101 protein-coding genes (1 of these 101 running past the window's edge) are annotated in these 113,933 nt (G+C 72.6%); 55 read left to right on the top strand and 46 right to left on the bottom strand.

The genetic code is table 11. The features are described 5' to 3' along the window. Positions 1-398, bottom strand: the beginning of a protein-coding gene (locus BM419_RS15890) for an FAD-dependent oxidoreductase (protein WP_091926987.1). Its footprint begins 1,165 nt before the window's first position; only the first 398 of its 1,563 coding nucleotides appear in the window; it begins with the start codon at positions 396-398; its stop codon lies off the left edge, out of view. A 126-nt stretch (positions 399-524) separates the two neighbouring features. Next, a complete protein-coding gene (locus tag BM419_RS15885) occupies positions 525-1,433 on the bottom strand; it encodes a DMT family transporter (RefSeq protein WP_091926986.1) in 909 nt (302 codons plus the stop codon). Positions 1,434-1,662: 229 nt separating this feature from the next. Here BM419_RS15885 and BM419_RS15880 point away from each other — a divergent pair, with 229 nt between their 5' ends. After that, complete coding sequence (locus BM419_RS15880; RefSeq protein WP_091926985.1) at positions 1,663-2,535, top strand: YihY/virulence factor BrkB family protein; 873 nt, start codon at positions 1,663-1,665, stop codon at positions 2,533-2,535. 90 nt (positions 2,536-2,625) lie between these two features. On the opposite strand, the gene BM419_RS15875 is transcribed toward BM419_RS15880, so the two are convergent. Together BM419_RS15875 and BM419_RS15870 are read right to left on the bottom strand one after the other, a co-directional pair. Beyond that, on the bottom strand, positions 2,626-4,401 hold the full coding sequence (locus tag BM419_RS15875) for a glucan ABC transporter ATP-binding protein/ permease (RefSeq protein WP_020094000.1): 1,776 nt from the start codon (positions 4,399-4,401) through the stop codon (positions 2,626-2,628). Positions 4,402-4,778: 377 nt separating this feature from the next. Then, positions 4,779-5,258 (bottom strand): CAP domain-containing protein, encoded by a 480-nt coding sequence (locus BM419_RS15870; protein WP_091926984.1) that lies wholly within the window; start codon positions 5,256-5,258, stop codon positions 4,779-4,781. 186 nt (positions 5,259-5,444) lie between these two features. Between BM419_RS15870 and BM419_RS15865 the strand changes: the two genes are divergently transcribed. Next, positions 5,445-6,533, top strand: a complete 1,089-nt coding sequence (locus BM419_RS15865) for a GGDEF domain-containing protein (protein ID WP_091926983.1) — start codon at positions 5,445-5,447, stop codon at positions 6,531-6,533. Here the strand turns inward: BM419_RS15865 and BM419_RS15860 are convergent. Continuing rightward, a complete protein-coding gene (locus tag BM419_RS15860) occupies positions 6,486-9,203 on the bottom strand; it encodes a DUF3772 domain-containing protein (RefSeq protein WP_091926982.1) in 2,718 nt (905 codons plus the stop codon). The genes BM419_RS15865 and BM419_RS15860 overlap by 48 nt on opposite strands. A 519-nt stretch (positions 9,204-9,722) precedes the next feature. On the opposite strand from BM419_RS15860, the gene BM419_RS15855 reads away from it, so the two are divergent. Then, on the top strand, positions 9,723-10,271 hold the full coding sequence (locus BM419_RS15855) for an HNH endonuclease (RefSeq protein WP_020094004.1): 549 nt from the start codon (positions 9,723-9,725) through the stop codon (positions 10,269-10,271). A gap of 16 nt (positions 10,272-10,287) precedes the next feature. On the opposite strand, the gene BM419_RS15850 is transcribed toward BM419_RS15855, so the two are convergent. The 3 genes from BM419_RS15850 to BM419_RS15840 all read right to left on the bottom strand — a co-directional run bounded on the left by BM419_RS15850 (position 10,288) and on the right by BM419_RS15840 (position 12,848). Beyond that, complete coding sequence (locus BM419_RS15850) at positions 10,288-10,590, bottom strand: hypothetical protein (RefSeq protein ID WP_091926981.1); 303 nt, start codon at positions 10,588-10,590, stop codon at positions 10,288-10,290. A gap of 83 nt (positions 10,591-10,673) precedes the next feature. Continuing rightward, the gene (locus BM419_RS32905) at positions 10,674-11,657 is read right to left on the bottom strand and encodes an omptin family outer membrane protease (RefSeq protein ID WP_091926980.1); all 984 of its coding nucleotides are present in this window, start codon (positions 11,655-11,657) and stop codon (positions 10,674-10,676) included. A gap of 216 nt (positions 11,658-11,873) precedes the next feature. Further along, the gene (locus tag BM419_RS15840; RefSeq protein WP_091926979.1) at positions 11,874-12,848 is read right to left on the bottom strand and encodes an outer membrane protein; all 975 of its coding nucleotides are present in this window, start codon (positions 12,846-12,848) and stop codon (positions 11,874-11,876) included. A 276-nt stretch (positions 12,849-13,124) separates the two neighbouring features. Here BM419_RS15840 and BM419_RS15835 point away from each other — a divergent pair, with 276 nt between their 5' ends. Continuing rightward, a complete protein-coding gene (locus BM419_RS15835) occupies positions 13,125-13,466 on the top strand; it encodes an MmcQ/YjbR family DNA-binding protein (RefSeq protein WP_091926978.1) in 342 nt (113 codons plus the stop codon). 43 nt (positions 13,467-13,509) lie between these two features. Here BM419_RS15835 and glmM read toward each other — a convergent pair whose 3' ends face one another. The 6 genes from glmM to pal all read right to left on the bottom strand — a co-directional run bounded on the left by glmM (position 13,510) and on the right by pal (position 20,753). Then, a complete protein-coding gene (glmM, locus tag BM419_RS15830; protein ID WP_026605059.1) occupies positions 13,510-14,850 on the bottom strand; it encodes a phosphoglucosamine mutase in 1,341 nt (446 codons plus the stop codon). 69 nt (positions 14,851-14,919) lie between these two features. Further along, a complete protein-coding gene (locus BM419_RS15825) occupies positions 14,920-15,732 on the bottom strand; it encodes a sulfite exporter TauE/SafE family protein (RefSeq protein WP_091926977.1) in 813 nt (270 codons plus the stop codon). A 316-nt stretch (positions 15,733-16,048) separates the two neighbouring features. Next, positions 16,049-17,971 (bottom strand): ATP-dependent zinc metalloprotease FtsH, encoded by a 1,923-nt coding sequence (gene ftsH, locus BM419_RS15820; protein ID WP_056533689.1) that lies wholly within the window; start codon positions 17,969-17,971, stop codon positions 16,049-16,051. A 48-nt stretch (positions 17,972-18,019) separates the two neighbouring features. Next, entirely contained in the window at positions 18,020-19,057 is a 1,038-nt protein-coding gene (gene tilS / locus BM419_RS15815) for a tRNA lysidine(34) synthetase TilS (RefSeq protein WP_091926976.1), read from the bottom strand. 98 nt (positions 19,058-19,155) lie between these two features. Further along, on the bottom strand, positions 19,156-20,145 hold the full coding sequence (ybgF, locus tag BM419_RS15810) for a tol-pal system protein YbgF (RefSeq protein ID WP_091926975.1): 990 nt from the start codon (positions 20,143-20,145) through the stop codon (positions 19,156-19,158). A 113-nt stretch (positions 20,146-20,258) separates the two neighbouring features. Continuing rightward, on the bottom strand, positions 20,259-20,753 hold the full coding sequence (gene pal, locus BM419_RS15805) for a peptidoglycan-associated lipoprotein Pal (protein WP_012321252.1): 495 nt from the start codon (positions 20,751-20,753) through the stop codon (positions 20,259-20,261). 349 nt (positions 20,754-21,102) lie between these two features. Between pal and BM419_RS15800 the strand changes: the two genes are divergently transcribed. Beyond that, positions 21,103-21,507 (top strand): response regulator, encoded by a 405-nt coding sequence (locus tag BM419_RS15800; protein ID WP_056533685.1) that lies wholly within the window; start codon positions 21,103-21,105, stop codon positions 21,505-21,507. A gap of 79 nt (positions 21,508-21,586) precedes the next feature. On the opposite strand, the gene BM419_RS15795 is transcribed toward BM419_RS15800, so the two are convergent. After that, on the bottom strand, positions 21,587-22,636 hold the full coding sequence (locus tag BM419_RS15795) for a WcbI family polysaccharide biosynthesis putative acetyltransferase (RefSeq protein WP_091926974.1): 1,050 nt from the start codon (positions 22,634-22,636) through the stop codon (positions 21,587-21,589). 74 nt (positions 22,637-22,710) lie between these two features. Here BM419_RS15795 and BM419_RS15790 point away from each other — a divergent pair, with 74 nt between their 5' ends. From BM419_RS15790 to BM419_RS15780, 3 genes are all read left to right on the top strand, one after another. Continuing rightward, a complete protein-coding gene (locus BM419_RS15790; RefSeq protein ID WP_042675851.1) occupies positions 22,711-23,778 on the top strand; it encodes a GSCFA domain-containing protein in 1,068 nt (355 codons plus the stop codon). A gap of 288 nt (positions 23,779-24,066) precedes the next feature. After that, entirely contained in the window at positions 24,067-24,666 is a 600-nt protein-coding gene (locus tag BM419_RS15785; RefSeq protein ID WP_020094016.1) for a nitroreductase family protein, read from the top strand. Positions 24,667-24,821: 155 nt separating this feature from the next. Continuing rightward, positions 24,822-25,649, top strand: coding sequence for an SHOCT domain-containing protein (locus BM419_RS15780; protein ID WP_091927029.1), 828 nt, complete (start codon positions 24,822-24,824; stop codon positions 25,647-25,649). 95 nt (positions 25,650-25,744) lie between these two features. On the opposite strand, the gene BM419_RS15775 is transcribed toward BM419_RS15780, so the two are convergent. Beyond that, positions 25,745-26,770 carry a KpsF/GutQ family sugar-phosphate isomerase gene (locus BM419_RS15775; protein ID WP_049961997.1) on the bottom strand — a complete coding sequence of 342 codons (1,026 nt, stop codon included), beginning with the start codon at positions 26,768-26,770 and terminating at the stop codon, positions 25,745-25,747. 228 nt (positions 26,771-26,998) lie between these two features. Here BM419_RS15775 and BM419_RS15770 point away from each other — a divergent pair, with 228 nt between their 5' ends. Continuing rightward, positions 26,999-28,432 (top strand): FAD-linked oxidase C-terminal domain-containing protein, encoded by a 1,434-nt coding sequence (locus tag BM419_RS15770; RefSeq protein WP_091926973.1) that lies wholly within the window; start codon positions 26,999-27,001, stop codon positions 28,430-28,432. 132 nt (positions 28,433-28,564) lie between these two features. Here BM419_RS15770 and BM419_RS15765 read toward each other — a convergent pair whose 3' ends face one another. From BM419_RS15765 to BM419_RS15750, 4 genes are all read right to left on the bottom strand, one after another. Further along, entirely contained in the window at positions 28,565-29,104 is a 540-nt protein-coding gene (locus BM419_RS15765; RefSeq protein WP_091926972.1) for a Ros/MucR family transcriptional regulator, read from the bottom strand. 391 nt (positions 29,105-29,495) lie between these two features. Then, the gene (locus tag BM419_RS15760) at positions 29,496-30,716 is read right to left on the bottom strand and encodes an ABC transporter permease (RefSeq protein ID WP_091926971.1); all 1,221 of its coding nucleotides are present in this window, start codon (positions 30,714-30,716) and stop codon (positions 29,496-29,498) included. A gap of 97 nt (positions 30,717-30,813) precedes the next feature. After that, on the bottom strand, positions 30,814-31,308 hold the full coding sequence (locus BM419_RS15755; RefSeq protein ID WP_091926970.1) for a DUF4112 domain-containing protein: 495 nt from the start codon (positions 31,306-31,308) through the stop codon (positions 30,814-30,816). 129 nt (positions 31,309-31,437) lie between these two features. Next, positions 31,438-32,607 (bottom strand): aminotransferase, encoded by a 1,170-nt coding sequence (locus BM419_RS15750; RefSeq protein WP_244540787.1) that lies wholly within the window; start codon positions 32,605-32,607, stop codon positions 31,438-31,440. Positions 32,608-32,973: 366 nt separating this feature from the next. On the opposite strand from BM419_RS15750, the gene BM419_RS32405 reads away from it, so the two are divergent. From BM419_RS32405 to BM419_RS15730, 5 genes are all read left to right on the top strand, one after another. Further along, positions 32,974-33,150, top strand: coding sequence for a hypothetical protein (locus BM419_RS32405; protein WP_020094024.1), 177 nt, complete (start codon positions 32,974-32,976; stop codon positions 33,148-33,150). A 298-nt stretch (positions 33,151-33,448) separates the two neighbouring features. Next, positions 33,449-34,855 (top strand): MdtA/MuxA family multidrug efflux RND transporter periplasmic adaptor subunit, encoded by a 1,407-nt coding sequence (locus BM419_RS15745; protein ID WP_091926969.1) that lies wholly within the window; start codon positions 33,449-33,451, stop codon positions 34,853-34,855. Between the two features lie 64 nt (positions 34,856-34,919). Next, the gene (locus BM419_RS15740) at positions 34,920-38,045 is read left to right on the top strand and encodes an MdtB/MuxB family multidrug efflux RND transporter permease subunit (protein ID WP_056533669.1); all 3,126 of its coding nucleotides are present in this window, start codon (positions 34,920-34,922) and stop codon (positions 38,043-38,045) included. After that, entirely contained in the window at positions 38,042-41,509 is a 3,468-nt protein-coding gene (locus tag BM419_RS15735) for an efflux RND transporter permease subunit (RefSeq protein WP_020094027.1), read from the top strand. The genes BM419_RS15740 and BM419_RS15735 overlap by 4 nt, the downstream gene beginning before the upstream one ends. A 170-nt stretch (positions 41,510-41,679) precedes the next feature. Then, the gene (locus BM419_RS15730; protein ID WP_091926968.1) at positions 41,680-43,215 is read left to right on the top strand and encodes an efflux transporter outer membrane subunit; all 1,536 of its coding nucleotides are present in this window, start codon (positions 41,680-41,682) and stop codon (positions 43,213-43,215) included. A gap of 32 nt (positions 43,216-43,247) precedes the next feature. Here the strand turns inward: BM419_RS15730 and dmeF are convergent, their stop codons facing one another. Further along, positions 43,248-44,240: a CDF family Co(II)/Ni(II) efflux transporter DmeF gene (dmeF, locus tag BM419_RS15725; RefSeq protein ID WP_091926967.1), complete on the bottom strand. Its 993-nt coding sequence runs from the start codon at positions 44,238-44,240 to the stop codon at positions 43,248-43,250. Between the two features lie 116 nt (positions 44,241-44,356). Here dmeF and zwf point away from each other — a divergent pair, with 116 nt between their 5' ends. Continuing rightward, complete coding sequence (zwf, locus tag BM419_RS15720; RefSeq protein WP_091926966.1) at positions 44,357-45,883, top strand: glucose-6-phosphate dehydrogenase; 1,527 nt, start codon at positions 44,357-44,359, stop codon at positions 45,881-45,883. Positions 45,884-46,145: 262 nt separating this feature from the next. On the opposite strand, the gene BM419_RS15715 is transcribed toward zwf, so the two are convergent. The 3 genes from BM419_RS15715 to BM419_RS15705 form a co-directional block, all read right to left on the bottom strand. After that, on the bottom strand, positions 46,146-47,111 hold the full coding sequence (locus BM419_RS15715) for a homoserine kinase (RefSeq protein ID WP_020094031.1): 966 nt from the start codon (positions 47,109-47,111) through the stop codon (positions 46,146-46,148). A 114-nt stretch (positions 47,112-47,225) separates the two neighbouring features. Beyond that, a complete protein-coding gene (gene ispH / locus BM419_RS15710; protein WP_091926965.1) occupies positions 47,226-48,227 on the bottom strand; it encodes a 4-hydroxy-3-methylbut-2-enyl diphosphate reductase in 1,002 nt (333 codons plus the stop codon). A gap of 136 nt (positions 48,228-48,363) precedes the next feature. Further along, on the bottom strand, positions 48,364-49,224 hold the full coding sequence (locus BM419_RS15705) for a C40 family peptidase (protein WP_091926964.1): 861 nt from the start codon (positions 49,222-49,224) through the stop codon (positions 48,364-48,366). Positions 49,225-49,569: 345 nt separating this feature from the next. Between BM419_RS15705 and BM419_RS15700 the strand changes: the two genes are divergently transcribed. Further along, positions 49,570-49,902 carry a hypothetical protein gene (locus BM419_RS15700; RefSeq protein ID WP_020094034.1) on the top strand — a complete coding sequence of 111 codons (333 nt, stop codon included), beginning with the start codon at positions 49,570-49,572 and terminating at the stop codon, positions 49,900-49,902. A 60-nt stretch (positions 49,903-49,962) separates the two neighbouring features. Here the strand turns inward: BM419_RS15700 and BM419_RS15695 are convergent, their stop codons facing one another. Further along, positions 49,963-50,673, bottom strand: coding sequence for an MgtC/SapB family protein (locus BM419_RS15695; RefSeq protein WP_056533658.1), 711 nt, complete (start codon positions 50,671-50,673; stop codon positions 49,963-49,965). 257 nt (positions 50,674-50,930) lie between these two features. Here BM419_RS15695 and BM419_RS15690 point away from each other — a divergent pair, with 257 nt between their 5' ends. From BM419_RS15690 to BM419_RS15650, 9 genes are all read left to right on the top strand, one after another. Then, entirely contained in the window at positions 50,931-51,968 is a 1,038-nt protein-coding gene (locus BM419_RS15690; protein WP_020094037.1) for an AAA family ATPase, read from the top strand. Positions 51,969-52,114: 146 nt separating this feature from the next. Continuing rightward, positions 52,115-52,984, top strand: a complete 870-nt coding sequence (locus tag BM419_RS15685) for a DUF58 domain-containing protein (RefSeq protein WP_175556314.1) — start codon at positions 52,115-52,117, stop codon at positions 52,982-52,984. Between the two features lie 51 nt (positions 52,985-53,035). Further along, a complete protein-coding gene (locus tag BM419_RS15680; RefSeq protein WP_091926963.1) occupies positions 53,036-53,527 on the top strand; it encodes a DUF4381 family protein in 492 nt (163 codons plus the stop codon). 8 nt (positions 53,528-53,535) lie between these two features. After that, a complete protein-coding gene (locus BM419_RS15675) occupies positions 53,536-54,558 on the top strand; it encodes a VWA domain-containing protein (protein ID WP_026605067.1) in 1,023 nt (340 codons plus the stop codon). Between the two features lie 100 nt (positions 54,559-54,658). Further along, complete coding sequence (locus tag BM419_RS15670; RefSeq protein WP_091926962.1) at positions 54,659-55,588, top strand: VWA domain-containing protein; 930 nt, start codon at positions 54,659-54,661, stop codon at positions 55,586-55,588. Next, positions 55,588-56,508, top strand: coding sequence for a tetratricopeptide repeat protein (locus BM419_RS15665; protein ID WP_091926961.1), 921 nt, complete (start codon positions 55,588-55,590; stop codon positions 56,506-56,508). Before BM419_RS15670 ends, BM419_RS15665 begins: the two co-directional genes overlap by 1 nt. Beyond that, positions 56,502-57,803: a BatD family protein gene (locus tag BM419_RS15660; RefSeq protein WP_091926960.1), complete on the top strand. Its 1,302-nt coding sequence runs from the start codon at positions 56,502-56,504 to the stop codon at positions 57,801-57,803. Before BM419_RS15665 ends, BM419_RS15660 begins: the two co-directional genes overlap by 7 nt. Positions 57,804-57,904: 101 nt before the next feature. Next, positions 57,905-58,375, top strand: a complete 471-nt coding sequence (locus BM419_RS15655) for an EF-hand domain-containing protein (protein ID WP_175556313.1) — start codon at positions 57,905-57,907, stop codon at positions 58,373-58,375. 179 nt (positions 58,376-58,554) lie between these two features. After that, positions 58,555-59,064 carry a hypothetical protein gene (locus BM419_RS15650; protein ID WP_091926959.1) on the top strand — a complete coding sequence of 170 codons (510 nt, stop codon included), beginning with the start codon at positions 58,555-58,557 and terminating at the stop codon, positions 59,062-59,064. A gap of 113 nt (positions 59,065-59,177) precedes the next feature. Here the strand turns inward: BM419_RS15650 and BM419_RS15645 are convergent, their stop codons facing one another. Then, a complete protein-coding gene (locus BM419_RS15645; protein ID WP_020094046.1) occupies positions 59,178-60,008 on the bottom strand; it encodes a pyruvate, water dikinase regulatory protein in 831 nt (276 codons plus the stop codon). Positions 60,009-60,495: 487 nt separating this feature from the next. Between BM419_RS15645 and BM419_RS15640 the strand changes: the two genes are divergently transcribed. From BM419_RS15640 to BM419_RS15630, 3 genes are all read left to right on the top strand, one after another. Further along, a complete protein-coding gene (locus tag BM419_RS15640) occupies positions 60,496-61,686 on the top strand; it encodes a uroporphyrinogen decarboxylase (protein WP_091926958.1) in 1,191 nt (396 codons plus the stop codon). A gap of 8 nt (positions 61,687-61,694) precedes the next feature. After that, positions 61,695-62,126: a protoporphyrinogen oxidase HemJ gene (gene hemJ / locus BM419_RS15635; protein ID WP_020094048.1), complete on the top strand. Its 432-nt coding sequence runs from the start codon at positions 61,695-61,697 to the stop codon at positions 62,124-62,126. Positions 62,127-62,191: 65 nt separating this feature from the next. Further along, entirely contained in the window at positions 62,192-62,563 is a 372-nt protein-coding gene (locus tag BM419_RS15630) for a lysozyme inhibitor LprI family protein (protein WP_244540785.1), read from the top strand. A gap of 10 nt (positions 62,564-62,573) precedes the next feature. Here BM419_RS15630 and BM419_RS15625 read toward each other — a convergent pair whose 3' ends face one another. From BM419_RS15625 to BM419_RS15595, 7 genes are all read right to left on the bottom strand, one after another. Next, a complete protein-coding gene (locus BM419_RS15625; RefSeq protein ID WP_091926957.1) occupies positions 62,574-63,302 on the bottom strand; it encodes a cysteate racemase in 729 nt (242 codons plus the stop codon). A gap of 96 nt (positions 63,303-63,398) precedes the next feature. Then, positions 63,399-64,250, bottom strand: coding sequence for a LysR family transcriptional regulator (locus tag BM419_RS15620; protein WP_091926956.1), 852 nt, complete (start codon positions 64,248-64,250; stop codon positions 63,399-63,401). Between the two features lie 23 nt (positions 64,251-64,273). Next, positions 64,274-65,266 carry an ATP phosphoribosyltransferase gene (gene hisG / locus BM419_RS15615; RefSeq protein WP_091680945.1) on the bottom strand — a complete coding sequence of 331 codons (993 nt, stop codon included), beginning with the start codon at positions 65,264-65,266 and terminating at the stop codon, positions 64,274-64,276. Then, the gene (locus BM419_RS15610) at positions 65,263-66,405 is read right to left on the bottom strand and encodes an ATP phosphoribosyltransferase regulatory subunit (RefSeq protein WP_020094053.1); all 1,143 of its coding nucleotides are present in this window, start codon (positions 66,403-66,405) and stop codon (positions 65,263-65,265) included. The genes hisG and BM419_RS15610 overlap by 4 nt, the downstream gene beginning before the upstream one ends. Positions 66,406-66,579: 174 nt before the next feature. Beyond that, positions 66,580-66,822 (bottom strand): hypothetical protein, encoded by a 243-nt coding sequence (locus BM419_RS15605; protein ID WP_091926955.1) that lies wholly within the window; start codon positions 66,820-66,822, stop codon positions 66,580-66,582. A gap of 92 nt (positions 66,823-66,914) precedes the next feature. Continuing rightward, entirely contained in the window at positions 66,915-68,462 is a 1,548-nt protein-coding gene (hisS, locus tag BM419_RS15600) for a histidine--tRNA ligase (protein WP_091926954.1), read from the bottom strand. A 396-nt stretch (positions 68,463-68,858) separates the two neighbouring features. Further along, positions 68,859-69,362 carry a DUF3429 domain-containing protein gene (locus BM419_RS15595; protein ID WP_012321210.1) on the bottom strand — a complete coding sequence of 168 codons (504 nt, stop codon included), beginning with the start codon at positions 69,360-69,362 and terminating at the stop codon, positions 68,859-68,861. A 502-nt stretch (positions 69,363-69,864) separates the two neighbouring features. Between BM419_RS15595 and rho the strand changes: the two genes are divergently transcribed. The 12 genes from rho to BM419_RS15535 all read left to right on the top strand — a co-directional run bounded on the left by rho (position 69,865) and on the right by BM419_RS15535 (position 80,759). Beyond that, positions 69,865-71,151, top strand: coding sequence for a transcription termination factor Rho (gene rho, locus BM419_RS15590; protein WP_085986776.1), 1,287 nt, complete (start codon positions 69,865-69,867; stop codon positions 71,149-71,151). Positions 71,152-71,510: 359 nt separating this feature from the next. Beyond that, positions 71,511-72,122, top strand: a complete 612-nt coding sequence (locus BM419_RS15585; protein WP_091926953.1) for a Maf family protein — start codon at positions 71,511-71,513, stop codon at positions 72,120-72,122. A gap of 12 nt (positions 72,123-72,134) precedes the next feature. After that, complete coding sequence (locus tag BM419_RS15580; protein ID WP_091926952.1) at positions 72,135-73,130, top strand: cation diffusion facilitator family transporter; 996 nt, start codon at positions 72,135-72,137, stop codon at positions 73,128-73,130. Continuing rightward, a complete protein-coding gene (locus BM419_RS15575; protein ID WP_091926951.1) occupies positions 73,127-73,975 on the top strand; it encodes a shikimate dehydrogenase in 849 nt (282 codons plus the stop codon). The genes BM419_RS15580 and BM419_RS15575 overlap by 4 nt, the downstream gene beginning before the upstream one ends. Further along, positions 73,972-74,610: a dephospho-CoA kinase gene (gene coaE / locus BM419_RS15570; RefSeq protein ID WP_091926950.1), complete on the top strand. Its 639-nt coding sequence runs from the start codon at positions 73,972-73,974 to the stop codon at positions 74,608-74,610. Before BM419_RS15575 ends, coaE begins: the two co-directional genes overlap by 4 nt. 66 nt (positions 74,611-74,676) lie before the next feature. Continuing rightward, positions 74,677-74,892 (top strand): hypothetical protein, encoded by a 216-nt coding sequence (locus BM419_RS15565; protein WP_091681050.1) that lies wholly within the window; start codon positions 74,677-74,679, stop codon positions 74,890-74,892. 119 nt (positions 74,893-75,011) lie between these two features. After that, entirely contained in the window at positions 75,012-75,737 is a 726-nt protein-coding gene (gene dnaQ / locus BM419_RS15560) for a DNA polymerase III subunit epsilon (RefSeq protein WP_056533619.1), read from the top strand. Positions 75,738-75,960: 223 nt separating this feature from the next. Beyond that, complete coding sequence (locus BM419_RS15555) at positions 75,961-77,193, top strand: extracellular catalytic domain type 1 short-chain-length polyhydroxyalkanoate depolymerase (protein WP_091926949.1); 1,233 nt, start codon at positions 75,961-75,963, stop codon at positions 77,191-77,193. Positions 77,194-77,320: 127 nt separating this feature from the next. Next, the gene (locus BM419_RS15550) at positions 77,321-78,226 is read left to right on the top strand and encodes a TIGR01459 family HAD-type hydrolase (protein ID WP_091926948.1); all 906 of its coding nucleotides are present in this window, start codon (positions 77,321-77,323) and stop codon (positions 78,224-78,226) included. Positions 78,227-78,470: 244 nt separating this feature from the next. Beyond that, positions 78,471-78,869 carry a DUF350 domain-containing protein gene (locus BM419_RS15545; protein ID WP_020094066.1) on the top strand — a complete coding sequence of 133 codons (399 nt, stop codon included), beginning with the start codon at positions 78,471-78,473 and terminating at the stop codon, positions 78,867-78,869. 7 nt (positions 78,870-78,876) lie between these two features. Then, the gene (locus BM419_RS15540; RefSeq protein WP_091926947.1) at positions 78,877-79,599 is read left to right on the top strand and encodes a DUF1190 domain-containing protein; all 723 of its coding nucleotides are present in this window, start codon (positions 78,877-78,879) and stop codon (positions 79,597-79,599) included. Continuing rightward, positions 79,599-80,759: a glutathionylspermidine synthase family protein gene (locus tag BM419_RS15535; RefSeq protein ID WP_091926946.1), complete on the top strand. Its 1,161-nt coding sequence runs from the start codon at positions 79,599-79,601 to the stop codon at positions 80,757-80,759. Before BM419_RS15540 ends, BM419_RS15535 begins: the two co-directional genes overlap by 1 nt. Before the next feature lie 22 nt (positions 80,760-80,781). Here BM419_RS15535 and BM419_RS15530 read toward each other — a convergent pair whose 3' ends face one another. Further along, on the bottom strand, positions 80,782-81,378 hold the full coding sequence (locus BM419_RS15530) for an HD domain-containing protein (RefSeq protein WP_091926945.1): 597 nt from the start codon (positions 81,376-81,378) through the stop codon (positions 80,782-80,784). Positions 81,379-81,667: 289 nt separating this feature from the next. Here BM419_RS15530 and BM419_RS15525 point away from each other — a divergent pair, with 289 nt between their 5' ends. Further along, positions 81,668-82,633 (top strand): YiiG family protein, encoded by a 966-nt coding sequence (locus BM419_RS15525; protein ID WP_091926944.1) that lies wholly within the window; start codon positions 81,668-81,670, stop codon positions 82,631-82,633. A gap of 28 nt (positions 82,634-82,661) precedes the next feature. On the opposite strand, the gene BM419_RS15520 is transcribed toward BM419_RS15525, so the two are convergent. After that, positions 82,662-83,498, bottom strand: a complete 837-nt coding sequence (locus tag BM419_RS15520) for a lysozyme inhibitor LprI family protein (protein WP_091926943.1) — start codon at positions 83,496-83,498, stop codon at positions 82,662-82,664. A gap of 77 nt (positions 83,499-83,575) precedes the next feature. Beyond that, positions 83,576-84,643: a DUF4424 domain-containing protein gene (locus BM419_RS15515; RefSeq protein WP_091926942.1), complete on the bottom strand. Its 1,068-nt coding sequence runs from the start codon at positions 84,641-84,643 to the stop codon at positions 83,576-83,578. Between the two features lie 472 nt (positions 84,644-85,115). Between BM419_RS15515 and BM419_RS15510 the strand changes: the two genes are divergently transcribed. The 8 genes from BM419_RS15510 (at position 85,116) to BM419_RS15475 (ending at position 97,996) form a co-directional block, all read left to right on the top strand. Beyond that, complete coding sequence (locus BM419_RS15510; protein WP_091926941.1) at positions 85,116-85,694, top strand: peroxidase-related enzyme; 579 nt, start codon at positions 85,116-85,118, stop codon at positions 85,692-85,694. A gap of 304 nt (positions 85,695-85,998) precedes the next feature. After that, a complete protein-coding gene (locus BM419_RS15505; RefSeq protein WP_091926940.1) occupies positions 85,999-88,254 on the top strand; it encodes an ATP-binding protein in 2,256 nt (751 codons plus the stop codon). After that, positions 88,254-88,715: a response regulator gene (locus BM419_RS15500; protein WP_020094074.1), complete on the top strand. Its 462-nt coding sequence runs from the start codon at positions 88,254-88,256 to the stop codon at positions 88,713-88,715. Before BM419_RS15505 ends, BM419_RS15500 begins: the two co-directional genes overlap by 1 nt. Next, a complete protein-coding gene (locus tag BM419_RS15495) occupies positions 88,712-90,439 on the top strand; it encodes a hybrid sensor histidine kinase/response regulator (RefSeq protein ID WP_020094075.1) in 1,728 nt (575 codons plus the stop codon). Before BM419_RS15500 ends, BM419_RS15495 begins: the two co-directional genes overlap by 4 nt. Before the next feature lie 199 nt (positions 90,440-90,638). Next, on the top strand, positions 90,639-93,878 hold the full coding sequence (locus BM419_RS15490; protein WP_091926939.1) for a PAS domain-containing protein: 3,240 nt from the start codon (positions 90,639-90,641) through the stop codon (positions 93,876-93,878). 151 nt (positions 93,879-94,029) lie between these two features. Then, the gene (locus tag BM419_RS15485) at positions 94,030-94,659 is read left to right on the top strand and encodes an SOUL family heme-binding protein (RefSeq protein ID WP_091926938.1); all 630 of its coding nucleotides are present in this window, start codon (positions 94,030-94,032) and stop codon (positions 94,657-94,659) included. A gap of 291 nt (positions 94,660-94,950) precedes the next feature. Further along, the gene (locus BM419_RS15480) at positions 94,951-97,557 is read left to right on the top strand and encodes a TonB-dependent receptor (protein WP_091926937.1); all 2,607 of its coding nucleotides are present in this window, start codon (positions 94,951-94,953) and stop codon (positions 97,555-97,557) included. Between the two features lie 208 nt (positions 97,558-97,765). After that, positions 97,766-97,996, top strand: a complete 231-nt coding sequence (locus BM419_RS15475; RefSeq protein ID WP_091926936.1) for a DUF6894 family protein — start codon at positions 97,766-97,768, stop codon at positions 97,994-97,996. Between the two features lie 32 nt (positions 97,997-98,028). Here the strand turns inward: BM419_RS15475 and paoC are convergent, their stop codons facing one another. The 6 genes from paoC to BM419_RS15445 all read right to left on the bottom strand — a co-directional run bounded on the left by paoC (position 98,029) and on the right by BM419_RS15445 (position 105,511). Then, positions 98,029-100,248 (bottom strand): aldehyde oxidoreductase molybdenum-binding subunit PaoC, encoded by a 2,220-nt coding sequence (gene paoC, locus BM419_RS15470; protein WP_091926935.1) that lies wholly within the window; start codon positions 100,246-100,248, stop codon positions 98,029-98,031. Positions 100,249-100,251: 3 nt separating this feature from the next. Continuing rightward, positions 100,252-101,202 carry an FAD binding domain-containing protein gene (locus BM419_RS15465; RefSeq protein ID WP_020094081.1) on the bottom strand — a complete coding sequence of 317 codons (951 nt, stop codon included), beginning with the start codon at positions 101,200-101,202 and terminating at the stop codon, positions 100,252-100,254. Beyond that, a complete protein-coding gene (gene paoA, locus BM419_RS15460; RefSeq protein WP_020094082.1) occupies positions 101,199-101,774 on the bottom strand; it encodes an aldehyde dehydrogenase iron-sulfur subunit PaoA in 576 nt (191 codons plus the stop codon). Before paoA ends, BM419_RS15465 begins: the two co-directional genes overlap by 4 nt. A 267-nt stretch (positions 101,775-102,041) precedes the next feature. Further along, complete coding sequence (locus tag BM419_RS15455; protein WP_012321181.1) at positions 102,042-102,239, bottom strand: hypothetical protein; 198 nt, start codon at positions 102,237-102,239, stop codon at positions 102,042-102,044. Between the two features lie 138 nt (positions 102,240-102,377). After that, positions 102,378-104,837 carry a bifunctional diguanylate cyclase/phosphodiesterase gene (locus BM419_RS15450; protein WP_091926934.1) on the bottom strand — a complete coding sequence of 820 codons (2,460 nt, stop codon included), beginning with the start codon at positions 104,835-104,837 and terminating at the stop codon, positions 102,378-102,380. 203 nt (positions 104,838-105,040) lie between these two features. Next, on the bottom strand, positions 105,041-105,511 hold the full coding sequence (locus BM419_RS15445) for an NUDIX hydrolase (protein ID WP_020094084.1): 471 nt from the start codon (positions 105,509-105,511) through the stop codon (positions 105,041-105,043). A 245-nt stretch (positions 105,512-105,756) separates the two neighbouring features. Here BM419_RS15445 and BM419_RS15440 point away from each other — a divergent pair, with 245 nt between their 5' ends. Further along, a complete protein-coding gene (locus BM419_RS15440) occupies positions 105,757-106,230 on the top strand; it encodes a CYTH domain-containing protein (RefSeq protein ID WP_056533583.1) in 474 nt (157 codons plus the stop codon). 89 nt (positions 106,231-106,319) lie between these two features. Continuing rightward, positions 106,320-106,568 (top strand): hypothetical protein, encoded by a 249-nt coding sequence (locus BM419_RS15435; RefSeq protein ID WP_020094086.1) that lies wholly within the window; start codon positions 106,320-106,322, stop codon positions 106,566-106,568. A 42-nt stretch (positions 106,569-106,610) separates the two neighbouring features. Here BM419_RS15435 and BM419_RS15430 read toward each other — a convergent pair whose 3' ends face one another. The 3 genes from BM419_RS15430 to BM419_RS15420 form a co-directional block, all read right to left on the bottom strand. Continuing rightward, positions 106,611-107,210 (bottom strand): hypothetical protein, encoded by a 600-nt coding sequence (locus tag BM419_RS15430; RefSeq protein ID WP_091926933.1) that lies wholly within the window; start codon positions 107,208-107,210, stop codon positions 106,611-106,613. Between the two features lie 283 nt (positions 107,211-107,493). Continuing rightward, positions 107,494-107,733: a hypothetical protein gene (locus BM419_RS15425; RefSeq protein WP_091926932.1), complete on the bottom strand. Its 240-nt coding sequence runs from the start codon at positions 107,731-107,733 to the stop codon at positions 107,494-107,496. A gap of 229 nt (positions 107,734-107,962) precedes the next feature. Next, positions 107,963-108,571: a PAS domain-containing protein gene (locus tag BM419_RS15420; RefSeq protein WP_056533577.1), complete on the bottom strand. Its 609-nt coding sequence runs from the start codon at positions 108,569-108,571 to the stop codon at positions 107,963-107,965. A 170-nt stretch (positions 108,572-108,741) separates the two neighbouring features. Between BM419_RS15420 and BM419_RS15415 the strand changes: the two genes are divergently transcribed. The 4 genes from BM419_RS15415 (at position 108,742) to BM419_RS15400 (ending at position 113,147) form a co-directional block, all read left to right on the top strand. After that, positions 108,742-109,047 carry a hypothetical protein gene (locus tag BM419_RS15415; protein ID WP_091926931.1) on the top strand — a complete coding sequence of 102 codons (306 nt, stop codon included), beginning with the start codon at positions 108,742-108,744 and terminating at the stop codon, positions 109,045-109,047. Between the two features lie 107 nt (positions 109,048-109,154). Beyond that, positions 109,155-110,726 (top strand): ABC transporter substrate-binding protein, encoded by a 1,572-nt coding sequence (locus BM419_RS15410; RefSeq protein ID WP_091926930.1) that lies wholly within the window; start codon positions 109,155-109,157, stop codon positions 110,724-110,726. 534 nt (positions 110,727-111,260) lie between these two features. Next, on the top strand, positions 111,261-112,595 hold the full coding sequence (locus tag BM419_RS15405) for an MFS transporter (RefSeq protein WP_091926929.1): 1,335 nt from the start codon (positions 111,261-111,263) through the stop codon (positions 112,593-112,595). A 138-nt stretch (positions 112,596-112,733) separates the two neighbouring features. Further along, entirely contained in the window at positions 112,734-113,147 is a 414-nt protein-coding gene (locus tag BM419_RS15400) for a VOC family protein (protein ID WP_020094093.1), read from the top strand. Positions 113,148-113,313: 166 nt separating this feature from the next. Here BM419_RS15400 and BM419_RS15395 read toward each other — a convergent pair. Further along, positions 113,314-113,933, bottom strand: a 620-nt coding sequence (locus tag BM419_RS15395) for an outer membrane protein (RefSeq protein ID WP_091926928.1), incomplete at its 5' end; no start/stop codon positions are given.

Here is a 113,933-nt window from a genome sequence, read left to right as displayed (position 1 = left end):
GCACCGGTGCCGACGATCAGGACCGTTCCGACAGGGGCCTCGGCCCGCCGCGCCGGGACCGGCTCGGGGGTCAGCGTCGCCACCGCCTCGCCGCCCTCGATCCGGACGGGATAGCGGGTCAGCGCCTCCAGCGCCGGCGGCTCCTCCAGGCTGCCGTCGACGACCGCGAAGGCCGCCTTGTGCCAGGGGCAGTAGAGCCGGCCACCGCAGATCTCGCCCTTGGCCAGCGGCGCGCCGAGATGCGGGCACTTCGCTTGGAAGGCGCGCACCCCGTCGGCGTCGCGCACGAACAGCACCGCGTCGTCGCCCGCGGCCCCCTCGCCCTTGCCCTCGGCCTTGCCGCCGAGAGGGATCGCGTCGAGGGCGAGGCGGATCTCGCGGGGCTTGTCCTGGTTCATCCTCGCCTCGCGCGCTGCCGGCCCGGGCCGATCCGGCCCGCGCGCATCAAACCGCGAGGGCGCGAAGGGTTTCCGCGCCTTCCGTCGCAGGGGTCGCGGCCTCGGCGGCGACCGCCCGCGGCCATCTCAGCCGCGGCTCGCTACCGCCACGCCGAGGGCGGCGAGCGCCATGCCGGCGCCCTGCACGGGGGTCAGCACCTCGCCGAACAGCAGGTAGCCGAGGACGGCCGCGACCGGCGGCACGAGGAAGAACAGGGCGGCGACGCCCGCCACCGCGCCCCTCCGGATCAGCACCAGCAGCAGCAGGATCCCGGCGACCGAGTTGACCAGGACCGCCCAGCCGAGGCCGAGCCACAGGGCGGGCGCCGGATCGAACGCGCCGCCGCCGAAGGCGAGCGCCAGCGGGATGGCGCAGGCCATGCCGCCGACGAACTGGAGGGTCGCGCCGGCCAGGAGATCGACCTGGCCGCCGGTGCGCTTCTGCCAGAGCGTGCCGAGGGTCAGCGCCAGCACCCCCAGGAGGCTGACGACCAGCGCCGCCGGCGGGATCCCGGACGGGTCCGTGGCGCCGAGCTTCGGGGCGAGCACGAGGCCGGTGCCGACGAAGCCCATGAGGATCCCGAGCGCCCGCCGGCCGCTGACGCGCTCGCCCAGCAGCGGCTGCGCCAGGAGCGCGGTGAGCAGCGGCTGGAGGCTGCCGACGAGCGCCGCGATGCCGGCCGGCAGCCCGTGGCTCACCGCCCAGAAGACGCCCGACAGGTAGACGCCCTGCATCAGGAAGCCCGCGACGACCGGGTCGCGCCACCCCGCCCGGTCCGCCGGCCAGCGCACCCGGGCGGCCGCGGCGATCAGGGCCAACACCAGGGCGACGGCCGTGAAGCGGATTGCGGTGAAGGCCAGCGGATCGACGTGCGGCACGACCGCCCGGGCCGAGATGAAGCCCGTGGCCCAGATCGGGATGAACAGCGCCGGGAGAGCGCCGGACGCGAGCGTCGACGGGCGGGAGAGCGTAGGCATGGCCGCCGGACGGAGCATGCCGGCGCGCCCGGCGCAACGGTGATCTTGCCCACGGGGCGCGACCGGCACCGGCGTGGCGCGGACGCGTCACCGGCCGCCGATCGGGACCGGAGCGCGCCGGCGGCGTTGACGCGCGGGTGCCGGCGCCGTTCATCGGCGGACCTCTCCCGGAGAGGGCCGCCCCGAGGATCGCGCGATCGAGGATCGTTGGACACCCGTGAAACCCCTCCGCAGCGGATTACAGGTCATGGGCGTCGCCGCGCAGCGCTTCGTCTCCCATGACGGCTGGGCGATCGCGAGCCACATCGCCCTCTCGAGCCTGACCTCGCTGTTCCCGTTCCTGATCCTGCTGGCAGCGCTCGCCGGCCTGTTCGGCACCCAGTCGCTGGCCGACGAGGCCGGGGTGCTGATCTTCGACGCGTGGCCGCGGGAGATCGCCAAGCCGATCGTCGGCGAGGTGCACCGGGTGCTCACCGAGCAGCGCAGCGGCGTGCTGACGCTCGGCGCGCTGTTCGCCCTGTACTTCTCCTCCTCGGGCGTCGAGAGCCTTCGGGTCGGGCTGAACCGGGCCTACGGCCTGCGCGAGAGCCGGCCCTGGTGGCTGACCCGCCTCGAATCGATCGGCTACGTGATCTGCGGCGCCTTCGCGATGCTGGCCTTCGCGCTGCTCGTGGTGCTGGGGCCGCTGATCTGGCGCAACGTCGTCCTGGTGGCGCCGGGCCTGGAGCCCCTGAGCCTCACGGTGGCGATCGGGCGGATCGGCGTCACGGCCCTGCTGCTCGCCGTCGTGCTGGTCATCGCCCACAAGTTCGTCGCGGCCGGGCGGCGCTCGATCCTGTCGGTGCTGCCGGGGATCGGGGTGACGCTGCTCCTGTGGTTCTTCGCCGGCCTCGGCTTCGGCTACTACCTCGACCGATTCTCCAACGCCTACGCGTCGACCTACGGGGGGCTGGCCACCGCGATGGTGTTCCTGGTCTTCCTCTACTGGCTCGCCGCCATGTTCCTGTTCGGCGGCGAGATCAACGGCACGGTGATCGCCGCCCGCCGCGCCCGCCTGCAGGCGAAGATGCTGGCGCGCCGGGCCGAGATGGAGGGCCGCAGGTCCGGGACGGGCGCCTGATCCCGGAGCGTCCCGGTCGCACCCCACCGTCTCCCGCGCGGGAGAGGGGTTCGCGCCCGGACCCGACGACGCGGTGCGCCCGGCGGCGCCTCACGCCGCCAGCGCCAGCCCCTCGTCTTCCTCCGCCTGGGCCGCCATGAACTGCGCCCGGGCGAGCTCGGCGAACCTGCCGTCCTGCGCGACCAGGTCGTCGAAGGTGCCGGCCTCGACGATCCGGCCCTCGTGGAACACCAGGATGCGGTCGGCGTCGCGGATCGTCGCGAGGCGGTGGGCGATGACGAAGGTGGTCCGCCCCTCCATCACGGTCTCCAGGGCGCCCTGGAGCTTGCGCTCGGTGGCGGCGTCCAGCGCCGAGGTCGCCTCGTCGAGGATCAGGATCGGCGGGTTCTTCAGGAGGGCCCGGGCGATCGACAGCCGCTGGCGCTCGCCGCCCGAGAGCGACCGGCCGCGCTCGCCGATCACCGTGTCGAGCCCGTCGGCCTGGCGCGCCATGAAGGCGCTGGCCTGGGCGCGCTCCAGCGCGTCGAGCATCTCGGCGTCGGTGGCGTCGGGGCAGCCGACCTGCAGATTCTCGCGGATCGAGCGGGCGAACAGCATCGGCTCCTGGAACACCACGCCGATGTTGTGGCGCAGCGAGGCGAGGCCGACGTCGCGGATGTCCATGCCGTCGATCCGGATCGCGCCGGAGGCCGGGTCGAAGCTGCGGTGCAGGAGGCCGAGCGTCGTCGACTTGCCCGAGCCGGTGGTCCCGACCAGCGCGATCGTCTCGCCGGGCTTGGCGGTGAACGAGACCCCGTCGAGCGCCTGGCGCCTTCCGTCGTACGAGAAGGCGACGTCCTCGAAGGTGACCGCGCCCTCGAAGCGGGCGACCTGCCGGGCGTGCGGCCGGTCGGCCACCGCCGGGACGGTGTCGTAGATCTCGAAGAACTCGGCGATCTTCGGCGCCTGCTGGAACAGGCCGTTGACGAAGCCGACCACGTGGTCGAGCCGGGCCACGAAGGCGGTGGCGAGGCTCATGAAGGCCACGACCTCGCCCACCGTGGTGGTGCCGGCCTGGTAGAGCCAGATGCCGGTGACGAAGATCGCCGTCATGGTGATGGTCGCGGAGGCGCGGGTCGCCACGTTGGCGAGCGCCCACCAGGACAGGACCGGGATCTGCGCGGCGAGCAGGTTGGTGATGATGCCGCGCATCGCCTCCTTCTCGGCCTTGGCGCGGGTGAAGGACTGGATCACCGCGACGTTGCCGAGGGCGTCCGAGGCGTGGGCGGCCAGCCCCGAGTTGAATTCCTCGACCTGGCCCTGGAGCGCCTCGGTCCGGCGCATCACGAAGGTGGTGAGCGCCGTGAAGGCCAGCACTAGCACCACCAGGATCGCGCCGAGCTGCCAGTTGATGAACAGGGTCATCGGCAGGAGCACGCCGAGCGAGACCAGGGCGACGAGGTGATCGCGGAAGAAGCCGAGCCACAGCCACGCCATGCCGTTCGTGCCCTCCAGCATCGCCTTCAGGACGCGGCCGGAATGGTTGGCCGAGTGGAAGGCGAGCGGCAGGTCGAGGACGTGCTCGAAGTAGCTCGCCATCGACGACAGGCGGTTGCGGTGCGCCAGCCGGTCGGCGTGGAGCGCGATGAACACGCCCGCCGCGATGGTGAAGAAGCCGAACGCCACCCAGGCGGCGAGCAGGGGCAGCATCGTGCCCATGGCGTCACCGCCGCGCTTGAGATGGGTCAGCTGGTCGATGATCCGGCCCATCAGCAGGGGCTCGGCGAAGGCCGCGATCGCCAGGACCACGTTGGTGACGGCCAAGCCTATCGCCAGCCGCCGCTCCGCCTTCAGAAATCCCAGGACCCGCCCGTACAGACGAACCATCGTACCGCTCCGCCACCCCTGGCGCGGCCCGTGTGACCCGGGTCTCACGCCTTCACCGAGGAGGTCCGCGCGGCCGGCATGCGTGCCGGATCCGAGTCAAACCCCTCGTACGAAACGGGTATGCCAGCGCCTGCCTGAACGGGCGATGACGGGCCGATACAGGTTCGAAACAGTCGCCTTTACGGTTGCTTCAGCAAAGTTTCCCGAAGCTTAGCCCGGACCCGCCGCGTCCCGGACGCGCGGGCGGTGCCCGACGGCTCGGCGGCGTCGAGGCGGCGTTCGCGCCGTTCATGACCGACGGCGGCCTGCTGTCCGGACGACCGATTCGCCTCCCGCCGGCGAGGCCCCCTCCATGCCGGCCGACCGGCGGGGTGCCGCTACTTCGCGGTGAGGAGCGCCCAGTAGACCTTGTACTTCGAGCCCGGGGCGTAGGCGGTGGCGATCCCCATCCGGGTCGCCCCGGGCGCCAGCATGGTGGCGTCGTGGGGCGGGCTCTCGCGCCAGCCCGAGAAGGCCTCGGCCAGGGTGTGGTAGCCCGCCGAGAGGTTGGCGTTGACGCTCGCGTAGCCGAGCCGCTCGACGGCGGCCTTGACGGTCTGGGCCCGGCTCGGCCGGTCGGCGAGCGCCATGGCGGCCGCCTCGGCCTCGGCGAGGCGCTGCAGTTCGGGATCGACCGTCAGCGGCGGCGCGCCGCGGTTGCGGCGGTAGGACGAGATCATGTCGCGGGCCGCCTCGACGTCGATATGCGCGCTGTTGCTGGCGAGCGGCAGGTAGATGCTCGGCAGCCCGGCGCTGCTTGGCGGCTGGGCGGCGCAGCCGCCGAGAAGCGCCACCGCCAGCGCGGCCGGACCGACCATCCGGGCTCCGGTCCTGATCCGGGCGCGCCCGCGCCCCGCATGTCGACCGTCCCGATCGCGTCTCGTCACGTTTCACCCATCCCTGCGACGGCCCCACTGCCCAGCCGCCATATAGGGGCTGCCGCTCGGCCGCGCATCGGACGGTTAGGGCTTCCTCAAAGGCCCTCCGTCTAAAATTGCACACCGATGACGACCGCGCGTTCCCTGACCCCGGTGGATCCACCCCGCGACCGACCCGTCGGCGGGTGCGCGGACCCGTCGGCAGCGTCTGAGGCGGCGTCGGAGGCCGCGGCCGCGCGCGCCCTCCAGCGGGCGATCCTCCGCCAGCAGGCCAGCCTGCTGGCGCGGCAGGAGCGTGCCCTGGCGGCCGCCGGGATGGGCCTCTGGTCCTGCCGCCTGCGCGACGGCGCCCTCGACTGGTCCGGGGGGGTCCACGACCTGTTCGGCGTCCCCCGGGGCGCAGCGCTGCACCGGCCCCGGATCTTGGACCTCTACGAGCCGACCTCGCGGCGCCTGCTGGAGGCGCTCCGGCACCGGGCGATCGCCGGGAGCGGCGCCTTCGTGCTCGACGCCGAGATCCAGGCCGGGGGCCGGCGGCGCTGGATCCGGATCCGCGCCGCGGTCGAGGCCGAGGACGGGCGCCCCGCCCGCCTGTTCGGAACCAAGCAGGACGTCACCGAGGAGATCGCCCGGCTGGCCGAGCTGAGCCGGCGCGCCGAGCGCGACCCGCTCACCGGGCTGGCGAACCGCCGCGGATTCGAGGCGCGGTTCGAGGCCGGGACGGACGGCGCCGGTCCGGATCCCCTCGCCGCCCTGCTGCTGATCGACCTCGACGGGTTCAAGCCGGTCAACGACGTCCACGGCCACGCGGCCGGCGACCTGTGCCTCCGGCGCTCGGCCGCGCGGCTCGCCGCCGTCTGCCGGGACGCGGCCCTCGTGGCCCGCATCGGCGGCGACGAGTTCGCCGTGCTTCTGCGGGCGCCCGTCGACCCGCTCGCGCTGGTGGAGCGCGGCCGGCGCGTCGTCGCCGCCCTGAGCCGGCCGATCCCGTATCGCGGCCGGGAGTTGCGGATCGGCGCCTCCGTGGGGATCGCGGTGGGAGACGCCGCGGGGATGTCCAGCGGGCGCGGGGGCCGCGCCCGGCTGTTCGACCGGGCGGACGCGGCGCTCTACGCCGCCAAGGACGCGGGCGGGAACGCCGTCCGGATCGTCCTCGGCGGCGGCCGGTCAGGCACCGGCGCTGCGCAGCCCGCGGTCGCGCTGGGGCCGGGCTGATTCGCCGCCCTCGGGAACCGCGGCCGGCTGGATGAAGCGGCTGGCGATCTCGCCCATGGCGCTCTGCATCGTGTCGAGGCCCTGCACGGTGACGATGCTGGAGCCGGGCCCGAGCGGCGGGATGAAGCCCGCCTCCGAGAGGGTCGCGAACACCGAGAAGTTCAGGTCGGTCACCACCTTCTGGCCGAGGCTCACGTCCACGATCCAGACGAGCAGCTCGAATTCCAGGAACGGGTCGCCGATCTTCTTGAACACCACCCGGGGCGGGGGCTCCTTCAGGACGTCGGAATGGCCCTGCGCGCGGGCCGTGATCATCTCGGCGGCGCGCACCGGGTCCTGGTTGCGCAGGACGCTGACCGTGATGCTGACGCGCCCGGTCCGGTCGCCCCGCACCCGGTTCTTCACCACCCCGGAGATCAGGTTCGAGTTCGGCACGATCACGGCCGAGCGGTCGAAGGTCTGGATCTCGGTGGAGCGCACCGAGATCCGCTTCACGATGCCCTCGGAATCGCCGATCACCACTTGGTCGCCGACCCGGATCGGGCGCTCCCACAGGAGCAGCAGGCCGGAGACGAAGTTGTTGACGATCGACTGGAGGCCGAAACCGATACCGACCGACAGGGCGCCGGCCACGATGGTGAGCTTCTCCAGGCTCAGGCCGAGATACGAGAAGGCCAGCGCCAGCGCGATCAGGAAGCCGCAATAGCCCGCCACCGTGGTGATCGAGTTGCGCAGGCCCGCGTCGAGGTCGGTGGCCGGCAGGTAGGTGTTCTCCAGCCAGCGCTGCACCCCGCGGGTGATGAACACGCCGACCACCAGGATGCCGATCCCGAAGGCGATGCTGGAGAGCGAGATCGTGACGTCGCCGACCTTGAAGCCGAAGAAGGCCTGCCGGACCGACGAGACGATGTCGGTGGAATCGAGCCCCCAGGGCGCCAGCACGAGGACCGCCGCCGCCAGGAACAGGATGAGCCGGGTCGCGCCGGTCGTCAGGACCGAGATCTGGTTGAGCGAGCGCTTGCGCAGGCCGGTATTGGCCTGGAGCGTGGTGGCGAGCCGCGTCTCGTCGCTGAGGGCGCGGCCGACGAAGATATCGACGCTCTGGACCAGCAGGTAGAGCAGCACGAGGACGGCCGCGTCCCAGATCAGCTGGTCGATCAGGAAGGCCGCGAAGGCCACGTAGCCCACCAGCGCGCCGAGCCCGATCAGCGCCACCGCGGCCCAGCCCAGGAGCCGCGCCGGCCCGCCGATGCCCGTCGTGGTCTTGGTCGGCACGTAGGGGCCGAAGCAGGCCTCCTCCTCCTGCTCGGTGTCGGCGAAGCGGTGGAGGCCGACCGCGAGGATCAGCGCGGTGGCGACCGCCCCGATGCCCCGCGTGGCGATGGAGATCGGCAGGGCCGCCGAGATCCCGGAATTCAGGGCCTCGACGGACTTCACCACGGTGATCACCGTGGCGATGCCGACGGCGAGCCGGGTCAGGCGCGTGGCCGCCGCGTCGCTCACCGGGGCGGGCCGCCACGCCGGCTTCTCGGGGCTGAGCAGCCCGTCGCAGAGGGCCTCCACGAAGGCGATGAAGGCCAGCCCTCCGAGGATCGCGGCGGCGACCGGCAGGAGCCGGGACGGCAGCAGGTTGGTGGAATCGAGGGCGTAGTAGACCGCGTAGGATCCGGCCACCGCCGGCACCGTGCCGAGCAGGATCACCCGCCAGGCGGCGAGCATCACGGCGCGCCGCGACGGGTCGGTCTTGGTGGCATCCCGGCGGGCGCCCTTGGGGGCGATGTTGCGCCGGCCGAAATACAGCGCCACCGAGATCCCGAAGGCGAGCCCCAGGAACAGCAGGTTGGCGAGGTTGCCGTTGCGGGAAAACAGCAGCCCGATATCCGACACGGCGCTCTGCAGGGCGCGCGTGTCCCGGGGGACGTCGCCCATCACCTTGGTCCAGAGACCGGGGCCGACCAGCGGCTGGGAGCGCTGGAGCAGGTCGCGGGTGAACGATTCGCGGCGGCGATTCGAGACGCGGTCGACGATCTGGTCACCCTGCACCACCAGGGAGCGGGCGAGGCGCTGGGTCTCGTCGATGCGAGTGACGGCGGCCTCGCGCTCGGCGCGCTCGGCGGCGACGTCGGCGCTCTCCTGGGTATCCTTGGGTTTCGGCCCGAGCTGGGCCAGGCGCTCGCGCGCGGCCTCCAGCGGCGCGTCGAGCCGGGTGACCAGGGTGCGGATCTCGTCGGTGACCGTCACGGCGCTGTCGCGGATGGCGGTGAGGTCGGCCACCGTCAGCTCCGTGTGGCCGAGCTGCTTCTCGCGGGCGTCGAGCTCGGTCTTGGCGGCGTCGAGCTTGGCTCGGACCTTCTTGAACTGCTCGGGAACCTCGGCCTTGGCGGCCGGCGGGGGCGCGGGCTTCGCTTCGGCGGGTTTCGCGTCGGGCGCCTTCGCGTCGGGCGCCTTGCCGTCCGCGGGCTTGGCGTCGGGCGCGGCCTTGGTGTCGGCGGACTTGTGATCGGCGGGCTTCTGATCGGAAGACTTGGCGGCGGGCGCCGGATCCTGGGCGAAGGCCGGCAGTGTCAGGGCCGCCGGGGTTGCGAACACCAGCGCGGCGAGCAGGGCGAGTGCGCGGGACGGGCGCGGCGCGCCCTCCGGCTTCCGGGTCCGCGCTGGGATACGATGCATGAGCAACCTCTCGTCGGGCGCGCGGCGGCCGGCCGGAGTCCGGCATCGGCGAATCGGCGGCGATCGGGGACCGGGCGGGCCTCCTGGCGGCCGGGCGCTCTGGGCGAGCAATAGGGCGAAACCGTGCCGCTGCCCACCCCGGGGGGATCCCGCGCCGGGTCTCGCCCCGCGAGCCCGCTGTGGGTGCGTCCCCGGGGCTCATCCGGAAAAGCTTCACAAGGGTGTCACGCTGGGATTAGATGAACACCTGATGGACAGGGCCTTTTCGTTGCTACGCGAAAGGGCGCGGCCGGTGGCGATACCGGCCCGGCCCGGCCGCGTTCCGGATGCTACCGCATCGACCGGCGCCCCCGCGCGCCGGCCCGCCGCCCTGTTGTTCCCTCCGTCTCTCCCGTCAAGCCGTCGCTCCGCGCGCCGGCCCGTCCCGTATCGGCCCCGGGCCGGTTCGGACGGGCCGGCAGGGCGGCGGCATGGTCCCGCGCGTCCCACGCGCCAGAGCTAGTCCGAAGAGTCGCGCCGATGATGGATCTCCAAACCCTCGTCCTCAACGCGGATTATCGGCCGCTCTCGTACAATCCGCTCTCCCTCTGGTCGTGGAAGGACGCCTTCACGGCCCTGTTCCTCGACCGCGTCACCCTGGTGGCGAGCTACGACGTCGAGGCGCGCTCGCCCTCGCGCGCCCTGCGGGTGCCGAGCGTCGTGGCGCTGAAGAACTACGTGGCGCTGGCCCGCAGCCCGGCCTTCACCCGCTACAACATCTACCTGCGCGACGGTTTCAGCTGCCAGTATTGCGGCCTGCGGCTGCCCTCGGGCGGCCTGACCTTCGACCACGTGGTGCCGCGCTCCCGGGGCGGCCTGTCGAGCTGGGAGAACGTCGTGGCGGCCTGCTCGCCCTGCAACCTGCGCAAGGCCAACCGCACGCCGGACGAGGCGGACATGCCGCTGATGACCGAGCCGCGGCGGCCGACGCGCTACGAGCTGCACCACCGGCAGCCCGAGTTCGACCACCGCCAGTACCATCACACCTGGCTCGACTACCTGTACTGGGACAGCGAGCTGGAGAGCTGACAGCTGAGCGGAGGCCTCACCAGGCCGGCTCGCGGCGGGGCGGCTCGTTGTACATCGGGACGTTGTGGTTGCGCGGCAGGTAGCCCCAGAAATGAGGTCCCCGGATCGGCGGTCCGATCACCGGCACCCGCTCGACGATGCGGTGCCGCGGTGGGTGGCGGCGGTGCACAGGATGGCCGTGCACGAACCCGGGATTCCCAGGCGACAGGGCCGGGTCGAAGGGCGGTCCGGCCCGGTCGGCGGCCAGGGCCGGTCCTAGGCTGAGCGCGAGCGCGGCACCGGCCGCGAGGACGATCCCGCGGCGCGGGCGAGACGTCATGGTTCGGTTGTTCCTCAGCATGGCGTCGGGCCTGTCGGGCAACGGGGGAGCACGGTTGAAGCTGCGCCGCGTTCCGGGCAGACTCAGAGCTTGGCCTTGACGCCCAGGGAGAGCAGCAACGTCTCCATCGAAGCGCCGACCATAGGCTTTGGAAGGGCCGTGGCGAGGACTCCGCCCGCGTAGATTTTCTCGCTACCGGCCGCCTCGAGGTAGTTTTGGTACTCGGCGCGCCCGACAACGGAGAGCACCGGCGTCACCCGGTATTCCAGCGCGGCGTCGAATCCGACCATGCCGGTGGGGCTCATTGAATCCTTGTAGACGAGGTAGCGTAGGGCATGATGGTCCTTCGCGTTTCCGATCGACACCGGGCTGCCGATCAACTCGCCCGAGGCCGTCCAGTCACCGAACGCTATCTTGCCGCCGATTCCGAGATAGGGCGTCTGCCATTCCTGCTGGTAGGCGATGCCGAGCTGGCCTCCTGGGAACATGCCCATCTCATTTCGGAATCCGGATGGCGACGAGTAGATGTATGCCCCACCCCGGGCATTCGATTTAAAGGTGAAGTATCGGTAGCCGCCGATCGCGTATAACGCTGTGTCCTCGTCGCTGTAGAACGTCACGGCCGCACTGGCATCAGCCTGCCACATGGTGGCGGGCTTGGCGTTGGGGCTCTGGGAGTAATGGGTCCAGCTGCTTGCGCCTTTGTAACCGTTAAGCCAGTCGTAATCCTCCATCGTCCCACCCGAGAATACGGAGGTCCATCCGCGACCGCGGATGGTAACGCCGTCGAAGGGGCTGAAGGCGACTCGGCCGCCGATGGCGAGGGAGTTAGTGTCCCAGTTCAGCTGGCTGAGCCGGCCTTGGCCACCGACAACGTTGACGTATTCATGGGCCCGACCGGCCACGTAACCCATGAAGAGTTCTGCGGAGACCGACTCCGTCTGCACGACTGGGGCCGTTTCGTACTCGGCGCCGCGGAGGTAATCGTAATCGAGATCCGCGGCGCGCGCGGTGTTCACGCCGCAGAGACCGAGAACCGCCAGCAGCGGGAAAGTGACGGTACGCATCGGGATCGTCCTGGGACGGAAAAAGACGGACGGCGGATCGAGCCTCGACACGGTGATAGACCAGTAACCTTAATTCTCCGTTGCTCGACTGCGACAGGTCAGTCCCGATCCGGGGAGACCGGTCCCGGCGCGTCGTGACGGGCGCCGAAACGCGAAACGGCGCGGAGAGCCTCCGCGCCGTCGTCGTCCGTCCGGGGAATCGCGGTCGAGGCGCGATCAGTACTTGCGCACCAGCGGGCCGGGGATGGGCTCCGGCATCAGCGGCGGCAGCGGGGCCGCCACGAAGCCGCCGAGGTAGTAGCGCAGGCCGATCTTCACGTCGTGCGCCTCGATGTCCTTGATCTTGATCGCCTGCAGGCTGCCGGTGCAGCACGGGACGAAGCCCGGGCCGGTCTCGGCCTTGCCGAGGTTCAGGTAGCGGTAGGCCACTTCGATCTTCAGCGCGTCGGTCACGTTGTAGGCGAGACCGGCGTGGAGCGCCCAGGCGAAGCTGCCGCTGGTCTTGTCCTTGTAGAACTTGCTGCCGCTGTTGGTGTTGTAGACCGGATTGCCGTTCGGGTCGTAGACCGGGGCGTACGGGATGCAGCCGCAGCCGGCATTGGTGTAATCGTACGCGTAGGTCGGGCTGGTGAACTGCTGGTTGGTCGAGTAGCTCGAGACGTGGTTGAACGCGTAGCCGACGCCGCCGCCGATGAACGGCGTGATGCCGTACCACGTGCCGAGGTCGAAATAGGCGTTGGCCAGCACCACCGCGGAGTCGAAGTTGCCGCTCGACTTGTTCACGCCGTACGAGCCGAGCCCGTTGTCGAAATCCGGGCCCTTGTAGTACTCGCTGCCGCGCAGGCCGGTGGAGTAGCGGTACTCACCGGTGATGTCGCCGCGCAGGAACGGGGTGAACTGGTAGCCGACGCCGACGCCCGCGAAACCGCCGCCGCCGACCGCGTTGCCGAAGGCGCGGTTGGACTCGGCGTAGCCGGTGTAGTCGTAAGCGTCGCTGTAGCGCGGACGGGTGTAGATGCTCGCGCCCACGTCGCCACGCAGGTACCAGCCGCCGCCGACCTCGATCGGCGGGGGCGGCGGGGGCGGGGGCGGCGGGAGCATCAGATCCGCGGCCGCGGCGAGGCAGGGCGCACCGACGCTCGCCGCGAGCGTCAGGCTACGCACCAAAGCGTTCAGCTTGGAGCGGGCCATGAGGATTCCTTCACTGGACTCGTGAGCCGGACGCGCGGCGCGCGGTCCCGGGGTACGAGGGCAGGATGGAAGGAACGTCTTAAATCCGGCTTAACGTTAAATGTTAGGCTTGCGCATTCGTTGCCGAACTGTCGAAGCGGATATCCGGGCGAGACTTGCTTGTTTCCGCCGCGTCGCGCCGCCGGGGTCGGCGCAGTTCTTCTGTCGAGGCAGGGCCGCATGGGCGACCCGATCATGGTCGCCCGGGCGCCCGGGCGGCGCGGGGAGTGAAGCCGCATGGGACCCGACGACGTGCGCCTCCTGGCGCTGATGCTGCCTGAGGCGGTGGCGGGCGCCCACAGCGGCAATCCGGATTTCCGGGTCGGCGGCCGGGTCTTCGCGACTCTCTGGGTTGAGGAGGCGCGGGTCGTGCTGCGCCTCGCGCCCGCCGATCAGGCCGCCCTGTGCGAGGCCGAGCCGGACCTGTTCGCGCCGCTCGACGGCGCCTGGGGGCGGCGGGGCTGGACTAATCTCGACCTCGACCTCTGCGCGGAGGAGACCCTGCGGGCGGCGCTGCTGGGCGCGTGGCGGATGACCGCGCCCGCGGAGCTGCGCGCCGCCTACGCCGACCTGGGCTGACCTGGGCTGACCCCGCGCCTGGCGCGGCTCCGAGGCTGTGGCCTCAGGCCGCCGCGCGGGTGACGGCGTCGACCACCTCGTCGACCACCGCGTTGACGAGGCCGCGGTCGTCGCCCTCGGCCATGACGCGGATCACCGGCTCGGTGCCCGACGGGCGGATCACGAGGCGGCCGGCATTGCCGAGCCGCTCGCGGGCGTGCTCGATGGCGCTGACCACGCTGTCCTCGCGCAGGGGCTCGCCGCTCCGGTAGCGGACATTCTTGAGGATCTGCGGCAGCGGGTCGAAGCAGTGGCAGACCTCGCTCACGGGCCGGTTCTGCCGCTGCACCACGCTCAGCAGTTGCAGGGCGGCCACGAGGCCGTCGCCGGTGGTCGTGTAGTCCGACATGATGATGTGGCCGGACTGCTCGCCGCCGAGGTTGTAGCCGTGCGCCCGCATGTGCTCGAGGACGTAGCGGTCCCCCACCGCCGTGCGGGCCAGGGTCAGGCCGAGACCGCCGAGGAAGCGCTCCAGGCCGAGATTCGACATGATCGTCGCCACCACGCCCGGCTGCGTCAGGCGCTCGTCCTCCTTCCAGGAGCGCGCCACGACGGCCATGAGCTGGTCGCCGTCGACCACTTGGCCCTTCTCGTCCACGATCAGCACCCGGTCGGCGTCGCCGTCCAGCGCGATGCCGATATCGGCCCGGCGCTCGCGCACCATGTCGATCAGGGCCGCGGGCGCGGTCGAGCCGACATCCCGGTTGATGTTGAACCCGTCCGGCTCGGTGCCGATGGCGATCACCTCGGCGCCGAGCTCCCACAGGGTCTCGGGGGCGACCCGGTAGGCCGCGCCGTTGGCGCAGTCGACCACGACCCGCAGCCCGTCCAGCGTCACCTGCCGCGGGAGGGTGCGCTTGGCGAACTCGATGTAGCGGGCGTGCACGCTCTCGATGCGCTTGGCCCGGCCGAGGTCGTTCGAGCCGGAGAGGCGCTTGTGCATGTCGGCGTCGATCAGCCCCTCGATCTCGTGCTCGATCGCGTCGTTGAGCTTGAAGCCGTCGGGCCCGAACAGCTTGATGCCGTTGTCCTCGAACGGGTTGTGCGAGGCCGAGATCATCACGCCGAGATCGGCTCGCATCGAGCGGGTCAGCATCGCCACGGCCGGCGTCGGCACCGGCCCGAGCAGGAGCACGTCCATGCCCACCGAGGTGAAGCCGGCGACGAGCGCGGTCTCGATCATGTAGCCCGAGAGGCGGGTGTCCTTGCCGATCACCACCCGGTGGCGGTGGTCGCCGCGCTGGAACACGAGGCCGGCGGCCTGACCGACCTTGAGGGCGAGTTCCGGCGTGATCACGCCGTTGGCCCGGCCCCGGATACCGTCGGTTCCGAAATACTTGCGCACCATCACGTCTCCGGCGCCCGGTCTCGCGGACCCGGCACAGCTTAGCAGATTATCGCGCCCGCCGGCGGCTCACCGGCCGGCAGAGTCAACGGGGTGCTCCCCGACAAAGGCGGTCGAAATGGGGCGCCCGGCGCGCTGCAGGAGCCGCGGCGCCGAGGCCGAGACCAGCGCGAGGCCCGAGACGGTCAGCAGGCCGAGCACGAGCCGGCGGAAGGCGACCTCGCTGAGGCCGAGATAGATCCGGGTGCCGAGCAGCGTCGGGACCAGCATCGCCGGCAGGACCACCGCCAGGATCGGCAGCGTCGCCCGGGTGACGAGCCCCGCGGCGAGGTAGGTCGCCAGGGTGACGCTGAGCATCGCGAGGTTGAAGTTCTGGATCACCGAGCGCTGCACGTCGCGCTCGTAGCGGCGCAGGGTGCACCAGAGGGTCGGCAGCACGCCCGTGAAGCCGCCGAGCCCGCCCATCATCCCGCCGCCGAGGCCCACCGCGGCGTCGGCGAGCCGGCCGCCGGCCGCGATCCGCGGCAGGTTCCGGGCGAACAGCATGGCCGGGCACCAGACGATCAGCAGCAGGCCGAGGAGCGTCTTGAACCAGTCGGCGTCGAGCCGCGGCAGCAGCAGGACGCCGAGGGGGATGCCGGCGAGGCCGCCGAGGATGAAGGGCGCGAGGCGCCTGGTCTCGAACCCGCGCCGGACCGAGACCGCCGCGATGACTTGGCCCGTGAAGGCGCCGGAGACGGCCAGCACGGCGGCGAGCTGCGGGTCGATCACCCAGGCCCAGAACGACAGGGCCGTGAGGCCGAAGCCGAAGCCCGACAGGCCCTGGACGAAGCCGGCGACGACGGCGCCGAGGGCGACGACGAGATAGGTCGAGACCGGCATCGGGGGTTTCGCGGCGGCCTGTGGAAGGGACCTGTGTTTCCGATTCGGCGGAGTCCGCCGAGCCTCCGGCCAAGCTGACGCGCGCGATCCGCCGACAGGAGGTCCGGTTTGTCACGGGAGACGTGGCGACGACCACGCGCCGCCGGCGAACGCCGCCGCTGATGAGGGAGCGCGACGCTGCCCCGCGCGGTCCTGACGGCGTCCTGAAAGCGAACCGTCGACGGAAGCGCCGAATCCGCACGCGCGTCGGAGGAGGCCGCACGGAACGAAAAAGGGCGCCTCGCGGCGCCCCCTTCGCTCGTCCGATTCCGCGACCTCAGGCCTGCGGCTGCGGCTCCAGGCCGCCGTCGCTCTCCTTCGGCCGGCCGCGGCCGGCCGAGGGGACCGAGGAGCCCCGGGCCGGGGTCGGCGGCACGTCGCCGCCGTCGCGGATCGGGGGCTGGCCCTTGAGCAGGTTGCGGATCTCCTCGCCCGAGAGGGTCTCGTACTCGAGGAGCCCCTGGGCCAGGGCCTCCAGGTCGTCCTTGTGCTCGGCCAGGATGCGGCGCGCCTCCTCCAGGCCGGTCTCCACGAGGCGGCGGACCTCGGCGTCGATCTTCTGGGCGGTCGACTCGGAGACAGATTGCTGCCGGCCCATCGACATGCCGAGGAAGACCTCGTCGTTGTTGTCGCCGTACGCGACGGTGCCGAGCTCGGGGCTGAAGCCCCAGCGGGTCACCATCATCTTGGCGAGCCGCGTCGCCTGCTCGATGTCCGACTGCGCGCCCGAGGTCACCTTCTCGCGCCCGAAGATCATCTCCTCGGCGATGCGGCCGCCCATCATGATCGCCAGCCGCGAGGTCATCTGCTCGAAGCTCATGGAGAGCTTGTCGCGCTCGGGCAGCTGCATGACCATGCCCAGCGCCCGACCGCGCGGGATGATGGTCGCCTTGTGCACCGGGTCGGTGGCCGGGACGTTCAGCGCCACGATGGCGTGGCCGCCCTCGTGGTAGGCGGTGAGCCGCTTCTCGTCCTCGGTCATCACGAGGGTGCGTCGCTCGGCGCCCATCATGACCTTGTCCTTGGCGTCCTCGAACTCGTGCATCGTCACGATGCGTTTTCCGCGTCGAGCGGCGAGGAGCGCCGATTCGTTGACGAGGTTCATCAGGTCGGCGCCCGAGAAGCCCGGGGTGCCGCGCGCGATGGTCTTGAGGTCGACGTCGGGGGCCAGCGGCACCTTGCGGACGTGGACACGCAGGATGCGCTCGCGGCCGGTGACGTCCGGGTTCGGCACCATGATCTGGCGGTCGAAGCGGCCGGGACGCAGCAGCGCCGGGTCGAGCACGTCGGGGCGGTTGGTCGCCGCGATGATGATGACGCCCTCGTTGGCCTCGAACCCGTCCATCTCCACGAGGAGCTGGTTGAGGGTCTGCTCGCGCTCGTCGTTGCCGCCGCCGAGGCCGGCGCCGCGGTGGCGGCCGACCGCGTCGATCTCGTCGATGAAGATGATGCAGGGCGCGTTCTTCTTGGCCTGCTCGAACATGTCGCGCACGCGGCTGGCGCCGACGCCCACGAACATCTCGACGAAGTCGGAACCCGAGATGGTGAAGAACGGCACGTTGGCCTCGCCCGCGACCGCCCGGGCGATCAGGGTCTTACCGGTGCCGGGCGGGCCGACGAGCAGCACGCCGCGCGGGATCCGGCCGCCGAGCCGCTGGAACTTCTGCGGGTCGCGCAGGAACTCGACGATCTCCTGGAGATCCTCCTTGGCCTCCTCGACGCCGGCGACGTCGTCGAACGACACGCGGCCGTGGGCCTCGTTCAGGAGCTTGGCCTTCGACTTGCCGAAGCCCATGGCGCGGCCGGCGCCGGACTGCATCTGGCGCGAGAGGAAGATCCAGGCGCCGATGAAGACGAGGATCGGCAGCCAGCTCACGAGGAGCTGGATGAACCAGGGGGTGTTGTCGGACGGCGGGCGGGCGGTGATCGTCACGCCCTTGCCCTGGAGCTTGGAGACCAGGCTCGGGTCGTTGGGCGCGTAGCTCGTGAAGTTGCCGCCGCCCACGTAGGTGCCGGACACGTCCTGCCCGGAGATCACCACCGACTGGATCTTGCCGGCATCGGCGTCGTTCAGGAGCTGGCTGTAGGCGATCTCGCTGCCGCCGCCCCGGTGACCCGGGTTCTGGAACAGGGTGACGAGGGCCAGCACCAGCAGGAAGATGACGACCCACAAGGCAAAGTTGCGAAAATTCGGGTTCATCGATCAATCCCTGGCGCGTGCGACACCCAGGACGGACCCGCCACGCGGCTATTCCGATCCATCCGTGCACACTCCGCCAATGTAGGCGGGGGGCTCTCCCTTGCCAAGTAAGTCGGGAGACCCTGCGGCGAGGGCAGCACCTGCGGGTCCGTGCCGGCGCGGCGGCGCCGGGGCGAGGCTCACGCCCCCGCCCGCGTCGGCGGCGACGAGGATCCCCGCGAGGGTGCGGCGGACCGGCTCCCGGCGGCGCAGGGCCGGCAGGAGAGATTCGAGGACGAGGGCCTCGAGGCGCTCGAGGCGGCGCGGCGCCGCGCCGGCCCGGGCCAGGGCGAGATCCAGGCAGCGCAGGGCCACGGCGTCCGGCAGGGCCGCCAGGGCGCGCCCGTCGAGGCGCAGGCCCGCGCCCGTCTCCGACCCGGGCCGGAGCGCCCCATCGAGGGCCTGCTCGGCCGTGCCCCGGAGCGCGGCCTCGTCGCGGGCGGCGCGCTCGGCGAGCCGGGCGAGGCGCGCCCGGGTCAGGCCCTCGCGCTCCAGGGCCGGCCAGGCCGCGCGCAGGCGGCCGCGGGCGAAGCGCGGATCGCCGTTGGCGGGATCGCGCAGATACCCGATGCCGCGCGCCGCGCACCACGCCTCCAGGCTCGCCTTCGGCAGGTGCAGGAACGGGCGCCCGAGGGTGAGGCCGGGACCGAGGTCCCGCTCGGCGCGCATGCCGGCGAGCCCCGCGGGGCCGCTGCCGGCCGCGAGCCGGATCAGCACCGTCTCGGCCTGGTCATCCCGCGTGTGGCCCGTCAGCACGAGCCCGGCGCCGACCGCCCCGGCATGGGCGGCGAGGAGTGCGTAGCGGGCGGTGCGGGCCGCGTCCTGCAGGCCGGTGCCGGGCTTCGCGCCCGTCCAGGTCAGGGTCGCGTGGGGCAGGTCCAGCGCCCGGGCGGCGCGGCCGACGCCCTCGGCCTCCGTGCCGGATTCCGGCCGCAGGCCGTGATCGACGGTCGCCACGCGCAGGGACGCGCCGGTCGCGTCGCGCAGGCGCGCGGCGGCGTGCATCAGGGCGCTCGAATCGGGACCGCCCGAGACGGCGAGGAGCACGCCCCGCCCGCCGCGCGCGGCCCGGTCGAGCCAGGGGCGGAGGGCGTCGAGGACCGGGTCGCCCGAGTCGCCCGAGTCGCCCAGAGCGCCCGAGACGCTCAGGCGCCGCAGCGGGCGCGCTTCTGCTCGCGGGCGACGCCCTGGCGGACGCCGGTGCCGGCATTCGGGAACTTCCGGTCCAGCTCGGCCAGGGTCGCGCAGGCCTGCTCGCGGGCGCCGAGCGCGTTGAGCGTGACGCCGAGCTTCAGCATGGCGTCGGGGGCCTGGGCGGAGCGGGCGTAGTCGGTCGAGACCTTCAGGAACTGCTCGGCGGCCTCGCGGTTGCGGCCGCGGGCGAGGTAGCTCTCGCCGAGCCAGTAGGTCGCGCCGGCGACGCGGTTGTCGCGGGGGTGCGACTGGATGAACTGGCGCAGGCCCATCTCGGCCTGCTCGTACTGCTTGGCGCGGTACAGCTCGACCGCGGCGTCGAAATCGGCGGCCGGATCGCCGGTCCGGGTCGCCGCCACGCTCTCGGAGGGCCGCGCCGGGATCGCCCCGGTCCGGGCCGGCGGCCGCAGGTCCACGGGCTCGTCGTAGCCGGAGGTCCCGGCCTCCGCGTCGTCCTCGCCGGACTCATTGAGCGCGCCCTGGGGCAGGCGCTGGGGCCGGGGCGCCGCCTCGGCGGCCTCCTCAGCCTCGCGGGGCGGCAGCGGCGCCGAGGGCCGCGTGCTGCCGAGCTGCACCGGGGCGCCCGGGGCGCCGGGGGCCTGCGACGGGTCGAAGGCGTCGCCGCGCTTCCCGGGGCGGCCGGCGCCCGGGTTGCCGCCGTTGACGGGCCCCGACGGCGCGGGCGCGGCCGCGGGCTTGCCGCCCTTGCTCTCGTTCAGGCGGTACTCGACGTCCTCCTGGAACTTGCGCAGCTGCTCCTTGAGCTGGCGGTTCTCGTACTGGAGGGTCTCGATCTGTCCCGCCATCATCCGGGACTGGTTCTCGATGCGGCCGAGGCGCACCACCAGTTCCGAGGCGTCCTGCGCGGCGGCCGGGTGGCCGAGGAGCGCGGCACCGAGGGCGGTGGCGAGGGCGAGGCGGGTGCGAAGGTGGGCGGGCATGGTTCGGCTGCGGTCCGGTGTCGGCGCGAGGCCCTAACAGATGCGCCGCACCGCGGCAAAACTGCGGCGCGGAGGCGGCCGCATGCCGCCTCCGGACTCGTTCGCGCGGCGGCCTACGCGCCGGCGCCGCGGTCGAGGACGATCACCGCGCGGCGGTTCTGCGACCAGCAGGAGATGTCGTTGCACACCGCCACCGGCCGCTCCTTGCCGTACGACACGGTCCGCATCCGGCTCGCCGCGATGCCGCGGGTGGCGAGGTAGTCGTTCACCGCCTGGGCCCGGCGGGCGCCGAGGGAGAAGTTGTACTCGCGAGTGCCGCGCTCGTCGGCGTGGCCCTCGATGATGAAGGTGTAGCGCGGGTAGCGCTGCAGCCACGCGGCCTGCTTGTCGAGGGTCGCGGTCGCGGTCGGCGTCAGGTCGGTGGAGTCCGACTCGAAGAAGACCCGGTCGCCGATATTGACGACGAAGTCCTGCGCGCTGCCCGGGGTGGCGGCGCCCGCCCCGAAGGCGGAGGCGTCGGCGAGGTCCTTGTCGTTGCTGCAGGCGCCCAGGCCGAGGGCGGCGACGAGCGCGAGGCCGAGGGCGGCGGCGCGGAAACGCTGGGGCATGGTCTGAAAAACTCCTCGAGCGGTGCCGAAGGCCGGCTGCTGGTCTTCGAGGCGGGTCCGCGTAATCCTGGCGCCGTTGGTAGGCGGGGTTGGTTAAGCGACGGTTCCGCCGGGCGGCGCGGGGGCGTGGTGACGGTCCGCACCGATCGACGGCGTGCGCTGACGCACCCGGACGCGCCCGGAATGCGGCGGCGGCGGGGCGGCGGGCCGCGACGCGCCATTTCGGCCGCCCCGGTTGCGGCGCTGCAACAGGCGCCGGGCCGCCGCCGGTAACGGTCGCGGGCCGGGCTTTAAGAGATCCTCAACCCTATCGGTCCCTTATCGGCGGGCCGAAGACCGGACCTCCCGCATGCGCCCCGCCCAGAGCGTCCTCATCGTCGAGGACAGCTACCTGCTCCTCGAGATCGTCGCGAGCCTGTGCGAGACGCACGGCATCCGGGTGATCGAAGCCTCGACGGGCGAGGCCGCGCTGACCGTCCTGCGCGACCGGGGCGCGGCGATCGACTGGCTGTTCACCGACATCCACCTGCCCGGACTGATCGACGGCTGGACGGTGGCCCACGCCTTCCGGGCGATCCATCCGGACCGGCCGGTGGTCTACACCTCGACCGACACGCACGGCCGCAGCGGCGTGCCGGGCAGCCTGTTCCTGCGCAAGCCCTTCCAGATGCAGGAGGTCAACCGCCTGGTCCGGATGATGGTCGAGGGTCTGGGCGAGGCTGGCTCCGACAGCCGGCTCTGCGCGGCGGGCTGAGGTACGGACCCTTCCGGGCGGGACCGTCGTCGCGCGCGCCGCGAAGCGACCCGGGACGCCGCGGCGCCCGGAGGCGGCCTCAGCCGCCCCGGAACAGCGCGACGATCTCCGGCGCGGCGATCCACGCCTCGACCCGCGGGCAGGCGAGATCCCCGGGGGGCATCGCGTCGTAGAGGGCGAAGCTCGCCGCGACGAAGCCCGGCAGGTCGTAGAGCACCGGGAAGTCGTCGCCCCGCGGCTTGGTCTTGAACAGGTACGAGCCGGTCAGGCCGAAATGCTCGGCGATGGGCGGGTATATCGGCCAGACCACGTCCTGGGCCAGCTCGTCGCCGAGGTAATCCTCGATCTCCACGGGCTCGGGCGTGAGCCCGTTCTCCTGCAGCAGCCGCCTCGCGATGTCGCCGAGGACGTGGACCTTGGGATGGTTCATCAGGTGCATGAAGGCGCCGCGGCGCGCCCAGCGGGTCACCTCGCGCTCCAGCCCGAAACCCAGGGCGTCGGCCGCGCCGACGAGCTCGCGCACCGCCGGGTCCCAGTGGTCGAGGTAGCCCAGGCGGGCGAACACGTCCTCGCGGAACAGGGCGGCCGTGCGGCCGGCATCGAGGCCGAGCCGGTGGGCGGTGACGACGATCGCCGAGTGGTACTGGCCCAGCGGCGACGGCGTCAGCTTCAGCGCGGCGAGGTCCGAGGCCTGCCCGACATAGACCATGTCCGGGTGGAAGGCCGAGAACACGATCGACGGGAACAGCTTGAGCCGCGGGTCGGCCGCGCGCACAGTGGCAGCGTCGCCGCCGGGGATCAGCCCGGCCGGGAAGGCCTGCGAGAAGACGTGGTCGTGGGCGCGCAGGGTCCGGATCAAGCCGTCGACATGGCCGTGGTCTCGCTTCAGCGAGCCCATGGGCAGGTAACGGACCGGGCTCTTCGGCGCGAGCAGGCGCATGGCCCGGGCGATGCCCCGGGCCTGGCAATTGCCCAGCACCGCGATGCTCGGCCCGTCACGGGTCGTGGCGGTGCGGGCGCGGTTCCGCCATGGTGTCGCCCAGGTGGGGGCCCAACGGGTAGGCGTCCAATCGGGCGCCGAGCGGGTGAACGCGCTGCGGGCGCGCCGGGGCAGGTCGTTCAGGGCCACGTCGCGTGCCGGTGTCAGCGGACGGAACAGCGCCCCCGAGGGCCTGCCGCCGTCGTGAAGAAGAGGGTTCGAAGATGGCGTTGAATCCGTATACGGGTCTACCGGCCGAGCGATTCTGGCGCAAGGTCGTCACCAACGTGCCGCCCTTCGCGGTCAATCCGCATCCGAAGGACACGTTCGTGATCGGGCCGACCGACAAGGTCGCCACCGGCGGCTCGTGCTTCGCGCAGCGGGTGGCCGAGGCGGTGCGCGGCGCCGGGTTCAACTACTACCTGACCGAGCCGCCGACCCCCGGCATGAGCGCCGAGGAGGCCAATGCCCGCCAGTTCGGCACGTTCTCGGCGCGCTACGGCAACCTCTACTACACGCGCCAGTTCGTGCAGCTGTTCGACCGGGCCTACGGCACGTTCGAGCCGGAACTGAAGGCGTGGCTGCGCGACGACGGTCGCTACGTCGACCCGTTCCGCCCGACCGTCGAGCCGGCGGGCTTCGCCAGCGAGGCCGAGGTGGTCGCGGCGCGCGACGCGCACCTCGCCGAGGTGCGCCGCCTGTTCGAGACGCTCGACGTGTTCGTGCTGACGCTCGGCCTCACCGAGGGCTGGCGCTGGCGGGCCGACGGCGCGGCGCTGCCGCTCGCCCCCGGCGTCGCGGGCGGCACGTTCGACCCCGCGCTCTACGAGTGCGTGAATGCCGGCGCGGGCGAGGTGCTCGGTGACCTCAACGGCTTCCTCGACCGGCTCTGGAGCGTGAATCCGAAGGCGCGGGTGATCTTCACGGTCTCGCCGGTGCCGATGATCGCCACCTACATGGACCGGCACGTGATGGAGTCGAACAGCTACTCCAAGTCGGTGCTGCGGGTGGCGGCCGGCGAGGTGGTCGGCCGCGGCGACCCGCGGGCGGTCTACTTCCCCGCCTACGACATCGTCACGAGCAACGTGAATGCCGGGCGCTACTACAACGAGGACCAGCGCACCATCAACGACGCGGGCGTGCGCCACGTCATGCGCCTGTTCCTGGCGACCTTCGCCCGCGACCGGGTCTCGCCGGCGCCGACCCACGCCCCCGTCGACCTCGCGGCCGAGTTCGAGGGCAATGCCGGCGTGATCTGCGACGAGGAGGAGATCGAGCGCAGCGTGGCGTGACGGGGGGCCGAGATCGTCACCGGAGCGGCCGCGGCCATCGGGCGGCCTGCATCGTCTTCACGAGCGTAGCGAAGTGACCCAGGGCGACGCGACATCGACAGTCGTGGCGCTGCCTGGATTGCTTCGCTCCGCTCGCAAAGACGGCAGCGCTCCGAAGATCCCGCCGGGCAACCGCTCGAGCCCTTCGCGACCGTCACGGCGGCCGGGGCGATCCCGCGTTTGCCTCCAGCCCGGCCTTTCGGGCAAGCTCGGCCGCCCGGGCGCTCGCGCCTATCGGAGACGAATCCCTTGAGCCTGCCCCCGCCCCGCCGCGCCGACCACGACATCGATCCGGTCTTCGTGAAGCGGCACTCGCCCCGCGCCTTCACGGGCGAGGCCGTGCCCGAATCCGAGCTGATGCGGATGATCGAGGCGGCGCGCTGGTCGCCCTCCGCCTACAACTCGCAGCCCTGGCGCTTCCTCTACGCGCTCCGGGGCGACGCCCACTGGGACACGTTCTTCGACCTGCTGGTGCCCGGCAATCAGAAATGGGTGTCCGGCACCGGCGCGATCCTGTTCCTCGTCTCGAACGGGCTCATGAAGGTCGGCGACGAGCTGAAGCCCTCCTACAGCCACTCCTTCGACGCCGGCACCGCCTCGCTGGCCTTCCAGCTCCAGGCGATCCACCAGGGCTGGCACGCCCACGGCATGGTCGGGTTCGACCACGTCCGCGCGCCCGCGGTGCTGCGTCTGCCCGAGAACCACCGGATCGAGGCCGCCTTCGCGGTCGGCCGCAAGACGCCCGAGGCGGACCTCACCGAGGAGCAGCGGCCCCGCGAGACCCCGAACGGCCGCCGGCCGATCACCGACTTCACCATCGCGGGACCGTTCCCGCAGGCCGCCGGCTGAGACGGGCCGGAACCCGCTCGGACGGCCGGGGATTGGCTCCGCATCGCGACGCCGTCGCAGGTCCGTGGGCGCAGGCCCACGGGCTCGACCCGGGCCGGCAGGGGGCCGCCGCCGCGCGCCTCCTGTCCGCCCTCCGACGCTTCGGGAGCTGGCTCATGGATCCGTCCGACACCGCCGCGTCCGACCCGTTCCGGGACGACGGGCCGTTCGACCCCGTCCCCGGGCTGCAGACCGTCGCCGACCGCCACGGGGTCAGCCCGGACGCGGTGCGCCACCTGGTCCGGGCCCTCGAGCGTGGCCACGGCACGATGGCGCAGTTCGACCATCCCGATCTCGGCGGGATGGGGCAGTGGTTTTCCGGCGGGATGGTGATGGTCGGCCGGATGTTCGACGACGCGCTGAAGGCGCGGGTCGACGCGCTCTGCACCGAGCTGGCCGGGGCGCTCCCCGCGGGGGGCTTCTCGGAGGCCGCGCCCGCGGCGCGGCGCGGCGGCGGCGAGTGGTGGCCGGCCGGCCTCGGAGATCCGGCGAGCACCGGCGCGCAGGACGGGCTGCGCTACGCCTATTTCCCGGACAGCCGGCGGCTCGCCGTCGACGCGGGGTCCGGGGTCGCGCTGTACGATACCGGCGAGCACCGCATCACCGGCGTTTCCCAGGCGAACGGCAGCCTCGGCTTCACGAGACCGTCCGGGGCCGTCGCCCTCGACCGCCTCCGCCGGATCGAGGCGGAGGTCGCGGCGCCGCGCCAAGCGGCTCCGGGCAAAGCGGACACAGGCAAAGCGGATGCGGACGGGATCCCGGCGAAGGCCGCTTCGCCCGCCCCGTCGCCCGTCCCGTCATCGACGCCCGCGGTCGCGCCGGACCGGACATCGCCCAACGACGTTCTCGCGACCATCGAGCGGCTGGCCGAGCTGCACGCGCGCGGCGTGATCACCGACGCGGAGTTCGCGACCAAGAAGACGGAGCTGCTGGCCCGGCTGTGAGGGGCGCCCGGTCGCCGTACCCGCCGGCCCGTCCCGAAGCGCGGAGGCCTCGCGGGATGCGGGCGCGGATCGGACCCTGCCGGGTCCGGACGGCCTCAGGCGATGCCGACGCGCAGCAGGTCGTGGACGTGCACGATGCCGACCGGCCGGCCGTCGGTGACGGCGAAGACCGCCGTGATCAGCCGGCGGTTCATCAGTTCCAGCGCGGCCTGGGCCAGCTTGTGCGGCTCCACGGTCACCGGGTCGCGGGTCATGACGGTCGAGACCGGCGTGTCGAGGAGCGCCGGACCCATGTGGCGGCGCAGGTCGCCGTCCGTGACGATGCCGACGAGGCGGCCGGCCGCGTCCGTGACGCCGACGCAGCCGTAGCGCCGCGCCGCGATCTCGATCATCACCTCGGACATGAGGGCGGACTCGTGCACCAGCGGCATGTCCTGGGGGCCGTGCATCACCTGCTGCACGGTCCTGAGGCGGGCCGCGAGGGTGCCGCCCGGATGCAGGGTGTGGAAGCGCGCCGAGGTGAAGCCGCGCCGCTCCAGGAGCGCCACCGCCAGGGCGTCGCCCAGCGCCAGCTGGATCAGGCTGGAGGAGGTCGGCGCGAGGTCGTGCGGGCAGGATTCCCGCACGCGGGGCAGTTCCAGCAGCACGTCGGCGGCCTTGCCCAGGGTGCTCTCGCCGTTGCGGGTGATCGCCACCAGAGGGATCGAGAACCGGCGGCTGAAGCCGACCAGGTCGGACAGTTCCGCGGTCTCCCCCGACCACGACAGCGCGATGATGACGTCGTCCCGGGCGATCATCCCGAGGTCGCCGTGGCTCGCCTCGGTCGGGTGGACGAAGAAGGCGTGCGTGCCGGTGGAGGCCAGCGTCGCGGCGATCTTGCGCCCGACATGCCCGCTCTTGCCGATGCCGCTGACGATGACGCGGCCCTTGCTCTGCAGGATGGTCTGCACCGCCTCCTCGAAGGCCGCGCCGAGCCGGCCCTGGAAGGCCGCGCTCGCCTCCTGCAGGGCCGCGATGCCGAGCTGGAGGCTGCGGATCCCGAGATCGCGGGTGGTGGCGAGATGCGCCGACGGCGCGTCGTAGCGGTCGTCGCGCAGGGCGCTGGAGGCGGGAGCGTTCATCGTGTCCGTTCTTGACCCGTCGACCGGATCCGGCACCGGGGGCCAGAATCGGGGAGCGGCGCAGCGAGGCGTCTCCGGCGACGCTAGGCAGCCGTCGTGGTTGAAATGTGACGCGGGGACGACGCAGCGCCGCACGCCGGTTGAAGGCGCGGCCGCCGGGGTCCATGCTCCCGGCACGCCATCCCGCGCGCCGTCCCGCGCCGCGGGCCCTAGGAGGGCAAGAGCCCCATGACCATCCGCTTCCCCAACCCCGATCCCGCGATCCTCGCCCGCCGCGAGACGATCCTGGCCGGCCTCGCGCCCCTGGTCGCGCCGGAGGCGCTGGTGGTCAGCGAGGACGAGCGCCGGGCCTTCGAGACCGACGGGCTCACCGCCTACCGGCAGATGCCGCTCGCCGTGGTGCTGCCCTCCACCACCGCGGAGGTCGCCGCCGTGATGGCCTACTGCCACGCCAACGGCGTGCGGGTCGTGCCCCGGGGCGCCGGCACCTCGCTCGCGGGCGGCGCCATCGCGCAGGCCGACGCGATCATCCTCGGCGTCGGCAAGATGACCCAGGTCCTCGACATGGACTTCGCCAACCGCACCGCCCGGGTGCAGAGCGGCATCACCAACCTGGCGATCTCCGGGGCGGTCAGCCACGAGGGCTTCTTCTACGCTCCCGACCCGTCGAGCCAGCTCGCCTGCACGATCGCCGGCAACATCGCGATGAATTCGGGCGGCGCGCACTGCCTCAAATACGGCGTGACCACCAACAACCTGCTCGGCGTCACCCTGGTGCTCAACGACGGCACCGTCGTGGAGATCGGCGGCCAGCACCTCGACAGCGGCGGCTACGACCTGCTTGGCCTCGTCTGCGGCTCGGAGGGGCAGCTCGGCATCGTCACCGAGGCGACCGTGCGGATCCTGCGCGCCGCCGAGGGCGCGCGCCCGGTGCTGGTCGGCTTCTCGAAGGTCGAGGATGCGGGCGACTGCGTCGCGGCGATCATCGCGGCCGGGATCATCCCGGTGGCGATCGAGTACATGGACCGCGAGGCGATCCTCATCACCGAGGACTTCGCCCAGGCCGGCTACCCGCGCGACGCCGAGGCGATGCTGATCATCGAGGTCGAGGGCTCGGACGCCGAGTGCGACGCGATGCTGGCGCGGATCGAGATGATCGCCCGGGATTTTCGACCGACCAGCCTGCGCGTCTCGCGCTCGGAGGCGGAATCGGCCGCGATCTGGAAGGGCCGCAAGTCGGCCTTCGGCGCCACCGGCCGGATCTCCGACTACATCTGCATGGACGGGACGATCCCCACCGGCCAGCTCGGGCCGGTGCTGGAGCGGATCGGCGCCATCTGCGCCGAGAAGGGCCTGCGCGTCGCCAACGTGTTCCACGCGGGCGACGGCAACCTGCACCCGCTGATCCTGTTCGACATCAACACGCCCGGCGAATTGCAGAAGGCCGAGGCCGCGGGCGACGAGATCCTGAAGCTCTGCGTCGAGGTCGGCGGCTGCCTCACCGGCGAGCACGGGGTCGGCATCGAGAAGCGCGAGTTGATGCGCTTCCAGTACGACCAGGTCGATCTCGAGCAGCAGATGCGGGTCAAGGCGGTGTTCGATCCGGACTGGATGCTGAACCCCGCCAAGGTGTTCCCGCTGGACGGGCGCCTCGCGGCCTGAGCCGCGCCGCGCGCGGGGTCCGGCCGAGAGCTTGGCCGAGAGCCCGGCCAACAGGTCTGGCGAACAAGTCCGGACCGGTGCGGGCGCGATCGTCTCCGATCGCCCGCCCCCGTCCGGGCCTCGCGGCCGCGCTCAGGCGGCCTCGACCTTGCGGCTCGCCCGGGTCTTGGTCGCGGCGGTCTTGCGGCGACCGGAGGCAGGGGCGGAGGCGGGGGCGGCAGCCTCCTCCTCGGCGGCGGCCTTGTCGGACGCCGGGGACCGGCCCGGCTGGCCGAGGCCGAGGCTCTTGGCGAGCGCCGAGCGCTGCGCCGAGTAGTTCGCCGAAGTGGTCGGGTAATCGGCCGGCAGGCCGTAGCGCTCGCGGTAGGTCTGCGGATCGAGACCGTGCTTGGTCAGGTGACGCTTCAGCGTCTTGTACGACTTCCCGTCGATGAAGCTGACCAGCCCGTCGGGACGGATCGACTTGCGGATCTGGGCGGGCGTCGGCCGCTCGACGCTCTCGGTCGCCGGAGCGACGGGGCCGGCCCCGATCGTGTTCAGCGCCTCGTGGATGCTCGCGATCAGGGCCGGCAATTCGGCCGAGGGCAGCGAGTTGTTGGAAACGTAGGCCGCGACGACGTCCACGGTCCGCTCGATGAAATCCAATTGCGATGTCGGCGCAGCTTCTGACATTCTCTCGTTCCTCGGCACAAATGCCTGATGGGATCCCCACTTTTCGCGAGTTAAGTCAGCGTCCGAAAAATGCAAGCCGCGCCATACAATTATCTGTGATGAGACCGAAGTCTAACTCTGCATCACGCGGCGAGGCTTACAGGGTATGGTTGCATTGGCGCCACTTAATGGACACTTCTGAGAGGCTTTATCGGTGTCCGCCCGGCGAATGCTAGTCGCTTCCTCGAAGCGGGTTTTCGCAGCCGGCAGAGACCTTTACCCCCGGGTCAGGGGCCGGCTCTAGACGGTCGTATACGATTGCCGCCCGGTCGTGCGGGCACAATGCGCAATCTTCGTACAGTTGTGCGAGCGCGGGGCGAGGCCCTGCGTCATTTTCGCAACCCGCGCGGCCTCAGGCGAAAGTCTTGCGCGGATCGAAGGCGTCCCGCACGGCCTCGCCGGCGAAGACGAGCAGGCTCAACATCACGGCGATGACCAGGAAACCGGTCAATCCGAGCCACGGCGCGGTCAGATTGTCCTTGCCCTGCGCGAGAAGCTCTCCGAGGGACGGCGAGCCCGGCGGCAGGCCGAAGCCGAGGAAGTCGAGCGAGGTCAGGGTGGTGATCGAGCCGTTCAGGATGAACGGCAGGAAGGTCAGCGTCGCCACCATGGCGTTCGGCAGCAGGTGGACTGTCATGATCCGGATATTCGACAGGCCCAGCGCCCGGGCGGCCCGGACATACTCGAAGTTCCGCGCCCGCAGGAACTCGGCGCGCACCACGCTCACCAGCGCGACCCAGGAGAACAGCAGCATGATCCCGAGCAGGACGAAGAAGCCCGGGGCGATGAAGGCCGAGATGATGATGATCAGGTAGAGGGTTGGGATGCCGCCCCAGACCTCGATGAAGCGCTGGAAGGCGAGATCGACCCAGCCGCCGAAATAGCCCTGCACGGCCCCCGCGATGACCCCGATCACCGACGAGACCGCGGCCAGGATCAGACCGAACAGGACCGAGATGCGGAAGCCGTAGATCACCCGCGCCAGCACGTCCCGCGTGGTGTTGTCGGTGCCGAGCCAGTGCCAGGGAATGTCCGCGCAGGTCGAGCCGCCGAGCTTCTCGGCGACGGGCTTGCACTGCGCGTCCGTGAGCATCCAGGTCGGCGGCGACGGCGAGGGCGTCGGCAGGTCCTCGTTGATCGTGTTGTACGCGTACGGGATCGGCGGCCACAACGCCCAGCCGTTCGCCGCGATCTCCCGGCGGATCTCGGGGGAGCGGTAGTCGGTCGTGGCGAGGAAGCCGCCGAACTTCTCCTCCGGATAGTCGACCAAGACCGGGACCAGCCACTCGCCCTTGTAGGACATCACGATCGGGCGGTCGTTGGCGATGAACTCCGCGAACAGGCTGAGCACGAACAGGACCGTGAAGATCACGAACGATCCGTAGCCGAGCCGGTTGCGGCGGAAATTGTCGAGGCGGCGCCGGTTGAGCGGCGACAGCCGAGCGCGCCGGCCGACGGCCCCGGGCAGGACCGGCGGCGGCGCGCCCTCGTCCGGCCGCAGGACCAGCGGCTGGGCGCCGGGCATCGGCGCGGGCACGACCTCGCTGTCGCCGGGACGCGTGACCTCGTTCATCCGTGCTGCCTCCCGAGCCGCGTCGCGCGCGCGCCGGCCGCCCCGATATCCGGGCGGCCCCGCGACCGGTCGGCCGCGGGACGGAGGCCGGGAACGCTCAGCCGTCGAGCCGGGTCACGGTGCCGTCGATCTCGGTGGGACGCAGGTTGCCGCTGCGCTCCAGCCAGCGGCGCAGCAGCCGGACGTTGCGGCGGTTGGCCTTGAAGGCGGCGTCGAACAGGTCGCCCGCCACCGGCACGGCGCCGATCAGCCCGTCGAAGGCCACGTTCAGGCCCATCCTGGCCACCAGCCAGCGCGGCGCCCCGAGGCGCTTCGCCTCGTAGACGATGAAGGACGAGATCACCATGCCGGCCAGGTCGCCGATCACCGGCACGAGGCCGATCAGCGCGTCGAACCCGACCCGCCGGTTGATGCCCGGGATGACGAAGGCGGTGTCCATCAGGTGGGCCAGCGTCTCCAGCCGGGCGAGGCTCGCCTCCCGTCCGAGATCCGCCGACAGATAGGGGGGCCGGGTACCGGCGCGGGTCTCGCCTCCGGGGAAGGTCTCGGCACGGGCGAAACGCCCGGCCCGGGCAGCCTGGGTGAAGTCCATGGTCGGGATCCGTCGGGAAGCCATCGTCCCCAACGATGTGGCCCCCCACCGGGATCCCCGCAAGGACGGCGCCCGCTCGGCGCGCGCGGTCCCTCGTGCTGCCCGTCATGCCGTCCCTCGAGCCGACCCTCATGCCCCGGCCCCCGGGAGCCCGCGCATGCGGTCGAGCGCCGCATCCAGGGTCGCGTCGTCCTTGGCGAAGCAGAGCCGGACGAGGCCGCGCACGGAGGCGTCCGGGTAGAAGGCGCTCACGGGGATCGCCGCGACGCCGTGACGGGTGACCAGGGCCTCGCAGAAGGCCACGTCGTCGGCGTGGCCGCGGGCGGCGATGTCGATGTTGAGAAACCACGTGGCCCGGGCCGGCAGCACGGTGAAGCCGAGGCCGCGCAGGCCGTCCGCGAGCCGGTCGCGGGACCGGGCGTAGCCGGCCCGCATCGCCTCGAACCACGGGGCCGGCTTGCCCAGCCCGTAGGCCACCGCCTCCTGGAGGTTCGGGGGCGTCGTGAAGGTCAGGAACTGGTGCGCCTTGGCGAGCCCGCGCATCAGCCGGGCATCGGCCATCACGAAGCCGACCTTCCAGCCGGTGAGGGAGAAGATCTTGCCGGCCGAGCCGATCTTGACGGTCCGCTCCCGCATCCCGGGCAGCGCCATCAGCGGCCGGTGGCGCGCGCCGTCGAACACCACGTGCTCCCAGACCTCGTCGCAGAGGGCGGTCACGTCGAAGCGCTGGCAGTAGCGGGCGAGCAGGTCGAGGTCCTCGGGCGCGAACAGGGTGGCGCTCGGGTTGAGGGGGTTGTTCAGCACCACGACCCGGGTCCGCGCCCCGAAAGCCTCCGCGAGCGCGGCCTCGTCGAGGCGGAAGGCCGGGGGCCGAAGCGCCACGATCCGCGGTACGCCGCCCGCCCGCCGGACCAGGGGCAGGTAGGCGTCGTACATGGGCGCGAACAGCACGACCTCGTCGCCGGGCTCGATCAGCGCCAGGAGCGCACCGGCCAGGGCCTCGGTCGCCCCGGAGGTGACCATCACCTCGGTCTCCGGGTCGAGGACGAGGCCCTGGTGCTGCGCGTAATGGGCGGCGACCGCCTCGCGCAGGGCCGGCAGGCCCATCATCGGCGGGTACTGGTTCCAGCCGTCCAGGAGCGCCCGCGCGCCCCGCTCGCGGACATCCGCCGGCCCGGCATCGTCCGGGAATCCCTGGCCGAGATTGATCGCACTGTGGACCCGCGCGAGACGCGACATGGTCTCGAACACGGTCGTGGGCAGCGCGTCGAAGACGGGGTTGATGACGGCGGACCTCATGCGGCGCGGCACGGAGTACGGCACGCAGCGCCGGGCATCGAGAAAGTCGGCATGGCGGGTCTCGGCATCGCCGGCCTGTAACATGGCCGTCGCGCGTTGCGGAATGTGCGCGGTCGCACAGACCCGGTCTCCGGCGCGCCGGGGCCTGCTGACGAATGTTGACATTCATCACCCGTCTCTTAGGTTCGGATCACGGCCGGAGCGGCGCACACGCCGACGGAGCTTCGCCCCCTCGCTCCGTCAGCGGGGCGCCGCTCCGGTCCCCAGAAGGGCCATCGACTTGCGGGTCGGTGGCCCTTTCGGCATGTCCGGACGCGGCCGCACCCGCTCACGCCCCGCTCGCTGGGTCGGCCACCGGATACGACGATGCGGCCTTCCTCACGCGCGTTCCTCGGCTGCCTGGTGCTGGCGCTGCTGATCGGCGGCCTCGGACTCGGCCTGCGCCGCGCCGTGGCCGTCACCCCGGTCGATCCCGCGTTCCGGGCGGTGCTGCGCGCTTATGCGGTACCGGACGCGTCCGGCGGGCCCCAGCAACACGAGTGAAACGTCGCCGCCCTAGTGACGGCGCATTGACCGGGCACCGGTGGAGGGCGCCGCGAGGTGCGCGAGCGGCGCGGCCGCGGGTGTCCATGACGCCGCGGTAAGGAGCCGTTCGGGGCCCGGACAGCTTTATGGGCTTACGCTCCCGTACACGGGATCGGAGCCGTCGGGTCCCGCGGGACCGGGCGGCTTCAGGACGGGCTTCCGGGACGCGGCGTTCCGGGGGCGGCATGGGGGCTTGGACAGCGAGGGATAGGGTGCCGCCGGTCGCGCAGACGACCGTCCTGTGCTCTAGTCAGGCATGAACGAGAGTTCACCGATCCGGACCGACACGGCCCGCGCCTACCAGCCCGGCGAGGCGCCCGCGCGCGAGGTCCGGACGCGGCGCTTCCGCCCGATCCGCTGGCTCGTGTTCCTAGTGCTGCTCGCCGGCGCCGGGGCGATCGGCCACCGCTGGTACGAGGCGCGCACCGGCAAGGGCGCCGAGCCGGCGACGGCGCATCACACCGGCGGCCACGGCGGCCGGCGCGGCGGGGCCGACATGCCGCAGGCGGTGGGCATCGCCAGCGCCACGACCGGCGACATGCCGGTGGTGCTGCAGGGCCTCGGCACCGTGACGCCGCTCGCCACCGTGACGGTGAAGTCGCAGATCAGCGGCTACCTCACGCAGGTGCAGTTCCGGGAGGGCCAGAACGTGAAGGCGGGCGACGAGCTCGCCCGGATCGATTCCCGCCCCTACGAGGCGCTGCTCGCGCAGTACCAGGGCCAGCTCGCCCGCGACCAGGCGCTGCTCCAGAACTCGAAGCTCGACCTGCAGCGCTACCAGACGCTGAACCGGCAGGACTCGATCTCGAAGCAGAACGTCGACACGCAGGCCGCCCTGGTGAAGCAGAACGAGGGCACGGTCGCGGCCGACCAGGCGCTCGTCGACCAGCAGAAACTCAACATCGCCTATACGCACATCGTCTCGCCGGTGGACGGCCGCGTCGGCCTGCGCCAGGTCGACCAGGGCAACTACATCTCGGCCGCCTCCACGGCGATCGTGGTGGTGACCCAGCTCCACCCGATCTCGGTGGTGTTCACCCTGCCGGAGGACGACGTGTCGCGGGTGATGCGGCAGGTGCGGGCGGGCGCGAAGCTCACCGTGCGGGCCTACGACCGCGGCGACGCCCACGAGATCGCCACCGGCCGCCTCGACACGGTCGACAACCAGATCGACACGACCACCGGCACGGTGAAGCTGCGCGCGCTGTTCGACAATTCCGACGAGGAGCTGTTCCCGAACCAGTTCGTCAACGCCAAGCTGACCGTCGACACGGTGCGGGGCGCGACGCTGGTGCCGAATTCCAGCCTGCTCCAGGGTACGCCCGGCACCTACGTCTACCTGATGGACGGGGACAGCAAGGTCACGGTCCGGCCGATCAAGACCGGCGAGACTGACGGGACCCACACGGTGGTGGTCTCCGGGCTGAACCCGGGTGACCGCGTCGTCACGGACGGCACCGACCGGCTGAAGGACGGCGCGCCGGTGCGCATCACCGAGGGCGCGCCGGCGGCGGCCGGCGACGGCAAGGCCGCGGCGGCGAAGCCGGACGGCAAAGCTGACGGCAAGGGGGAGGTGAAGCCCGCCGCGCCGGCCGACGCGGCGGCGGATTCCCAAGGGACAGCGGAGGGCGGTCGTCGGCACCGGCGCCGTCAGGCGCAGTGAGGACAACTCTGGCGCGACGCTCCCTCTCCCCCCTCCGCGGGGGAAGGGATAACGGGAGCGCGTCATGAACCCGTCCCGCCTGTTCATCCTGCGACCGGTGGCCACGACGCTGCTGATGCTGGCGATCCTGATCGTCGGCGGCGTGTCGTACCTGAACCTGCCCGTCTCGGCGCTGCCGGCGGTCGATTACCCGACGATCCAGGTCCAGACCTTCTATCCCGGCGCCAGCCCCGAGGTGATGACCTCCTCGGTGACGGCGCCGCTGGAGCGGCAGTTCGGCCAGCTCGCCAACCTCAACCAGATGACCTCGCAATCCTCCGCGGGCGCCTCGGTCATCACCCTGCAGTTCAGCCTGGACCTGCCGCTGGACATCGCCGAGCAGCAGGTCCAGGCGGCGATCAACGCCGCCGGCAACCTCCTGCCCTCCGACCTGCCGGCGCCGCCGATCTACGCCAAGGTCAACCCGGCCGACGCGCCGGTCCTGACGCTGGCGCTCACCTCCAAGACCCTGCCGCTCACCCAGGTGCGCGACCTCGCCGAGTCGCGCCTCGCGCAGAAGATCAGCCAGGTGGCGGGCGTCGGCCTCGTGAGCATCTCGGGCGGCCAGCGCCCGGCCGTGCGGGTGCGGTTCAACGCGCGGGCGCTCGCCGCCTACGGGCTCAACATCGACGACCTGCGCACCACCATCACCAACCTCAACGTCAACACGCCGAAGGGCACGATCGACGGGCCGAAGCAGTCCTACGCGATCAACGCCAACGACCAGATCCGCGACCCGAAGGCCTACGACGCGGCGATCATCGCCTACCGCAACGGCGCCCCGGTGATGCTCTCGGAGGTGGCCGACGTGGTCGAGGGGCCGGAGAACACCAAGCTCGGCGCCTGGGCGGACGCGACGCCGGCGGTCATCCTGAACATCCAGCGCCAGCCCGGCGCCAACGTCATCGCGACCGTCGACAAGATCAAGTCGCTGCTGCCGCAGCTCCAGGCGAGCCTGCCGGCCGCCGTCGCGGTGGCGCCGCTCACCGACCGGACCACCACGATCCGCGCCTCCGTGGAGGACGTGCAGTTCGAGCTCGGCCTCGCCATCGCGCTGGTCGTCTTGGTGATCTTCCTGTTCCTGCGCAGCCTGTCGGCGACCCTGATCCCGAGCCTGTCGGTGCCGCTATCGCTGGTCGGCGCCCTGTCGGTCATGGACCTGTACGGCTTCTCCCTCGACAACCTGTCGCTGATGGCGCTCACCATCGCCACCGGCTTCGTGGTCGACGACGCCATCGTGGTGATCGAGAACATCGCCCGGCACGTGGAGGCGGGCGACTCGCCCCTGGAGGCGGCGCTCAAGGGCTCCCGCGAGATCGGCTTCACCATCATCTCGCTGACCGTCTCGCTGATCGCCGTGCTGATCCCGCTCCTGTTCATGGGCGACGTGGTCGGGCGGCTGTTCCACGAATTCGCCATCACGCTGGCGGCCACGATCATCATCTCGGCGGTGGTCTCGCTGACGCTGGTGCCGATGCTGTGCGCGCGGCTCCTGAAGCACGTCCCGGAAGCCGGTCACCGCCGCCGCGAGGGCGTCCTCTCCCGCCTCGGCCGGCGCGCCATCGACGGCACGATCGAGTCCTACGGCCGCTCCCTGCGGGTCGTCCTGAACCACCAGGGCCTGACCCTGCTGGTGGCGCTCGGCACGCTCGGGCTCACGATCTACCTGTTCGCGGTGATCCCGAAGGGCTTCTTCCCCGTGCAGGACACGGGCGTCATCCAGGGCATCACCCAGGCCGACCAGTCGGTCTCCTACGCCGCCATGGCCGAGCGCCAGCAGCGGATGGCCGAGATCGTCCTCAAGGACCCGGACGTGGCGAGCCTGTCGTCGTTCATCGGGGTCGACGGCCAGAATGTCACGCTCAATTCCGGCCGGATGCTGATCAACCTGAAGCCCCGGGACGCGCGCACCGCGACGGCGAGCGCGATCATCCGGCGAATCTCGGCGGCCACCGCGAACCAGCCCGGCATGCGGCTCTACATGCAGCCGGTCCAGGACCTGACCATCGACACGGCGGTCTCGGCGACCCAGTACCAGGTGATCCTGGAGAGCCCGAACATCGACGATTTCGAGACCTGGGTGCCGCGTTTCACCGAGGCGCTGGCGAAGTCGCCCGTGGTCACCGACGTGGCGAGCGACCACCAGGGCCAGGGGCTCGCCGCCTACGTGACCATCGACCGACCGACCGCCGGCCGCTACGGCATCACCCCGGCGACGATCGACAACGCCCTCTACGACGCCTTCGGCCAGCGGATCATCTCGACGATCTTCACCCAGTCCAACCAGTACCGGGTGATCCTGGAGGCCGACCCGAAGCTGCACACGACGCTCCGCAGCCTCGACGCGATCTACCTGCCCTCCTCCACGGCGACCAACGGGCAGGTGCCGCTCTCGGCGGTCGCGCGGATCAGCGAGCGGCGGGCGCCGCTGCTGATCTCCCATCTCGGCCAGTTCCCGGCCACCACCGTGTCGTTCAACCTCGCCCCCGGCGCGGCGCTGGGGCAGGCGGTCGAGGCGATCGACAAGGTCAAGGCCGAGATCGGGCTGCCGCCCTCGTTCCGGGTGGTGCCGCAGGGCTCGGTCTTCGCCTTCCAGTCGGCGCTCGGCAACGAGCTGTTCCTGGTCCTGGCGGCGATCGTCACGGTCTACATCGTGCTGGGCGTGCTCTACGAGAGCTTCATCCACCCGATCACGATCCTCTCGACCCTGCCGTCGGCGGGGATCGGGGCGCTGCTCGGCCTGATGCTGTTCGGCCTGTCGCTCGATATCATCGCGGTGATCGGCATCGTGCTGCTGATCGGCATCGTGAAGAAGAACGCCATCATGATGATCGACTTCGCGCTCCAGGCGGAGCGCGAGGACGGGCTCGAGCCCCGCGAGGCGATCTTCCAGGCCTGCCTGCTGCGCTTCCGGCCGATCCTGATGACGACGCTGGCGGCGCTCTTCGCCGCGGTGCCGCTGATCCTCGGCACCGGCGTCGGCTCCGAGTTGCGCCAGCCGCTCGGCATCTGCATCGCGGGCGGCCTGATCGTCAGCCAGGTGCTGACGCTGTTCACCACGCCGGTGATCTACCTGGCCTTCGACCGGCTGGAGCGGCGGATCTCGGGGCGGCGGGGGCCGGATCTCGCGCCCGGCGAGGCGCTCCCGTGAACATCTCCGAGCCGTTCATCCGGCGGCCGGTGGCGACCACGCTGCTCACGATCGGCGTGCTGCTCGCCGGGCTGTTCGCCTTCCTGAAGCTGCCGGTGGCGCCGCTGCCGCAGATCGACTTCCCGGTGATCCTCGTCCAGGCCCAGATGGCCGGCGCCTCGCCCGACACTATGGCCACCACCGTGGCGGCGCCCCTGGAGCGGCGGCTCGGCGCCATCGCGGACGTCAACGAGATGACGTCCACGAACTCCCTCGGCTCGACCCGGATCGTGCTGCTGTTCGGCCTCAACCGCGACATCGACGGCGCGGCCCGCGACGTCCAGGCCGCCATCAACGCGGCGCGCGCCGACCTGCCCGCGTCGCTCCGGCAGAACCCGACCTACCGGAAGTTCAACCCCGCCGACACGCCGATCATCATCCTCGGCATGACCTCGGAGACGCTGACCCGCGGCCAGGTCTACGATTCCGCCGCCACCGTGGTGCAGCAGAAGCTGTCGCAGCTGCCGGGCGTCGGCAACGTCGATATCGGCGGCTCGTCCCTGCCGGCGGTGCGGGTCGAGCTCGATCCCACGGCCCTGTTCAACTACGGCATCGGCCTCGAGGGCATCCGGGCCGCGCTCGCCTCCGCGAACGCGAACTCGCCCAAGGGCGAGATCGACGCGGGCGACCGCCGCTACCAGCTCTACGCCAACGACCAGGGCCGCAAGGCCGCCGATTACCGCGACATCATCGTGGCCTACCGCAACGGCGCCGCGGTGAAGCTCACCGATGTCGGGCAGGTGCTCGACGGGGTCGAGGACAAGCGCAACCTCGGCATCGTCAACGGCAAGCCGGGCGTGCTGCTGTTCGTCTACAAGCAGCCCGGCGCCAACGTGGTCGAGACCATCAACGCCGTGAAGGAGGCGCTGCCGCAGATCACCGCCTCCCTGCCCGGCGGCATCGACATCAAGCTCACCGGCGATCGCAGCGCCACGATCCGCGCCTCCCTCGCGGCCACCGAGGAGACGCTGCTGGTGGCGGTCGGCCTCGTCATCCTGGTGGTGTACGGCTTCCTGCGCTCCTGGCGGGCCACGCTGATCCCGGCGGTCGCCGTGCCGATCTCGATCGTCGGCACCTTCTCGGCGATGTATCTGCTCGGCTACTCGCTCAACATCCTGTCGCTGACCGCGCTGATCATCGGCACCGGCTTCGTGGTCGACGACGCCATCGTGGTGCTGGAGAACGTCCAGCGGCACATCGAGGAGGGCAAGCCCCGGCTCCAGGCGGCGCTGATCGGCGCGCGGGAGGTCGGGTTCACGGTGATCTCGATGAGCCTGTCACTCATCGCGGTGTTCCTGCCGATCCTGCTGATGGGCGGCCTCGTCGGCCGCATCTTCCAGGAATTTTCGGTGACCCTGTCGCTGTCGATCCTGATTTCCTTGGTGCTCTCGCTCACGACCACGCCGATGATGTGTGCCCGGCTGCTCCGGGCCGAGGGGCATGGCCCCAATGGCGAACCGCCGGCCGGCCGCCGGCCGAACCTGCTGATCCGGATTCTGGAGGGCGGCTTCGCCCGGCTGCTCGGGGCCTACGCGCGGACGCTGGAGGTGGCGCTCGCCCATCCGCGCCTCGTCCTGCTGAGCCTGCTCGCCACGGTCGGGCTCAACGTCTACCTCTACATCATCGTCCCGAAGGGCTTCTTCCCCGAGCAGGATACCGGGCAGATGATGGGCGGCATCCAGGCCGACCAGCGCATCTCGTTCCAGTCGATGGAGAAGAAGCTCACGCAGGCGACCGCGATCGTCGGGGCGGATCCGGCGGTCGAGAGCGTCGTCGGCTTCACGGGCGGCCGCGGCACCAACTCGGCCAACGTCTTCGTCGGCCTGAAGCCGCTCAACGAGCGGGCGCCGATCTCGGCCGTGATGGCGCGGCTGCGGCCGAAGCTCGCGCAGGTCGCGGGCGCGCGCCTCTACGTCTTCCCCCGCCAGGACCTGCAGATGGGCGGCCGCCAGAGCTTCGCCCAGTACCAGTACACCCTCCAGGGCGACACGGCCGAGGAGCTGTTCGCCGCCGCCCCGAAGCTGGTGGCGGCCCTGCAGAAGGACCCGACCTTCGCGGACGTGACCTCAGACCAGCAGGAGGGCGGGTTGGAGAGCCGGGTCGTGATCGACCGGGCGACCGCGTTCCGCTACGGCATCACGCCGAACAAGATCGACAACACCCTCTACGACGCCTTCGGCCAGCGCCAGGTCTCGACGATCTACAACCCGCTGAACCAGTACCACGTCGTGATGGAGATCGCGCCGCGCTACCTGGAGACGCCGGAGACGCTCAAGCAGATCTACGTCTCGACCTCGGGCGGCAACGCGCCGGGCTCGGCCACCACCAACGCGGTCGCCGGCACGGTGGCGGCGGGTGGGACCGTCAACACCAACGCGGCGACCGGCACCAGCAGCCCGGGCAGCGGGTCGTCGGCGAGCGCCGCGACCGGCGTCGCCACGGGCTCCGGCGCCGTCGGCGGCTCGGGCACCGCGGGCGCCGTCGCGGCGGCGGCCGCCGCCGCTTCCGCCAGCACGGCCGACACCGCCTCGAACGCCGCCGCCATCGCGTCCGACTCGGCCCGCAACGCCTCCGCCAACGCCATCGCGGCGAGCAAGGGCGGCGCCTCGTCGAGCGCGCCGGTCTCGGCCGCCAAGGAGACGATGGTGCCGCTCTCGGCCTTCGCGCGGATCGAGCCCGGCAGCGCCCCCGTGCAGGTGAGCCACCAGGGCCTGTTCGTGGCGACCACGATCTCGTTCAACCTCGCCCCGGGCAAGAGCCTGTCGGACGCCACCGACGCCATCGACCGGGCCATGGCCTCCCTGCAGCTGCCCGCCACGATCCACGGCGAGTATGCCGGCGCGGCCAAGAACTACGTCGCCTCCGCGTCGCGGCAGCCGCTGCTGATCCTGGCGGCGATCCTGGCGGTCTACGCGGTGCTGGGGATCCTCTACGAGAGCTTCGTGCACCCGCTGACGATCCTCTCGACCCTGCCCTCGGCCGGCGTCGGCGCGGTGCTGGCCCTGCTGGTGACGGGCACCGACTTCACCATCATCGCGCTGATCGCGGTGTTCCTGCTCATCGGCATCGTGAAGAAGAACGCGATCATGATGATCGACGTGGCGATCGACGCGGAGCGGACCCGGGCCGCGAATCCCGTGGACGCGATCCGCGAGGCCTGTCTCCTGCGCTTCCGGCCGATCATGATGACGACGCTGGCCGCCATGCTCGGCGCCGTGCCGCTGATCCTGGCCAACGGCGAGGGCGCGGAGCTGCGCCGCCCGCTGGGCATCGCCATCGTCGGCGGGCTGATTGTGAGCCAGATCCTGACCCTCTACACCACCCCCGTCGTCTACCTCACCCTCGATCGCCTCCGGCACAGGGTGCTCAACCGGCGCAGGCGCGGCGGGCGGAGCGGAGAAGCGGCGCTGCCGGCCGGAGAGTGATGGTTAAGGTTTCACGTGAAACAGCGGCGGCCGCGATCGCGCGCGGGGGTTCCTCCAACCCACCTCCTCATCCTGAGGTGCCGCGCAGCAGCCTCGAAGGAGGACTCCAGCCAGGCGCGCGATTCCTGGAGGGCTCCTTCGAGGCCTCCGCTACGCTCCGGCACCTCAGGATGAGGTTCAGGGTGGGCGGTGCGCTTTTTACCCATCAACGGCTCCGCACCCTCGCATCCCTCCTCCTCGCCGCCCCGCTCCTCGCCGGCTGCGTGGTCGGCCCGGACTACACCCGACCCTCCGTGGAGACGCCGCTGGCCTACAAGCAGGGCGGTGTCCGGGAGGACAGCCCGGCCTACGTCGCGGCGCGGAAGAAGGGCTGGCGCGAGGCCCGGCCGAGCGACGCGGTCGAGCGCGGCGACTGGTGGCGGGTGTTCAAGGACCCGACCCTCGACCGGCTGATCCGCCTCGTCGACGTCGACAACCAGTCCCTCCGGCAGGCGGTGGCGAATTATCGGCAGGCGCGGGCGCTCGTCGCCTCCGCGCAGGCGGCCCTGTACCCGACGGTGATCGGCGCGCCGAGCATCACCCGGACCGGCAGCGGCACCGCCACGCGCACCAACGTGGCGCTGCTGGGCCAAGCGAGCTGGGAGCTCGACCTGTTCGGCGGCACGCGCCGCACCATCGAGAGCGAGGCGGCCCTGGCGCAGTCCGACGCCGCCACGATCGCGCTGACCCGCCTGAGCATCCAGGCGGAGATCGCGGCCGACTACCTGACGGTGCGCTACGCCGATTCCCTCCAGAAGGTGCTCGATGAGAACGTCGAGAACTTCAAGAGGACCCTGGCGATCACCGAGAACCAGTACGCCGCCGGGGTCGCGGCGCGCTCCGACGTGATCACCGCGCAGACCCAGGTCCAGACCATCCAGGCCCAGGCCATCGCGGTGCGCCTGACCCGGGTGCAGTTCGTCAACGCCATCGCCACCCTGATCGGTCGCCCGCCCTCCGAGGTGTCGATCCCGGTATCCGGCATCGGGCGCAGCCCGCCGGGCGTGCCGGTGGGCATCCCCGGCGACCTGCTGGAGCGGCGGCCCGACGTGGCCCAGGCCGAGCGCCTCGTCCAGGCGCAGAGCGAGCGCATCGGCGTGGCGGTGGCGGCCTTCTTCCCGACCGTGACGATCTCGGCCCAGGGCGGCATCTCGGGGGCGACCCGCAACGGCCTGCTCTCGGCGGCCAACCAGGTCTGGTCGGTGGCGGCCTCCGGCAGCGAGGTGCTGTTCGACGGCGGCGCCCGCACCGCGGCGCTGCGCTCGGCCGAGGCCGGCTACGACGCGGCGGTGGCCAATTACCGGCAGGTGGTGCTGGCCGCCTTCGCGGAGGTCGAGAACCAGATGGCGGCTTTGCGCATCCTCGGCCAGCAGCAGGGGGCGCAGGACACCGCCGTGGACCTGTCGCGCAAGGCCGTGGAGATCACCCTCAACGAGTACCGGGCCGGCACCCAGAACTTCACCACGGTGGTGACCGCGCAGAACCTGCTCGTGAACAACGAGGTCAACGCCCTTCAGGTGCGACTGAACCGCTTCACCGCGGCGGTCACGCTGATCCGGGCGCTCGGCGGCGGCTGGGACGTGCGCGCCCTGCCAAGCGATTCCGAGCTGAAGGGCCCGAGCCTGCCGATCGACCGGGGCGGCCAGGCGGTCCGCCCCGACGAGTAGCGGCCGCCGGGCCGAGCGCCCGCGCGGGACCTTCAGGCCGCCGCCGCGTGCCCCCCGCAGGGCTGGACCTCGACGGTGACGTGGCTCAGGCCCTTCACACCGGCGAGGCGCGCCTTGTAGTGGGCGGGCGGCTGCGGATCGTCGCTGACGAGGGCGATCACGGCGGCCCGGTGGCCCGGCCCGACCCGCCAGAGATGCAGGTCGCTGACCCGGTCGCCACCGATCTCCAGGCGCTCCCGGATTTCCCGGGTGGCCGCCGGCGAGGGCCGCGCGTCGAGGAGCACGAGGGCGGCCGTCCGCAGCAGGCTCCACGACCACGCCAGGATCACCGCGGTGCCGACGAGGCCCATGGCCGGGTCGAGCCAGGCGAGGCCGAGATAGCGCCCGCCGAGCAGCGCCGCGATGGCCAGGACCGACGTCAGCGTGTCGGCCAGGACGTGGACGTAGGCGGCCCGGAAGTTCGTGTCGTGGCCGCCGTGGCCGCCATGCGCGTGGCCCGCGTGCGCGTGACCTCCGTGCGCGTGGCCTCCGTGATGGTGAGCGTGGTCGTCGTGGCCGTGGTCGTCGTGGTCGTCGTGCAGCAGCCAGACGCTCGCGAGGTTCACGGCGAGCCCCAGCACGGCGATCGGGATCGCCTGACCGAAGCCGATCGCCACCGGATGCAGCAGCCGGTCGAGGCTCTCGGCGCCGATCAGCAGGGCGATCAGGCCGAGCAGCAGCGCGCTGGCGAAGGCCGCGAGGTCGCCGAACTTGCCGGTGCCGAAGCTGAAGCGGGGGTCGTCCGCGTGGCGCCGGGCGAAGTGGTAGGCGAGCGCCGCGACGCCCAGGGCCGCCGCGTGGGTCGACATGTGCCAGCCGTCGGCGACCAGCGCCATCGAGCCGAGCCACGTGCCGCCGGCGATCTCCGCCACCATCGTGACGGCCGTGAGCGCGACCACCGCCCAGGTCCGGCGGGCGTGCCGATCGTGCCGGTCGCCCAGGAAGACGTGGCTGTGGGCCCAGGGCTCGAGGGAATGGGTATGCATGCGGGGTTCCTTGATCCTAGCCTCGGCGCAGCATAGCCCAGCGGGTACCGGAACGGGCCTCGCCGCGGCGGGTTGTCAGGCCGGTTTGGTGCAGTGCAGCCACACGGGAGTCAGGGATGGCCGAGCCGACGACAGCCCTCAAGGACACGGCAGCCTGCGGCACGCAGCCGGCGCCGCCCTGCACGCTGGTGATCTTCGGGGCCGGCGGCGACCTCACCAAGCGCCTGCTGATGCCCTCGCTCTACAACCTCGCCGGCGCCGGCCTGCTGTCCGAGGGCTTCTCGATCCTCGGCATCGATCACAATGACGGGACGGACGAATCGCTCCGCGAGAATCTCACCCAGACCCTGGAGGCGTTCAGCAAGGACCCGACCTCGGAGTTCCACGCCGACCACATCGACCCGAAGAGCTGGAGCTTCATCCGGGACCGGCTCCACTACCTCAAGGGCGATTTCGAGAAGCCCGAGACCTACGCGGCCGTGAAGCAGCGGGTCACCGGCAGCGCGGTGTTCTACTGCGCGGTGGCGGCGCGCTTCTTCGGGACGATCGTGGACGGGCTCGGCCAGGCCGGCCTGCTCAAGCAGGAGGGCGACACCTTCCGCCGCGTGGTCATCGAGAAGCCGTTCGGCTCCGATCTCGCCTCGGCCCGGGAGTTGAACGCCCGCATCCTCCGCCAGGGCGACGAGAGCCAGTTCTACCGGATCGACCACTTCCTGGGTAAGGAGACCGTGCAGTCGATCATGGCGTTCCGCTTCGCCAACGGCCTGCTGGAGCCGGTCTGGCGGCGGGAATACATCGACAGCATCCAGATCACGGCGGCCGAGACCGTGGGCGTCGAGGAGCGGGGCGGCTTCTACGAGCCGACCGGGGCGCTGCGCGACATGGTGCCGAACCACATGTTCCAGCTGCTCTGCATGGTCGCCATGGAGCCGCCGAACTCCTTCGACGCGGAGGCCGTGCGCACCGAGAAGGCCAAGCTCGCCGAGGCCGTGAAGCCGATCCCGCTCGAGGACGCGGTGCGCGGCCAGTACACGGCCGGCACATCGGAGGGGCGCGCCGTGCCCGCCTACCGGGACGAGCCGCACGTGGCGAAGGACTCGGTCACCGAGACCTACATCGCCCTGAAGCTCAACATCGAGAACTGGCGCTGGGCCGGCGTGCCGTTCTACGTCCGCACCGGCAAGCGCATGACCGGGCGGCGCACCGAGATCGCGGTGCTGTTCAAGCCGGCGCCGTTCAAGATGTTCGAGGACACCCCCACGGCCGACCTCGCGCCCACCGTGATGCGGATCCAGATCGATCCCGATCACGGGGTCAGCACGGAGTTCAACGTCAAGGTGCCGGGGCCGCAGATGAAGATCGGCCGGGTGCGCTCCGGCTTCCGCTACAAGGACTTCTTCGCCGACCGGCCGAATGTCGGCTACGAGACGCTGCTCTACGATTGCATGACCGGCGACGCGACGCTGTTCCAGCGCGCCGACAACATCGAGGCCGGCTGGGCCGCGGTCGATCCCCTGCTCAAGGGCTGGCCGCAGGCGGAGGTGAACTTCTACCCCGCGGGCAGCGCCGGCCCGACGGAGGCCGACGCGCTGCTCGCCCGCGACGGCCGCCACTGGCTGGGTCTGGACGGCGAGACCGACTGAGCGGCCCGACGATTCGTTCGAACGCGAGGGTCGGCGGTTTCGCGCCTCCCCTTCCCGAAGCGGTGCGGCCGCCTGCCGCCCCCTGCGCCCCAGCCGTCAGTGCGCGTGCAGAGAAGCGATCCAGGGTAGCGCCACGGCGACGAGCGTCGCGCCACCTTGGGTCACGTCGCTGCGCTCCCGGTGACGGGGTTCGGCCCTGTCAAACCGGTCGTGGCGGATGGATCGACCCGGTTGTCCAGCGGGTCGCCGGCTCATCCGCGTCTCAGCCCGCCCGGCCGTAATCGCGGGCGTCCCGCGCCTGGCGGTGAAAGGTGAGCCGGCGATCGAATTCCCGCGGGTCCTTCGGCTTTACCAGGGCGCCCGGGGGCACGTTCAGCCAGTCGACCAGCCGGGTGAGCATGAAGCGGAGCGCGGCGCCCCGGCACAGGATCGGCAGGGCCGCGACCTCGGCGGCCTCCAGGGGCCGCACGGCCTCGTAGCCGGCGATCAGCGCGGCGGCCATGTCGCGGTGGAAGGTGCCGTCGGGGTCGAAGCACCACGCGTTCAGGCAGACCGCGAGGTCGTACGCGAAGGCGTCCGTGCATGCGAAGTAGAAGTCGATCAGGCCCGACAGCGCGTCGCCGATGAAGAAGACGTTGTCGGTGAACAGGTCCGCGTGGATCACGCCGCCCGGCAGGTCCCGGGGCCAGTGCGCCTCCAGGACGGCGAGGTCCGACCGGGTGCGCGCCGCGAGGCCGGGCTCGACCGAATCGGCCTGGGCCTCGGCCTGCGCGAAGAGCGGGCGCCACGCGGACACCGAGAGATTGTTGTCCCGCACCATCGGGAAGTCCCGGCCGGCGGCGTGCAGCTCCGCGAGGGCCCGGCCGAGTTCCCGGCAATGCTCGACGCCCGGCGCCTTGACCGAGACCCCCTCCAGGAAGCTCACGATGGCGGCGGGCCGGCCGCAGAGCTGGCCGAGGGCCTGGCCGGCCCGGTCGCGCACGGGCTGCGGGCAGGCGAGGCCGCGGGCCGAGAGGTGCTCCATCAGCCCGATGAAGAACGGCAGGTCCTGTTCCCGGACGCGCTTCTCGTAGAGCGTCAGGATGTAGGCGCCCTCAGTCGTGTGCAGGAAGAAGTTCGAGTTCTCGACGCCCTCCGCGATGCCCTTGAAGGAGAGCAGGCTGCCGATCGCGTAGGCGGACAGGAACTCGGCGAGCGCCGCGTCGGATACCTCGGTGTAGACGGCCACGTGTCTGCGCTCTGATGTCGGAAGTTCGATACGGCAAGGGGCGCCGAAGCGCCCCCGCATAAAGCCTGCCGCGCGCCCCGAGCCCGGGGCGTCGGCGCTGTCGGACCGGACCGCCTACTCGGCGGCCTCACTGCGCAGCTCCCGCGGCAGCGGGAAGACCATGTCCTCGATCACGGTCGAGACCGTGTCGACCATCACGTCGTAGCGGGCCGCGAAGGCGTCGATGATCTCCTCGACCAGGACCTCGGGGGCCGAGGCGCCGGCCGTGAGGCCGAGCTTGCGGATGCCCTCGAAGGCCGGCCAGTCGATCTCCTCGGCGCGGAGCACGAGGCGGGTGATCGGGCAGCCGACGCGCTCGGCGACCTCGCGCAGGCGCTGCGAGTTCGACGAGTTCGAGGAGCCGACCACGATCAGGGCGTCGACCAGCGGCGCCACCTGCTTCACCGCCTCCTGGCGGTTGGTGGTGGCGTAGCAGATGTCGTCCTTGTGCGGCCCGGTGATGTTCGGGAACTTCTTCTTCAGGGCGTCGACGATGTGCCGGGTGTCGTCCACCGACAGGGTCGTCTGGGTGACCCAGGCGAGGTTGTCGGGATTGTCCGGGGTCAGGGCCGCGATCTGCTCGAGATCCTCCACGAGGGTGATCGAGCCCTTGGGCAGCTGGCCCATCGTGCCCACCACCTCGGGATGGCCGGAATGGCCGACCAGCAGGACGTGGCGGCCGCGCTTGTGGTGGATCTCGGCCTCGCGGTGGACCTTGGTCACCAGCGGGCAGGTGGCGTCGATCGTGGTCAGCCCGCGCGAATCAGCGTTGGCCGGCACGGTCTTGGCCACGCCGTGGGCGGAGAAGATCACCGGGGCGCCGCCGTCCGGCACCTCGTCGAGCTCGCGGACGAACACGGCGCCCTTCCGCTTCAGGCTCTCCACGACGTACTTGTTGTGCACGATCTCGTGGCGGACGTAGACGGGCGGCCCGTAGATGGCGAGCGCCCGCTCCACGACGTCGATGGCCCGCACCACGCCGGCGCAGAAGCCGCGCGGGGCGCAGAGCAGGATCTCCAGCGGCGGCTTGCCGGCGGTGCCCGGGACGGGCTCGGGGGTCGCGATATCGGCGGTCATGCGGGGGATGTGGCGAGGGCGGGGCTGTCCTGTCAACAGGACTGGCCCAGGAACCGGGCGGGAAGAGGGAAGCGGAGCCGCTCCGTGGCCCCTCTGTAGCACGATTGCCGCGGGAATGGGACCCGCGCCGGCTCCCTCAGAGCCGCCGGATCCCCGTCACGGCGCCGAAGCTGTGTGCCGCGATGCGGGCGACCGCCCCGGCGAGCGGCTCCGCGGCGACCGCCATGTGGTGGCCGTTGGCGTGGATCAGCGTCTCGGGATCGACCATCAGCCCGACATGGCCGCGCCAGAAGACGAAGTCGCCCTGGCGCAGGCCCGCGACCTCCGGGCGCGCGGGGTCGAACGTCAGCGCCTGCCCGAGGGCCCGCTCCTGCATGTCGGCGTCGCGCGGGCAGGGCAGCCCCGCCGCGTCGAGGCAGAGCTGCACGAGGCCGGAGCAGTCGAGCCCGAGGCTGGTGCGGCCGCCCCAGAGATAGGGGGTCCCGGCGAGCCGCGCGGCCGTCGCGGCGTAGTCCGGCTCGCGCGCGTCGACGGGCGCGCAGTGGCGGGCGAACACGTAGCCGCCCGGCGTCTCCAGGTAGGTGCCCGCCTCCCCCGTCGCGGCGAGGCGTGCGCCGAGGCTGAGATGGCCGAGGACCGGCCGCTTCAGGTCCGGCTCGGGATACAGGAAGGTACGCAGGGCGGTGACGCGGTGCGTCGGCTCCGGATCGGCCGGACCGAGGCTTTCGGCCGGCAGGTAGCCGACGTAGCCGTCGCGGGCGAGCTGCACGAAGGCGAAGCCGTCCGCCGTGTCGTAGAGGTCGACCGCGTCGCCCAGCAGCGCCTCGGTGTCGAGCCCCGCGTCGGCGGCGGGCGCGCGGCGCAGCGGCGCCGACGGCGATGTCACCCGCCGCGGCGTGCCGGCAACGTAGCGCGCCGCCGCGATGCGGTCCCGCAAGCGGAGATCGGCGACGTGCGGCCGGGCCGGGGTCAGCCGGGGATCGAGGCTCTCGGTCATCCGCGGACCCTACCATGCCGGGCTGAAGCGCGGGTAAGCGCGAGCTCGCCGGACTGCGCCACTATGACGCATCGGGGCGCGTTTCCGAAGCTGGGCGGACGGCACTGGCCCGCGGAACGCTCGAAACTTCGGCAGGTCGGGCACCGGATGCCCGAAGCGGTCCGAGCCTGCCCAAGCGCGCGGCAGCCGGCCTTACAGCCGCGCCACTGCGCGTCAGCTCCGCGTCTCCCCCGCGCTATCCGCCGGCGAGACATGTGCGGGAGGCGCCCATCACACGTTTTTGATGCACTGCACAACCTGCCCGGAAGGCGCTATGTCTGGTCCATGAAGACCGCGAGTCGCCCCGTGAAGAAGACGCAGAAGAGCTTCGCCGACCTGCCACCGATCCGCGTCCGCCGCGAGCCGCCCACCGTGAGCGAGGCGGTCGCCGCCGCGCAGGACCTCGCGGACGACGTGGAGCAGCAGGTCGAGATCGCCGCCGGCCTGATGGGCCTGCCGGCCGACGAGGTCCGCCCCCACGTCCTGGCGGCCAAGAAGGCCAAGCCGGAGCGCACCCCCGAGCGGATCCTGACCCAGGCGAGCCCGAGCCGGGCCCCGCGCACCGTGGTGGTGGAGCGCCGCACGCGCCCGACCGTGGTGATCGAGCGCCGCAGCCGGCCCCTCGACCCGCGTCGCTGACGCCCCGGGTCACCGCCGGAGGGCGGCCCTCCGGATCGCCGCCCCGCCCGCGCGCCGCGCTCAGTCGGCGGTCTGCACCGACCACGTGGCGTGGCGGATGCCGGGCATCCGGGCCAGCTCGTTGGTCACGGCGTCGAGTTCCTCCGCCTTGACGGCGCTGGCTGTGAGCGTCGCCACCACGTCGACCGCGCTCTCGCCGCGCTCCTCGATCTCGACGCTGCCGACCGGGTAGTTCGCCGCCTCCAGGCGCTCCACCAGCAGGTCCTGCGCCGGCCCGGCCTCGCCGGGCGCCGTGGTGACCTGGACCTCGTAGGTCGCCTCGGTGGCGGATTCGCGGATCGGCGCGCGGTTGATGGCGTTCACCAGCGGCCGGAGCGCGGTGTTGCAGGCGAGCACCGTCACCATCACGAACACCGCCTCCAGGGGCAGGTCGGCGCCGCAGAAGGCCCCGACCGCGGCCGAGCACCACAGGGTCGCGGCCGTGTTGAGGCCGCGGACGTTCATCCCCTCCTTCATGATCACGCCGGCGCCGAGGAAGCCGATGCCGGAGATCACGTAGGCCACGGTCCGGACGCCCCCGTCCGGACCGGTCAGACGCATGCCGAGATCCACGAAGGCGCTCGCCCCGACCGCGACCAGCACCGCCGTGCGCAGGCCCGCGGTGCGCTGCCGGTACTGCCGCTCGGCCCCGATGATCGTGCCCAGCACGAAGGCCACGAGCAGGCCGATCGCGGATTTCAGTTCTTCGGGGAGGGCGGCGTAGCTGGTCATCCGGCGTCTCATGGGAGCGGAGAGGTGACGGAACCGTGACACCATGGCCCGGGCGGGATCGGAAAGCGTGTCCGAAGCGGGATTGACGGCCGCACCGGGCAGCGGGCACACCGGCAAGAGCCTGAGGATCCCTTAAGAATCCGGGACCCGGCCGAGGAGACGTGCAGGATGCAGCACACGGCCCAGGACAAGGCCCGGAACATGGCCCGGAACATGGCCCGACGGGCGGATCCGCTCCGCACCGGATCGTTCTCCGCATGAGCGGCGCCACGAGCGGCGCCCTCGCCGAACGCAGGCCCGACACCGCACCCGACAAAGGGTCCAGCAGCACGCCCGACGCCGCCCTGCACGGCCGCGTCATGGCGCTGCGTGAGGGGCTGGAGCGCGGCCTGATCGGCAGCGCCGGCCTCGTGGAGCGCCTGCTGATCGGGCTCCTCACCGGAGGGCACCTGCTGATCGAGGGCGCGCCGGGGCTCGCCAAGACCCGCGCGGTCAAGCGCCTCGCCGACGGCCTCGACGGCTCCTTCGCGCGCATCCAGTGCACCCCGGACCTGATGCCGGCCGACCTCACCGGCACCACCGTCTGGCGTCAGGACAGCGGCACCTTCGAGTTCCTGCCCGGGCCGCTGTTCCACGCCCTCGTGCTGGTGGACGAGGTCAACCGCGCCCCCCCGAAGGTGCAGTCGGCGCTCCTCGAATCCATGGCCGAAGGGCAGGTGACGGTCTCGGGGACGACGCACCGCCTGTCCGACCCGTTCATGGTCGTGGCGACCCAGAACCCGATCGAGCATGCCGGCACCTTCCCGCTGCCGGAGGCGCAGCTCGACCGCTTCCTCCTCCACGTCGTGGTCGACATGCCCGACGAGACCACCGAGCGGGCGATCCTCGACCTCGTGGAGGGCGAGATCACCCACCACGTCGACGCGATGACCGTGCGGCTGTCGCTGGCGGACGTGCGCGCCGCCCGGGAGGCGGCGCTCGCCACCTACGTGTCGCCGGCCCTCAAGGACTACCTCGTCCGGCTGGTGGCGGCGACCCGCACCGACGCGGCCGCCCCAGACCTGCGCGCCATGATCGAGCACCCGGCCTCCCCCCGCGGCACCCTGGCGCTGATGATGGCCGGCAAGGCCCGGGCCTGGCTGCGGGGGCGCGACCACGTCACGCCCGAGGACGTCGCGGAGCTGGCCCGCGACGCCCTCTCCCACCGGATCGGCCTGACCTGGCGGGCGGCCGCCGAGGGCCGGACGGCGCGCGGCCTCGTCGGCGAGCTGGTGCAGCGGGTGCGGGCGCTCTGACGGTGTTCGGGTTCGGGCAGGCGCGGCGCAGATCCCCTCCCCCCGCCGCGGGGGCGGTCGGCCCGACCGCCGGGGGCCCCTTCCCCGCCCGGGAGGCGGGGCGAGACCGCGCCGAGCACGGCATCCACCTCTCGGGCGAGGCCCTGATGGGCCTGCGCCACCTCGCCCGGCGGGGCTCCGCGCCCGCCACCCGGACGCTCGCGGGCCTGCCGGGCGGCATCGTCACCCGGCGCCGCGGGCGCGGGTCGGAGCCGGAGGACGTCCGCCTCTGGTCCGAGGGCGACGACCGCCGCTTCATCGACCGCAACGCCACGGCCCGCACCGGGCAGCTGCACGTCCGCACCCACCACGACGAGCGCGACCGCGCCGTGGTGCTGCTCGCCGATTTCCGGCCCGGGATGCTGTTCGGCACCCGCCGGGCCCTGCGCTCGGTGGCGGCCGCCGAGGCTCTGGCGCTGCTCGGCTGGCGGGTCGCCGCCGACGGCGGCCGGGTCGGCCTCGCGGTCGCCGCGGCCGGCGCGCCGACCGTGCTGCGGCCGGCGGGCGGCGAGCGCGCCATGATCGCGGTCACCGGCGCCCTCGCCCAGGCCCACACCGACGCCTTGAAGGTCGAATCCGGCGCGCCGGCCCGCGCAGAGCCGCCGCTGGAGGCGACGCTCGCCCTCGCCCGCAGCCTGCTGCCGGCCGGCGGCCACCTCGTCATCGCCAGCGCCCTGGACGATCCCGGCCCGGGCTTCGACGAGCTCCTGACCCTGCTCGCCGAGCGGATCGCCATCCGGCTGATCCTGGTGAGCGACGCCTTCGAGCGCGCCCGGCCGCCGGGCTACTACCCCTTCGCCCTCGCGGACGGCCGCCGCGGGACCGCGCTGCCGACCGCGGGAGGACAGGCGGACGCGTCCGCCGAGGCCCGGCTCGCCGACTACGCCCGCCGCGGCATCGCGGGCGTGCGCCTCGACGTCGAGACCGGCCCGGAGGCCTACGCGCCGCTCATGGAGCGCCTCGATGCCGTGCTGTGAGGCCGGACCCGGCGGTGCGATCCCCGGCGACCTGATCCGCGGCGCGACCCGATGAACCCCGTCGCGCCCGCCGAGATCCCCCTGTCCCTCGACCAGCTCCGGGGCCTGCACCTGCCCGGAGGCGCCGCCGGCGCCGTGCAGGGCGAGGTCGTGGCCGCGGCCGCCCTGGGCTTCCTCGCCGCCCTGCTGGTGGGGCTCGTGCGCTACGGGCGCGGCCGGGCGCGGGCCACCCTGCGCCGGGCGGCGCTCGCCGAGCTCGCCCGGAGCCGAGGCCTCGACCCGGAGGCGCGCCTCGTCGCCCAGGCCCGGCTGCTGCGCAGACTCGACCGGTCTCTCGACCGGTCCGGCGAGGCCGAGGCAGGGACCGGGACCCGGGCGACGGGCCCGGACTGGGCGGCCCGGCTGGACGGGCTGTTCCGGACCGACTTCTTCACCCGGGGCGCCGGCCGGGTGCTCGCCGACGGGCTGTACCGGCGGCAGGATCCCGACCTCGACGCCCTGGACGCCGAGCTCGCCCGCCTGATCGGGCGGCTGCGGGCATGAGCGGATTCTTGCCCGCATGGCTCAGCGCGCTCCTGTCGGCCTTCGACCTCGCCGCGCCCTGGGCGCTGCTGGCGCTGCCCCTGCCGCTGCTGGCCGCGCGCCTGATCCCGGCGGAGCCGGAGGGGGGCAGCGGCGCCCTGCGCGTGCCCGCGACCCTGGTGGCCGGCGCGCGCGCCGGCGCCGACCGCGCGGCCCGCGGGCGCCGGCGGGCCCTGCTCACCTGGACGCTGTGGATCGCCCTGGTGGCGGCGCTGTCGGGCCCGCGCCTCGTCATGCCGGCGGCCGCGCTCCCGGCCTCGGGCCGCGAGATCATGATCGCCATGGACCTGTCGGGCTCGATGGAGCGGCGCGACTTCGCCCTCGACGGCGAGACCGTGAACCGGCTCACCGCGGTCAAGCGCGTCGGCACCGACTTCATCCGGCGCCGGGCCGGGGACCGGATCGGCCTCGTGATCTTCGCCGACCAGGCCTACGTGGCGGCGGCGCCGAGCTTCGACACCGCCGCGGTCGCCCGGGCGCTGGACGAGGCCACGATCGGCATCAGCGGCCGCTCCACCGGCATCGGCGACGGCCTCGGGCTCGCCCTGCGCCGGCTGGACCCGCGGGACGCCGGGGGGGACGCCGCCGGGGCCAGGCCGGGCGAGAAGGCCGCGAAGGCCGTGATCCTGCTGTCGGACGGCGCCAACAATGCCGGCCAGACCGCCCCCAAGGACGTGGCCGAGCTCGCCAAGGAACTCGGCATCAAGGTCTACACGATCGCCCTGGGGCCCCGCGACATGGCCGACGCCGACGGCGAGCAGGACGTGGTCGACACCGAGACCCTGCGCGACATGGCGCGGGCGAGCGGCGGCGAGGCGTTCCGGGTGCGCACCACCGAGGATCTGGTCCGGGTCGCCGACGCCATCGACCGGCTGGAGGGCGGCCGCGCCCTCGCCCCGCCCCTGCCGCTCCGCCGGGACCTCTGGCCCTGGCCGGCCGCCCTGGCTTTCCTCAGCGCCGCGCTCCTGCTGGCCAGCCGGAGGGGCGCGTGATGGTACGATACCCCGCGCCCCCGACCCTCCCCCGCGTCCCGCGGTGCCGGGGCGCGGCGCCGGCCTCGGGGGCGGGAATGCGGGTCGGAGGGTCCGCCCGATGAGCGCCCTCGACGCCGTCGCCCTCCTGCGCCCCTGGTGGTTCCTGGCGATCCCGGTCGTGGTCCTGCTGGCCCTTCGCGCCGCGTGGCGCTCGGCGCCGCTGGGCGACTGGGCCCGGGCCGTCGACCCGGCGCTGATGGCCCATCTCGCCCGGGCCGGCGCGGTCCTCGGCGGCCGGCGGCAGGCGAACCTCGCCGCCGCGCTGGCGGCCGGGCTGATCGCCCTGGCGCTGACCGGCCCCGCGGTGGAGCGGGCGGACGGGCGGACCTTCCGCAACCTCGACGAGACCGTGCTCGTCGTCGACCTGTCGCGGTCGGTCACCGAGGGCGGCAACCTCCAGGGCGTCCGGCAGGCCGCCGCCGCCGTGGCGGAGGCCGCCGGCACCCGGGCGGTCGCCCTCGTGGTCTACGCGGGCGACGCCTACCTCGCCGCCTCCCCGACCACGGACCGCGACAGCCTCGGCACCACCCTGTTCGCCCTCGACGCCGACACGGTGCCGGACCGCGGCTCGCACCCCGAGCGCGGGCTGGCGCTGGCCCGCCGCACCCTCGCGGAGGCCAGCGTGGTGGCGGCCGACGTGGTGCTGATCAGCGACGGCGACGGCATCGGCGAGGCCGCCACCCGCGAGGCCCGCGCCATCGCCGAGCACGGCTGGCGGCTCCAGGCCCTCTACGTCCCGGCCGACAAGCCGCTGCCGCCCGGCGCGCCGAAGCCCGACCGGACCGCCCTCGACGCCCTCGCCCGGGCCGGCGGCGGCACGGCCGCCGACATCGCGACCCCGGGCCCGGTGCTCGACGCGGTCGGGGCCGGCCTCGCCCAGCACCTCGCGGCGGGCGGCTACGGCGTCCTGGCCTACGCGGATCTCGGGCGCTGGCTGCTGCTGCTGGCGGCGCTGCCGGCGCTGCTGCTGTTCCGCAGGAGCGCGTGATGCGGCTGACCCTTCCCGAGACCGGCCTCGCCGCCCCGCTCCGGGCCGGCCTGCCGCCGCGCTGGCGGCGGCTCGCCCGGATCGCCGGCCTCGCCCTCGCCGGGATCGGCCTCCTGGCGCTGCTCGCGGTCTCGCAGCCCCGCACCGGCTTCGGGCGGCTGCTGATGGGTCTCGGCCTGCCGGGCCTCGCCGCGGACGTGTTCGTCGATCCGGCCTGGCGCGCCGCCGCGCTCTACGAGGCCGGCCGCTACGAGGAGGCGGTCGCGCTGTTCCGTGCCGGCGGGCGGCGGGCGAGCTACAATCTCGGCAACGCTCTGGCCAGGGCCGGCGACCTCGACGGGGCGCTCGCGGCCTACGACGAGGCCCTGCGCTTCAACCCCCGCGACGCCGACGCCCAGGCCAACCGCTCGCTGATCGCCCGGATGCGAGCCGAGGTGATCGACCGCGGGCCCGGCGGCGGCATCGCCAACGGCACCGCCCAGTACGGCGCCCGCTACAACAACACCGCCAACCAGGACCAGAACAACGACATCAACGCCGCCTCCAGCGGCGAGGGTCTCGCCGGCAACAAGGAATCGAACGCCAGCGCGTCGCTGCCCGGCAACAGCAAGGTCGCCCGCCGCGGCAAGGCCGAGCAGCAGTCGATCGACGCCGGCAAGGGCCAGGCCCGGGGCTCGGCCGGCGACGCCGCCGGCCGCGGCCGGACCGGCGGCGGCTCAGCCATGGTGGCCGAGGCGCCCGAGCGCGAGGTCCGCCGGGTGACCAAGAGCTTCGAGGCCCACGAGATCCGCCCGGACCGGCTCTGGCTCCAGACCCTGCTGGACGATCCCGGCCGCTATCTCAAGCTGCGCCTGCGCGCCGAGCAGACCCGCCGGGTCGAGGCCGGCACCGCGATCCCCGCCGGGAGCAACCCGTGGTAAGTGTTTTCGGCGTTTCCGAGCGGCGCGCCCTGACCCGCGCCCTGACCCGTGCCCTCATCCTCCTCGCGCCCTTCCTCGCCCCCCTGCCCGCCCGGGCCGAGATCGAGCCGGGCGACCTCACGCTGACGGTGACCGCGGAGCTCAACGGCAACAGCGCCCCCTTCCCCCGCGAGATGGTGCTGCTGAAGATCCACGGGGTCTACAAGCAGCCGATCCTGCTCGAGGAGGTGGTGCAGCCCTCCCTCGCGAACTTCTCGTGGACGCAGCTCGGCCGCGACCACTGGAGCCGGACCAAGCTCCCCGACGGCCAGAGCGCCATCGCGTTCGACCGCACCGTGGCGGTCTTCCCGCACCATGCCGGCCAGTTCACCATCGAGCCGTTCGTCCACAAGCTCACCGTCAACGATGTCGGCGAGCGGCGGGTCGTCGAGGTCCGCTCGAAGCCGATCCCCTTCCCGGTCGCACCCTGGACCGAGCCCACCGGCGGCCCCGACGCCAAGGAGCCCTGGTGGCTGCCCGCCAAGGACGTGGCGATCACCGATTCCTGGAGCCCGGACCCGGAGACCATCAAGGTCGGCGAGACCACCCGCCGGATCGTCACCCTGGAGGCCCAGGGCATGGTCGCCGAAGGCCTGCCGCCCCGGCCGGTCATGCGCACCCGCGGCATCATCACCTTCGCGGGCCCCGTCACCCGCGAGACGCTGCTGACGCCCTCGGGACCCGTGGCGCGGGCCACATACCAGTGGGACGTGAAGCCCGGCGTGCCGGAGATCATCCCCCTCGACGCCATCGCGATCCCGTGGTTCGACACCAACACCCGCACGATGCGCGAGACCGAGATCCCGGCCCGGCAGATCGGCGGCGGCCTGCCCGACCGCGAGACCGAGCGGGCGCCCCCCGCGATCCCCTCGCCCCTCGTCGTCGCCGCCTCGGCGCTCGCCGCCTTCGGGCTGGGCCTCGCGCTGATCGGCTTCGGCCTCGGGCGGCCGCGCCTGCGCCTCTCCGTCGCGGCGCGGCGCTCCTTACGCGCGGCGGCCCGGGCCGGCGACCCGGTCGGGTTCCGCGCGGCTCTCGACGCCGCCGAGCGCGAAGTCCCCGACCTCGCCCGGACTTGGCGGGCGCGGCCCGATCTCGCGGCCGCCTTCGCGGCCCTCGACAGGGCGGTCTTCGGCGCGGCGGGCGCGCCCGTCCCGGATCTCCGGGCCCTGGCCCAAGCCCTGTCGCGCGCCGCGCCGGGGGAAGCCGCGGCCCCCGCGGCGGACCGGCTCGCACCCCTCGACGGCCCGGTCCGCTGAGCGCGGCGCGGCGCGGCTCCGCATCTCGTGAAGGCGGGCGCGGGAACGCAAGCCGGGACCGGGATTTGGGCTGCCGGAACCGACCGGCACCGGAGAGCCCCATGCCCGCGACCCCGCACCGATCCGCCCGCGCCGCCACGCGCCGCCCGACCATGGGCGCCCCGACCGTCGCCCTCGCCACCGCCCTCGTGACCCTCCTGGTCCTGCCGGCCGCGCTGCCGTCGGCGGCCCTCGCCCGGTCCTCCGGCACCGAGCGCGCGCTGAAGATGGTCGACACCGACCACGACGGCACGATCGACTTGGCCGAGGCCCAGGCCGCCGCCGGCAAGGTCTTCGACGCCGCCGAGACCGACAAGGACGGCACCGTCGACGCCAAGGAGCTGAAGGGCCGGCTCAGCAAGAAGGACCTGAAGGCCGCCGACACCGATTCCGACGGCACCCTCGACCGCAAGGAATACCTCGCCTTGGTCGCGCAGCGCTTCACGGCGGCCGATCCCGACAACGACGGCACCCTCGACGCCAGGGAACTCAAGTCCCCGGCGGGGCGCAGCCTTCTGCAGCTCCTGAAGTAAGCGCGCCTCCCGGACCTGCCGCCGTTGCACAGTTCATGAGCAAGTATTATTCCTGTGCAACGGCTCAAGTTCTGAGCAGGCATCAATATTTTGCACTATCTTGCGTCATCTGAATTGGCCTCGTAGGTTTCGGTTATCCGAGCGGTAAAGCATCGGGTGAACCACCAGGGAGGAGCGCGATGGCACGCGCCAACGAGGTCAAGGACAGGTTTCGCGCGCGTCTGCAGGCGGCCGACGAGCGCAGCAACGACTTCCGGCGGAAGCTGCTCGAGGACGGGTCCCGGGCGCTCCAGCCCGTCATGGGCGTGCTGAACCTGATGGCCGAGGTCCTCAACGAGGAGGACAACGTCCACGGCAGCATCACCGGCCTCGAGGCGAAGATCGATCAGGACAACTTCATCAGCCTGTGCGCGCAGCTGCGCGGCACCGAGTCCGAGCAGAAGATCAAGATCAAGTACGGTCCGGAACTCGGCGGCAGCAACTACATCTCGGTCTCGGGCCTGAACCAGCGCTACAACGAGCGCCTCGTGCCGGGGGCGGCGAGCTGCTCCGTCGGCCGGACGGTCGGCAGCGACATCCAGCTCGACGAGCACCGGGGCGACGAGCTGGCCGAGGTGGTCCGCGAGGTCGTCGAGGACTTCTACGCGGCCCAGATCGAGCAGCGCAGCCACTTCGCCTACGCGCGCTGACGCCAGCGGCGCCGCGAACCGATCCGCGCGCCGCCGGCATCCGCCGGCCCGCCCCCGTCCTCGGGGGGACGGCCGGACCCCGCCGAAGGGCTCGGCCCTTCGGAGGCCCCGCCTCAGTCGGCGATGAACTTCAGCCGGTGGTCGCGGTAGAGGTCGACGATCGCCGCGGCGGTCTCCTCGATGGACCGGCGGGTGACGTCGATCGTCGGCCAGCGGTTCTTGGTGAACAGCCGGCGGGACATGGTGATCTCGTCCGCCACCGCCGAGCGGTCGACGTAGAGGGACGATTCGTCGGCGTTGAGGCTCGACAGCCGGTTCTGCCGGATCTGCACGATGCGCTCCGGCGACGCGAACAGGCCGACCACGAGAGGCTTGCGGGCCCGCTCGATCGCCGGCGGCAGCGGCATGCCCGGCACCAGCGGCAGGTTGGTGGTCTTGAGGCCGCGATTGGCGAGGTAGATCGAGGTCGGCGTCTTCGACGTCCGGCTGACGCCGAGCAGGATCACGTCGGCCTCCTCCAGATTGTCCGGCAGGTTGCCGTCGTCGTGGGCCAGCGTGAAGTTCATCGCGTCGATGCGCTTGAAGTACTCGGCGTTCAGCATGTGCTGGGCGCCGGGCCGCGCCGTGGTCTCGGCGCCGAGATACGCGCGCAACAGGTCGTGGACCGGCCGCAGCACCGACAGGCACGGCGAGCCGGTCTCCCGGGCGACCTCCTCCAGCCGCTCGCCGAGGTCGCCCCCCACCAGCGTGTAGAGGACGAGGCCCGGCGCGGCCCGGATCTCCGAGATCACCCGGTCGAGCTGCGCGGCCGAGCGCACCAGCGGGTAGACGTGCTCGATCGCCGACACGCCCTCGTACTGGGCGGCGGCCGCGCGCCCGACGTTGATCAGCGTCTCGCCGGTGGAGTCGGAGACGAGGTGGAGGTGGAAGTAGCTGCGGCCCATTCCGATCGCCTCTGCGGTCGACCTCTCGGCCGACTGTGCGGTCGCCTCGCGCGGCGCCCACGTTGTCCACCGCCGGCCGCCAGGGGAGTCGATGAGTGTGGATAGGATGCCCCGCCGGGCCGGTCCAGGGCGATCCCGGTGCGCGCTGTCGACTCCGCCGTTCACAGGCAGATGATCGGGACGCGCCGAATCCGGCTCTCTGGACGAATCGGCCGCGAATCCGGCGCCCGTACACGACTCGGCGTTGCCAAGGCGCTGTCGGACCATCCGGTTCTCGCAAGTTGGCGGAAATCCTTTAAAGCCCCGTTAACGGCGCGGCGGCGGGGACCGCCTGTGGACGCTTTTGTGCCCCCGAGATTCGGCCCCCCAGAAGAAAAAACAGACTCCAAGATTCTCTCTTATCTTTTCGAAGGGGCCTGTGTGGGGATCGGCGCGCCTCGACTCGACAGGACGCCCGCCGACGGGCATGCGGGGTGAGGGATACGGGATGGGAGCGACCATGACGGGGACGGAGCGCGAGCCCGGGCAGACGACGTCGGGGACGACGTCCGAGCGCAAGGTGCTGCGGGTCCTCGAGGGCGAGGCGATCGGGCCGCCCCCCGCCTGGATGATGCGCCAGGCCGGGCGCTACCTGCCGGAATACCGGGCGACCCGGGCCGAGGCCGGCTCGTTCCTCGACCTCTGCTACAGCCCGGACTTCGCCGTCGAGGTGACGCTCCAGCCGATCCGGCGCTTCGGCTTCGACGCGGCGATCCTGTTCTCCGACATCCTGGTCGTCCCCCACGCGCTCGGCCAGGACGTGCGCTTCGTGGAGGGCGAGGGACCGCGCCTCGACCCGCTCGACGGTCGGGACGCGTTCGCGCGCCTGCGGGAGGCCGGCGACCCGGCGATCATGACCCACCTCGCGCCGGTCTTCGAGACGGTGACGCGGCTGCGGGCCGAATTGCCGGGCGAGACCACGCTGCTCGGCTTCTGCGGCGCGCCCTGGACGGTGGCGAGCTACATGATCGGCGGCCGCGGCACGCCGGACCTCGCCCCCGCGCGGGCCCTGGCCGAAGGCGACACCGCCCTGGTCGACACCCTGATCGACCGCCTCGTCGCCGTGCAGACCGAGTACCTCGTGCGCCAGCTCGAAGCCGGCGCCGACGCGGTGCAGATCTTCGAGTCCCACGCCGGCACCCTGCCGCGCGCCGTGCCCTCTGCCGTTCCGGCCTCGGGCGGCACGGTCGAGCCCGTCGGCGACGTCGCCGAGAGCGCTGTGCCGGGCGCGCCCGCCGCCGATGCCCTCACCCGCTGGTCGCTGCGGCCGATCGCCCGCATGGTGGCGGGCGTCCGCGCCCGGGTGCCGGGGGCGAAGATCATCGTGTTCGCCCGCGGCTCGGGCCTCGACGGCCACGCCCGGGTGGTGCCGGAGACCGGCGCCGACGCCGTCGGCGTCGACTGGGGCGTGGACCTGAAGGCCCTGCGAGACACGGTGCCGGCCGCGACGGTGACGCAGGGCAACCTGCATCCCGACACGCTGATCGCGGGCGGCGCGGCCCTCGACGCGGCGGTGGACGCGGTGCTCGAGGCGACCGCCGGCCTGCCGCACATCTTCAACCTCGGCCACGGCATCACGCCGCAGACGCCGGTGGCCCATGTCGAGCGGATGCTCGCGCGGCTGCGCGGCCAGGGCTGAGGCCGCGCGTGCTGTACGACTGGATCAAGGCCCTCCACGTCATCAGCCTGATCGCCTGGATGGCCGGGATGCTCTACCTGCCCCGGCTGTTCGTCTACCACGCGAGCCTGCCGCCCGGCGCGGAGGCGCAGTCCGCGACCTTCAAGGTGATGGAGCGCCGCCTGCTCAAGGCGATCATGAACCCCGCCATGATCGCCACCTGGGTGTTCGGGCTGGCGCTCGCCTGGATGAGCGGCTTCTACGCGAGCGTCTGGCTGCAGGCGAAGTTCGCGCTGGTGCTCGCGATGTCGGGCATCCACGGCTGGCTCGCCCGGATGGTCAAGGATTTCGCCGCCGACCGGAACACCCGTGGGCACAAGTTCTACCGGGTGCTCAACGAGGTGCCGACGCTGCTGATGATCGGCATCGTCATCCTGGCGATCGTCAAGCCGGGCCTCTGATCCCGCGATCCCGCGATCCTGTGATCCCGGCCGGAGCCTTTCTGCGGCCGGCCCGTTGGGAGGCCATGTCGAAGCCTCTCGTCCTCGTCCTCGCCCTCGCGCTGGGCGCCCTCGCGGGCCCGGTCGCCGGCGCGATCACCGCCTCCCCCGCCCGGGCCGCGAGCTTCCCGTGCGACAGGGCCGAGGCCCCCGACGAGAAGGCGATCTGCGCCCATCTCCCCCTCAACGACCGGGACGTCGAGATGGCGACCCGGTTCGAGATCCTGAAGAGCGTGCTTCCGATGGGCGGCCAGGCCAAGCTGCGCGACGACCAGGAGGCGTGGCTGACGGAGCGTCGCGCCTGCGGCGGCGACGCCGGCTGCCTGACGGCCGCCTACGACGCCCGGCTGAAGGTCCTGCGCGGGGTCCTGGCGGAATTCGCCAAGCAGGGCCCGTGAGGTCCCGCGCTCAGGCCGCGCGCGGCAGGGCCGCGGCGTCGACGCGGCAATCCAGCCGGCACGCCGCCACGCAGGCGCGCGCCAGCGCCTCGGTGGCGTCGACCAGCAGGCCCGACGGGTCGCTCCCGGCGAGCGCGAGCGGGATCTCCGTGCAGGCCATCACCACCCGGTCGCAGCCGGCCTCGGCCAGCGCCCGGACCTGCGCCTCCAGCAGCGGCGTCGCCTCGGCCACCCGGTCCGCCTTCACCAGCCGGATCGCCGCCGACACCGCGGCCTGACCCGCCTCATCGGGCGCGCGGCACGCGAGCCCGTGCCGCGCCAGCCGCTCCGGGTAGAGCCCGGACCGCAGGGTGCCGTCGGTGGCGAGCAGGCCGATCCGGCCGCCGCTCCCGGTTCGCGCCAGGGTCTCGGCCAGGGTCTTGGCCACCGCGTCGACGATGTGGAGGATCGGCAGGGCGGTCGCGGCCTGCAGCGCCGCGTGCCAGTGATGAGCGGTGTTGCAGGGGATCGCGATCCGGGTGGCGCCGCCGGCCTCGAGGCGCGCCAGGGCGGCGCGCAGCGCCGGCAGCGGGTCCGGGCCGGCGCCCAGGATCGCGGCGGCGCGGTCGGGGATGTCGACGGCCGAGCAGATCAGGGTCGGGATGTGATCCTGGTCGCGCCCCGCGGGCGTCGCCCGCACGAGCTTGGCCAGGAAATCCACCGTGGCCATCGGGCCCATCCCGCCGAGTACACCGAGCATCGCCGCCTCCGACCGTCGCGGCCGCCGTGATGGGCTGCGGCGGGGCGGGAATCCAATGCCGTGTCGGCACCGGCCATGCCGATCTGGCACCGGTTCCTAGAGTTCGGCCGCCAGGGCGGCGGCCGCGGCCCAGACCGCCGCGACCGCGCCGCCGCGCCCGGCCCTGCGATAGAGCCGGATCTCCAGCGGCGTGCCCGGCCCGGCCGCCACGAGGCTGCCGTCGGCGAGCTCGCGGGCGACGAGGCTCTCGGGCAGCCACGCGCGGCCGTGGCCCGCGAGGACCATGAACTTCAGGGCCTCCGCCATGGCGTTCTCGTTGATGTGGGCGGCCGCCGCCCCGTCACCGGCGAGCGCCGCGACCCGACCCAGGAACGAGTCCCGGGGATAGCCGAGCCCGGGCCGGTCCGCGGCCGGCCCCGGCCGGTGCACCGGCACGAGGCTGTCCCGGCCGATGGTCAAGTGCGGGAAGGCGGCCGGGTCGAGGGGGATCGGCACCAGGGGATGGTGGTAGGTCAGCAGCAGGTCGTAGCCGCCCTCGGCCAGCGCCTGCACGCAGGCGTGGAAATCGTCCGGCAGGAGCCGGCTGCCGAGCGGCCCGGTGCGGGCCTCGACGTCGCGGAACCAGCCCGGGAAGACGGTCAGCGCCAGGGTGTGGAGCGCCGCCACCGAAACGGTCCGCGGCGGCGGCCGGATCCGGGCGCGGAGCGCGTCGCGGCTGCCGTGGAGCCGCCGCACGGTCTCCTCGGCGGTCTCCAGGAACAGCCGGCCCTCCGGCGTCAGGGCCGTCGGGTAGGTGCTGCGGTCGACCAGCGCGACGCCGAGCCAGCCCTCGAGCGCCCGGATGCGGCGGCCGAAGGCCGGCTGGGTGACGTGGCGCTCGACCGCCGAGCGCGAGAAGCTGCCGGTGCGCGCGAGGCTCAGGAAGTCCTCGAGCCATTTCAGCTCCATCTCGGCTCCATCGCGCGGCGGTCTCAGAGCCGCGCCAGGAGCCGCTCTGCCAGCGGGTTCTCGGCCGCGAAGGCGTAGTCGACCCGCCGCACCGTGACCGCCCGCGCGCCGGCCTCGACCAGGGCGCCGGCGAGCTCGAACACCGCGGCCTCCCGGCAGCGCAGGACGATCTCGCCCTCCGGCCCCCGCGGCGCGCCGTAGGGCAATTCGGCCTCGTGCAGGCCCGCGATCGTGGCGAGGTCGATCGTGCCGCTCTCCGGCAGGGCGGCGCGCACCTCGCGGGTGGTCCGGGCGCGCTCCTCGGCGGCGATGCGGCCGAGCACCGTGCGGAGCGCGGCCCGCTGGCCCTCGCCCCAGGGGGCCTTCAGCGAGGCGACGAGGTTCGCCTCCGAGCGCAGGATGATGCCGTCGTCCAGCACCTTCAGGGCGTTGGCCGAGAGCGTCGCCCCCGTGGTGGTGATGTCGACCACGATCTCGGCCGAGCCCGCCGCCGGCGCCCCCTCGGTGGCGCCCAGGCTCTCGACGATCCGGTAATCGGCGACGCCCTTCTCGGCGAAGAACCGGCGGGTCAGGTTCACGTACTTGGTGGCGACCCGCAGGCGCCGGCCGTGGCGGGTCCGCATGCCGGCCGCGACCTCGTCGAGGTCGGACATGTCGCGCACGTCGATCCAGGCCTGGGGCACGGCCACCACCACGGTGGCGTTGCCGAAGCCGAGCGGCGTCAGCAGCTCGACCTGGTCGCGCACGTCCGGCAGGGTCTCGCGGATCAGGTCCTCGCCGGTGACGCCGAGATGGGCGGCGCCCGAGGCGAGCTGCGCGGCGATTTCGGAGGCCGAGAGGTAGCGCACCTCGACGTCGGGCACGCCGATGAGCTTGCCCCGGTAGTCGCGGGCGCCCGCGCCTTGAGCGAGCTTCAGCCCGGCCCGGCCGAAGAACGCGCTGGCATTCTCCTGCAGGCGGCCCTTGGACGGGACGGCGAGGATCAGCGGCATGGCGGCCGCGTCCGAGGCACTCATCGGCCGGCTCCCGCCACGCGCTCGATCCAGAAGGTGCATCCCACCGCCGGCAGCGGCGCCGGGCTGCCGAGATGGCCGAGCAGGCCGTCGTAGCGGCCGCCGCCGACCAGGGTCGGGCCGTCCCGCTCGGTCACCTCGAAGATGAAGCCGGTGTAGTAGTCGAGGTTGCGGGCGAAGCCGCCCTGGAAGCGGAAGCGCTCGATCGGCAGGCCGCGGGCCGCGATGAAGCCGGTGCGCTCCTCGAACAGGTCGAGGGCGGCCGCGAGGGCGTCGTGCCGCAGGCCCGCGTCGGCGACGAGCGCCCGCAGGTCGCGGGCGGCGGCGTCCGGATGGCCGGCGATCGCCCGGTAGCGGTCGAGGAGCGCGCGGTTCTCGGTGTTGAGCCCGGCGCCGCCATGGGCCTGCGCGGCGGCCTTGGCGAGGAAGCGCTCGGCGATCTCGCCGGCGCTGCGCCCGCCCACCGCCGAGATCCCGGCGATCGCCAGCACGTCCTCCACGAAGGCGCGCACGCCCCGCGGGTCCTGGCCCTGGATCGCCGCGAGCAGGCCCGCGTGGGGATCCTCGGGACGGGTGCCCTCGGCGCCGTTGGTGACGGCGTCCAGCGAGCGCCCGGCGGCCAGCGCCCGGAGCGTCCGGCGCTTGGCGGCGGGCGGGACCGCGAGCCCGTCGAGGAGCGCCACGGTCAGGCCCATATCGCCGAGCCGCACCGCCGGGTCGGTCCGGCCGAACAGGGCGAGGCCCTCCAGCGCGAGGCCCAGCACCTCGGCGTCGGCCGCCGGCGTGTCGGTCCGCCCGATCGACTCGATCCCGGCCTGGAAGAACTCGTCGGGCTCGTCGGCGGCGAGCCGGAAGACCGGGCCGCAATAGCTGTAATCGGCCGCCTGCCCGTCGGCCTCCGCCCGGTGCAGGCGGCAGACCGGGATGGTGAATTCGGGCCGCAGGCACAGCTCGGCGCCGCCCGCATCCTGGGTGACGAAGATCCGCCGGCGGATATCCTCGCCCGAGAGTTCGAGGAACGGCTCCAGCGGCTGCAGCACCGGCGGCGTCACCGGCCGGTAGCCCGCCGCCGCCAGATGCGCGGAGAGCCGCGCGCGCGCCGCGTCCCCCGCCCCCGTCTCGCCCGCCTCCGGTCGTGTCATCGCGATCCACCTCGCGGGGCAATCCACCTCGCGGGCGCTCTGTAGCAACCGCGACCGGACTTGGCGACACGCACCCGGGAAGCGTGGGGCCGGCGCGCCGCGCAGGACTGCGCAGACCCCGCGCCGCGGCCGGATTCCGCTACGGCGTCAGGGACCGGACCGGCTCAGAGCGGCTCAGAGCGGCCGGAGGCTGCCGAGGCGCGCGCCGCGCGGGCGCCGGACCGGCTTGCGGCGGGCGAGCACGGTCAGGGCGGGCGCCCCCGCCATCCCGGCGCTCAGGATCGGCGCGCTGCCGGTCCCGGGCGTGGCCTGCGCGACGGCGCTGGGCAGCCGGCCGAGGACCGGCCGGGCGGCCCAGGCGGGTCCCGCGCCGGCGCAGACCAGGCCGAAGGACAGGACGAGGATCTTCGCGCGCATCCCGACATCTCCGCGGCACCGACCGACGACAACGCCGCCGGAGCCTCTGCGTTCGACGTGCGGTTCGACTTACGGTTCGATGCGCGAGTGTCTCAGATCTCCGTTGACGGAAAATGCCGGGCCAGCACGGCGCGGACCTGCGCCACCAGGTCGGCCTCGGGACACGAGAATTGCGCGGGCCGCGCGGCCTTCCACTCGGCGTTGCTGGCGATGGACTCGGCCGCCCGGGCGCCCTCGATCAGGTCCTTGATCTGGACCTCGCCGGCCAGGCGCTCGTTCGAGCCCTGGATCACCGCCACGGGCGCGCGGCGGCGGTCGGCGTACTTCATCTGCGCCTTCATGCCGGCGGCGCCGAGGTAGAGCTCGGCCCGGATGCCGTCGGCGCGCAGGAGCGCGACGAGCCGCTGGTAATCGGCCATGTTCTCCCGGTCGAGGACCAGCACCACCACCGGCCCGGGGGCCTCGGCGCCGGCGATCAGGGGGCTGCCCACGAGCTGGAGCGCCGAGAACAGCCGCGAGACGCCGATCGAGAAGCCGGTGGCCGGGACCGGCTCGGCCCGGAACCGCCCGACGAGGCCGTCGTAGCGCCCGCCGCCCGCCACCGAGCCGAAGCGCACGGTCTGGCCGTCCTCGTTGGTGACCGGGAAGGTCAGCTCGGCCTCGTAGACCGGGCCGGTATAGTACTCGAGGCCGCGCACCACGCTCGGATCGGCCCGGATCACGTCGTGGCCGTAGCCGGCGGCGGCGCAGAGGCGCATGATCGCGTGCAGCTCGGCGATGCCCTCGCGGCCGGTCTCCGAATCGCCGACCGCCTCGTGCCAGCCGGCGAAGAACTTCTCCCAGAACGCCACCTTGTCGGCCCCGTCGCCGGCATCGGCCTGGAACGACACGTAGGCGAGGATCCGGCCGATCGCCGTGGCGTCGAGGCCCGCGCCCTTGGTGAAGTCGCCGCTCTCGTCCTTGCGGCCGGATCCGAGCAGGTCGCGCACCCCGTCGGCGCCGAGCCGGTCGAGCTTGTCGATCGCCCGCAGCACGGTGAGGCGCTGCCCGGCCTTGTCCGGGCCGGCGAGCCCGATCGCCTCCATGACGCCGTCGAGCACCTTCCGGTTGTTGACCTTGACCACGTACTGGCCGCCGAGCCCGAGGCGGTTCAGCGTGTCGGCCATCAGCATGCAGGTCTCGGCATCGGCCGCGACGCTGCCGGCGCCGACGATGTCGGCGTCGAACTGCATGAACTGGCGGAAGCGGCCCGGCCCCGGCTTCTCGTTGCGGAAGACGTAGCCGGCCCGGTAGCTCCGGTAGGGCTTGGGCAGCCCGTCGTAGTTCTCGGCCACGAACCGGGCCAGCGGCGCCGTCAGGTCGTAGCGGAGCGACAGCCACGCCTCGTCGTCGTCCTGGAACGAGAACACGCCCGCGTTCGGACGGTCGAGGTCGGGCAGGAACTTGCCCAGGGCCTCGGTGTACTCGACGAACGGCGTCTCCAGGGCCTCGAACCCGTAGAGCTCGAAGCTCCTGCGGATCGTCTCCAGCATCCGCCCCTGCGCGGCGATCTCGCCGGCGCGGCGGTCGACGAAGCCGCGCGGCAGGCGGGGCTTCAGGGTCTCGGCCTTCTCGGCCTTCGGGGTCTCGGGCTTGGACATGGGCGCATTCGCTCTCGCGGACTCGGAATCCGGGTCCCGCATCGAATCTTCGATCGTCTCCGGCGGGCGGAGATCCTGCGGCCGGGCTCTAGAGCATGCCGGGCGAAAGGGGAATTCGGTTTGCGGGCGCTCTGGCCGCCCGATCATCCAGCCCGATCATCCAGCAATGTCGTCCTTGCGGGCGGAGCGAGCGATCCAGGCAGCGCCACGCTTGTCGAGGTCGCGCCGCCCTGGGTCACATCGCTGCGCTCGTGATGACGGAAAGGGCGCATCGACCGGAGCGGTGAAGCGGAACCCTGCCGGAACTCCGCACGCGCCGATGCGCCTTTTTCCGGATCGGGTTCCGCTTCGCTCCACTGGTCCGGCACAGGGCGCGGTTCACCCGGACCAAAGACCTCAGTACGGCGCCGTCAGCTTGAGCCAGAGCAGCGCCGCGAGACTCACCACGGCGATCGGCATCTGCAGCGGGCGCAGGCGGGCATGCGACAGGGGCACCTCGCCGGCGCGCGCCGCGATCGGGTCGAGGATCCCGATGGCCGCGTAGCCGAGGATCAGCATCGCGAGGGCCGGCACCGCCTTGCCCATCACCGCCGCGAACAGGCTGCCCAGCCCGAGGCCGTAGAGGACCAGCATGGTGACGATCTGCGACACCTGCGGGCCGCCCTCGGTCCGGAAGCTGACGCCGCGGCGCACGCCGGCCAGGAACAGCAGGATCGAGGCGGCGTAGAGCAGGGTGAACAGCGCCACGAGGTAGTCGAGGGGTTTGCCGTTCAGCCACCATGCCACGGCGGTGCCGACGGCGATCGGCAGCATCGGGCCGAAGCCGAAGACGATCTCGAGCCAGGGGATCCGGCGCGGCTCGTGCGTGGTGAGGGTGCGTCCGGTGGCGTCGTCGCGCATGTCGGTCTGGGGGAACTCTCGATTCGACGGTCTGCTGCGCCGCAGCACCGGGACAGGGAACGGCCGCGCACCAGCCCGGTTCCGAAACCCGGGTCCGGACCCGGTTCGACGCGGCCCGTGTAGCGCCGCCGCGGCGCTCCGGCGAGGCCCCGCCGGTCCGTAAACGCGTTACCCGGTCGCCCGCGTCCCCGTCGGCGTCCCGGGCCAATGTCCCGGCCCTTGAGTGCGGGCGAGAAAGGCGTTATCTGTGGCGGGCCCTCATCACAAGGTCTGCGCCGCAGCGCGCCCGTGAGCCGCGAGGGTCCTGCCTCATCGGTTTCGCCAACCTGACCCCGGGCCCCTCGCCGCAGCGCGGCCCGCTCTCCGGTGCCCATCCCCCGGGCACCTGGCACTGAACCGGCCCTCCCACCACCTCCGTCGGTTGCAAGATACCCCCATGACGCCAAATCCCGACGCCCTCGCCGACGATATCGAGACCGCGGAGCCGGCCGACGCGCCGACTATGCCCGCCGCCCTCGAGGGCGTCCGCGAGGTCAAGCTCCAGGACCTCAAGTCGAAGACGCCGACCGACCTGACGGCCTTCGCCGAGGAGGTCGAGGTCGAGAACGCCTCGACCATGCGCAAGCAGGAGTTGATGTTCGCCATCCTGAAGCAGCTCGCTGCCAAGGAGGTCGAGATCATCGGCTCGGGCACCGTCGAGGTGCTGCAGGACGGCTTCGGCTTCCTGCGCTCCTCCGACTCGAACTACCTGCCCGGCCCGGACGACATCTACATCTCGCCGACCCAGATCCGCCGCTTCGGCCTGCGGACCGGCGACACCGTCGAGGGCCCGATCCGCGGCCCCAAGGACGGCGAGCGCTACTTCGCGCTCCTGAAGGTCAACACGATCAACTTCGAGAATCCGGAGAAGATCAAGCACAAGGTCCACTTCGACAACCTGACGCCGCTCTTCCCGACGAAGCGGTTCAAGCTCGAGCTGGACAACCCGACCAAGAAGGATTTCTCGCCGCGGATCATCGACATCGTGGCGCCGATCGGCAAGGGCCAGCGCGCCCTGATCGTGGCGCCGCCGCGCACGGGTAAGACCGTGCTGATGCAGAACATCGCGCAGTCGATCACCCTCAACCACCCCGAGTGCTACCTGATCGTGCTGCTCATCGACGAGCGGCCCGAGGAGGTCACCGACATGCAGCGCTCGGTGAAGGGCGAGGTCATCGCCTCGACCTTCGACGAGCCGGCCACCCGCCACGTGCAGGTCGCCGAGATGGTGATCGAGAAGGCCAAGCGCCTCGTGGAGCACGGGCGCGACGTGGTGATCCTGCTGGATTCCATCACGCGCCTCGGCCGCGCCTACAACACCGTGGTGCCGTCCTCCGGCAAGGTGCTGACCGGCGGCGTCGACGCCAACGCCCTGCAGCGGCCCAAGCGCTTCTTCGGCGCCGCCCGCAACATCGAGGAGGGCGGCTCGCTCTCGATCATCGCCACGGCGCTGATCGACACCGGCTCGCGCATGGACGAGGTGATCTTCGAGGAGTTCAAGGGCACCGGCAATTCCGAGATCATCCTGGACCGCAAGGTCTCCGACAAGCGCATCTTCCCGGCGATCGACATCACCCGCTCGGGCACCCGCAAGGAGGAGCTGCTGGTCCCGCCGGACTCGCTCAAGAAGACCTACGTGCTGCGCCGCATCCTCAACCCGATGGGCGTCACCGACGCGATCGAGTTCCTGCTCGACAAGCTGCGCCAGACCAAGAGCAACGGCGACTTCTTCGACTCGATGAACACCTGAGGCCGTCCCCGGCCGCGGGCATCGCCGCCGTCCCCGCGAGCGGAGCGATCCAGGCAGCGCCGCGGTGGCAAGCCGCGCGCTGGCCTGGGTCACGTCGCTGCGCTCCGGTCCCTCAGGATCGGGGAGCGGATGGGACGGGGGTCGCGCCCGCCGTGCGGGACGCCTGTCCCGCGGCGGCACGAAACGCGATTCCGGCCCGATCGGGCCGTTGACCGTCTCCTAACCGGCCTCTGCCAAGGTTCCATCCGGGCGCCAGGTAGCGTATCGGCCCCGCGACAGCCCCGCCGGCCGGTCCATCCCGGCGGCGGGGCTCGTCGCAGCCGGCTTGCACCGATCCCCGGATCCGTGACACTGGCGCGATGCCCCGCTCGCCCTGGACCGGTCCGGATCCGCTCCTCCTCGCCTCGACCAGCCCGACGAGGCGCCTCCTCCTGGAGAGCGCCGCCCTGCCGGTCGAGACCGCCGCCCCGGACGTCGACGAGCGCGCCCTCGAGGCGGCGAGCGCCGGCCTGTTCCCGCCCGACCTCGCCCTGCACCTCGCCCGCGCCAAGGCCGAGTCGGTGGCGGCGCGCCATCCCGGGCGGATCGTCCTCGGCGCCGACCAGGTGCTCGACCTCGACGGCACCGTGTTCCACAAGCCGGCCGACGGCGCGTCGGCCCGGGCCCAGCTCGCCCGTCTGTCCGGCCGCACCCACGCCCTTCATTCCGCCGTGGTCCTGGCCGGGGCGGTCGAGGACGCCTTCGTGGAGACCGCGCGGCTGACCCTGCGCCCCCTCGATGAAAGGGCGATCGCGGCCTATGTGGACTGCGCCGGCGCGGAGCGCGTGCGGGCGAGCGTCGGCGGCTACCAGCTCGAGGGGCCGGGGATCCACCTGTTCGAATCGGTCGCAGGCGATCACAGCACCGTGCTGGGCCTGCCGCTTCTGCCGCTCCTCGCGCGGCTGCGCGCCGCCGGGCTTCTGGCTTTCTGAGGGAGTACCGCCTTGGCGGGACACGACCATTCGCACGGCGGCCACGGGGGGCATTCCCACGGCGGCCACGCCCAGGGCGGTCATGCCCATGGCGGCCTCGGCGGCCACGCGCACGCGCCGAAGGATTTCGGCACGGCCTTCGCCATCGGCATCGTGCTCAACACCGCCTTCGTGGTGATCGAGGCGGCCTACGGCTACCTCAGCAACTCCATGTCGCTGGTGGCCGATGCCGGCCACAACCTCTCGGACGTGCTGGGCCTCGCGGCGGCCTGGATCGCCGCCATCCTGGTGCGCCGCCGCGCCAGCGCGCGCTTCACCTACGGCTACCGCGGCTCCTCGATCCTGGCCGCCCTGTTCAACGCCGTGTTCCTGCTCATCGCCATGGGGGCGGTGATCTGGGAGGCGCTGGTCCGGCTGGTCCACCCGGAGCCCGTCGCGGGCACGACCGTGATGGTGGTGGCGGCGGTGGGAATCCTGGTCAACGGCCTGACCGCGTGGCTCTTCGCCAGCGGCGCCAAGGGCGACATCAACGTCCGCGGGGCGTTCCTCCACATGGTGGCCGACGCCGCCGTCTCGGCCGGGGTCGTGGTGGCGGGCCTCGTGATCCAGCTCACCGACCTCGCCTGGCTCGACCCGGCGGTCAGCCTCGTCATCGCCGCCCTGGTGGTCTGGGCGACCTGGGGCCTGCTGCGCGACAGCGTGGCCATGTCCCTCGACGCCGTGCCGCCGGAGATCTCCCCGGACGCGGTGACCGGCTTCCTCCTCGAGCGGCCGGGCGTCGCCGGCCTCCACGACCTGCATATCTGGCCTATGAGCACCACCAGCGTCGCCCTGACGGTCCATCTCGTGATGCAGGAGGGGCATCAGGCCCACCGCCAGCCCGGCAACGGCTTCCTCACCGAGACCGCCGAGGGCCTGCGCGACCGGTTCGGCATCGGCCACGCCACCCTCCAGGTCGAGGAGGCCGGCGGCCCGGCCTGCCGCCTCGCGCAGGATTGCGCGGCGTGAGCGGCGCCCAGCCCCGCGCCTTCGTGGTCGGCCACCCGATCGCCCACTCGCGCTCGCCGCTGATCCACGGCCACTGGCTCGCCGTGCACGGGATCCCGGGCTCCTACGAGCGGCTCGACGTGGCCCCGGAGGCCTTTCCGGACTTCATCCGCGCCCTGCCCGCGTCCGGCTACCGGGGCGGCAACGTCACCATCCCCCACAAGGAGGCGGCCTTCGCGCTGGTGGACACGCTCACGCCGCGGGCGAAAACCATCGGCGCGGTCAACACCCTGGTGGTCGGGCCGGACGGGCGGATCCGCGGCGACAACACCGACGCGCCGGGCTTCTGCGCCCATCTCGACCACAGCCTGGGCGCGGCCTGGCCGGACCGGGCGGGCGGCACCGCCCTGGTGCTCGGCGCCGGCGGCGCGGCGCGGGCGATCGTGGTCGGGCTCGCCGAGCGCGGCCTGCGGCGCGTCTGGGTCGCCAACCGCACCGCGGCCCGGGCCGAGGCGGTGGCGGCCCTCGCGCCGGGCGTCGGCGCGGCGCTCGCCTGGGACGACCTGCCGGCGGCGCTTCCCGGGACAGGCCTCCTCGTCAACACCACGTCCCTGGGCATGAAGGGCCAGCCGCCGCTGGCCGTCGACCTGTCGACCCTGCCGGCGGACGCGGCCGTGGCCGACATCGTCTACGCGCCCCTGGAGACCGAGCTCCTGGCGGCGGCGCGGCGGCGGGGGCTCGCCGCCGTGGACGGGCTCGGCATGCTGCTGCACCAGGCGGTGCCGGGCTTCGCGGCGTGGTTCGGCCCGCGCCCCGCCGTCACCCCCGAGCTGCGCGACCGGATCGTGGCGGACCTCGCCGGATGACCCCGAAGGCCGGATCCGGACCCGTCATCCTCGGGCTCACCGGCTCGATCGGCATGGGCAAGTCGGCCACGGCCCGGATGTTCGCGGAGCGCGGCGTCCCGGTCCACGACGCCGACGCCGCCGTCCACGCCCTCTACGGGCCGGGCGGCGCGGCCGCCGCGGCGATCGGCGCGGCCTTTCCCGGCGTGCTCGACGATCGCGGCGGCGTCGACCGGGCGCAACTGCGCGCCGCGGTGCTCGACGCGCCCGACCGGATGGCGGCGCTGGAGGCCATCGTCCATCCCCTGGTCCGGGCGGCCAGCACGGACTTCCTGGCGCGGCACGCGGCGGCGCCGCTGGTCGTCCTCGACGTCCCGCTCCTCTACGAGACCGGCGGCGAGGGCCGCTGCGACGCGGTCGCGGTGGTGAGCGCCCCGCCCGAGATCCAGCGTGACCGGGTGCTCGCGCGTCCCGGCATGACCGAGGCGGCCTTCGCGGCGATCCTGGCCAAGCAGATGCCCGACGCCGAGAAGCGCGCCCGGGCAGATTTCGTCATCGACACGGGCCGGGGTTTCGCCGCCGCCGAGGCCGCGGTCGCGCGGATCGTCGAGCGACTGACGGCGCACCGTGCGCCGCCGCACCGCGGCGACGGATGAAACGCCCGGAGGATTGAATATCTGCGGTTGTGTTCCGGGGGGAATACGGACGGCAGGATGGACGTGATGGCGCGGCGCTGGGGCGGGATTGATCGCATTCGGTCGGGCGGCATCCGGGCCGCAACCCTTCTCGCGCTGCTGGCGGCCGGGCCCGCGCAGGCCCAGTACGCCGCCAACTGCCCGCCGCCGAAGAAGGTCGCGGCCGGCGCCTGCGTCACCGCCTGCCCGGGCGGCTACGAGGACCGGGGACCCGTCTGCGTCTACCGCAACACCTCTCGGTAGGGCGAGGCGCTCGACGGTTGGTCGACGGTGATGGACGGGGACGGCCGTGCAGGGCGGGTTAACCGCTCGGGCTTATCCCGCTAGGGTCCGCCCCCACCCCCCCGCGAGTCGCGAGACCCATGCTGCGCGAGATCGTCCTCGACACCGAGACCACCGGCACGGAGGCGAAGGGAGGCGACCGGCTGATCGAGATCGGCGCGGTGGAGCTCCTCAACCACATCCCCACCGGCCGGACCTTCCACCGCTACTGCAACCCGCAGCGGCCGGTCTCCGAGGGCGCCTTCAACGTCCACGGCCTGTCCGACGCGTTCCTCGCCGACAAGCCGCTCTTCGCCGAGATCGTCGGCGAGTTGCTGGCCTTCCTGGCCGACGGGCGGCTCGTGATCCACAACGCGCCCTTCGACGTCGGCTTCCTCAACATGGAATACGCCCGGCTCGGCGCGAACGCCCCGCCGCCGATCCAGCTGGAGGACGTCGTCGACACCCTGCCGATGGCCCGGCGCAAGCACCCGGGTGCGGCCAACAACCTCGACGCCCTCTGCAGCCGCTACGGCATCGACAACACCCGGCGCACCAAGCACGGGGCGCTCCTCGACGCGCAGATCCTGGCCGAGGTCTACGTCGAGCTGCTCGGCGGCAAGCAGACCAGCCTCGGCCTCCTGGAGGCCGCGACAGCCGCCCCGGTGGCCGGCTCGGCGGCCCTGGCGTCGGCGGCTCCGGCGGCGCCCCGCCCCTACCGGTCTCGCCTCACGGATGCAGAGCGCGCCCGACACGACAGCTTCCGCGCGAGCCTCGGTCCTGCCGCGATCTGGGCCGAGTATATCGGGGCGGACGATCCGGCCTGATCGCCGGTCCGTCCCGCTCTCCGATCCGCACGCCTGCCGCGCGCCGCCGGCTGTTGCCGCATCGCACAGGGGCGTTTATTGCAATGCACAAAACGCCGTCGACGGAGCCTCTCGCGGGGTGACGGAGGCTGGCCCGCGCGGTGCAGGTGCGTTCCCTTGGGGGAGGCACGGGCGCGCCGGATCCGGCCGTGACGGAGATGCTGAGGCAGTGAGGCGCGCACGCATGACCGAGGATTTCGGCAGTCGCGACGGACAGCGCGACGACAAGACCGGCCCGTCACCCTTCGCCGACATGATCGAGGCCACCCGCCTGACCGGCCTCGGCCGGCTTGAGGAGGCGACCGCCCTCATCCAGCGCAGCCTCGGGGGGCAGAAGGCTCCGCCCGCCGATCCGTCGGCCGCGCCGCAGCCTCCCGCGCGCCGCGACGCGCCTTCCGCCGAGACGCGCAGTCCCGCGGCGGAGTCCGGGACGCGGATGCGCGAGGTGGTGGGGCAGGTCGTGCGCGGGCTCGCGCCGGTGCTGAAGGGGCTCGGCAACCCGCTCCGGTCGCCGGCCCCGCCGCCCGCCGACCGGGCGGGCGGGACCGGGGGCCGCTTCGTGTCCCTGACCCATGCCGAGCCCGCCGGCACCCGCGAGTACAAGCTGTTCATCCCGAGCCACCCGGACCGGGCGGCGCCGCTGATCGTGATGCTGCACGGCTGCACGCAGAACCCGGACGATTTCGCCGCCGGCACCGGCATGAACACCCTCGCCGAGCGCGCCGGCGTGTTCGTGGCCTACCCGGCCCAGAGCCGCCAGGCCCACGCCCAGCGCTGCTGGAACTGGTACGAGCCCCGGGACCAGGGCCGCGGCGCGGGCGAGCCGGCGATCATCGCGGGCCTCACCCGCGCGATCATGGCGGAGCACCCGATCGACCCGGCCCGGGTCTACATCGCCGGCCTGTCGGCCGGCGGCGCCGCCGCCCTCAACATCGCCCGCGCCTATCCGGATCTCTACGCCGCCGTCGGCGTGCATTCGGGCCTCGCGGCCGGCTGCGCCCGGGACCTCGGCTCGGCGCTGATGGCCATGCAGGTCGGCGCCCCGGGCCTCGGCGCCCCGACCGCCTTCGGCACCCCGGCGCCCGCGACCCGCGTCCCGACGATCATCTTCCACGGCGAGGACGACGGCACGGTGAGCGTGCGCAACGCCGACCAGGTGCTGGCCCAGGCCAAGGTCGCCGGGCTGACGCCGCGGTCGGAGACCTTCGAGGGCCGCGGCCACCCCTTCACCCGCACCCGCTACCGGGACGAGGCGGGCCGGGTCGTGGTCGAGGATTGGCGGGTGCGCGGCGCCGGCCACGCCTGGTCCGGGGGCCGCCCCGACGGCAGCTATACGGATCCCGAGGGGCCCGACGCGTCCCGGGCGATGCTCGACTTCTTCGCCGAGCACCGGCTGGGACCGGCGGGGCGCCCGTAAGGGGTCTCCGGAGGGCCGCGCGCGCTGGCGGGTTGTCAGGGCGCGGCCCTGCTGTATCGCAGGGCGCTGCCCTGCCCCCACAAAAGGTCCCGGACCTTTTGCATCCAGGACCTCCCCAGGACCTCCCATGAGCACCACCCCCGCGCCGATCCCGACCCTCCAGGGCCTCGCCGAGGTCGCCGACCGGTACGACCTGATCCTCTGCGACGTCTGGGGCGTGCTGCACGACGGCCAGAAGGCCCACACGGCCGCGGGCGAGGCGCTGATCCGCTTCCGCACCCTCCCGGGCGCGCGGCCGCGCCGGGTCGTCCTCGTCTCGAACGCGCCCCGGCCCGGCGACGGCGTCGGCCGCATCCTCGACCGGTTCGGCGTGCCGCGGGAGGCCTACGACGCGATCCTGACCTCGGGCGACCTCACCCACGACCTGATCGCCGCGCGCCCGGGTGCCCGGATCCGGCATCTCGGGCCGGAGCGCGACCTCGGCATCTTCCAGGGGCTCGACCTCAGCCTCGTCCCGGAGGCGGAGGCCGACCTCGTCGTCTGCACCGGCCTGTTCGACGACCGCAGCGAGACCCCCGACGATTACCGGCCGGAGCTGGAGCGCCTGGCGGCCCGAGGGCTGACGATGATCTGCGCCAATCCCGACCTCGTCGTGGAGAGCGGCAACCGCCTGATCCCCTGCGCGGGCCTGCTCGCGGCGGCCTACGCGGAGATCGGCGGCCCCGTGGTCTACGCCGGCAAGCCGCACCGCCCGGTCTACGAGGCGGCGCTCGCCAAGGGGGCGGCGCTCACCGGAGCAGCGCTCACCGGGGCCCCGGTGGACCCGGCGCGGGTCCTGGCGATCGGCGACGCGATCCGCACCGACATCGCCGGCGCCCGCGGCATCGGCATCGCCAGCCTGCTCGTGGCCCGCGGCATCCACGCGGAGGAACTCGGCGTCACGGCCGCGCATCACCGCCTGGGCGACGTGGCGGAATGGCTCGGCCGGCAGGCGGTGCATCCGGACGCGGTGATCGAGCGGCTGGTCTGGTAGCGGCCGGTCCTCCGAGGCGGGCCCTTCGAGGCGGGTCCTGCGCGTATTGCCGCCAGTCTAACCCCCTGAAATCCCCGACAAGCTTGACACCGCGCGGGAAATTGCGTGGATTCGCGCGTGTGAATCGGTCCCGCGCGCAGCAATCAGCCCCGACATCCGCTTCGCGTGTCGGGCGATTCGACCGGGAGACCTGTCCGGCCGCGATGCTCGCGACGATCGGAACCGGCGAGACGGCGGGTCTTGCGTGACCCTGGTCTCCGGACTGCCCGATTTCCTGCTCTATCTCGGCACCGCGACCGGGCTGATCGGCCTCTACCTGCTGATCTACACCCTCGCCACCGCGCACAACGAGCTCGCGCTGATCCGCCGGGACGTGACGGCGGCCGCCGTCGCGCTGGGCGGGAGCCTGGTCGGCTTCACCCTGCCGCTGGCGGTGGCGATCTACAACGCGCGGTCGCTGCTCGACTGCCTGATCTGGGGGCTGATCGCCCTGGTGATCCAGATCGCGATCTACTGGCTCGTGCGCCTCGCGGTGCCGGACCTGTCGCGGCGCATCGAGGAGGACCGCGCCGCCGCCGCGATCCTCCTCGGCGCGGCCTCGCTGGCGGGCGGCGTCGTGAACGCCGCCTCGATGACCTATTGAGGGGCCGGTGACGGAGACCGCGCCACCTCCCGCCGCTTCCGGTGACGCCGCCGCCGGCGGGCCCGGGACCGGCTTCGCCGCCACCCGCCGCTCCAAGCGCTCGGCCGCCGTGTCGCTGGTCCTGGTCGCCGGTGCCGGCGCGGCCGCGCTGACGCTCGGCGGCCTCGACCCGTCCCAGCGCGAGGAGGAGGCGCTCGTCTACGGGACGCTCGGCGCCTGCATCGCCCAGCAGCTGCGCGGCGCCGAGGCCTGCATCGCCGCCTACACGAGCGCGCAGGAGACCTACGCGGCGACGGCGCCGCGCTACGAGACCGAGGCCGATTGCCAGCGCCACCACGGGACCGGCGGCTGCACCCCGGGCGCGCAGGTCACGGAGGCCGCACGCGGCCGCTACCTGCCGGTGATGGCCGCCTTCATGATGGGGCGCACGGACGCGCAGGACCTGCCGGTCCAGCCGCTCTACCCGCACGCGCCCGAGGAGGAGCGCGACGAGGCCGGGGCCGCGACGGCCGGGCACGGCGGCGGCTACTGCACCGGTGCGGGCGGGCGGGTCGCCTACGCGGGCGGCGCCTCGCGGGTCCACGTCCCCGCCTCGGTCGCCCGCACCACGAGCGCGACCCCGCGCACGATCAGCCGCGGCGGCTTCGGCGGCACCGGGCGGGCGACGGCGTTCTCCGGAGGCTCGGGCGGCCGTGCCGGCGGGTTCGGGGGCGGGTTCGGGGGCGGCTGATGCGCCGCGTGCCGGTCCCGGAGCGGCCCGACTGGCGCCAGCACGCCGCGCGGGCCGGCTTCACCTTCCACACGTTCGACGGCGCCCCCTACTGGGACGAGAGCGCCTACTACGCCTTCAGCCTCGCGGAGATCGAGGACGCCATCGAGGCGCCGAGCGCCGCGCTGCACGACCTCTGCCTCGCCTTCGTGGACCGGGCGGTCCGGGACGCGGCGATCCTCGCCTCGCTGCGGATCCCCGAGCACGCCTGGGACGCGATCCGGGCGAGCTGGGCGCGGCGCGATCCCAGCCTCTACGGGCGCTTCGACTTCAGTTACGGGGGCGACGGGCCGGCCAAGCTCCTCGAGTACAACGCCGACACGCCCACCGCCCTCTACGAGAGCGCGGTCTTCCAGTGGCTCTGGCTGGAGGACGGGCTGGCGCGGGGGCGCCTCCCCGCCGGCGCCGACCAGTTCAACACCCTGCACGAGGCGCTGGTGGCGCGCCTCGCCGCCGTGGCGCCCCCGGAGGGCGTCGCCTTCGCGGGCTTCCCCGACGCGCCGGAGGATCGCGGCACGCTGGCCTATCTCCAGGACTGCGCGCTCCAGGCCGGCCGCCCCGCCCCCTTCCTGCCGGTCGAGGCGATCGGGCTCGACGCGGACGGGCGCTTCGTGGACGCGGCCGGCGCCCCGATCGGCTGCCTGTTCAAGCTCTACCCGTGGGAGTGGATGTTCGCCGACCCGTTCGGCCGCGCGGTCGGCGCGGCCACGACCCGGTTCCTGGAGCCGCCCTGGAAGGCGGTGCTCTCCAACAAGGGGCTGCTGGCCCATCTCTGGGCGATGGCGCCGGGCCATCCCAACCTGCTGCCGACCTATTTCGAGGAGGATCCGGCCAAGGCCGCGCTGGGCCGGAGCTTCGTGAAGAAGCCCCTCTACGGGCGCGAGGGCGCCAACGTGCTGATCGTGCGCGACGGCGCCGTCGCGGCGCGCGACGAGGGGCCCTACGGCGGCGAGGGCTACGTGCGGCAGGCCCTGGCGGAGCTGCCCGATTTCGCGGGCCGCCGCGCGCTGGTCGGCAGCTGGATGGTCGGCGACCGGCCCGCCGGCCTGTGCCTGCGCGAGTCGGACGGCCTCATCACCACCGACCGGGCCCGCTTCGTGCCGCACCTCATCGATCCGTGACCGGGTCCCGAGCCGCTGCGGCTCACCGGCCCAGCGCCGCGAGCTCCCGCCGCATGTTCGACCGCGCCGGCCCCTCCAGCGCCGCCCGGGCCCGGGCGGTGACGAACAGCGGCCGGCCGGATGCGAGGGCCCCCCGCAGGAAGGCCGCGCGCCCCTGCCGGTAGGCGGCCGCGCCCACGACCGGGACGAATTCCCGCGCCACGCCGGCGGCGTAGCCGTCGTAGGCGGCGGGCGCCGCACCCAGGATCGCCATGTCCATGTCGAGGAAGAGCGCGACGTCCGCGGCGAGCGCGGCCGGGAGACCGTCCGGGACGGCGTGCCGCTCGGTCGCCAGGATCATCGTCTCGGCCGCCGCCAGCGCGGGCGCCGGGACCGCGCCCTCCGGCAGCGCCCGCAGGAGCGCCGCGCTGCGGCGCTCGTTGTCCGGGGCGCCCGGCCGGTAGACGGCGTCGTGGAACCAGATCGCCAGTTCGACCGCGTCGGGATCCCGGACCGTCCCGCGGCGGGCGCGGAACGCCTCCAGGAGCGCGTCGATATGCGCCTGGCCGTGATAGACCCGGTGCGGCTCGGCCAGCCGGGCGCGCAGGTCAGCCAGGATGCGGGGATGGCCGTCGAGCATCGGCCGATCCTCTACCCGATCCGCCGCCGCGGGACGAGGCGGATCGCGCCGCAGGCCCGGGAAGACGCTCCGGGCACCCGCGATGGACTTCCCGGCCTCGCGCTCCGACGCCCCGCGAGATCATCGTCCCCGTGACGATGATCGGGGATGTGATCGTCGAACGCCCCGATAGACGCGCCGCTGTCGATCCCGAGAGATCTATTGGGCGCGATCGACCCGATCCCGCGTCTGGTCTTCGCGCGGAACGCCGGCTACAGGGGCAGAACCATCCGGAGGATCCCCAGCGCCCATGAGAGCGACGAGCCTGAGAACGACGACTTGGTTGATGCTGACGGCGCTGCTCGCCGCCGCCCCAGCCCGCGCGCAGGCCCCCGCGCAGGCCCCTGCCCCGGCACCGGTGGGGCCGGCGACCAAGCCCGAGAGCGATCCGGCTCAGGAGACGATCCGCAAGCTCAACGCCTATGTCGGGCTCCTCAACCGGACCCTGCGGGCGCAGGAATCGCTCGGCCGCTATCAGAGCTGGGTCAACATGAAGACCGGTCCGACCGGCCGCGAGCGGATCATCTACGGCCTCTACGGGCTCTACGACGTGCGCGGCGAGATCGCGAAGGCGGAGGCCGCGACGGCGCAGCCGCCCGCGATGCCGGACCTCGACGGCGCCGTGAAGACCTACATCGCCGCCTATCAGGCGCTCGCCCCGACGGTCACCGAGGCGGAGGGCTACTACGAGCGGCAGGATTACCGCGCGGACAAGATGGAGCAGGGCAAGGCGCTCCACGCCAAGCTCGCCGTCGCGGGGCCGGCCTTCCTGGCGGCGCGCGCCAAGGTCGACGCCGCGCTGCGGGTCGAGAAGGAGAAGAGCGACGCGCTGGAACTCGCCGCCATCGAGGCGCGGGAGGGCCGCAAGGCGCGCTGGCACGTCGCGAACGTGATGACCGCCTGCCGCAAGGTCATGGACCTGCTGCCCACCGACGCCAAGCCGGTCGTCGACATGGCGGCCTTCGACGCCGCGCTCGGGCGCTACGCCGTCGCCGTGAAGGACATGGACGGGTACAGCGCCGCCAACCCGAACTCCTTCCACGTGTTCGAGAGCCGGCCGCGCGCGCTCCTGGGCAAGCTGCGCGAGTTCGACGACAAGCTCGCCAAGGCCAGGGGCGACGCCCGGCGCGGCGCCGGGCGCGACGTGACCTGGATCGTGAACGACTACAACATGATGGTGTCGACCGCGCAGACGGCCACGACCTTCTCGCGGTGACCGGGGGCGTCCGGGACCCGGGCCCCCGTCAGCGGGCGCTCCGGCCCGGTTCCGTCAGCCGCAGCGAGGTCGCGGCCGCGGTGACGGCCGCCTGCCAGCGCGCCTGCTCGGCCGCGGGGTAGCGGACGCGCAGGGTGACGAAGGCGCCGCCGCGGCCGCCCGCCAGCAGGGTCTTCCGATACAGGATCCCGGCCGCCGTCGTGCAGGAGAGCACGATCCAGCCGGGCTTGCGCGCCGCGTATTCCGGCGGCTGCCGCAGGCAGGTCTTCCGGTCCGCGGCCACGACGGCGTCGAGATCCTGGTCGAGCACGTCGTTCAGGCCCGACACCGTCAGGTGCAGGTGGCCGTCGGCCGAGCGGAAGGCCTGCCCGTCGCCGTTGTCCGGCGGCGGCTCCGCGACGAGGTCGGCGGGCACGTCGACGGAGAAGCCGAAACGGGCGTTGACCACGTGGCGCAGCGCCGGCGTGTCCGGCAGCGCCCGGCTCCAGTCGCGCCGGACCTGCGCGATCCGCGCGGTGTAGGCCCGCGTCAGGCAGGCCGTGTCCGGGCAGGCATCGCGGACCCGCGCGCGCCAGCGCGCGTGGTCCTCGCCGAAGGTGTCGATCGCCTGGCCGGTCTCGCCGTCGACCCCGCGCGTCTCGCCCACGATCCGGTCGAACAGGCGCCTGAGTTCCTCGTCCAGCCGCGTCAGGGCGGGGTCGGCACAGATCAGCGTCTCGACCCTGTCCCGAATCCCGGCGCAATCCGGCGCCGCCCGGGCGCCGACGGTGCCGAGCGCACAGACTGCGCCGACGAGGCCGGATCGGAGGATCGATCGGGGGAACGATCGCGGGCTCAGGCGCGCCGGACGGGCTTGGCTACGCACGGATATCCCTCCTGTGGCGGTCTGGACGCGATCGGCCGTCGGGCCTTCCGGATCCGGGCAGGATGGCGCGCCGCCGCTCATCGGCCCGTCGTGGTCTTGAGCATCAGGATGTCGATGTCGCGCCGAGGCACGTAATCCGTCACGACGCTCTCGAAGGTCGTCGGGCCGGTCTTGCGGAGTCCGGTGGCGCAGAACGACACGAGCGTCGTCGGATCGCCCTTGTCCACGGTCAGCTTGAACGTGCCGATCGGCCCGGCCCAGTTGCCGCCGGAGGTGATCACGTAGGACAGGTACTGCTCGAAGGCCTGCACCCCCTGCCCGCCCGCCGCCGCGATCCTGCGGGCGAGCCCCTGGGCCGCCTTCAGGAAGGCCGCGTCCGTGCAGTATTTCCGCGCGTACTCGGCCTTCTCGTCGGCGCCCTCGGTCGGGGTCCCGAACGACAGGCTGGAGAGGCCGCCGACGCCCGGAACGTAGCTCTGCCGGACGACGACGTCGCGGCCCGCCGGGAAGACCTGCCGGCGCCAGAACTTCGACCGCAAGGTCCAGACCGGGAACAGGCTCGTCGTGCCCTTGCCCATGTCCTGGGGCTCCAGGAGGCCGTCCGCCACGAGGCCGCGGCGCTGATCCGCGCCGAGGGCGGCCAGCGCGGCCTCGGTCGCCTCGACCGTCGGGACGAGGGGGATGCCGAGGCTCCGCAGCCGCCCGGTCACCTCGACCTCCGGCTTGCCGGCCGGCGTGACGAAGGCGCGCTGCTCGACCTGCGAGTCGACCGGCCGGCCGTCGACCTCGGTGGTGAAACGGAGGAAGTTGTCGTGCTTCGGGTCGGCGATGCTCAGCATCGCGTCGGGACCCCCGGAGATGTCGGGCATCGGGAACGCGATCGTCGTCTCGACGTCCCGGTCGGTCAGGTTGCGAAAGCGGTAGACGATCCGCACCGCCTTCTCGGACAGGAAGAGGTCCTCGGAGACGAGGGCGATCCGGTCCGTCTTCTCCAGGACGAGACCGCCGGTCGCGAGGGTCGCGACGCTGTCGTCGGCCCGGGCCGGACGCGGCAGGGCCGACGACAGGGCCGACAGGGCCGCCGACAGGATCACCGGCAGGAGCAGGGTCAGGCGCGGGACGCGGGGCGTGGATGGGATTCGCACGGCTGTCGGGCTCGCGGGTTGGATCCGTCGGTGCGGGGCGGGGTGAGAACCGGCGCGTCGCCGGTCAGCGATCGGCGGGCGGGTCTCGGACGATCCGGTCACGCCTCCGGCTCAGTCGCGGAGCGGGCTCGGCAACCGTCGGTCCCGGTGGGAGACGGGCCTCGATCCGCCGCCCCAGGGCGGTGAGCGCTTCGGCGAAGGCGTCATCGGTCGCGGCACACCATCCTCCCCGCGGCGCGCCCGCACGCGCACCGCCGAATCTCGGACGGACCGAATGGAAGCTTTCGGGCAGAGTTGAGGCCGACCGAGAGGGCCATGTCAGGTCGAGGCGTCAGGTCGAGGCTGTGAGAAGACACCGCCGTCGGCGGCCGCGCGCGATTGCGCCGCCGCGACCGTTCGGTCTATCGGCTGCCCGGGATGGCCGGCGGCCCCGGGCGCCGGCTCGATCCGCGACGATCTGCGAGGAGCGCCCGTGCCAGCCGAAGACGCCCCGATCGGCCGCTTCCCGATCCCCCGCCTGGAGACGCTGCCGGACGACATCCGCGCGCGGATCGAGGCGGTGCAGGAGAAGTCCGGCTTCATCCCGAACGTGTTCCTGGTGCTCGCCCACCGTCCGGACGAGTTCCGGGCGTTCTTCGCATACCACGACGCGCTCATGGAGCGACCGGGCAACCTGACCAAGGCCGAGCGCGAGATGATCGTGGTAGCGACCTCGGCCATCAACCAGTGCCAGTACTGCGTGATCGCCCACGGGGCGATCCTCCGGATCCGCGCCAAGGATCCGCTGATCGCCGACCAGGTGGCGATCAACTACCGCAAGGCCGACATCACCGACCGGCAGAAGGCGATGCTCGACTTCGCCATGCTGGTCAGCCAGTCCGCCCACCAGGTCGGGGAGGCCGCGTTCGCGGCGCTCAGGGCCCACGGCTTCGACGACGCGGATGCCTGGGACATCGCCGCCATCGCGGCTTTCTTCGGCCTGTCGAACCGGCTGGCGAACGTCAGCAATATGCGGCCCAACCCGGAATTCTACGCGCTGGGTCGCGGCTGACGGCGCGGCGTCCCTCGCCGCCGGCGAGCGGACCGCCGGGGCGGTTTCCGGGCGTCCACCACCCCTTCAGAGGGCTCGGCGCCCCGCGGGACCGCCGGAGTCCCGCCGTGCGACCTGGCGTCGCGCGCGGGGAGCGGATGAAGCGGCTCCGGCCCTCTGAGCCCGGCGGCGACCGCGCGCGGGCACGGGGCGCGGACGGGGCGCGCCGTCCTTACCAGTGCTTTAAGCCTATAGGAGCCGCCCGGTCCGGCTGTTAACAGGCGTTAAATTTTGTGGCCGACCCGGTGAGGGGGCGAATCCCGGCTTGAACCTTCGAAGCGGCGCGGCCCAGCGTCTCGACCTGACCGCGTGCGATCGCGAGCCCATCCACATCGTCGGCAGCGTCCAGCCGCACGGGTTCCTGCTCGGCCTCGAGGCCCGGTCCCTCACCATCGTCCAGGCGAGCGCCAACGCCCCCGCGGCGGCCTCCGTCGGCACCGTCCTCGACGCGGCCCTGCCCGACCTCGCGGCCGTCGTCCGCCACCACCTGGAGGCGGCGGAGCCCCAGGACGGCGCCCTCTATCTCCGGACGGTGACGCTGGAGACCGCCGGCGGGCGCCAGGCCTACGAGGTCGCGGCCCACCGGGTCGACGAACTCGTCGTGCTGGAGCTGGAGGAGATCGACGCGGCCGCGGCCGAGATCGGCGTCGACGTGCTCACCCCGCGCCTGCGGGCCTTCGTCGAGCGCCTGCAGACCGCCCGCACCGTCGAGGACCTCTGCCAGTTCGTCGCCGAGGACATCCGCCAGATCACCGGCCTCGACCGGGCCCTGGTCTACCGGTTCGACCGCGACTGGCACGGCACGGTGCTGGCGGAGGCCGGCAACGGCGTCCTGCCCTCCTACCTCGACCTGCGCTTCCCCGCCTCCGACATCCCGGCCCAGGCGCGCGAGCTCTACCGCCGGAACCGGCTGCGCATCATCCCGGATGCCGGCTACGTCCCCGTGCCGATCCGGCCGGCCACCACGCCCTCCGGCAAGCCGCTGGACCTCAGCCAGTCGGTGCTGCGCTCGGTCTCGCCGGTCCACGTCGAGTACATGCGCAACATGGGCACGATGGCGTCCATGTCGGTGTCGATCCTCGTCGACGGCGCCCTCTGGGGCCTGATCTCCTGCCACAACCGCGCGCCCAGGCGCGTGCCCCTCCAGGCGCGCAATGCCTGCGACGTGCTCACCCAGATCTTCGCCCTGCAGCTCTCGGCCCGCGAGCGCGGCGCCCAGTCCGAGAAGCGGCTGGCGCTGGGCGCCGTGCAGGCGCGCCTCCTCGCGTTCATGGCCGAGGAGGACAGCTTCGTCGACGGCCTGCTCAACCACCCCGACGACGTCCTGGCCCTGGTGGACGCGACCGGCGCCGCGGTGGTTACGGCCGACCGCTGCCGGCTGCTCGGGGCGACGCCGACCGAGCGCGAGGTCCGCGCCCTCTATCGGTGGCTGTCCGAGCGCGAGGATGCCGAGGAGGTCTTCGTCTCCGAGGCCCTGTCGGAGGCGTTCCCGGCCGCCGCCGCCTTCGCCGACCGGGCGAGCGGCCTCCTGGCGATCTCGGTCTCGAAGAAGTACGCGAGCTACATCCTCTGGTTCAGGCCCGAGGTCGTGCGGACGGTGAAGTGGGGCGGCAACCCCGTGAAGGCCGTCCGGCCCGACCCGGAGGGCGGCCCGGACCGGCTGCACCCGCGCAAGTCGTTCGAGATCTGGAAGGAGACCGTGCAGGGCCGCTCCCTGCCCTGGTCCGACCCGGAGGTGGAGGCCGCCAAGGACCTGCGCGCCTCGGTGCTCGGCATCGTGCTCCGCCGGGCCGAGGAGCTCGCCGCCATGAGCGAGGAGCTGCAGCGCTCGAATAAGGAGCTGGAGGCGTTCTCGTACTCGGTCAGCCACGACCTGCGCGCGCCGTTCCGCCACATCGTCGGCTACGCGAACCTGCTCAAGACCCGCGAGGGCGCCCAGCTCTCCGACAAGGGCCGGCACTACGTGGAGACGATCATCGAGGCGGCCTTCTCGGCCGGCACCCTGGTCGACAGCCTGCTGAGCTTCTCGCAGATGGGCCGGCACGCCCTCAACAAGGTCTGGGGCGACATGAACGCCCTGGTCGAGGAGGTCCGCCGGAAGGTCCTGCGCGACGTCACCCCCGACCGGACCATCCGCTGGGAGATCGCGCCGCTGGGCCGCGCCTATGCCGACCCGGTGATGCTGCGGCTCGTCATCGAGAACCTGCTGTCGAACGCCGTGAAGTACACCCGCGGCACCCCGGAGGCGGTGATCGCGATGGGCAGCCTCCCGCCCCGGGAGGGCGAGGCGGTCTACTTCGTGCGCGACAACGGCGCCGGGTTCGACATGGCCTACGTCGACAAGCTGTTCGGCGTGTTCCAGCGGCTGCACCGGGTCGAGGAGTTCGAGGGCACGGGCATCGGCCTCGCCAATGTCCGGCGCATCGTCGAGCGCCACGGCGGCCGGACCTGGGCCGAGGGCAGGCTCGGCGCGGGCGCCACCTTCTACTTCACCCTGCCCATCCGGGAGGAGGCCCACTGATGGCGGGACTGAAGCCCATCCTCCTGGTCGAGGACAACCCGAACGACATCGAGCTGACGCTGGCGGCGCTCGAATCGAGCCAGCTCGCCAACGAGATCGTCATCTGCCGCGACGGCGCCGAGGCCCTCGACTTCATCTACCGGCGGGGCGCGCACGAGAAGCGGCAGGCCCAGGACCCCGCGGTGGTCCTGCTCGACCTGAAGCTGCCGAAGGTCGACGGCCTGGAGGTGCTCGCCAAGATCAAGGGCGACCCGGTCACCCGCCAGGTGCCGGTGGTGATGCTGACCTCGTCCCGCGAGGAGACCGACCTCGTGCGCTCCTACGATCTCGGAGTGAACGCCTTCGTGGTGAAGCCGGTCGCCTTCGAGGAGTTCTTCGCGGCGATCAAGGAGATCGGCGTGTTCTGGGCCCTCCTCAACGAGCCGCCGCCGTACCGGGGAGGCTGGCCATCGAACGCGTGATCGGACCTTCCGCGGGGCCGCTGCGGGTCCTCCACCTGGAGGACAGCGACCTCGACGCCGAGCTGATCGAGGCCGAGCTGGAGACCCTCGGGCACCCGGTCGCGATCGAGCGGGTGATGACCCGCGACGCCTTCGCCCGCGCGGCGGTCGCCGGCCGGCACGACCTGATCCTGGCGGACTACGTCCTGCCGACCTTCGACGGCGTGAGCGCCCTCGGCATCGCCCGGGCGCAGTGCCCCGACACGCCCTTCATCTTCTGCTCGGGCACGCTCGGCGAGGACGTCGCGGTCGAGGCCCTGAAGAACGGCGCCACCGACTACGTCGTCAAGCAGCGCCTCGACCGCATGCCGCGCACGATCGTCCGGGCGCTCGCCGAGGCGCGGGCCCGCGCCGACAAGCGCGAGGCCGAGGCCGCCCTGCAGGCGCTCAACGAGACGCTGGAGGTGCGCATCGCCGAGCGGACCCGCGAACTCGCCGCGGCGAACGAGGCCCTCCAGGCCCAGATTGTCGAGCGGGAGCGGGCGGAGGACGCCCTGCGGCTCGCCCAGCGCCTGGACGCGGTCGGCCAGCTCACGAGCGGCGTCGCGCACGACTTCAACAACCTGCTGACGGTGATCGCCGGCAACATCGAGTTCCTCGAGAGGGTCGTGTCCGACACCCGCTCGAAGCGCCGCCTCGCCATGATGCGCGGGGCCGCCGAGCGCGGCGCCCGGCTCACCGCGCAGCTCCTCGCCTTCTCCCGTCGCCAGCGCCTGGAGCCGACGCCGGTCAGCCTCAACCAGACGGTCGCGTCGATGCGCGACCTGCTGCAGAGCTCGATCGGCGGCGCGGTCCGGATCGAGACGACCCTTCAGCCCGACTTGTGGCCGGCCCTGGTCGACGCCACCCAGATCGAGCTCGTGATCCTGAACCTCGCCATCAACGCCCGCGACGCGATGGCGGTGGGCGGCCGGCTCGCCATCGAGACCGCCAATGTCAGCGTCACCGGGGCGCCGACGCGGCCCGAGCAGCCGGCGCCCGGCGCCTACGTCATGGTGGCGGTGAGCGACACCGGCACCGGGATGACGCCCGACGTGCTGGCGCGGGTGTTCGAGCCGTTCTTCACCACCAAGGAGGTCGGCAAGGGGTCGGGTCTCGGGCTCGCCCAGGTCTACGGCTTCGTCAAGCAGTCCGGCGGCGGCATCCGGATCGACACGGTCGCGGGCGAGGGCACCTCGATCAAGGTCTACCTGCCCCGGGCCGCCGAGCCCGAGGGCGCCGTGCCCCGCCTGCCGGCCGCGGCCGAGGCGGCGCGGACGCACCCGCCCGGGAGCGGCCCCCGGCTCCTCGTGGTCGACGACGACGCCGAGGTGCGCGAGGTGACGACGACCCGCCTGATCGAGGCCGGCTACGCGGTGCGCGAGGCGGCCTCGGGCCTCCAGGCCCTGGCCGCCCTGGAGGCGGATCCGGGCGTCGACCTCGTCGTGATGGACTTCGCCATGCCGGGCATGAACGGGGCCGAGACGGCCCTGGAGGTGCGGAAGCGCTGGCCGGCGCTGCCGGTCCTGTTCGTCACCGGCTTCGCCGACACCACCGCCCTGACCGAGGCCGGCGCCGTCGGCGCCGACGCGATCGTGCTGAAGCCGTTCCGCGTCGGGGAACTCGAGGGCAAGGTCGCCGCCGCCCTGGCGGCGCGCCCGCCGGCGCAGCTCCGGCTGATCTCGGGCCGCGACAGGAGCGCCTGAGGGGGACGTCGCGCGGGCGTCCCGCTGGCGTCTCTGGGGCTCTCCCGGGCGTTCTCCACACGGCGTGCGGGCCCCGCACGGCGTCCCGGGCGGCGCGTGCGCGCCGACGCGGTTGCGCGAACCCGCCCGCTGGGGCACCGATGGCGCTGTCCTGTCCCGCCGGTTCCTCGCCCCATGTCCGAGTCACGCGCCTGGTCCGATGCCTGAGACCGTCGGGACCGCGCCCCCGGCCTTCCTCGCGGAGGGCGGCGCGATGGGCGCCCGGATCCGCGCCCACGACTGGTTCGGCTCGCCGCTCGGCCCGCCGGACAGCTGGGCGCCCTGCCTGCGGGCGACCCTGAGCCTGATCCTGGGATCGCGGTTCCCGATGTTCGTGGCGTTCGGGCCCGACCTCGTCTTCCTCTACAACGACGCCTACGCGGAGATCCTGGGCGACAGGCATCCCGCGGCGCTCGGTGCGCGCTTCCGCGACGTCTGGAAGGAGATCTGGCCGGAGATCGGCCCCCTGATCGACCGGGCGCTCGCCGGCGCGGCGACGTGGTCCGAGAACATGCCTCTGACCATGAACCGGCACGGCTACGACGAGCCGACCTGGTTCACCGTCTCGTACGCGCCGGTGCGCGACGAGGCGGGCCGGGTCGCCGGCCTGCACTGCGCCTGCACGGAGACGACCGGCCGCGTCCAGGCCGAGGCGCGCCTGCGCGAGGCGGAGGCCCGGATCCGGGCCCTCGCCGACCACCTCCCGGGCGGCTACGTCTACCAGCTCGCCATGGCCCCCGACGGCGCCGACCGACGCTTCCTCTACGTGTCGCAGGGCTTCGAGCGCATGACCGGCCTGGCGGCCGGGGACGTGCTCGCCGACCCGGCGGTCGCCTACGACCTGATCCTGCCGGAATACCGCGCCGCGGTCGCCGAGGCGGAGGCCGCCGCGATCCGCGACCTCGCGCATTTCGACGTCGCGGCGCCCATGCGCCGGCCGGACGGCACCCACGTCTGGACGCGCATCATCTCGGCCCCCCGCCGCGTCGGCGACACGCTGGTCTGGGACGGGCTGCATCTCGACGACACGGTGCGCCGCCGGACCGAGGAGCAGCTGCGGGAGAGCGAGCGGCGCCTGCGGCTCGCGACCGAGGCGGCCGAGATCGGCCTCTGGGACGTCGACGTCGTCGCCGACACCCTGTTCTGGCCCGCGCGGGTCAAGGCGATGTTCGGCATCTCGGCCGACGTGCCGGTCACGATGGCCGATTACTACGCCGGCCTGCATCCCGAGGACCGGGAGGCCACGAGCGCGGCCTACGCCTCCGCCCTCGATCCCGCGCGGCGCGCCGTCTACGACGTGGAGTACCGCACCGTCGGCAAGGAGGACGGCGTCGTGCGCTGGGTCGCCGCCAAGGGGCGCGGGATCTTCGAGGGCGCGCGCTGCGTGCGGGTGATCGGCACGGCGATCGACATCACCGCCCGCAAGCAGGCCGAGGAAGCCCTGCGCGCCAGCGAGGCGCAGTTCCGGGTCCTGTCGCAGGTGCTGCCGAACTTCGTCTGGGCGACCGACGCGGCCGGGGCGGCGAACTGGTTCAACGCGCGCGTCTACGCCTACGCGGGCCGGGAGCCCGGCACCCTCGACGGCGCGGGCTGGCGGGGGATCATCCATCCCGACGATCAGGACCGGGTCGACGAGGAATGGCGGGCGGCCGTCCGGTCGCGGGCCGACTACCAGTCCGAGTACCGCCTGCGCCGCGCCGACGGCGCGTATCGCTGGTTCCTGGCCCGGGCGCAGCCGGTCCTGGGCGCCGACGGCGCGGTCACCCGCTGGGTCGGCACCAGCACCGACATCGACGACCAGAAGCGGCTCATGGCCGAGCTCGTGCGCTTCAACCTGACCCTGGAGCAGCGCGTGGCCGAGCGCACGGCCGAGCACGACCGGGTCTGGCGCAACTCGCGCGACCTGCTGGCCGTGGTCGGGGCCGACGGCATCTTCCGCGCGGTCAATCCGGCCTGGCAGACGATCCTGGGGCACGAGCCCGCCGCGGTGGTGGGGCGCAGCTTCCTGGACTTCATCTGGCCCGAGGATGCGGGCGCGACCCAGGAGGCGCTCGAAGCGGCCGCCGCGGCGCGCGACCTGACCGATTTCGAGAACCGCTACCGGCACAGGGACGGCACCCTGCGGCTGATCTCGTGGCGCACCTCCGTCGAGGGCGCGCAGGTCTACGCCTACGGCCGCGACGTCACCGCCGAGAAGGCCCAGGCCGAGGCGCTCCGGCACGCCGAGGAGGCGCTGCGGCAGTCGCAGAAGCTGGAGGCGGTGGGCCAGCTCACCGGCGGCGTCGCCCACGACTTCAACAACCTCCTGACGATCATCCGCTCGTCGGTCGACTTCCTCCGCCGGCCGGACCTGGCGGAGGAGCGCCGGTCCCGCTACCTCAACGCCGTCTCGGAGACGGTGGACCGCGCGGCGAAGCTCACCGGCCAGCTCCTCGCCTTCGCGCGGCGACAGGCGCTGAAGCCCGAGATCCTCGACGTCGGCGCGCGGCTGCGCGGCGTGGCCGACCTCCTCGACACGGTCACGGGCGCCCGCATCGCGGTCGTGACCGAGCTGCCGGAGCGGCCCTGCTTCATCCGGGTCGATCTCAGCCAGTTCGAGACCGCGCTGGTCAACATGGCGGTGAACGCCCGGGACGCCATGGACGGCGCCGGAACGCTGACCCTGCGCCTGCGCTGCGGCGCGGCGCTGCCGCCGATCCGCGGCCATGCCGGCGCGCCCGGCCCGTTCGCGGCGATCGACCTCGTCGACACCGGCACCGGCATCGCGCCGGACGTGCTGGCGCGGGTGTTCGAGCCGTTCTTCACCACCAAGGAGGTCGGGAAGGGCACCGGACTCGGCCTGTCCCAGGTCTTCGGCTTCGCCAAGCAGTCCGGCGGCGACGTCGCGGTCGAGAGCGCGCCCGGCCGCGGCGCCACCTTCACGCTCTACCTGCCGCAGGTCGAGCCCGAGGCGTCCTGCGCCGCCGCCGCGGAGGCCGCCGCCCTCGACCCCGGCGGCGCGGGGCAGCGGGTTCTGGTGGTGGAGGACAACATCGAGGTCGGCCGCTTCGCCACGCAGATCCTGGAGGATCTCGGCTACGCGACGACCTGGGCGACCAACGCCGAGGAGGCGCTGGATCAACTCGGGGCCGACGGCGCGGCCTTCGACGCCGTGTTCTCCGACGTGGTCATGCCCGGCATGGGCGGGATCGCGCTGGCCCGGCTCCTCCGGCAGCGGATGCCGCACCTGCCGGTGGTTCTGGCCTCCGGCTACAGCCACGCCCTCGCCCAGGAGGGGATCCGCGACTTCGAGCTGCTGCCCAAGCCCTACTCCGCCGACCAGGTCTCGCGCGTGCTGCGCAAGGTCGTCGGCGCGCGGCGGAGGCGGCCGAGGGGCGGGCAGCAGGGCGGGCAGCCCTGACGCGGCGGGGCGCTGCTGGGACCAGCGGAGACCTGACAGAGACCTGACAGAGACCTGACGCCGCAGCCGGGCGGCGACGGGCGGTCCCGGCGCCATGTTCCCGCGGGAGGTTCCGCGCGCGGGAGACGCCGCGCCCGCCCCCGGAGGTCCCATGGACAGGGTCATGTACGCGCTCGTCACCCTGGCGGAGGCGGTGCTCGGGATCTTCGGCGTGCGGGCGCTCTACGAGCAGCCCGCCTACGCGGTCGTCGAGCGCCTTGACCGCGGGGTCGAGATCCGGTCCTACGCGCCGCGCCTCGCGGTCGAGACCGACGCGCGCGGCCAGGGCGACGGCGACGCCTTCGGGCGGCTGTTCCGCTACATCACCGGCGCGAACCGGGCGGGCGACCGCATCGCCATGACGGCGCCGGTCGAGAGCGGCGGCCAGCGCATCGCCCAGCACATCGCCCAGCGCATCGCCATGACCGTCCCGGTGGAGCGGGACGGCACCGGCACGATGCGGTTCTTCCTGCCCCGCGCGGTGGCTGCGGCCGGGGCGCCGGCCCCGACCGAGCCGGGGGTCCGGCTGGTCGAGGTCCCGGCCGAGCGGGTCGCGGCCCTGCGCTTCTCCGGCCGCCTCACCCCGGAGGCGCGGGCCGCGCAGGCGGGCATCCTCGCCGCCGTCCTGGCGGCGGCCGGCCGCGCACCGGCGGGCGCGCCCTTCGTCATGGGCTACGACCCGCCCTTCGCGATCCCGTTCCTGCGCCGGAACGAGGTCGCCGTCCGCCTGCCGCCGCCGTGAGAGCCGGGACCGGTCCTGACGACCCGGCGCGCGGCCTCGGACGCCGCCCCGGAGGACCGGCCCGATTGCGCAATTATCCCGCGATGTCCTTCATAATAATCCCGAAGACTTGCCGCGATCTTCCTCTTTTGTTGTCTTTACGCCACAGGCCCGATCATTCGAGCCCGCAAGTCGTCCCCCGCAGGGATTAAACAGAATGTGAATTGAGGTCGCGACCCGACCCGAGATCAGTGAGGCGCACGCAGCCGACGCGAAGCGGCGCGTGCCTTCGAATCCAGGTTGGGGGAAGATATGCGGGCCCTGCGAGGCAGCTTGATCGCGTCCGTGGCTCTGTTGCCGGGTGTCGCGCAGGCTCAACAATCCGTCACCCTCGGCGAGATCAGCGTCGTCTCGACGTCGCCGGTGGGTGCGGGCGTCGGCAATTCCAGCGGCGCCCAGAATCTCGATACGCTCGCCCAGGCCGCGCCGACCTTGCCGGCCCCGGCCGGCGGGGTGCGGCTGCGCGGCTCCGAGCAGCCGCTCAACAAGATCCCCAGCACCGTCGAGACCGTCACGGCGCGGCAGATCGAGGTCGATCAGGGCTCCGACAACGTGATCGCCACGCTGGCGCGGCGCACGCCCGGGGTGAACCTCAACGACTCGCAGGGCAATTCGAACCGGGTCGATCTCAGCTACCGCGGCTTCACGGCCTCGTCGGTGCAGGGCGTGCCGCAAGGGCTCGCCGTCTACCAGAACGGCGTGCGCATCAACGAGGCGTTCGGCGACGTCGTCAATTTCGACCTGATCCCGCCGCAGGCGATCCAGCGCATCGACGTGGTCACCGGCAACCCGGTCTTCGGCCTCAACGCCATCGGCGGCGCGGTCAACATCCAGATGAAGAACGGCTTCACCTGGCAGGGCACCGAGATCTCGGCCTGGGGCGGCTCGGACGCGCGCACCGCCGGCTACCTCGAGTACGGCAAGATCTCCGGTCCCTGGAGCTTCTACTTCACCGGCGACGGCCTGAACGACCGCGGCTGGCGCTACCAGAACCCGAGCACGATCGGCCGCCTCTACGCGGATCTCGGCTACCGCTCGCAGGATTCGGAGTTCCACCTGATCGGGCTCGCCGCCCGCAGCTTCTACGGCGCCGCCGCCGCCACGCCGGTGGACTTCACCCATCTCGACCCGCGGGCGATCTTCACCTACCCGCAGACCCAGACGACGCAGGTGGGCACGCTCCAGCTGACCGGCCGGGTCGATCTCTCGCCGACCTGGGACCTCGCCGGCAACGCCTATTACCGGCGCTTCAGCGAGTTCTACGTCGACGGCAACCAGGGCAACTTCGAGAACTGCAGCAGCCGCAGCAGCTTCCGGGGCTCGCTCTGCTACCAGGACGACGCGTTCAACGTGAACGCGCCGCCCACCAGCCAGGTGGCGGCGCGCCGGGCCTACGCCAACCAGTTCGCGATCCTGGGCCTGAACAACCAGACGATCCCGTTCGTCCGGAACATCCCGTACGGCACGATCGACACGACCCGGACGGAGGCCGAATCCTACGGCGGCTCGCTCCAGGCCGCCAACCGCGACCGGATCTTCGGCCTGAACAACGCCTTCGTGGTCGGCGGCAGCGTCGACGCCTCGAATTTCTCGTTCAAGTCGGCGAGCCAGCTGGGCGTGATCAACCCGAACCTGTCGATCACCGTCGATCCGAACAACCCGTATTACGGCACGATCCCGGGCCTCGGCACGCCGGACATCCGCACGCTGGGGGCGATCGGCCTCGCGCCGGGCAACGTCAGCGGCTCGACCCTGTATCTCGGCCTCTACGCCACCGACACGCTGGACGTGACCGACCGGCTGTCGCTGACCGGCGGCTTCCGGCTCAACTACGCCCGCATCCAGACCCGGGACCAGACCGGGTTCTCGCCGGACGTCACCGGCGTGCACGAGTACACCAAGGTCAACCCGCTCGCGGGCCTGACCTACCAGTTCGACCCGGCGCTGAACCTCTACGGCGGCTACTCGGAATCGAACCGCGCCCCGACCCCGCTGGAGCTGTCCTGCTCCAGTCCGACCCAGCCGTGCCTGCTGCCGAACTCGCTCGTGGCCGATCCGCCGCTCAAGCAGGTCACCGGCCGGACCTACGAGGCCGGCTTCCGCGGTGTGATCCCGGCCTTCCTGTCGGGCGGCGCCCTCACCTACAAGGCCGGCGTCTACCGCACCGACCTGAGCAACGACCTCTACCAGGTCGCCGTCGCGGGCAACGCCGCCCGCGCCTACTACATCAACGTCCCGGCGACCCGGCGCCAGGGCATCGAGGTCGGCGCCGAGTACGCGGTCACGCCCGACCTGCTGGTCTACGCCAACTACGCCCTGGTCGACGCGACCTTCCAGTTCAACGCGACCCTCTCGTCGCCCAACAACCCGCTGGCCAGCACCGGCGCGGCCGGCGGCGCCGTGGGCGGCGACGTGATCCCGAACGGCGGCATCCGCGTCCGGCCGGGCGACAAGATCCCGCTGATCCCCGATCACCAGATCAAGGCGGGCTTCGAGTACAGCATCACCCCGAACTGGCGCTTCGGCCTCAACGTCTCGGCCTTCTCGTCGTCCTACTACCGGGGTGACGAATCGAACCTCAACCGCAAGCTGCCGGCCTACTACGTGATGAACCTGACGACGAAGTATCAGGTCAGCAAGAACCTGGAGATCTTCGGACTGATCACCAACCTGACCAACAACCGCTACGCCACGTTCGGCACCTTCGCCGAGACGGGCGCGGTCGCCGGCAACCTGTCGATCAACGACCCGCGGACCACCACCCTGGCGCAGCCGCTCTCGATCTACGCCGGCCTGACCTACCGGTTCGGGGCGGATCCGGTCCCGATGGCGCCGGAGCCGATCATCCGGAAGTACTGATCCCGTCCGGGGGGGAACGACGGAGCGAGGGGCCGGGGGATCCGCGGCCCCTCTTCCGTTCGAGCCCGCGCGCCTTCGCGCCCGGACGATGAGCCCGGTCTTTCAAACCCAGATGAGTGCGGCCGCCGACCCGATCTGTATCCCTGATCGGCCGCCGGCGAGGCTTGCGGGCGCTCCCGTCCCGGTCATCCCGATCCTGGAGACACCCATGCCGCGCTACTTCATCGACACCGCCGACCACGTCGCCGTCCGGGACGACGAGGGCACGGTCCTCCCGGACCGGGCCGCCCTGCTGGACCTGCTGCGCCGGACCCTGACGGCGCTCCTGCACGACGAGGGCGAGGAGACCGGGGTGAACGACTTCACCGCCCGCGCCTACGACGAGGACGGTCGCCTCGTGATGCGGGCCCGGGCCAGCTTCCACGTCGTGGACCCGTAGGGGACGCCCGGCAGGACGTCCCCGCACCCCTGTCAGGCCGCGTCCGGCATGCGGTCGAGGAGCTTGTCGAGGGTGATCGGGTAGTCGCGCACGCGGATGCCGGTGGCGTTGTAGATCGCGTTCGCGACCGCGGCGCCGACCCCCGAGATGCCGAGCTCGCCCACGCCCTTGGCCTTCATGGGCGAGGACATCGGGTCGACCTCGTCGAGGAAGATCACCTCTTGGTGCGGGATGTCGGCGTGGACCGGCACCTCGTAGCCGGCGAGGTCGTGGTTGGCGAAGAATCCGCGCTTGGTGTCGACGGCCAGTTCCTCCATCAGGGCCGCCCCGGTGCCCATCACCATCCCGCCGATCACCTGGCTGCGGGCGGATTTCGGGTTGAGGATGCGCCCCGCCGCGCAGACCGCCAGCATCCGCCGTACCCGGACCTCCGCCGTATAGGCATCCACCGCGACCTCGACGAAGTGGGCGCCGAAGGTCGACACCTGCTGGGTCTTCGAGAACTCACCGAACTCGATCGCGTCCTCGGCCACGAGCTCGCCGTCGGCGGCGGCCCGGGCGAGCGGGATGGCGCGGTTGCCGGCGCGGACCTCGCCCTCCTCGAACACCGCGTCGGTGGCGTTGAAGCCGAGCTTCTGCGCGACCGCCTCCCGCAGCTTCACGCAGGCCGCGTAGACGCCCGCGGTCGACGAGTTGGCGCCGAACTGGCCGCCCGAGCCCGACGAGACCGGGAAGTCCGAATCGCCGAGCCGCGCCACGACCCGGTCGAGGGGCACGCCCATCATCTCGGCGGCGGTCTGCGCGATGATCGTGTAGCTGCCGGTGCCGATATCGGTCATGTCGGTCTCGACCGTGACCGTGCCGTCGGCGGAGAGCCGCACCCGGGCGCCCGACTTCAGCACCATGTTGTCGCGGAACGCCGCCGCCATGCCGTGCCCGACGAGCCACTGCCCCTCCCGGACCTGTCCGGGCTTCGGGTTGCGCCTGGCCCAGCCGAACCGCTCGGCGCCGAGCTTGAGGCAGCCGACGAGGTCGCGGTGGGAGTAGCGCAGGTCCGGTTGGGTCGGGACGACCTGCGTGTCGTTGCGGATGCGGTACTCCACCGGGTCGAGGCCGAGCTTCTCGGCCATCTCGTCCATGGCGACCTCCAGCACCGCGAGGCCCGGGGCCTCGCCGGGGGCGCGCATGGCGTTGCCCTCGGGCAGGTCGAGCCGGGCGAGCTTCATGGCGGTCAGGCGGTTCGCCCCCGCGTAGAGGTACTTGGTCTGGTTCACGGCCGTCTCGGGATCGCCCTCCGGCAGGTTGCCCGAGACGCTCTCGTGCGCGATCGCCGTGATGGTGCCGTCCCGCTGGGCGCCGATCCGGACCCGCTGGATCGTGGCCGGGCGGTGCGTGGTGTTGTTGGCGATCAGCGGGCGGGTCAGCGCCACCTTGACCGGTCGCCCGGTGGCCTTCGCGGCGAGCGCCGCCAGCACCGCGTCGGCGCGCACGAACAGCTTGCCGCCGAAGCCGCCGCCGACATAGGGCGCGTCGAGCCGGACCTTGTCCTTCGGCAGGCCGAGCATCTTGGCGAGGCTGCCGTGGCCCCAGCCGATCATCTGGTTGGCGGTCCAGAGCGTGACCCGATCGCCGTCCCAGGCCGCCGTCGTGGCGTGCGGCTCCATCATGGCGTGGCTCTCGTCGGACGTCGTGTAGGTCGCGTCGAGCGTCACGGGGGCCTGCGCGAAGGCGCCCTCGAAGTCGCCGGTCCGCTCCTCGCCGTTGCCGCCGCTGCCCTCGCCGCTGTCGGCCGGGACCGGCTCGGCGGTCTTCGCCGCGGCGGCGAGGTCGAACGCACCGGCTTCGGGGGCGTAATCGACCGTCACCAGGAAGGCGGCCGCCCGGGCCTGCTCGAAGGTCTCGGCCACCACGACGGCGATCGCCTGATGGTAGTGCTGGATCACGTCGCCGCCGAACAGGTAGGCGACGTTCATCACGCCGCGCTCGATCCGCGGCGTGTCGAGGGTGGTGACGATCCCGATGACGCCGGGCGCCTGCCGGGCCGAGGCCGTGTCGATGCTGCGCACCCGGCCCTTGGCGATGGCGGAGCCCAGCACGTAGCCGTAGGCGGCGTCGGGGGCCGCGTCGTGGCGCTCGTACGCGTAGTGCGCGGTGCCAGTGGTCTTGTACTTGCCGTCGATGCGGTCGGTGGGCAGGCCGACGACCTTGAGGCGGTCGATCGGGTTCGGGCCCGCGGCGGTGTCGAACTTCATGGCTCAGGCCCTCGCTTGGTTGAGCGCGGCGCCGAGGGTCCGCTCGGCGAGCTTCAGCTTGTAGGCGTTCTCGTGGGTGGGCTTGGCGTCGGCGAAGACCCGGTCGGTCACGGCCCGGGCGCCCTTCGGGAGATCGGCCTCGGCCGCCTCGACCCGCCAGGGCTTGTGGGCGACGCCCCCGAAGGCGACGTGGCCGGAGCCGTCCTTGCCCAGGATCGCCGCCACCGAGACCAGCGCGTAGGCGTAGGAGGCGCGGTCGCGGACCTTGCGGTAGATGTGCGTGCCGGGAACGGGCTTCGGCAGCGTCACCGCGGTGATGAGCTCGCCGGGCTCGAGGTTCGTGTCGCGCGACGGGTCGTCGCCCGGCAGGCGGTGGAACTCGGCGATCGGGATCTTCCGCGCGGCGCCCCCGGCGTCGATCGTCTCCACGGTGGCGTCGAGGACGCGCATGGCCACCGCCATGTCGCCCGGATGCGTGGCGATGCAGGCCTCGCTGCCGCCGATCACCGCCAGCTGGCGGCTCACGCCGTCGAGCGCCGAACAGCCGGAGCCCGGCTGGCGCTTATTGCAGGGCTGGGCGGTGTCGTAGAAGTATGGGCAGCGGGTCCGCTGCAGCAGGTTGCCGGCGGTGGTCGCCTTGTTGCGCAGCTGGCCGGAGGCGCCGGCGAGCAGCGCGCGGGCGAGGACCCCGTAATCCGCGCGCACCCGCGGATGGGCCGCGAGATCGGTGTTGCGCACCAGGGCGCCGATGCGCAGGCCGCCCTCCTCGGTCGGCTCGACCGCGTCGAGGCCGAGCCCGTTCACGTCGACGAGGTGGCGCGGGGTCTCGATCTGCAGCTTCATCAGGTCGAGCAGGTTGGTGCCGCCGGCGATGAACTTGGCGTCGGGCGTGGCGGCGACGGCGGCGGCGGCCGCGGCGGGCGTGCCCGGGCGCTCGTACGTGAAGGACTTCATGCGCGGCTCCCGGCGACTTCGGTGATCGCCTCGACGATGTTGGAATAGGCGCCGCAGCGGCAGAGGTTGCCGCTCATCCGCTCGCGGATCTCGGTCTCGGTCACCTGCGGCGCCGCGCCGAGATCGGCCGTGACGTGGCTCGGGATGCCGGCCCTGATCTCCTCCAGGACGGCCACGCCCGAGCAGATCTGGCCGGGCGTGCAGTAGCCGCACTGGTAGCCGTCGTGCTTGACGAAGGCCGCCTGCATCGGGTGCAGGCTGTCGGGCTGCCCCAGGCCCTCGACGGTCACGATCTCGGCGCCCTGGTGCATGATCGCCAGCGTCAGGCAGGCGTTGATGCGCCGCCCGTCGACGATCATCGTGCAGGCGCCGCACTGGCCGTGATCGCAGCCCTTCTTGGACCCGGTCAGGTGCAGGTGCTCGCGCGCGGCGTCGAGCAGGCTGGTGCGGGTGTCGAGTTCGAGCGTGCGCCGCTCGCCGTTCACCGTGAACGTGACGGCGGCGAGGACCGGTGCGTCGGTCCGCGCAGGTCTGGCGCCCGGGTCCTGGGGCACGGTTTCGGCGCTCACCATCAAGTCTCTCTCCGGTTCAGATCACGAAGGCGCGGACGGGATCCCGGTCGCCGGAGCCCGCGGGCGGAACATCCCGGCAGACATCCCGGCAAGACATCCCGCAAAGCGGCGGCACCCTGGATCGGCTCCAAGGTAGAGCCCGCTCCCGCGATGGTCAGGGGGGCGGCGCGGCCGGGGACGCGAAAGTTGCGGCGGGCCGCGCCGGGACCCGCCCAAATGAAAGGGCCGACCCGAAGGCCGGCCCCGATCGTCGCGCGGCGGACGCGCCTACTCGGCCGCGGTCATCTCGGCGGTGTAGTGGCCGCACCAGTCCTGGGCGGCGACCACCGGCCAGAGACCCTTGGACTCGGGCGCGGGCTGGCTGACCGGCGGGTTGAAGCGGCACAGGCCGGCATCGTTCTGCGCGACGGCGCCGTTGCCCTTGTGCTCGTCGAAGAACCGGCAGGTCTCGCACTTGGCGTTCATGGTCGGGCTCCTGTGAGGCCGGCGGCCCGGAGGCCGTCCCGGCGGGGGACGAGAGCTTGGACCTTAGAAGTGATCCAATCTGCGGGGCCAACGTCGGAGCGATCGGGCGGGTTCCCGGCGGCGGATCGGCGATCCCGCTCAGCCGACCGCGGCGAGGCCCGGCTCGGCCCGGGCGGACTCCTCGGCGGGGCCGGCGGGACCGCCGACCGCGGCGGCGTAGTCGGTGATTGGGCGCGGCCTGCCGAACAGGAAGCCCTGCATCTCGCCGCAGGCCTCCTCGGTCAGGAACTTCATCTGCGCGTGGGTCTCGACGCCCTCCGCGACGACGCCCATGCCGAGGCTGCGGCCGAGGCTGAGCACGGCCCGGACGATCACGGCGGCCTGCGGCCCGGTCCCGAGCTGCGCCACGAAGGAGCGGTCGATCTTCAGCTTGTCGAACGGGAAGGCCTGGAGGGTCGCGAGCGAGGCGTAGCCGGTCCCGAAATCGTCCATGCTGATCCGGATGCCGTAGCTCTTCAGGCGGCGGAGGATGCCCACGGCCCGCGCCATGTCGTTGATGATGATGCTCTCGGTGACCTCCAGCTCCAGGCGGTCCGGCGAGAGACCGGTCTCGGCCAGGATCGCCAGGACGGTCTCGGGCAGGCCGGGCTTCTGGAACTGGCGGGGCGAGAGGTTGACGGCGACCTTCAGGGGCTGCGCCCACTGGGCCGCCTCGCGGCAGGCCTCGCGCAGCACCCAGTCGCCGAGCGCCACGATCAGGCCGGTCTCCTCGGCCAGGGGCACGAACACGTTGGGCGACACGCTGCCGCGGACCGGGTGGGTCCAGCGCAGGAGCGCCTCGAACCCGACGAGCGCCCCCGTGTGGCCCTCCACCTGCGGCTGGTAGTGCAGGCTCAGGGTGTTGTCGTCGAGGGCCTGGCGCAGGTCGCGCTCGAGCACCCGCCGCTCCTCGGCCTCCTCGTCCATGGCGGGGGTGAAGATCCGGTACGTGCCGCGGCCCTCGGCCTTGGCCCGGTAGAGGGCGAGGTCGGCGCGGCGGTACAGCGGCTCGGCATCCGTCCCGTGCTCGGGGGCCAGCGCGATGCCGACACTCAGGCCGACGCCGACCCGGTGCCCGCCCACGCTGAACGGGCTGTGGAACAGCGCGATGAGGCGCTCGGCCAGGACCTCGGCCTCGGCCGCGCCGCCGGCGGAGAGCACGGCGAACTCGTCGCCCCCGAGCCGGGCCACCGCCCCGTCCCCCGCGATGCCCCGCAGGCCGGCCGACACGCGCCGGAGGAGCTCGTCCCCGGCCTGGTGGCCGAGGCTGTCGTTCACGCTCTTGAAGCCGTCGAGGTCGAGGTACAGGACCGCGCAGGCGCCGCCGCGCTGGACGATGTCGACGAGGCTGCGCGCGAGGGTCTCGTGGAACAGCGCCCGGTTCGGCAGGCCGGTGAGGACGTCGTGGCGGGCGAGGCGCGCCACCTCGGCCTCCGCGGCCTTCCGCTTGGTGATGTCGGTGAAGGTCCGCACGAAGCCGCCATCCGCCAGGGGCACGGTGCGGATCTCGAGCACGAGGCCGTTGGGCCGCGCCCGCTCGTGAACCTGCGTCTGCCCGGCCTCGCCGCGCTCGATCCAGGTCCGGATGGAGCGGTCCGGGCGCCGGCGCTCGCGGCGGCTCGCCTCGTGGCGCAGCACAGCCCGGTAGCTCGGCCGCGCCTGCATCATCGCCCGGGGCAGGTCGAGGAGCGCCAGCGCCCGCTCGTTGCAGACCCGGACCACGCCGCCGGCGTCGACCATGATGAGGCCCTGGTCCATGCTGTCGAGGGTGGCGTCGAGCAGCAGGGTCTTCTCCCGCAGCATGCGGCCCTGCCGGGCCAGGGCGACGTTGATCCGGCGCAGGTGGTCCAGCATCAGCGTCAGCGCCGCGAAGGCCAGGATCACCGCCATCACGCCGGCGATGCCGCCGGCCAGGACGCCCCGGGCGAGGCCGAGCTGCGGGACCGCCAGGGCCGGGTCCGGCACCACGCGGGCGGCCGCCATGGCGAGGAAGTGCAGGACCGCGATGGCGAGGGTCAGGACGGTCGCGGCCGCGAGCCGAGCCCGCGCGCCCGCGCTGCCGACATGGATGGCCATGCCGGCGGCCGCGAGCCCGCAGCCCGCCGCGATCGCCGTGGCGGCCATGGCGGGGTCCCAGGTGAAGTGCCCCGGCAGCCGCACGCCGGCGATGCCGAGGAAGTGCATGCAGGCGATGCCGATCCCGAGCACGAGGCCCGCCCCCGCCCCGGCCCAGCGCGACGGCGTGGTCCGGGCGAACAGGAAGGCCACAGTGGCGGCCGCGATCGCGACGATCAGCGAGAGCAGGGTCGTGCGCGGCTCGTAGCCCAGCACCACGCCGGGATCGTAGCCCAGCATGCCGATGAAGTGGGTGCTCCAGATCCCGGCCCCGATCGAGAAGCCCGAGGCCAGGAGCCAGACCGGCCCGTGCCCGTCGGCGCGGACCTGGACGCGCTGCTCCAGCTTGAGGGCGACCGCGCAGGAGATCCAGCACACGCAGGCGGCCAGGGCGACCACCCAGCCGGTATGTTCCTCGGTCAGGCAAGCGAACGCGCGATACATCGAGGTGCCCCGCCCATCTGCGACGGCGGGAACCTTAACCCGCGGATACTAATCAGAAGTTGCATTTCGCCCGGACACGGGTCCGATCCGCGATGCGGACGAGGCTCTTCCGGGCGCCGCCGCGCGCCGGTCAGGCCGCAGATCAGGAGTTGAATGTTCGGGCGCGGCGGCGGTCCGCCCGCCCGTGCCCGTCGCGGCGCCCGTCAGCCGCGCCCGTCGCCGCGGATCTCGATCGGCCGCGCCGCGAAATCCGTCAGGAGTTCCTGGAGCTCGTCCTCGTGGACGAGGCGCGCCGCCTCCTCGGGCGCGAACCATTGCAGGGTGCGCTGGGCCTGTTCCGGCCAGCGCTCGTGCTGGGCCTCGACCCGCAGCGGGTAGACGCGGACCATGCAGGGGAAGGCGCGGCCGTGGTCGAAGCGCTTCTGGTAATGGTACCGTCCGACCGGGTTCGCGGCGATCTGCCCTTCGAGCCCCGCCTCCTCGTAGGCCTCCCGCGCGGCGGCCTGATGGGCCTTCCGGCCGGTCATCGGCCAACCCTTCGGGATGATCCAGCGCCCGGTATCGCGCGAGGTGATCAGCAGGACCTCGATCCGGCCGTCGGCGCCGACGCGGAACGGCAGGGCCGCCACCTGCTTGAGCGGTTTGACCTGCGCCTTGCGGAGCAGCTTCTTCAAGTTCGGCCGCTTGGATGCCGTCTTCAGCGCTGACCTCGCGGATGGAGAGGGGCGGGATTTCTGATGATGCTTCTGCAATCGACGGCCTCCTCACGCTTTTACATAAGTTTAACACGATCCCATTGCAGCCCGCGCGCATTGGCACCGAGCCATGCCTGTAACGCTGTGCTCATCCCCGCCAGGCGGCTTGTCGCGGGCCGGCTTGTCGGCGAAGGCTGACGCGTCAAACGTCCACGAGGCGCGGCATGGCTGTCGAGATCGAGCGCAAGTTCATCGCGAACCCGTCGGTTCTGGCGCTGTGCCGGGCGGGGACGCCCCTGGTTCAGGGATACCTCTTCACCGACGCGGCCAACACGATCCGGATCCGCCGGGCCGGTGAGCGCGCGCTGATCACGTGGAAGAGCCCGCGCCGCGGCGCCAGCCGGGACGAGATCGAGTTCGCCATCGCGCCGGAGGACGGCGCGGCGCTCCTCGCCACCGTGCCGCCCGGCCGGCGGCTCGAGAAGACCCGCTACCGGGTCGCGCATGCCGGGGCGGTCTGGGACGTCGACGTGTTCGGCGGGAACCTCGCGGGCCTGATCCTGGCCGAGATCGAACTGGAGCGCGAGGACCAGCCGGTGGTGCTCCCTCCCTGGGTCGAGCGCGAGGTCACCGACGACGCGCGCTACCGCAACTCGCGGCTGGCCGCGGGACCGGTGCCGGAGCGGTGGGCGGCCTAGGTCCCCGACGCGCCGGGCGGATCCGTCCGGTCGAACATCTCGAACATCCGGGCCCGTGAACATCCCGGGGCGGCCACCGTTCTCACGGCATGCCCCGGACCCTGATCACCTGGACGCAGGACGAGACCGCCGGCGTGCCGCTCCCGCGCTTCGTCGGCCGGGTCGGGACGGTCGTCGTGGGGATCTGCGCCTACGACGGATCGAGCCGGTTCTGGACCTGGTGGAGCCCGCTGGCCGAGGACATCTGGGGGCACGGCCAGGACGCCGAAGGCGCCCGGCAGGGCTGCGAGGCTTGGCTGCGCGGATGGCTCGAGAACTTCAGGCCGTTCTTCACCTGACGCGGCCGGCCGCGAGGGCGCGGCCGGGCCGTCAACGCGGGATCAGCGCATGAAGTGCGGCAGGCGCCGCTTCCAGCGCTCGCCGAGCCGCAGCTCGTTCGTCCGCCGCCCTGCCGTCGACCGGGGCGACGGGCCCTGACCCGACGTGGGACCCGACGTGGGACCCGACGCGGCCGGCGGCGGGACGCGGGCGGGCGCCTCGTCGACGGGCGGGGCCGGCGGCGGGGCGGTCGGCACGGCCGGGCGCGACGGCACCGTCTGCACCTGCGGGAGCGCGTCCCGCGCGGCCGCCCGCGGCCGCCCGCGCCGCGCCCGCGGCGCCGGGACGGTCTCGGCGGCGGGGTCCGTCGCGGCCTCCTCGGCGGCGGCTTCGAGGACCGGCTCGGCCGGGGCCTCGAACATCGGCATGAGGCTCGGCAGGACGCGGCGCACCGGTGCGTCCGGCACCTTCCGTTCCGGGCGCGGCGCCGGTGCCGCCTGAGGGGCGGGCGCGGGTGCGGGCGGCGCGAGGGCGGCCTGCGCCAGTTCCGGCCACAGGATCTTGTCCGGGCGCGGCCGCGCCTCGGTGGCAGTCAGCGTTGTGCGGGCCGAACGGGTCTGCTTGACTTCGACCATGAACGGTCGCGCGCTGCGGCGCTTCATGTAAGATGATCCTTGGAAGCATTCGAGCACGCATGTCGGCGGCACGAACACACCGAGGTTAAGCCTGATCTCGGCCGTTGTCCAGAAAGACGACGTCGTACTGGTCAAATTTCTCTTTAGTCGAGATGGGCCGCGGTCGTTTCCAGGCCTCGGGTCGTGAAACCGAAGGCGTGATCGCCCGAGCACCTGCGGACACTGCCCCGTCGCCGCCCGGCGAGGGGGCGATCCGCTGCGGGACGATCTGTTGCGGGGCGGACGTCGCGCGCGATCGGGTCGTCCGGGATCAGGCGGCCTGCGCCTGCGCCTGCGCGGGCGCCGGGCGCCGCCGCAGGGGACCGGGCGCCCCGAACAGGGACTGGTACAGCGCGGCCGGCGTCCGCGCCTCGCCGCTGCCGTCCGTGATCGTCACCTCGGCCATGCCGGCCGCGATCAGGCTCATGCCCTGATCCAGGGCGGTCAGGACCGAGGCGTGCTGGTAGGCGAACCGGCGCGCGGACAGGCGTGCGGTGACGGTGAAGTGCATGACGACGATCCCGGGAAGCCGGACCCGCCGGGTCCGGACGGCAACGGCGCGCGCGCGACGCGCTCGGGTGAGAACGGGGCTCCGGCAACGCCGCTGCCGGTCCCGCACCTGCTCGCGGCCAATAAAGTCGTTATCTTGACGAAAGCTTGTTCATCCCCGCTTTGCACGAACAAGGCGCACAATTAGCGGCGGGATTTAGTGGTTGCCGCCGCGCCGCTGCCGTCACGCTTCAGTTCAGGCGGCGGCGCCGTTCCGCGACCTGCCGCCGGGCCAGCCGTCGCCCCAGCGCCATCAGCAGCGCGTCCGCCTCGGCCTTCAGGGCCGGATCGCCCAGCGCCGCGACGGCGTCCTGCGCGGCGAGGGCGTGCTCGACCGCCCGGTCCAGGGGCGTGTCGCCGAGGTCGGGCGCGGTCGCGCCGCCGATCGCCTCGCGCGCGCGCAGCGCCGTGATGTCCACGAGGATCCCGCGCCCGCCCGTCGGCCGGCCGCGACGGTCGCTGGTGAAGCGGCCGCGCGCCAGGACCCAGCGCATCCGGCCGTCGACGGAGATCACCCGGTACTCGGCGACGTAGGAACTCCCCGCCGCGACGCTGCGGCGGATCAGGGTGTCGACCCGGTCGCGGTCGTCGACGTGGATGGCCTCCTCGTAGACGGCCAGCGGGATGCCGGATTCCGCCGCGGTCGGATCGACCTTGAACAGGAGGGCCACCAGGGCGTCGACCCGCACCCGGTCCGTCGCAGGGTCCCACGCCCAGTGCCCGATCATGTCGGCGGAATCGAGCGCGATCTGGAAGGCTTCGGGACAGGTCTGACCGACGGACGCGTTGGTCTTGGGCATGGCGGTGTACGTGTGCGGCTCCGGTCCGGTCGATCTACGGGTTCGGTAGCTGCAACCTCAAGACTTCTTTGACGCATTCATGCAACTGTTGCGTGCTGGCCACTCGCGTCCTGCCGGTCTTCTGTATTATGAATGCTCGAGCCAGCCCGCGCGCCAGAGCCTGACCGCCGATGGGATCGAAGTCACCTGTCCGGAGCGGATCCTCCGGGGCTGCGGCGCCCGAGGACGACCTGTTCGAGCGCTCCGCACCGCCGCGCGCGCCGGGTGCCGGGCGGCTGCTGCAGCGGATCGCCGACGCGCTGCAGGTTCCGGCCACCTCCCTGTACGGCCCTCCAGGTGCGGAGCGGGGCGCGGGCGTCGCGGGCGGGCGTGCCGACGAGGCCGACGCCCTGCTGCATGCCTACCGGCGCATCGACGATCCCGAGATCCGCCGCCGCGTCCTGACCCTCGTGCAGGATCTGGCGGCCGCACGCTGACCGGCACGCTGACCGGTGCGCCCGTGATGCGCTTGTGATGCGCTTGTGATGCGCTTGGCCCGCCGCGTGCTAACCTGAGCGGGATTGCAACGCTCGGGCGAGTCGGCATGCTGAACAGACGATCCTTCATGGCCCTGTCGGGGGCCGCCCTCGCGACCCCGGCGCTGGCGCAGGGCAGTGCCGCCCGGACGCTCAAGTTCATCCCGCAGGCCGACCTGACGGTGCTCGATCCGATCTGGACGACCGCCTACGTCACCCGGAATCACGGGCTCGCCGTCTTCGACACGCTCTACGGCACCGATGCCGCCTACGCCGCCCAGCCGCAGATGGTGGCGGGCCACACGGTGGAGAACGACGGCACGCTGTGGCGCCTCACCCTGCGGCCCGGGCTGACCTTCCACGACGGCAGCCCGGTCCTGGCCCGCGACTGCGTGGCGAGCGTCGCGCGCTGGGGCAAGCGCGACGCCATGGGCCAGACGCTCATGGCCTACACGGACGAGCTCTCGGCCCCGGATGACCGGACGATCCAGTTCCGCCTGAAGAAGCCCTTCGCGCTCCTGCCGGACGCGCTCGGCAAGGTCGGCTCCTCGATCTGCGCCATCATGCCGGAGCGTCTCGCCAAGACCGACCCGTTCACGCAGGTGACCGAGATGGTCGGCAGCGGCCCGTTCCGCTTCAAGGCGGACGAGCGCGTGGTCGGCGCCCGGGTGGTCTACGAGCGCTTTGCCGGCTACGTCCCCCGCGAGGGCGGCGAGCCGCAATGGACCTCGGGCCCGAAGCGCGTCCACGTCGACCGGGTCGAGTGGAACGTCATCCCCGATCAGGCGACCGCCGCCTCGGCCATGCAGACGGGCGAGATGGACTGGTGGGAGCAGCCGCCGGCCGACCTCGTGCCCACCCTCCGCGGGCTGACGACGCGGATCACCGACCCGACCGGCCTGATCGGCTGCCTGCGGATGAACCAGCTCCAGCCGCCCTTCGACAATCCGGCGATCCGGCAGGTGCTGCTGAAGGTCGTCGACCAGACCGACTTCATGCAGGCGGTGACCGGCACCGATCCCAAGCTGATTCACGTGCCGACGGGCTTCTTCTGCCCGGGCCTGCCCATGGCGAGCGACGTCGGCCTCGACGCCCTGACCAGCAAGCGCGACTACGCGGGCGCCAAGGCGGCGCTGGCGGCGGCCGGCTACAAGGGCGAGAAGGTGGTGCTGATGGGCGCCTCGGACTTCCCGAGCCTGAAGGCGCTCGCCGACGTGGCGGCCGACATGCTCACGCGCGCCGGCTTCAACGTCGACTATCAGGTCATGGACTGGGGCTCGGTGGTGCAGCGGCGCGCCAAGAAGGAGCCGGTCGCCCAGGGCGGCTGGAGCGCCTTCTGCACCTTCTGGGCGGGGCTCGACCAGGCGAATCCCGCGGTCAGCGCCTTCCTGCGCGGGACCGGACAGAGCGCCGCGATCGGCTGGCCCACCAGCGCGAGGATCGAGGCGCTGCGGGACCAGTGGCTGGACGCCCCGGACACCGCCGCGCGCAAGCGGCTCGCCGGCGAACTCCAGCAGCAGGCCTTCGTCGACCTGACCTACCTGCCCCTCGGGCAGTACTTCAACCAGACCTCGTACAAGCCGTCCCTGACCGGCGTCCTCGACGGCGTGCCGGTGTTCTGGAACGTCAAGAAGGGCTGAGGCGCAAGGGTCGCCCTCTTTCAAGACCTCGGGACGTGGGCGCGGGTTCAGCGGCTCCAGGTCCGTGCGTGCGCGCCTTTTCCGGGTACCCGAACGCGGAGAGGGTCGCGGTCCGGCGACAGAGATCGCGCAGAACTGGCTCCGTGCCTTTGCGAGCGCAGCGAAGCAATCCAGCTGCGCCAAGCTTGACCGATGTCTCGCATCCCTGGGTTGCTTCGCTGCGCTCGCAAAGACGAACAGGCCATCGGCACCCCTACAGCCCCGCTGCACGAGCCTACTGTGTCGCCGGCACGGCGTAGTTCAACGGTATCCTGCCACACGAATACGCCGTTCCCTCCAACAAGTCCGATCGATCGAAGCCGCGCGAGCGCTTCCCAGCCGCATCGGGAACGGGGTAAGCAGATTCGGCACAGGTCACCGCCAGAGATGACCGGCCCGCGAGGAAGCCCGAGATATCCGTCTCACCGCCATCGCGGCGGTGCATCGACGCCCTCGACGCCGCGCGGATTCCATGACGCGACGAGGACACGCTCGATGACAGGCTTGGCGACAGGCTCCCCGGACGAGGCCGCCCTGGAACGCTCGGCGATGCGCAGGATCGGCTGGCGGCTCGTGCCGTTCCTGATCCTCGCCTACTTCGTCTCCTTCCTGGACCGCGTGAATGTCGGCTTCGCGGCGATCCAGATGAACCACGATGTCGGCCTCTCGGCGACCGTGTTCGGCTGGGGCGCCGGCATCTTCTTCCTCGGCTACTTCCTGATGGAGATCCCCAGCAACCTGATGCTGGAGCGCTTCGGGGCGCGGCTGTGGATCGCCCGGATCATGGCGACCTGGGGGCTCATCTCCGCCGCCATGGCCCTGGTGCAGGGGCCGTGGTCGTTCATCGGCCTGCGCTTCCTGCTGGGGCTCGCCGAGGCCGGCTTCTTCCCCGGCGTGATCCTCTACCTCACCTACTGGTTCCCCTCCGCCTACCGGGCGCGGATCATCGGGGTCTTCATGATCTCGATCCCGATCTCGTCGTTCCTGGGCTCGCCGATCTCCGGCGCGCTGCTCAACGTGACGGGGTTCGGCCTCGCCGGCTGGCAGTGGCTGTTCATCCTCGAGGGCCTGCCGGCGGTGTTCCTGGCCGTCGCGGTCCTGTGGCTCCTGCCGGACGGCCCGCGGGACGCGGCGTGGCTGCCGGCGGCCGAGCGGGACTGGCTGGAGCGGCAGCTCCGGGCCGAGGCGGCGCGCAACACCCGCAGCGGCCAGCCCGCGAAGCCGCCGCTCTGGGACATCCTGCGCGACCGGCGGCTCGCCCTCTTCGCCGCGATCTATTTCGGCTCGACGGCGAGCAGCTACGGGCTGTCGTTCTGGACGCCGCAGATCGTCAAGAGCTTCGGCCTCGGCAACGTCGAGACCGGGCTCCTGAACAGCATCCCGTACGGCTTCGCGTCCCTGGCGATGGTCCTCTGGGGCCGGCACAGCGACCGGACCGCCGAGCGGCGCTGGCACCTCGCGCTCTCGTTCCTGATCCTGGCGCTGGGGCTCGCGGGCGGCACGGTCCTGTCGGGGCTCGGCCCGGTCGTGGCGGCGCTGACGATCGCCGCCATGGGCGTCTACATGCTCAAGGGCCCGTTCTGGGCGCTCGCGACCGAGCAGATGCCGCCCGCCACCGCGGCGGCGAGCATCGCGGCCATCAACGCGGTCGGCAATCTCGGCGGCTTCCTCGGCCCCTACCTGATCGGCGCGATCAAGGACGGGACCGGCAGCTTCACCCTGAGCCTCCTGCCGCTCGTGGTCTTCGCCCTGCTCTCGGCCGCCCTGTCGCTGGTGCCGGGCCGCGCCCCGCGCCCCGACTCGGGCGTGCCGCGGCCGTCGGCCGTCTGAGCCCGCGGCGAACCGAGTCCGGGACCGGCCGGTTGGCCCGGTGCGGCCGCCGCCCGGCGCTGCGCCGGCCCGGACCGGCCCGGCCCGGACCGGACGGGGTCTTGCGGGCCGTGACCGCGCCGCCGCCAGGAGATCGCCGTGCCCGAGCTCAACGCCATCCTGGAGACGGCGCTGTACGTCGCGGACCTCGACCGCGCCGAGGCCTTCTATCGCGACACGATGGGGTTGCGCTGCCTCTTCACCGACTTCCGCATGCGCGCCTTCGACGTCGGCGGCCGCGGCGTCCTCCTGCTCTTTCCGGAAGGCGGGTCCCTGCAGCCGATCGAGACGCCGGGCGGTCTCATACCGCCCCATGACGGCCGCGGCCCGGCCCATATCGCGTTCTCGATCGACGCCGACGCCCTCGCGCCCTGGGAGGACCATCTCGCGGCCGCCGGCGTGGCCGTCGAGGGCCGCACCCGCTGGCCGCGGGGGGGCGTCAGCGTCTACTTCCGCGACCCGGACGGGCACCTGCTCGAGCTGGCCACACCCGGCCTCTGGAAGGGCTACTGAGGCGGCGCCGGGTCAAGTCCGGGTCAAGTCCGGGTCGAGGCCCGGCCGGATTCCGGCCGCCTGAACGGCGAAGGGGCCGCCTCCTGTGGGAAGCGGCCCCTTCGCGTGTCGGGTCGGGTGCGACGGTCGGGGTGCGAGCGTCGCACCCGACCGTCGCTGGTCGATCTCAGTAGGAGCCGAACTTGTAGTTCAGGCCGGCGCGGACGACGGCGAACTCGTCGGAGCGGCGACCGATGCCGCTGTAGACGACCGGGAAGTTGTTGGCGGCGTTGATGACGAACGCGCCCTGGTTGCGGGTGTTGCGGTCGAGGTTGACGTACAGGCCTTCGACCTTGAGCGTCACGGCCGAGGAGCGGAAGAAGTTCAGGAACGAGTCGGTGGGCAGGGCGTACTCGATGCCGCCGCCGGCGGCCCAGCCGGTGCGGAAGCTGTCGTTGCCGGCGTAGCCGCCGAAGGAGCGGTCGGCGCTGCCGGAGCCGTAGGCGAAGCCGCCGGTGCCGTACACGAGGGTGCGGTCGAAGGCGTAGCCGAGGCGGCCGCGCACGGTGCCGAAGAAGTCGAGGCTGGAGAGGCCGCGCGGGTCGGTGACGTAGTAGCCGGGGGCCAGCGCGCCGGAGACGAAGGCGTTGTTCCGGTTACGGCCGAAGTCGAGGTACTGGGCGTCGGCCTCGACACCGATCACGAGGCCGGAGCCGGGGGTGATCTGCCAGTTGTAGCCGATCTGGCCACCGCCGGAGAAGCCGTCCTGGCTGCGGTTGCGGAAGGAGGCGACGGTGCCGGGGGCGG

Source organism: Methylobacterium sp. yr668 (genome assembly GCF_900116245.1).
Lineage (GTDB): Bacteria > Pseudomonadota > Alphaproteobacteria > Rhizobiales > Beijerinckiaceae > Methylobacterium.
The sequence above is the reverse complement of the archived record's forward strand: the minus strand, read 5'-3'. Positions and strand labels throughout refer to the sequence as shown.

Excerpts from the sequence above, each read along its gene's own strand:
- BM419_RS15885 (WP_091926986.1), bottom strand. The coding sequence starts at position 1,433 with ATGCTCCGTCCGGCGGCCATGCCTACGCTCTCCCGCCCGTCGACGCTC.
- BM419_RS15880 (WP_091926985.1), top strand. The coding sequence starts at position 1,663 with ATGGGCGTCGCCGCGCAGCGCTTCGTCTCCCATGACGGCTGGGCGATC.
- BM419_RS15875 (WP_020094000.1), bottom strand. The coding sequence starts at position 4,401 with ATGGTTCGTCTGTACGGGCGGGTCCTGGGATTTCTGAAGGCGGAGCGG.
- BM419_RS15870 (WP_091926984.1), bottom strand. The coding sequence starts at position 5,258 with ATGGTCGGTCCGGCCGCGCTGGCGGTGGCGCTTCTCGGCGGCTGCGCC.
- BM419_RS15865 (WP_091926983.1), top strand. The coding sequence starts at position 5,445 with ATGACGACCGCGCGTTCCCTGACCCCGGTGGATCCACCCCGCGACCGA.
- BM419_RS15860 (WP_091926982.1), bottom strand. The coding sequence starts at position 9,203 with ATGCATCGTATCCCAGCGCGGACCCGGAAGCCGGAGGGCGCGCCGCGC.
- BM419_RS15855 (WP_020094004.1), top strand. The coding sequence starts at position 9,723 with ATGATGGATCTCCAAACCCTCGTCCTCAACGCGGATTATCGGCCGCTC.
- BM419_RS15850 (WP_091926981.1), bottom strand. The coding sequence starts at position 10,590 with ATGACGTCTCGCCCGCGCCGCGGGATCGTCCTCGCGGCCGGTGCCGCG.
- BM419_RS32905 (WP_091926980.1), bottom strand. The coding sequence starts at position 11,657 with ATGCGTACCGTCACTTTCCCGCTGCTGGCGGTTCTCGGTCTCTGCGGC.
- BM419_RS15840 (WP_091926979.1), bottom strand. The coding sequence starts at position 12,848 with ATGGCCCGCTCCAAGCTGAACGCTTTGGTGCGTAGCCTGACGCTCGCG.
- BM419_RS15835 (WP_091926978.1), top strand. The coding sequence starts at position 13,125 with ATGGGACCCGACGACGTGCGCCTCCTGGCGCTGATGCTGCCTGAGGCG.
- BM419_RS15825 (WP_091926977.1), bottom strand. The coding sequence starts at position 15,732 with ATGCCGGTCTCGACCTATCTCGTCGTCGCCCTCGGCGCCGTCGTCGCC.
- ftsH (WP_056533689.1), bottom strand. The coding sequence starts at position 17,971 with ATGAACCCGAATTTTCGCAACTTTGCCTTGTGGGTCGTCATCTTCCTG.
- ybgF (WP_091926975.1), bottom strand. The coding sequence starts at position 20,145 with ATGCCCGCCCACCTTCGCACCCGCCTCGCCCTCGCCACCGCCCTCGGT.
- pal (WP_012321252.1), bottom strand. The coding sequence starts at position 20,753 with ATGCCCCAGCGTTTCCGCGCCGCCGCCCTCGGCCTCGCGCTCGTCGCC.
- BM419_RS15800 (WP_056533685.1), top strand. The coding sequence starts at position 21,103 with ATGCGCCCCGCCCAGAGCGTCCTCATCGTCGAGGACAGCTACCTGCTC.
- BM419_RS15790 (WP_042675851.1), top strand. The coding sequence starts at position 22,711 with ATGGCGTTGAATCCGTATACGGGTCTACCGGCCGAGCGATTCTGGCGC.
- BM419_RS15780 (WP_091927029.1), top strand. The coding sequence starts at position 24,822 with ATGGATCCGTCCGACACCGCCGCGTCCGACCCGTTCCGGGACGACGGG.
- BM419_RS15775 (WP_049961997.1), bottom strand. The coding sequence starts at position 26,770 with ATGAACGCTCCCGCCTCCAGCGCCCTGCGCGACGACCGCTACGACGCG.
- BM419_RS15770 (WP_091926973.1), top strand. The coding sequence starts at position 26,999 with ATGACCATCCGCTTCCCCAACCCCGATCCCGCGATCCTCGCCCGCCGC.
- BM419_RS15765 (WP_091926972.1), bottom strand. The coding sequence starts at position 29,104 with ATGTCAGAAGCTGCGCCGACATCGCAATTGGATTTCATCGAGCGGACC.
- BM419_RS15760 (WP_091926971.1), bottom strand. The coding sequence starts at position 30,716 with ATGAACGAGGTCACGCGTCCCGGCGACAGCGAGGTCGTGCCCGCGCCG.
- BM419_RS15755 (WP_091926970.1), bottom strand. The coding sequence starts at position 31,308 with ATGGACTTCACCCAGGCTGCCCGGGCCGGGCGTTTCGCCCGTGCCGAG.
- BM419_RS15750 (WP_244540787.1), bottom strand. The coding sequence starts at position 32,607 with ATGAGGTCCGCCGTCATCAACCCCGTCTTCGACGCGCTGCCCACGACC.
- BM419_RS32405 (WP_020094024.1), top strand. The coding sequence starts at position 32,974 with ATGCGGCCTTCCTCACGCGCGTTCCTCGGCTGCCTGGTGCTGGCGCTG.
- BM419_RS15745 (WP_091926969.1), top strand. The coding sequence starts at position 33,449 with ATGAACGAGAGTTCACCGATCCGGACCGACACGGCCCGCGCCTACCAG.
- BM419_RS15740 (WP_056533669.1), top strand. The coding sequence starts at position 34,920 with ATGAACCCGTCCCGCCTGTTCATCCTGCGACCGGTGGCCACGACGCTG.
- BM419_RS15730 (WP_091926968.1), top strand. The coding sequence starts at position 41,680 with ATGAGGTTCAGGGTGGGCGGTGCGCTTTTTACCCATCAACGGCTCCGC.
- dmeF (WP_091926967.1), bottom strand. The coding sequence starts at position 44,240 with ATGCATACCCATTCCCTCGAGCCCTGGGCCCACAGCCACGTCTTCCTG.
- zwf (WP_091926966.1), top strand. The coding sequence starts at position 44,357 with ATGGCCGAGCCGACGACAGCCCTCAAGGACACGGCAGCCTGCGGCACG.
- ispH (WP_091926965.1), bottom strand. The coding sequence starts at position 48,227 with ATGACCGCCGATATCGCGACCCCCGAGCCCGTCCCGGGCACCGCCGGC.
- BM419_RS15705 (WP_091926964.1), bottom strand. The coding sequence starts at position 49,224 with ATGACCGAGAGCCTCGATCCCCGGCTGACCCCGGCCCGGCCGCACGTC.
- BM419_RS15695 (WP_056533658.1), bottom strand. The coding sequence starts at position 50,673 with ATGACCAGCTACGCCGCCCTCCCCGAAGAACTGAAATCCGCGATCGGC.
- BM419_RS15690 (WP_020094037.1), top strand. The coding sequence starts at position 50,931 with ATGAGCGGCGCCACGAGCGGCGCCCTCGCCGAACGCAGGCCCGACACC.
- BM419_RS15685 (WP_175556314.1), top strand. The coding sequence starts at position 52,115 with ATGGGCCTGCGCCACCTCGCCCGGCGGGGCTCCGCGCCCGCCACCCGG.
- BM419_RS15680 (WP_091926963.1), top strand. The coding sequence starts at position 53,036 with ATGAACCCCGTCGCGCCCGCCGAGATCCCCCTGTCCCTCGACCAGCTC.
- BM419_RS15670 (WP_091926962.1), top strand. The coding sequence starts at position 54,659 with ATGAGCGCCCTCGACGCCGTCGCCCTCCTGCGCCCCTGGTGGTTCCTG.
- BM419_RS15665 (WP_091926961.1), top strand. The coding sequence starts at position 55,588 with ATGCGGCTGACCCTTCCCGAGACCGGCCTCGCCGCCCCGCTCCGGGCC.
- BM419_RS15655 (WP_175556313.1), top strand. The coding sequence starts at position 57,905 with ATGCCCGCGACCCCGCACCGATCCGCCCGCGCCGCCACGCGCCGCCCG.
- BM419_RS15650 (WP_091926959.1), top strand. The coding sequence starts at position 58,555 with ATGGCACGCGCCAACGAGGTCAAGGACAGGTTTCGCGCGCGTCTGCAG.
- BM419_RS15645 (WP_020094046.1), bottom strand. The coding sequence starts at position 60,008 with ATGGGCCGCAGCTACTTCCACCTCCACCTCGTCTCCGACTCCACCGGC.
- BM419_RS15640 (WP_091926958.1), top strand. The coding sequence starts at position 60,496 with ATGGGAGCGACCATGACGGGGACGGAGCGCGAGCCCGGGCAGACGACG.
- BM419_RS15630 (WP_244540785.1), top strand. The coding sequence starts at position 62,192 with ATGTCGAAGCCTCTCGTCCTCGTCCTCGCCCTCGCGCTGGGCGCCCTC.
- BM419_RS15625 (WP_091926957.1), bottom strand. The coding sequence starts at position 63,302 with ATGCTCGGTGTACTCGGCGGGATGGGCCCGATGGCCACGGTGGATTTC.
- BM419_RS15620 (WP_091926956.1), bottom strand. The coding sequence starts at position 64,250 with ATGGAGCTGAAATGGCTCGAGGACTTCCTGAGCCTCGCGCGCACCGGC.
- hisG (WP_091680945.1), bottom strand. The coding sequence starts at position 65,266 with ATGAGTGCCTCGGACGCGGCCGCCATGCCGCTGATCCTCGCCGTCCCG.
- BM419_RS15610 (WP_020094053.1), bottom strand. The coding sequence starts at position 66,405 with ATGACACGACCGGAGGCGGGCGAGACGGGGGCGGGGGACGCGGCGCGC.
- BM419_RS15605 (WP_091926955.1), bottom strand. The coding sequence starts at position 66,822 with ATGCGCGCGAAGATCCTCGTCCTGTCCTTCGGCCTGGTCTGCGCCGGC.
- hisS (WP_091926954.1), bottom strand. The coding sequence starts at position 68,462 with ATGTCCAAGCCCGAGACCCCGAAGGCCGAGAAGGCCGAGACCCTGAAG.
- BM419_RS15595 (WP_012321210.1), bottom strand. The coding sequence starts at position 69,362 with ATGCGCGACGACGCCACCGGACGCACCCTCACCACGCACGAGCCGCGC.
- rho (WP_085986776.1), top strand. The coding sequence starts at position 69,865 with ATGCCCGCCGCCCTCGAGGGCGTCCGCGAGGTCAAGCTCCAGGACCTC.
- BM419_RS15585 (WP_091926953.1), top strand. The coding sequence starts at position 71,511 with ATGCCCCGCTCGCCCTGGACCGGTCCGGATCCGCTCCTCCTCGCCTCG.
- coaE (WP_091926950.1), top strand. The coding sequence starts at position 73,972 with ATGACCCCGAAGGCCGGATCCGGACCCGTCATCCTCGGGCTCACCGGC.
- BM419_RS15565 (WP_091681050.1), top strand. The coding sequence starts at position 74,677 with ATGGCGCGGCGCTGGGGCGGGATTGATCGCATTCGGTCGGGCGGCATC.
- dnaQ (WP_056533619.1), top strand. The coding sequence starts at position 75,012 with ATGCTGCGCGAGATCGTCCTCGACACCGAGACCACCGGCACGGAGGCG.
- BM419_RS15555 (WP_091926949.1), top strand. The coding sequence starts at position 75,961 with ATGACCGAGGATTTCGGCAGTCGCGACGGACAGCGCGACGACAAGACC.
- BM419_RS15550 (WP_091926948.1), top strand. The coding sequence starts at position 77,321 with ATGAGCACCACCCCCGCGCCGATCCCGACCCTCCAGGGCCTCGCCGAG.
- BM419_RS15535 (WP_091926946.1), top strand. The coding sequence starts at position 79,599 with ATGCGCCGCGTGCCGGTCCCGGAGCGGCCCGACTGGCGCCAGCACGCC.
- BM419_RS15530 (WP_091926945.1), bottom strand. The coding sequence starts at position 81,378 with ATGCTCGACGGCCATCCCCGCATCCTGGCTGACCTGCGCGCCCGGCTG.
- BM419_RS15525 (WP_091926944.1), top strand. The coding sequence starts at position 81,668 with ATGAGAGCGACGAGCCTGAGAACGACGACTTGGTTGATGCTGACGGCG.
- BM419_RS15500 (WP_020094074.1), top strand. The coding sequence starts at position 88,254 with ATGGCGGGACTGAAGCCCATCCTCCTGGTCGAGGACAACCCGAACGAC.
- BM419_RS15490 (WP_091926939.1), top strand. The coding sequence starts at position 90,639 with ATGCCTGAGACCGTCGGGACCGCGCCCCCGGCCTTCCTCGCGGAGGGC.
- BM419_RS15485 (WP_091926938.1), top strand. The coding sequence starts at position 94,030 with ATGGACAGGGTCATGTACGCGCTCGTCACCCTGGCGGAGGCGGTGCTC.
- BM419_RS15480 (WP_091926937.1), top strand. The coding sequence starts at position 94,951 with ATGCGGGCCCTGCGAGGCAGCTTGATCGCGTCCGTGGCTCTGTTGCCG.
- BM419_RS15475 (WP_091926936.1), top strand. The coding sequence starts at position 97,766 with ATGCCGCGCTACTTCATCGACACCGCCGACCACGTCGCCGTCCGGGAC.
- paoC (WP_091926935.1), bottom strand. The coding sequence starts at position 100,248 with ATGAAGTTCGACACCGCCGCGGGCCCGAACCCGATCGACCGCCTCAAG.
- BM419_RS15465 (WP_020094081.1), bottom strand. The coding sequence starts at position 101,202 with ATGAAGTCCTTCACGTACGAGCGCCCGGGCACGCCCGCCGCGGCCGCC.
- paoA (WP_020094082.1), bottom strand. The coding sequence starts at position 101,774 with ATGGTGAGCGCCGAAACCGTGCCCCAGGACCCGGGCGCCAGACCTGCG.
- BM419_RS15455 (WP_012321181.1), bottom strand. The coding sequence starts at position 102,239 with ATGAACGCCAAGTGCGAGACCTGCCGGTTCTTCGACGAGCACAAGGGC.
- BM419_RS15450 (WP_091926934.1), bottom strand. The coding sequence starts at position 104,837 with ATGTATCGCGCGTTCGCTTGCCTGACCGAGGAACATACCGGCTGGGTG.
- BM419_RS15440 (WP_056533583.1), top strand. The coding sequence starts at position 105,757 with ATGGCTGTCGAGATCGAGCGCAAGTTCATCGCGAACCCGTCGGTTCTG.
- BM419_RS15435 (WP_020094086.1), top strand. The coding sequence starts at position 106,320 with ATGCCCCGGACCCTGATCACCTGGACGCAGGACGAGACCGCCGGCGTG.
- BM419_RS15430 (WP_091926933.1), bottom strand. The coding sequence starts at position 107,210 with ATGAAGCGCCGCAGCGCGCGACCGTTCATGGTCGAAGTCAAGCAGACC.
- BM419_RS15425 (WP_091926932.1), bottom strand. The coding sequence starts at position 107,733 with ATGCACTTCACCGTCACCGCACGCCTGTCCGCGCGCCGGTTCGCCTAC.
- BM419_RS15420 (WP_056533577.1), bottom strand. The coding sequence starts at position 108,571 with ATGCCCAAGACCAACGCGTCCGTCGGTCAGACCTGTCCCGAAGCCTTC.
- BM419_RS15415 (WP_091926931.1), top strand. The coding sequence starts at position 108,742 with ATGGGATCGAAGTCACCTGTCCGGAGCGGATCCTCCGGGGCTGCGGCG.
- BM419_RS15410 (WP_091926930.1), top strand. The coding sequence starts at position 109,155 with ATGCTGAACAGACGATCCTTCATGGCCCTGTCGGGGGCCGCCCTCGCG.
- BM419_RS15405 (WP_091926929.1), top strand. The coding sequence starts at position 111,261 with ATGACAGGCTTGGCGACAGGCTCCCCGGACGAGGCCGCCCTGGAACGC.